The 113,800-nt window shown below is 59.1% G+C and carries 107 protein-coding genes and 1 pseudogene (2 of these 108 running past the window's edge); 40 read left to right on the plus strand and 68 right to left on the minus strand.

Translation table 11 applies throughout. From position 1 onward, the window contains the following. Nucleotides 1-853, minus strand: the 5' portion of a protein-coding gene (hflC, locus tag AC0Z8Z_RS16450; RefSeq protein ID WP_485619795.1) for a protease modulator HflC. 188 nt of this gene lie to the left of the window's left edge; 853 of the gene's 1,041 nt are visible here — the first part of the coding sequence; it begins with the start codon at nt 851-853; its stop codon lies off the left edge, out of view. 11 nt (nt 854-864) lie between these two features. Beyond that, nucleotides 865-2,832 (minus strand): protease modulator HflK, encoded by a 1,968-nt coding sequence (gene hflK, locus AC0Z8Z_RS16455; protein ID WP_485619796.1) that lies wholly within the window; start codon nt 2,830-2,832, stop codon nt 865-867. A gap of 419 nt (nt 2,833-3,251) precedes the next feature. On the opposite strand from hflK, the gene lpdA reads away from it, so the two are divergent. The 6 genes from lpdA to AC0Z8Z_RS16485 all read left to right on the plus strand — a co-directional run bounded on the left by lpdA (nt 3,252) and on the right by AC0Z8Z_RS16485 (nt 11,314). After that, complete coding sequence (lpdA, locus tag AC0Z8Z_RS16460; protein WP_485619797.1) at nt 3,252-4,652, plus strand: dihydrolipoyl dehydrogenase; 1,401 nt, start codon at nt 3,252-3,254, stop codon at nt 4,650-4,652. A gap of 193 nt (nt 4,653-4,845) precedes the next feature. Then, a complete protein-coding gene (locus AC0Z8Z_RS16465; protein ID WP_122534234.1) occupies nt 4,846-6,465 on the plus strand; it encodes a glucan biosynthesis protein D in 1,620 nt (539 codons plus the stop codon). Nucleotides 6,466-6,921: 456 nt separating this feature from the next. Then, on the plus strand, nt 6,922-8,226 hold the full coding sequence (locus tag AC0Z8Z_RS16470) for an O-antigen ligase family protein (protein ID WP_485619798.1): 1,305 nt from the start codon (nt 6,922-6,924) through the stop codon (nt 8,224-8,226). Between the two features lie 13 nt (nt 8,227-8,239). Then, the gene (locus AC0Z8Z_RS16475) at nt 8,240-9,523 is read left to right on the plus strand and encodes a hypothetical protein (RefSeq protein WP_485619799.1); all 1,284 of its coding nucleotides are present in this window, start codon (nt 8,240-8,242) and stop codon (nt 9,521-9,523) included. 218 nt (nt 9,524-9,741) lie between these two features. Beyond that, nucleotides 9,742-10,443, plus strand: coding sequence for a substrate-binding periplasmic protein (locus tag AC0Z8Z_RS16480; RefSeq protein WP_485619800.1), 702 nt, complete (start codon nt 9,742-9,744; stop codon nt 10,441-10,443). Between the two features lie 151 nt (nt 10,444-10,594). Beyond that, nucleotides 10,595-11,314 (plus strand): hypothetical protein, encoded by a 720-nt coding sequence (locus AC0Z8Z_RS16485; RefSeq protein ID WP_485619801.1) that lies wholly within the window; start codon nt 10,595-10,597, stop codon nt 11,312-11,314. A gap of 43 nt (nt 11,315-11,357) precedes the next feature. Here AC0Z8Z_RS16485 and AC0Z8Z_RS16490 read toward each other — a convergent pair whose 3' ends face one another. From AC0Z8Z_RS16490 to gcvA, 9 genes are all read right to left on the minus strand, one after another. Further along, complete coding sequence (locus tag AC0Z8Z_RS16490; RefSeq protein WP_485619802.1) at nt 11,358-13,160, minus strand: FAD/NAD(P)-binding protein; 1,803 nt, start codon at nt 13,158-13,160, stop codon at nt 11,358-11,360. Further along, a complete protein-coding gene (gene sbnB, locus AC0Z8Z_RS16495) occupies nt 13,151-14,158 on the minus strand; it encodes a 2,3-diaminopropionate biosynthesis protein SbnB (RefSeq protein ID WP_485619803.1) in 1,008 nt (335 codons plus the stop codon). Before sbnB ends, AC0Z8Z_RS16490 begins: the two co-directional genes overlap by 10 nt. Further along, nucleotides 14,151-15,170, minus strand: coding sequence for a 2,3-diaminopropionate biosynthesis protein SbnA (sbnA, locus tag AC0Z8Z_RS16500; RefSeq protein WP_485619804.1), 1,020 nt, complete (start codon nt 15,168-15,170; stop codon nt 14,151-14,153). The genes sbnB and sbnA overlap by 8 nt, the downstream gene beginning before the upstream one ends. Beyond that, on the minus strand, nt 15,167-16,525 hold the full coding sequence (locus AC0Z8Z_RS16505) for a SidA/IucD/PvdA family monooxygenase (RefSeq protein WP_485619805.1): 1,359 nt from the start codon (nt 16,523-16,525) through the stop codon (nt 15,167-15,169). Before AC0Z8Z_RS16505 ends, sbnA begins: the two co-directional genes overlap by 4 nt. A gap of 54 nt (nt 16,526-16,579) precedes the next feature. Further along, entirely contained in the window at nt 16,580-17,527 is a 948-nt protein-coding gene (locus AC0Z8Z_RS16510) for an ABC transporter substrate-binding protein (RefSeq protein WP_485619806.1), read from the minus strand. Further along, nucleotides 17,524-18,648, minus strand: a complete 1,125-nt coding sequence (locus AC0Z8Z_RS16515; protein WP_485619807.1) for an NAD(P)/FAD-dependent oxidoreductase — start codon at nt 18,646-18,648, stop codon at nt 17,524-17,526. Before AC0Z8Z_RS16515 ends, AC0Z8Z_RS16510 begins: the two co-directional genes overlap by 4 nt. A gap of 20 nt (nt 18,649-18,668) precedes the next feature. After that, nucleotides 18,669-20,177, minus strand: a complete 1,509-nt coding sequence (locus AC0Z8Z_RS16520) for a methionine--tRNA ligase (RefSeq protein WP_485619808.1) — start codon at nt 20,175-20,177, stop codon at nt 18,669-18,671. Further along, nucleotides 20,177-20,620 (minus strand): cupin domain-containing protein, encoded by a 444-nt coding sequence (locus AC0Z8Z_RS16525; RefSeq protein WP_485619809.1) that lies wholly within the window; start codon nt 20,618-20,620, stop codon nt 20,177-20,179. Before AC0Z8Z_RS16525 ends, AC0Z8Z_RS16520 begins: the two co-directional genes overlap by 1 nt. Before the next feature lie 406 nt (nt 20,621-21,026). Further along, complete coding sequence (gcvA, locus tag AC0Z8Z_RS16530) at nt 21,027-21,935, minus strand: transcriptional regulator GcvA (protein WP_122534246.1); 909 nt, start codon at nt 21,933-21,935, stop codon at nt 21,027-21,029. A gap of 156 nt (nt 21,936-22,091) precedes the next feature. On the opposite strand from gcvA, the gene AC0Z8Z_RS16535 reads away from it, so the two are divergent. Then, entirely contained in the window at nt 22,092-23,015 is a 924-nt protein-coding gene (locus AC0Z8Z_RS16535; RefSeq protein WP_485619810.1) for a DMT family transporter, read from the plus strand. A 178-nt stretch (nt 23,016-23,193) separates the two neighbouring features. After that, a complete protein-coding gene (locus AC0Z8Z_RS16540; RefSeq protein ID WP_485619811.1) occupies nt 23,194-24,126 on the plus strand; it encodes a LysR substrate-binding domain-containing protein in 933 nt (310 codons plus the stop codon). Between the two features lie 31 nt (nt 24,127-24,157). On the opposite strand, the gene AC0Z8Z_RS16545 is transcribed toward AC0Z8Z_RS16540, so the two are convergent. The 24 genes and pseudogenes from AC0Z8Z_RS16545 to rpmH all read right to left on the minus strand — a co-directional run bounded on the left by AC0Z8Z_RS16545 (nt 24,158) and on the right by rpmH (nt 46,224). After that, a complete protein-coding gene (locus tag AC0Z8Z_RS16545; protein WP_122534249.1) occupies nt 24,158-24,424 on the minus strand; it encodes a hypothetical protein in 267 nt (88 codons plus the stop codon). Between the two features lie 70 nt (nt 24,425-24,494). After that, nucleotides 24,495-25,004, minus strand: coding sequence for a methyl-accepting chemotaxis protein (locus AC0Z8Z_RS16550; protein ID WP_485619881.1), 510 nt, complete (start codon nt 25,002-25,004; stop codon nt 24,495-24,497). Between the two features lie 30 nt (nt 25,005-25,034). Continuing rightward, nucleotides 25,035-25,826 (minus strand): annotated as a pseudogene (locus AC0Z8Z_RS16555) (PAS domain-containing protein); the annotation flags it as partial. Between the two features lie 173 nt (nt 25,827-25,999). After that, nucleotides 26,000-27,835 carry a glutamine--fructose-6-phosphate transaminase (isomerizing) gene (gene glmS / locus AC0Z8Z_RS16560; protein ID WP_485619812.1) on the minus strand — a complete coding sequence of 612 codons (1,836 nt, stop codon included), beginning with the start codon at nt 27,833-27,835 and terminating at the stop codon, nt 26,000-26,002. Between the two features lie 9 nt (nt 27,836-27,844). After that, nucleotides 27,845-28,615 carry a DeoR/GlpR family DNA-binding transcription regulator gene (locus AC0Z8Z_RS16565; RefSeq protein WP_485619882.1) on the minus strand — a complete coding sequence of 257 codons (771 nt, stop codon included), beginning with the start codon at nt 28,613-28,615 and terminating at the stop codon, nt 27,845-27,847. A 176-nt stretch (nt 28,616-28,791) separates the two neighbouring features. After that, complete coding sequence (gene glmU / locus AC0Z8Z_RS16570; protein WP_485619813.1) at nt 28,792-30,159, minus strand: bifunctional UDP-N-acetylglucosamine diphosphorylase/glucosamine-1-phosphate N-acetyltransferase GlmU; 1,368 nt, start codon at nt 30,157-30,159, stop codon at nt 28,792-28,794. A gap of 120 nt (nt 30,160-30,279) precedes the next feature. Continuing rightward, on the minus strand, nt 30,280-30,705 hold the full coding sequence (locus tag AC0Z8Z_RS16575; RefSeq protein WP_037016911.1) for a F0F1 ATP synthase subunit epsilon: 426 nt from the start codon (nt 30,703-30,705) through the stop codon (nt 30,280-30,282). 44 nt (nt 30,706-30,749) lie between these two features. Then, nucleotides 30,750-32,126 carry a F0F1 ATP synthase subunit beta gene (gene atpD, locus AC0Z8Z_RS16580; protein ID WP_037016914.1) on the minus strand — a complete coding sequence of 459 codons (1,377 nt, stop codon included), beginning with the start codon at nt 32,124-32,126 and terminating at the stop codon, nt 30,750-30,752. A 28-nt stretch (nt 32,127-32,154) separates the two neighbouring features. Further along, entirely contained in the window at nt 32,155-33,015 is an 861-nt protein-coding gene (gene atpG, locus AC0Z8Z_RS16585; protein ID WP_037016916.1) for a F0F1 ATP synthase subunit gamma, read from the minus strand. 50 nt (nt 33,016-33,065) lie between these two features. Next, complete coding sequence (gene atpA / locus AC0Z8Z_RS16590) at nt 33,066-34,610, minus strand: F0F1 ATP synthase subunit alpha (RefSeq protein ID WP_065988057.1); 1,545 nt, start codon at nt 34,608-34,610, stop codon at nt 33,066-33,068. A 21-nt stretch (nt 34,611-34,631) separates the two neighbouring features. Then, a complete protein-coding gene (locus tag AC0Z8Z_RS16595; RefSeq protein ID WP_037016920.1) occupies nt 34,632-35,168 on the minus strand; it encodes a F0F1 ATP synthase subunit delta in 537 nt (178 codons plus the stop codon). 12 nt (nt 35,169-35,180) lie between these two features. Continuing rightward, a complete protein-coding gene (locus AC0Z8Z_RS16600; RefSeq protein ID WP_065988056.1) occupies nt 35,181-35,651 on the minus strand; it encodes a F0F1 ATP synthase subunit B in 471 nt (156 codons plus the stop codon). A gap of 57 nt (nt 35,652-35,708) precedes the next feature. Further along, the gene (gene atpE / locus AC0Z8Z_RS16605; RefSeq protein ID WP_002555987.1) at nt 35,709-35,966 is read right to left on the minus strand and encodes a F0F1 ATP synthase subunit C; all 258 of its coding nucleotides are present in this window, start codon (nt 35,964-35,966) and stop codon (nt 35,709-35,711) included. 137 nt (nt 35,967-36,103) lie between these two features. Next, the gene (gene atpB, locus AC0Z8Z_RS16610) at nt 36,104-36,973 is read right to left on the minus strand and encodes a F0F1 ATP synthase subunit A (RefSeq protein ID WP_485619814.1); all 870 of its coding nucleotides are present in this window, start codon (nt 36,971-36,973) and stop codon (nt 36,104-36,106) included. Between the two features lie 16 nt (nt 36,974-36,989). Further along, complete coding sequence (locus AC0Z8Z_RS16615) at nt 36,990-37,397, minus strand: F0F1 ATP synthase subunit I (protein WP_172610187.1); 408 nt, start codon at nt 37,395-37,397, stop codon at nt 36,990-36,992. Between the two features lie 146 nt (nt 37,398-37,543). Then, nucleotides 37,544-38,416 carry a ParB/RepB/Spo0J family partition protein gene (locus AC0Z8Z_RS16620; protein WP_122534258.1) on the minus strand — a complete coding sequence of 291 codons (873 nt, stop codon included), beginning with the start codon at nt 38,414-38,416 and terminating at the stop codon, nt 37,544-37,546. Nucleotides 38,417-38,425: 9 nt separating this feature from the next. Continuing rightward, entirely contained in the window at nt 38,426-39,220 is a 795-nt protein-coding gene (locus AC0Z8Z_RS16625; protein ID WP_122534259.1) for a ParA family protein, read from the minus strand. Nucleotides 39,221-39,238: 18 nt separating this feature from the next. Then, nucleotides 39,239-39,874, minus strand: coding sequence for a 16S rRNA (guanine(527)-N(7))-methyltransferase RsmG (rsmG, locus tag AC0Z8Z_RS16630; RefSeq protein WP_272629931.1), 636 nt, complete (start codon nt 39,872-39,874; stop codon nt 39,239-39,241). A gap of 5 nt (nt 39,875-39,879) precedes the next feature. Next, nucleotides 39,880-41,778 (minus strand): tRNA uridine-5-carboxymethylaminomethyl(34) synthesis enzyme MnmG, encoded by a 1,899-nt coding sequence (mnmG, locus tag AC0Z8Z_RS16635; protein ID WP_485619815.1) that lies wholly within the window; start codon nt 41,776-41,778, stop codon nt 39,880-39,882. A gap of 524 nt (nt 41,779-42,302) precedes the next feature. Next, nucleotides 42,303-43,673, minus strand: a complete 1,371-nt coding sequence (gene mnmE / locus AC0Z8Z_RS16640; RefSeq protein ID WP_485619816.1) for a tRNA uridine-5-carboxymethylaminomethyl(34) synthesis GTPase MnmE — start codon at nt 43,671-43,673, stop codon at nt 42,303-42,305. A gap of 78 nt (nt 43,674-43,751) precedes the next feature. Next, nucleotides 43,752-45,431 carry a membrane protein insertase YidC gene (gene yidC, locus AC0Z8Z_RS16645; protein WP_065988047.1) on the minus strand — a complete coding sequence of 560 codons (1,680 nt, stop codon included), beginning with the start codon at nt 45,429-45,431 and terminating at the stop codon, nt 43,752-43,754. Between the two features lie 2 nt (nt 45,432-45,433). Beyond that, complete coding sequence (gene yidD, locus AC0Z8Z_RS16650) at nt 45,434-45,679, minus strand: membrane protein insertion efficiency factor YidD (protein WP_074886126.1); 246 nt, start codon at nt 45,677-45,679, stop codon at nt 45,434-45,436. Further along, complete coding sequence (gene rnpA / locus AC0Z8Z_RS16655) at nt 45,672-46,073, minus strand: ribonuclease P protein component (protein ID WP_122534378.1); 402 nt, start codon at nt 46,071-46,073, stop codon at nt 45,672-45,674. Before rnpA ends, yidD begins: the two co-directional genes overlap by 8 nt. A gap of 16 nt (nt 46,074-46,089) precedes the next feature. Next, entirely contained in the window at nt 46,090-46,224 is a 135-nt protein-coding gene (rpmH, locus tag AC0Z8Z_RS16660; RefSeq protein WP_002551315.1) for a 50S ribosomal protein L34, read from the minus strand. A 584-nt stretch (nt 46,225-46,808) separates the two neighbouring features. Between rpmH and dnaA the strand changes: the two genes are divergently transcribed. The 4 genes from dnaA to gyrB are packed head-to-tail and all read left to right on the plus strand — an operon-like array spanning nt 46,809 to nt 53,022. Continuing rightward, nucleotides 46,809-48,344, plus strand: a complete 1,536-nt coding sequence (gene dnaA, locus AC0Z8Z_RS16665; protein WP_172610183.1) for a chromosomal replication initiator protein DnaA — start codon at nt 46,809-46,811, stop codon at nt 48,342-48,344. A 35-nt stretch (nt 48,345-48,379) separates the two neighbouring features. Then, the gene (gene dnaN, locus AC0Z8Z_RS16670) at nt 48,380-49,483 is read left to right on the plus strand and encodes a DNA polymerase III subunit beta (RefSeq protein ID WP_122534264.1); all 1,104 of its coding nucleotides are present in this window, start codon (nt 48,380-48,382) and stop codon (nt 49,481-49,483) included. A gap of 13 nt (nt 49,484-49,496) precedes the next feature. Continuing rightward, a complete protein-coding gene (gene recF / locus AC0Z8Z_RS16675) occupies nt 49,497-50,600 on the plus strand; it encodes a DNA replication/repair protein RecF (RefSeq protein WP_172610182.1) in 1,104 nt (367 codons plus the stop codon). Nucleotides 50,601-50,604: 4 nt separating this feature from the next. Further along, entirely contained in the window at nt 50,605-53,022 is a 2,418-nt protein-coding gene (gene gyrB, locus AC0Z8Z_RS16680) for a DNA topoisomerase (ATP-hydrolyzing) subunit B (protein WP_282365446.1), read from the plus strand. Nucleotides 53,023-53,087: 65 nt separating this feature from the next. On the opposite strand, the gene AC0Z8Z_RS16685 is transcribed toward gyrB, so the two are convergent. Further along, a complete protein-coding gene (locus AC0Z8Z_RS16685; RefSeq protein ID WP_485619817.1) occupies nt 53,088-54,236 on the minus strand; it encodes an acyltransferase family protein in 1,149 nt (382 codons plus the stop codon). 61 nt (nt 54,237-54,297) lie between these two features. Continuing rightward, complete coding sequence (locus tag AC0Z8Z_RS16690; RefSeq protein WP_485619818.1) at nt 54,298-55,440, minus strand: acyltransferase family protein; 1,143 nt, start codon at nt 55,438-55,440, stop codon at nt 54,298-54,300. 314 nt (nt 55,441-55,754) lie between these two features. On the opposite strand from AC0Z8Z_RS16690, the gene AC0Z8Z_RS16695 reads away from it, so the two are divergent. Further along, nucleotides 55,755-56,942, plus strand: a complete 1,188-nt coding sequence (locus AC0Z8Z_RS16695) for an MFS transporter (protein WP_485619819.1) — start codon at nt 55,755-55,757, stop codon at nt 56,940-56,942. Between the two features lie 183 nt (nt 56,943-57,125). On the opposite strand, the gene AC0Z8Z_RS16700 is transcribed toward AC0Z8Z_RS16695, so the two are convergent. Genes AC0Z8Z_RS16700 through glyQ form a run of 4 tightly spaced genes read right to left on the minus strand, consistent with a single transcriptional unit; the run spans nt 57,126 to nt 61,521 of the window. Beyond that, complete coding sequence (locus tag AC0Z8Z_RS16700; protein WP_485619820.1) at nt 57,126-57,896, minus strand: lysophospholipid acyltransferase family protein; 771 nt, start codon at nt 57,894-57,896, stop codon at nt 57,126-57,128. 57 nt (nt 57,897-57,953) lie between these two features. Further along, entirely contained in the window at nt 57,954-58,511 is a 558-nt protein-coding gene (gene gmhB / locus AC0Z8Z_RS16705; RefSeq protein WP_485619821.1) for a D-glycero-beta-D-manno-heptose 1,7-bisphosphate 7-phosphatase, read from the minus strand. Nucleotides 58,512-58,522: 11 nt separating this feature from the next. Then, nucleotides 58,523-60,577, minus strand: coding sequence for a glycine--tRNA ligase subunit beta (glyS, locus tag AC0Z8Z_RS16710; protein ID WP_485619822.1), 2,055 nt, complete (start codon nt 60,575-60,577; stop codon nt 58,523-58,525). Next, nucleotides 60,574-61,521 (minus strand): glycine--tRNA ligase subunit alpha, encoded by a 948-nt coding sequence (glyQ, locus tag AC0Z8Z_RS16715; RefSeq protein ID WP_065988033.1) that lies wholly within the window; start codon nt 61,519-61,521, stop codon nt 60,574-60,576. Before glyQ ends, glyS begins: the two co-directional genes overlap by 4 nt. A gap of 82 nt (nt 61,522-61,603) precedes the next feature. Here glyQ and AC0Z8Z_RS16720 point away from each other — a divergent pair, with 82 nt between their 5' ends. Continuing rightward, the gene (locus tag AC0Z8Z_RS16720; protein ID WP_485619823.1) at nt 61,604-62,176 is read left to right on the plus strand and encodes a DNA-3-methyladenine glycosylase I; all 573 of its coding nucleotides are present in this window, start codon (nt 61,604-61,606) and stop codon (nt 62,174-62,176) included. A 39-nt stretch (nt 62,177-62,215) separates the two neighbouring features. Beyond that, the gene (locus AC0Z8Z_RS16725) at nt 62,216-63,103 is read left to right on the plus strand and encodes a lysophospholipid acyltransferase (protein ID WP_122534273.1); all 888 of its coding nucleotides are present in this window, start codon (nt 62,216-62,218) and stop codon (nt 63,101-63,103) included. Nucleotides 63,104-63,261: 158 nt separating this feature from the next. Here the strand turns inward: AC0Z8Z_RS16725 and trkA are convergent, their stop codons facing one another. The 4 genes from trkA to def all read right to left on the minus strand — a co-directional run bounded on the left by trkA (nt 63,262) and on the right by def (nt 67,596). Further along, nucleotides 63,262-64,635 carry a Trk system potassium transporter TrkA gene (gene trkA, locus AC0Z8Z_RS16730; protein ID WP_122534274.1) on the minus strand — a complete coding sequence of 458 codons (1,374 nt, stop codon included), beginning with the start codon at nt 64,633-64,635 and terminating at the stop codon, nt 63,262-63,264. Between the two features lie 46 nt (nt 64,636-64,681). Continuing rightward, on the minus strand, nt 64,682-66,001 hold the full coding sequence (gene rsmB / locus AC0Z8Z_RS16735; protein WP_485619824.1) for a 16S rRNA (cytosine(967)-C(5))-methyltransferase RsmB: 1,320 nt from the start codon (nt 65,999-66,001) through the stop codon (nt 64,682-64,684). Then, nucleotides 65,998-66,957, minus strand: coding sequence for a methionyl-tRNA formyltransferase (gene fmt, locus AC0Z8Z_RS16740; protein ID WP_485619825.1), 960 nt, complete (start codon nt 66,955-66,957; stop codon nt 65,998-66,000). The genes rsmB and fmt overlap by 4 nt, the downstream gene beginning before the upstream one ends. A gap of 132 nt (nt 66,958-67,089) precedes the next feature. Next, nucleotides 67,090-67,596 carry a peptide deformylase gene (gene def, locus AC0Z8Z_RS16745; protein WP_485619826.1) on the minus strand — a complete coding sequence of 169 codons (507 nt, stop codon included), beginning with the start codon at nt 67,594-67,596 and terminating at the stop codon, nt 67,090-67,092. 141 nt (nt 67,597-67,737) lie between these two features. Between def and AC0Z8Z_RS16750 the strand changes: the two genes are divergently transcribed. The 3 genes from AC0Z8Z_RS16750 to tsaC all read left to right on the plus strand — a co-directional run bounded on the left by AC0Z8Z_RS16750 (nt 67,738) and on the right by tsaC (nt 70,597). Continuing rightward, nucleotides 67,738-68,763: a LysM peptidoglycan-binding domain-containing protein gene (locus AC0Z8Z_RS16750; protein WP_172610172.1), complete on the plus strand. Its 1,026-nt coding sequence runs from the start codon at nt 67,738-67,740 to the stop codon at nt 68,761-68,763. 124 nt (nt 68,764-68,887) lie between these two features. Next, nucleotides 68,888-70,000: a DNA-processing protein DprA gene (dprA, locus tag AC0Z8Z_RS16755; RefSeq protein WP_485619827.1), complete on the plus strand. Its 1,113-nt coding sequence runs from the start codon at nt 68,888-68,890 to the stop codon at nt 69,998-70,000. Between the two features lie 39 nt (nt 70,001-70,039). Next, nucleotides 70,040-70,597: an L-threonylcarbamoyladenylate synthase type 1 TsaC gene (tsaC, locus tag AC0Z8Z_RS16760; protein ID WP_485619828.1), complete on the plus strand. Its 558-nt coding sequence runs from the start codon at nt 70,040-70,042 to the stop codon at nt 70,595-70,597. A 28-nt stretch (nt 70,598-70,625) separates the two neighbouring features. Here the strand turns inward: tsaC and AC0Z8Z_RS16765 are convergent, their stop codons facing one another. Next, nucleotides 70,626-71,603, minus strand: a complete 978-nt coding sequence (locus tag AC0Z8Z_RS16765; RefSeq protein WP_485619829.1) for an NADPH:quinone reductase — start codon at nt 71,601-71,603, stop codon at nt 70,626-70,628. A gap of 226 nt (nt 71,604-71,829) precedes the next feature. Between AC0Z8Z_RS16765 and hemF the strand changes: the two genes are divergently transcribed. Together hemF and aroE are read left to right on the plus strand one after the other, a co-directional pair. Beyond that, nucleotides 71,830-72,750: an oxygen-dependent coproporphyrinogen oxidase gene (gene hemF, locus AC0Z8Z_RS16770; RefSeq protein WP_485619830.1), complete on the plus strand. Its 921-nt coding sequence runs from the start codon at nt 71,830-71,832 to the stop codon at nt 72,748-72,750. Next, nucleotides 72,750-73,580, plus strand: coding sequence for a shikimate dehydrogenase (aroE, locus tag AC0Z8Z_RS16775; RefSeq protein WP_485619831.1), 831 nt, complete (start codon nt 72,750-72,752; stop codon nt 73,578-73,580). The genes hemF and aroE overlap by 1 nt, the downstream gene beginning before the upstream one ends. Nucleotides 73,581-73,780: 200 nt before the next feature. Here aroE and choX read toward each other — a convergent pair whose 3' ends face one another. Further along, entirely contained in the window at nt 73,781-74,707 is a 927-nt protein-coding gene (gene choX, locus AC0Z8Z_RS16780) for a choline ABC transporter substrate-binding protein (RefSeq protein WP_485619832.1), read from the minus strand. 39 nt (nt 74,708-74,746) lie between these two features. Beyond that, on the minus strand, nt 74,747-76,252 hold the full coding sequence (gene betC, locus AC0Z8Z_RS16785; protein ID WP_485619833.1) for a choline-sulfatase: 1,506 nt from the start codon (nt 76,250-76,252) through the stop codon (nt 74,747-74,749). A 114-nt stretch (nt 76,253-76,366) separates the two neighbouring features. On the opposite strand from betC, the gene AC0Z8Z_RS16790 reads away from it, so the two are divergent. Beyond that, a complete protein-coding gene (locus AC0Z8Z_RS16790) occupies nt 76,367-77,317 on the plus strand; it encodes a choline sulfate utilization transcriptional regulator (protein WP_485619834.1) in 951 nt (316 codons plus the stop codon). 189 nt (nt 77,318-77,506) lie between these two features. Here AC0Z8Z_RS16790 and AC0Z8Z_RS16795 read toward each other — a convergent pair whose 3' ends face one another. From AC0Z8Z_RS16795 to trpB, 3 genes are all read right to left on the minus strand, one after another. Then, a complete protein-coding gene (locus AC0Z8Z_RS16795; RefSeq protein WP_485619835.1) occupies nt 77,507-78,016 on the minus strand; it encodes an anti-virulence regulator CigR family protein in 510 nt (169 codons plus the stop codon). Nucleotides 78,017-78,091: 75 nt separating this feature from the next. After that, nucleotides 78,092-78,952, minus strand: coding sequence for a tryptophan synthase subunit alpha (gene trpA, locus AC0Z8Z_RS16800; RefSeq protein WP_485619836.1), 861 nt, complete (start codon nt 78,950-78,952; stop codon nt 78,092-78,094). After that, nucleotides 78,952-80,178: a tryptophan synthase subunit beta gene (gene trpB, locus AC0Z8Z_RS16805; protein ID WP_172610161.1), complete on the minus strand. Its 1,227-nt coding sequence runs from the start codon at nt 80,176-80,178 to the stop codon at nt 78,952-78,954. The genes trpA and trpB overlap by 1 nt, the downstream gene beginning before the upstream one ends. A gap of 120 nt (nt 80,179-80,298) precedes the next feature. Here trpB and AC0Z8Z_RS16810 point away from each other — a divergent pair, with 120 nt between their 5' ends. Continuing rightward, nucleotides 80,299-81,198 carry a LysR family transcriptional regulator gene (locus AC0Z8Z_RS16810; RefSeq protein WP_485619837.1) on the plus strand — a complete coding sequence of 300 codons (900 nt, stop codon included), beginning with the start codon at nt 80,299-80,301 and terminating at the stop codon, nt 81,196-81,198. On the opposite strand, the gene AC0Z8Z_RS16815 is transcribed toward AC0Z8Z_RS16810, so the two are convergent. Further along, nucleotides 81,199-81,522 carry an ElaB/YgaM/YqjD family protein gene (locus tag AC0Z8Z_RS16815; protein ID WP_122534291.1) on the minus strand — a complete coding sequence of 108 codons (324 nt, stop codon included), beginning with the start codon at nt 81,520-81,522 and terminating at the stop codon, nt 81,199-81,201. It abuts the gene before it with no gap. A 182-nt stretch (nt 81,523-81,704) separates the two neighbouring features. Between AC0Z8Z_RS16815 and AC0Z8Z_RS16820 the strand changes: the two genes are divergently transcribed. Both AC0Z8Z_RS16820 and AC0Z8Z_RS16825 read left to right on the plus strand, forming a co-directional pair. After that, nucleotides 81,705-81,920: a dodecin gene (locus AC0Z8Z_RS16820; RefSeq protein ID WP_065987998.1), complete on the plus strand. Its 216-nt coding sequence runs from the start codon at nt 81,705-81,707 to the stop codon at nt 81,918-81,920. 161 nt (nt 81,921-82,081) lie between these two features. Beyond that, on the plus strand, nt 82,082-82,306 hold the full coding sequence (locus AC0Z8Z_RS16825; protein ID WP_122623653.1) for a DUF1161 domain-containing protein: 225 nt from the start codon (nt 82,082-82,084) through the stop codon (nt 82,304-82,306). 85 nt (nt 82,307-82,391) lie between these two features. On the opposite strand, the gene AC0Z8Z_RS16830 is transcribed toward AC0Z8Z_RS16825, so the two are convergent. Continuing rightward, nucleotides 82,392-83,393, minus strand: coding sequence for an LLM class flavin-dependent oxidoreductase (locus AC0Z8Z_RS16830; protein WP_122534293.1), 1,002 nt, complete (start codon nt 83,391-83,393; stop codon nt 82,392-82,394). A 283-nt stretch (nt 83,394-83,676) separates the two neighbouring features. Here AC0Z8Z_RS16830 and AC0Z8Z_RS16835 point away from each other — a divergent pair, with 283 nt between their 5' ends. Together AC0Z8Z_RS16835 and AC0Z8Z_RS16840 are read left to right on the plus strand one after the other, a co-directional pair. Next, on the plus strand, nt 83,677-84,108 hold the full coding sequence (locus AC0Z8Z_RS16835; RefSeq protein ID WP_037017022.1) for an OsmC family protein: 432 nt from the start codon (nt 83,677-83,679) through the stop codon (nt 84,106-84,108). A 131-nt stretch (nt 84,109-84,239) separates the two neighbouring features. Beyond that, complete coding sequence (locus AC0Z8Z_RS16840) at nt 84,240-84,473, plus strand: DUF1161 domain-containing protein (RefSeq protein ID WP_485619838.1); 234 nt, start codon at nt 84,240-84,242, stop codon at nt 84,471-84,473. 74 nt (nt 84,474-84,547) lie between these two features. On the opposite strand, the gene AC0Z8Z_RS16845 is transcribed toward AC0Z8Z_RS16840, so the two are convergent. Next, nucleotides 84,548-84,964, minus strand: coding sequence for a PA0061/PA0062 family lipoprotein (locus AC0Z8Z_RS16845; protein WP_172612998.1), 417 nt, complete (start codon nt 84,962-84,964; stop codon nt 84,548-84,550). Between the two features lie 108 nt (nt 84,965-85,072). Between AC0Z8Z_RS16845 and AC0Z8Z_RS16850 the strand changes: the two genes are divergently transcribed. Then, complete coding sequence (locus AC0Z8Z_RS16850; protein WP_485619839.1) at nt 85,073-86,140, plus strand: aminopeptidase; 1,068 nt, start codon at nt 85,073-85,075, stop codon at nt 86,138-86,140. 151 nt (nt 86,141-86,291) lie between these two features. Here AC0Z8Z_RS16850 and AC0Z8Z_RS16855 read toward each other — a convergent pair whose 3' ends face one another. Both AC0Z8Z_RS16855 and AC0Z8Z_RS16860 read right to left on the minus strand, forming a co-directional pair. Then, complete coding sequence (locus AC0Z8Z_RS16855) at nt 86,292-86,942, minus strand: HAD family hydrolase (RefSeq protein WP_485619840.1); 651 nt, start codon at nt 86,940-86,942, stop codon at nt 86,292-86,294. An 8-nt stretch (nt 86,943-86,950) separates the two neighbouring features. Next, nucleotides 86,951-87,499 carry a gamma carbonic anhydrase family protein gene (locus AC0Z8Z_RS16860; RefSeq protein WP_485619841.1) on the minus strand — a complete coding sequence of 183 codons (549 nt, stop codon included), beginning with the start codon at nt 87,497-87,499 and terminating at the stop codon, nt 86,951-86,953. A 90-nt stretch (nt 87,500-87,589) separates the two neighbouring features. Between AC0Z8Z_RS16860 and prlC the strand changes: the two genes are divergently transcribed. Continuing rightward, nucleotides 87,590-89,641: an oligopeptidase A gene (gene prlC / locus AC0Z8Z_RS16865; RefSeq protein WP_485619842.1), complete on the plus strand. Its 2,052-nt coding sequence runs from the start codon at nt 87,590-87,592 to the stop codon at nt 89,639-89,641. Continuing rightward, a complete protein-coding gene (locus AC0Z8Z_RS16870) occupies nt 89,638-89,925 on the plus strand; it encodes a YheV family putative zinc ribbon protein (protein ID WP_122534299.1) in 288 nt (95 codons plus the stop codon). Before prlC ends, AC0Z8Z_RS16870 begins: the two co-directional genes overlap by 4 nt. A 154-nt stretch (nt 89,926-90,079) precedes the next feature. Here the strand turns inward: AC0Z8Z_RS16870 and AC0Z8Z_RS16875 are convergent, their stop codons facing one another. After that, the gene (locus tag AC0Z8Z_RS16875; RefSeq protein WP_485619843.1) at nt 90,080-90,757 is read right to left on the minus strand and encodes a dual specificity protein phosphatase family protein; all 678 of its coding nucleotides are present in this window, start codon (nt 90,755-90,757) and stop codon (nt 90,080-90,082) included. 194 nt (nt 90,758-90,951) lie between these two features. Here AC0Z8Z_RS16875 and AC0Z8Z_RS16880 point away from each other — a divergent pair, with 194 nt between their 5' ends. From AC0Z8Z_RS16880 to AC0Z8Z_RS16890, 3 genes are all read left to right on the plus strand, one after another. After that, nucleotides 90,952-92,010, plus strand: a complete 1,059-nt coding sequence (locus AC0Z8Z_RS16880) for a PA0069 family radical SAM protein (RefSeq protein ID WP_485619844.1) — start codon at nt 90,952-90,954, stop codon at nt 92,008-92,010. Nucleotides 92,011-92,316: 306 nt separating this feature from the next. Next, a complete protein-coding gene (locus AC0Z8Z_RS16885) occupies nt 92,317-92,982 on the plus strand; it encodes a carbonic anhydrase (protein WP_420793012.1) in 666 nt (221 codons plus the stop codon). 130 nt (nt 92,983-93,112) lie between these two features. After that, nucleotides 93,113-94,642, plus strand: coding sequence for a SulP family inorganic anion transporter (locus AC0Z8Z_RS16890; RefSeq protein ID WP_272629895.1), 1,530 nt, complete (start codon nt 93,113-93,115; stop codon nt 94,640-94,642). A gap of 22 nt (nt 94,643-94,664) precedes the next feature. Here the strand turns inward: AC0Z8Z_RS16890 and AC0Z8Z_RS16895 are convergent, their stop codons facing one another. Further along, a complete protein-coding gene (locus tag AC0Z8Z_RS16895; protein WP_485619845.1) occupies nt 94,665-95,315 on the minus strand; it encodes a hypothetical protein in 651 nt (216 codons plus the stop codon). A gap of 151 nt (nt 95,316-95,466) precedes the next feature. Here AC0Z8Z_RS16895 and AC0Z8Z_RS16900 point away from each other — a divergent pair, with 151 nt between their 5' ends. Further along, nucleotides 95,467-96,099 (plus strand): SCO family protein, encoded by a 633-nt coding sequence (locus AC0Z8Z_RS16900; protein WP_485619846.1) that lies wholly within the window; start codon nt 95,467-95,469, stop codon nt 96,097-96,099. Nucleotides 96,100-96,145: 46 nt separating this feature from the next. Here AC0Z8Z_RS16900 and AC0Z8Z_RS16905 read toward each other — a convergent pair whose 3' ends face one another. From AC0Z8Z_RS16905 to AC0Z8Z_RS16915, 3 genes are all read right to left on the minus strand, one after another. After that, complete coding sequence (locus AC0Z8Z_RS16905) at nt 96,146-96,919, minus strand: MetQ/NlpA family ABC transporter substrate-binding protein (RefSeq protein WP_122623668.1); 774 nt, start codon at nt 96,917-96,919, stop codon at nt 96,146-96,148. A gap of 65 nt (nt 96,920-96,984) precedes the next feature. After that, on the minus strand, nt 96,985-97,659 hold the full coding sequence (locus tag AC0Z8Z_RS16910; protein ID WP_485619847.1) for a methionine ABC transporter permease: 675 nt from the start codon (nt 97,657-97,659) through the stop codon (nt 96,985-96,987). Continuing rightward, nucleotides 97,659-98,666: a methionine ABC transporter ATP-binding protein gene (locus tag AC0Z8Z_RS16915; protein WP_485619848.1), complete on the minus strand. Its 1,008-nt coding sequence runs from the start codon at nt 98,664-98,666 to the stop codon at nt 97,659-97,661. The genes AC0Z8Z_RS16910 and AC0Z8Z_RS16915 overlap by 1 nt, the downstream gene beginning before the upstream one ends. Nucleotides 98,667-99,048: 382 nt before the next feature. Between AC0Z8Z_RS16915 and katE the strand changes: the two genes are divergently transcribed. Then, nucleotides 99,049-101,208: a catalase HPII gene (katE, locus tag AC0Z8Z_RS16920; protein WP_485619849.1), complete on the plus strand. Its 2,160-nt coding sequence runs from the start codon at nt 99,049-99,051 to the stop codon at nt 101,206-101,208. A gap of 72 nt (nt 101,209-101,280) precedes the next feature. Here katE and AC0Z8Z_RS16925 read toward each other — a convergent pair whose 3' ends face one another. The 4 genes from AC0Z8Z_RS16925 to AC0Z8Z_RS16940 all read right to left on the minus strand — a co-directional run bounded on the left by AC0Z8Z_RS16925 (nt 101,281) and on the right by AC0Z8Z_RS16940 (nt 104,209). Further along, nucleotides 101,281-101,994 carry a PA5502 family lipoprotein gene (locus AC0Z8Z_RS16925; RefSeq protein WP_485619850.1) on the minus strand — a complete coding sequence of 238 codons (714 nt, stop codon included), beginning with the start codon at nt 101,992-101,994 and terminating at the stop codon, nt 101,281-101,283. Between the two features lie 157 nt (nt 101,995-102,151). Then, a complete protein-coding gene (gene znuB / locus AC0Z8Z_RS16930; protein ID WP_172610143.1) occupies nt 102,152-102,934 on the minus strand; it encodes a zinc ABC transporter permease subunit ZnuB in 783 nt (260 codons plus the stop codon). Continuing rightward, a complete protein-coding gene (gene znuC / locus AC0Z8Z_RS16935; RefSeq protein WP_192130556.1) occupies nt 102,927-103,727 on the minus strand; it encodes a zinc ABC transporter ATP-binding protein ZnuC in 801 nt (266 codons plus the stop codon). The genes znuB and znuC overlap by 8 nt, the downstream gene beginning before the upstream one ends. Then, complete coding sequence (locus tag AC0Z8Z_RS16940) at nt 103,727-104,209, minus strand: Fur family transcriptional regulator (RefSeq protein WP_485619851.1); 483 nt, start codon at nt 104,207-104,209, stop codon at nt 103,727-103,729. The genes znuC and AC0Z8Z_RS16940 overlap by 1 nt, the downstream gene beginning before the upstream one ends. Nucleotides 104,210-104,266: 57 nt before the next feature. Between AC0Z8Z_RS16940 and znuA the strand changes: the two genes are divergently transcribed. Continuing rightward, on the plus strand, nt 104,267-105,196 hold the full coding sequence (gene znuA / locus AC0Z8Z_RS16945) for a zinc ABC transporter substrate-binding protein ZnuA (RefSeq protein ID WP_485619852.1): 930 nt from the start codon (nt 104,267-104,269) through the stop codon (nt 105,194-105,196). 92 nt (nt 105,197-105,288) lie between these two features. On the opposite strand, the gene AC0Z8Z_RS16950 is transcribed toward znuA, so the two are convergent. Further along, complete coding sequence (locus tag AC0Z8Z_RS16950; RefSeq protein WP_485619853.1) at nt 105,289-106,239, minus strand: homoserine kinase; 951 nt, start codon at nt 106,237-106,239, stop codon at nt 105,289-105,291. Nucleotides 106,240-106,273: 34 nt separating this feature from the next. After that, nucleotides 106,274-106,564 carry a DUF2782 domain-containing protein gene (locus AC0Z8Z_RS16955; RefSeq protein ID WP_065987944.1) on the minus strand — a complete coding sequence of 97 codons (291 nt, stop codon included), beginning with the start codon at nt 106,562-106,564 and terminating at the stop codon, nt 106,274-106,276. Nucleotides 106,565-106,638: 74 nt separating this feature from the next. Here AC0Z8Z_RS16955 and polA point away from each other — a divergent pair, with 74 nt between their 5' ends. Continuing rightward, nucleotides 106,639-109,404: a DNA polymerase I gene (gene polA / locus AC0Z8Z_RS16960; protein WP_485619854.1), complete on the plus strand. Its 2,766-nt coding sequence runs from the start codon at nt 106,639-106,641 to the stop codon at nt 109,402-109,404. A 236-nt stretch (nt 109,405-109,640) separates the two neighbouring features. Here the strand turns inward: polA and yihA are convergent, their stop codons facing one another. Beyond that, on the minus strand, nt 109,641-110,276 hold the full coding sequence (gene yihA / locus AC0Z8Z_RS16965) for a ribosome biogenesis GTP-binding protein YihA/YsxC (RefSeq protein ID WP_065987940.1): 636 nt from the start codon (nt 110,274-110,276) through the stop codon (nt 109,641-109,643). 234 nt (nt 110,277-110,510) lie between these two features. On the opposite strand from yihA, the gene AC0Z8Z_RS16970 reads away from it, so the two are divergent. The 4 genes from AC0Z8Z_RS16970 to AC0Z8Z_RS16985 form a co-directional block, all read left to right on the plus strand. Then, entirely contained in the window at nt 110,511-111,128 is a 618-nt protein-coding gene (locus AC0Z8Z_RS16970; RefSeq protein WP_485619855.1) for a c-type cytochrome, read from the plus strand. A gap of 191 nt (nt 111,129-111,319) precedes the next feature. Further along, entirely contained in the window at nt 111,320-111,961 is a 642-nt protein-coding gene (locus AC0Z8Z_RS16975) for a thiol:disulfide interchange protein DsbA/DsbL (protein ID WP_108121293.1), read from the plus strand. A gap of 9 nt (nt 111,962-111,970) precedes the next feature. Continuing rightward, nucleotides 111,971-112,852 (plus strand): endonuclease/exonuclease/phosphatase family protein, encoded by an 882-nt coding sequence (locus tag AC0Z8Z_RS16980; RefSeq protein WP_485619856.1) that lies wholly within the window; start codon nt 111,971-111,973, stop codon nt 112,850-112,852. Continuing rightward, nucleotides 112,849-113,800, plus strand: the 5' portion of a protein-coding gene (locus AC0Z8Z_RS16985) for a GGDEF domain-containing protein (RefSeq protein ID WP_485619857.1). Its footprint extends 1,136 nt past the window's final position; the window shows 952 of its 2,088 coding nt (coding positions 1-952); it begins with the start codon at nt 112,849-112,851; its stop codon lies beyond the right edge, outside the window. The genes AC0Z8Z_RS16980 and AC0Z8Z_RS16985 overlap by 4 nt, the downstream gene beginning before the upstream one ends.

The following is a 113,800-nucleotide window of genomic DNA, read 5'->3' on the forward strand; positions in this document are numbered from 1 at the left end:
CTTCAACGCGGGATTGCGCCTCGATGTCGGCGGCTTTCACGGTGGCGTCGGCCTCGACAATCCGCGCATCGCGTTCGGCAGCGGAGCGGATCTGCGCCGCCTCGCGCTTGCCGATGGCGGTGCGCTCGGTGGCGATGGTTTCGCGCTCCGCGCGCATGCGGTCGACCGTCGCGTTGAGGGTCACCGAAGGCAGCGTCAGACGTTCGACCCCCACTTGCAGGACGCGAACGCCGTAGGTGGTCAGCAGTTGCTTGTCGATCTGCTGACGCAGCTGGTTTTCGAAATCGGCGATGCGCACCTGATTGGCGTCGGTGTTGATCAGGCTCGACAGATCGAAGCTCGCGGCGGTGGTCTCGAGTGCAGAGCCGACGAAGGTGCGGATCTGCCGCGCGGCTTCGTCCGGCTGGTTTTGCACGGCGCGCATGAAGCGCTTCACGTTGTCCGGATCGCCCTGCACCTGCCACGCCACGTACGCCTGAACGATGATGCGCAGGCCGTCACGGGTACCGACGTCCTGCAAACCGCTTGAGGTGGTGCGCAAACGCAGGTCAACGGGGATCGCTGCTTCGAATGGCGCCGGCCAGCGCCAGCTCAGGCCGGGATCCAGCAATACCCGGGCGGGATTGCCAAAGCGCGTGATGACCGTCGCCTCGCCGGAGCGCACCTGCACCAGACTCGCCGCCGCAACCGCAAAGGCAATCAGCACCGCCGCCAACGCAGCACGACGCCACGGAAACACGGTCGGGCCGGAGGCTTCGCCATGGTGATGACCATGATGGTGGCCGCCATGACCATGGCCTGCGTGGTCGTGACCGGAATGGTCGTGGTGATCGTGGGAATGAAACAGACTCAAGGGAAGACTCCTTATTCAGCCGAGGGCTGGTCAGCTGATTGAGTCGACGCTGCGGGGTCGACCGGGAGGGTAAAAGATCGTAAATCGATGGTCGGCGCGCTGGTGCCGCCAAGCCGATGATCCAGCACCAGCAACTTGGCGTGGGTCAGCCCCTGGGTCAGCTGACTGAAGTACTGCTCCAGCAGAAATGCCTGGCCCGCTTTGGCGTAGCCCTGCTGTTCGGCGCTGAACCGCAAATCCGCACCTTGCGCCGTTGCCATCACCTCCCGCGAACTCGCGGCCGCCTGGTCATGGGCCATGCTGGCGTGTAATTGCGCCACGTTGGCCTGATCAGCCGCCGCGCCGCGTTCTCGGGCAATCAACGCCTGAGCGCTGATCTGTGCGGCCTGGACCGCATGATAGGCGTTGGCCGCACCTGCTGGCGGATGAATCGACTCGACCACGGTGGCGAGAATCTCTACACCGCTGTCGAGTTTTTTCAGGTCGCGCTGTACGGCGTCGCCGATGTCGGCCGCCAGATCATTGCGCTGCTCGCCAAGTAACTCGTCGAGAGTGCGGGATGCAAAGTCGTGTACCAGCACGCGGCTGGCGGTGCTGCGAATCAGGCTGGGGATGTCGGCGCTGTTGTAAGTCGCGGCCAGCGCGGCCTCGTCCGTCAAACCGATGCGATACACAAAGCGCACGTCCATGTTGACGATCTGGAAGCTCTGCTTATCACCGGAACCGCTGGCGATCACTTGCGATTTGTCATTGATGTGCGTGGCGTCCCACAGCCGGTTGGCAATGGCAGGCGGCGGGCCTTCGGCAGGGTCAAGGGTCTGCTCGGCGCCCGCCCCCTCCGAGACGCTGGTCGCCAACTCGTGAATCACACCGTTTTCCACCGCCAGCACTGTTCCGAACGGCCAAGGCAAACCGGCATGCAGACCCGGCTCGAGGACTTCAACCGGTTTGCCAAACCGCTCGTAAATGCCACGGCCTTGCATGGGGATTTCGTGAACACCGCTCAGCAACCAGCCCAAACCCACGATGACCGCCATCACCGGCAGAAAGGCGCGGCGCATGTAGGTAAACGCCCAGATCTGCCGCAGGTCGATACCGAAGCGGTTGTGCAGTTCGTTTTGCAGCGCCAGCAGCGGACGCGGCGGCCAGCGCAACAGGCCGGCAACGAAGCTGCTGGCGATAAGGCGCGGTTCAAGGCGTTCGTTGCGCGGGCTAAAGACGGACAAGAAGGCACGGATGAGTAACTCGACGGCGACCAGCCCAGGCAACAGGCCGATCAACACCGCAAGCCGGGCGGGCCATACGCGATCAGCGGAAGAGAAAAACAGGCACAACGCGGTGACCAGTAGTGTCCCGATGGCGACCTTGGTGATCTGCGCCAGCTGCTCGGCTTCAGGCCAACTGGCGTCGGACTCATTGCTGAATTGCCGCTCCAGCACCAGCAGCGCAAACGCGATCAACAGGAGCAAACCGCCGACTACGTTACCGACGAGGCCGACATTGCTGCCTGCCAAGGCAAGGTTCCAGATCAGGCCAATGCTGACCAGCGACAGCAACGCCCAGCCTGCCAGCCAGAACACTGGCAATCCGACTTGGCCGACCATCGAAGTGCCAGCACCGCTGATACGTCCAAGCACGCGGTCGTACCAGCCCTGCTCATCGCCATTAAGCAGCGCTTCATCGTCAGAGGCAGCCGCAGAGGGCGGTGCCATGACGCCGGCGCGCCACTGGCTGACGACGTGGGCCGACTGCAACGCCCCGGCCAGTACGAGCAGGCTCGCGGCGCTGTTGGTCAGCACCGCCGTCCACAGCGAGTTGGGAGAAAAAAGGTCAACGAAAAGCGACACCACCAGGCCGATGATGCCCATTGCGCCTGTCAGATACGTCAGCCGTGAAAGACGTGTCGATTGAACAGCCGCCTGCTGAAACCTCGGTAGGCTCGCCGGTGCAACGCCCTCATCATCCAGATCAACCCGCATTGCAACTCCAAAGCCCGTATAACGCTGTAATCATTACCCTTCCGCCCACTCTCCGGCGTTGCAATTACGCGGCGCCAAGCCACGCTGACACAGGGCGTTACGATATAACAGAAGTCGTGAAATTTTCGTCTGATTATTCGTTTGCGCAGCGCTGGATGCGGGGTCAGACAGCCAGCAGACAGGTAAACGTCGCCTGCCGTCGTATCGGTTTGAATCCCTGGAAAGTCAGGAGTGCGCCTTCCCGGCTAAAGCCGGTCCTACGAGATGCGAGGGGAATAGCGATGGGTCCAATCACTTGACTTTGAAGTGCTCGGGAAGAAATATTACGACCATCATTTAAGCGACCTTGCTGACGAGCGACATTTGCCCAGACACGGCTACGCTTCCCTCCATTGTCGATTCCCTCAAGGAGTACGTTCATGAGTCATTACGACGTTGTCATCATTGGTGGCGGCCCCGGCGGCTACAACGCGGCGATCCATGCGGGCCAGAAAGGCCTGAAAGTGGCGTGCATCGAAGGCCGTGAAACATTGGGCGGTACGTGCCTGAACGTGGGCTGCATTCCTTCGAAATCGTTGCTCCACGCCTCCGAGCTGTATGAGGCGGCGACGGGCGAGGAATTCAAGAAGCTCGGCATCGAGGTCACGCCGACGCTGAACCTGACCCAGATGATGGCGCAAAAGGTCGAAAGCGTGACGGGCCTGACCAAGGGCATCGAGTTTCTGTTTCGCAAGTACAAAGCCGACTGGATCAAAGGCTGGGGCCGCCTCGCCGGGCCCGGCAAGGTCATCGTCACCGACGCTGCGGGTGCCGAAACCGAATTGACCGCCAAGGACATCATCATCGCCACCGGCTCCGAGCCGACGCCCCTGCCAGGCGTGACCATCGACAACAAACGCATTCTCGATTCCACCGGCGCGTTGTCGTTGAGCGAGGTGCCCAGGCATCTGGTGGTAATTGGCGCGGGGGTCATCGGTCTTGAGCTGGGCTCGGTCTGGCGCCGGTTGGGGGCGAAGGTGACGGTGATCGAATTTCTCGACCATGTCGCCCACGGCACGGACCTTGAGGCGGGCAAGACGCTGCATCGCTCGCTGTCGCGTCAGGGCATGGCATTCAAACTCGGCTCGAAGGTCACCTCTGCCGTCGCTGCGGAAACCGGCGTCACGCTGACCGTCGAACCCGCCGCCGGTGGCGAAGCCGAGCAGATCGAAGCGGACTACGTGCTGGTGTCCATCGGCCGTCGCCCGGTGACGAAAGGGCTGGGCCTGGAAACCGTCGGCCTGGAGGTGGACAAGCGCGGCGTTTTGCCCAACAAGGGGCATCGAACGGCGGTAGATGGCATCTGGGTCATTGGCGACGTGACGTCCGGCCCGATGCTCGCTCACAAGGCGGAGGATGAAGCCGGCGTGTGTGTCGAGCGAATCGTCGGCAAGAAGGGTGAGCTGAATTACAACCTGATCCCCAACGTCATCTACACCCAGCCCGAACTGGCCAGCGTCGGCAAGACGGAAGAGCAACTGAAGGAGGAAGGTCGCGCTTACAAGGTGGGCAAATTCCCGTTCAGTGCCAACAGCCGCGCCAAGGTCAATCACGAAACAGACGGCTTCGCGAAAGTGCTGGCGGACGAGCGAACCGATGAGATTCTCGGCGTACACCTCGTCGGCCCAAGCGTCAGCGAGATGATCGCGGAGTACTGCGTGGCGATGGAGTTCGCCGCCTCCGCCGAGGACATTGCCCTGACCTGCCACCCCCATCCGACACGGTCCGAGGCGCTGCGGCAGGCAGCGATGGCTGTCGGGGGGCATACTACCCAGGCTTGAAATGCGCGGCCAAATCGGCCGCGCGAGCAATACATTGAAGCGAAATCGGTTGTGCCCTGAAACGATTTTTTTCCCTTTGCGCGAACAAGATGCCGAGATTGTTATCTGTTTGTTGGTAATTTGCGTTCGGCAAGGATTGGGAAAGCGCACTTTTTTGTGCAGGAAGGCACAGCATCTTCAGAGGCTTCACCATATGAATCGCAGGAATCTCTTGAAAGCGTCCATGGCGCTGGCAGCCTACAGCGCGCTGCCCGCCTCAGGTCTTTATGCGGCACGCGCACTGGCTGCGGCGGCCGATGGCGACATCGAACACTTTGACTTCAAGACCTTGCAGGACAACGCCAAACAGATGGCCGGCAAGCCTTACGTCAGCACCAAACAGACACTGCCGCCTACCCTGGCGAACATGACGCCTCAGCAGTTCAACGCGATCAAGTACGACGCCGGCCATTCACTGTGGAATGACGTGAAAGGCCAACTGGACGTGCATTTCTTCCACGTCGGCGCGGGCTTCAAGACCCCGGTGCGCATGTACAGCGTCGACCCGGCAACCCAGCAGGCGCGTGAAGTGCATTTCCGCCCCGAGCTGTTCAACTACGAAGCCAGTCGCATCGACCAGAGTCAGCTCAAGGGCGACCTGGGCTTCGCCGGTTTCAAGCTGTTCAAGGCCCCCGAGATCGCGATCAACGACATCCTGTCGTTTCTGGGCGCCAGCTACTTCCGCGCCATCGACAGTAATAAGCAATACGGTCTTTCCGCCCGGGGTCTGGCGATCGACACCTACGCCCACAGCCCTGAAGAATTCCCTGACTTCACACAGTTCTGGTTCGAAAAGCCAACCAAAGACGCCACACGGTTTGTGGTCTACGCACTGCTGGACTCTCCCAGTGCAACGGGCGCGTACCGCTTCGACATCGACTGCCAGGCTGACCGCGTGGTGATGGACATCGACGCGCACATCAATGCGCGGGCTGACATCGAGCAGTTGGGCATTGCGACCATGACCAGCATGTTCAGCTGCGGCACGCACGAACGCCGCATGTGCGACACCCTTCACCCGGAAATCCACGACTCCGACCGGCTGGCCATGTGGCGCGGCAATGGCGAATGGATCTGCCGTCCGCTTAATAACCCGGCCAAGATCCAGTTCAACGCCTTTGCCGACAAAGACCCGAAGGGCTTTGGCCTGGTGCAGACCGACCACGATTTCAAGACCTATCAGGACACCGTGGACTGGTACCACCGCAGGCCAAGCCTGTGGGTCGAGCCGACGACGGCATGGGGCGAAGGCTCCATCGATCTGCTGGAACTGCCAACCACCGGCGAAACCCTGGATAACATCGTCGCGTTCTGGAACCCGAAAGTGCCGGTCAAGGCCGGCATGTCGATGAACTACGGCTACAAGCTCTACTGGAGCCCCCTGCCCCCGGTCAGCACGCCACTGGCTCAGGTGCACGCCACGCGCTCGGGCATGGGCGGTTTCATCGAAGGCTGGGCACCGGGCGAGCACTACCCGGACGTCTGGGCGCGCCGTTTCGCCGTGGACTTCAACGGTGGCGGGCTGGACCGGTTGCCGGAAGGTTCGGGCATCGAGCCAGTGGTCACCGTGTCACACGGCAAAGTCCAGGATTTCAATGTGCTGGTGCTCCCGGACATCAAGGGTTTCCGCGTGACGTTCGATTGGTACCCGACCAGCGATTCCGTGGAGCCGGTGGAAATGCGCATGTTCATCAAAACCGGTGATCGCACGCTGAGCGAGACCTGGCTGTACCAGTATTTTCCGCCCGCAGCGGACAAGCGTCGCTACACGTGAGCGTGATCGGCTAATGGCGTAGCGCGATTCAACCTTGGGAAATGGCGTATTCGCCGCTGAATACTCAGCGGTGGATACGCCGCACTTGTAACGAAAATGAGTCATAGAAACTCGTTAATCGACGACAATTTCCTCTCTTTTTAACAGCGCCAATTTTCTATCCCCTAATTAAATCAACAAGTTACAAGCTCCGATATTTAGCGCTGATTAAATACGTCCGAAAATTTGACTAATTGATTGACAGCCTTCCGATCTGCGGCTGATATACCCCTGTCGCGCCGCTCGCAAGGGAACCGAAACGCTCTTCATTTCTCCCGCTGCGACCACCCAAATCATCGCGATTGCACGCCGTCGATGGCTATACCCGCGCTGCCCGGGGAGTAGCCTTTCCCGCACGGCTTTTTGCTTCGCACGCTGACGCTTATCACACGTACAAATGCTCCCGAGGGGCTGCACATGATGTCGACTTCCCCCGTTTACGTTGAAAAACCTTCATTGCTTTCATTCAATAAATCCACGGCAATCGCGCTGGTTGCGATCAGCCTGATGCTGGTGGAGACCTTCAACGGAGCCCTGCGTTTCTATCTGGATCAGGCAGGGATTTCCGTATTGCTCTACGCACCGAAGATCGCGTGTCTGCTGTTCTTCGCACTTGAACTGCGCAGTTTCAAGGCCGGGCCGGGCGTCTGGCTGAGCCTGCTGGTGCTGTTGCTGTCGGCAGGATGGGCAGCGCTGAATGGCGCCCAGGCCGGGAATTTCGCATTCGCGTTATACGGGATCAGCCCGCTGCTTTTCGGGATCGCCTGCGGCGACCAGATCATTCGCCACAAGCGCCTGTTCATGTGGGCGATTGCCTTCTGCCTGCTGGCTTCGTTGGGCGGTATTGCCCTCGACCGGTATGTCAGTCTGCCGTGGAAGGGCTACAGCTACACCGTCGGCGGTACCGAGCTGAGCGCCAACACGGCATGGGCCTCCGAAGACATGGACCGCCCGGCGGGTTTTGCGCGGATTTCCAGCTCACTGGCCATCATCATCTCGGTTCTCAGCCTTTACCTGATGGCGACCCTGCGCTCGAAATTGCTGGGTTTGACGGTCTGCGTGATCGGCTTCGCCGGGGTGATATTGACCACAAGTAAAGCGCCAGCACTGGCGTTCATCGGCGGAACCGGTCTGCTGATGATGATGCGGTTTCGCTGGACGGCCCGGGCGACCATCCTTGTCGCCGTCGTACTCGGTATGTCGCTGCCCTTCGTGGCGATGATGACCGACTTCGATCCCAACAAGATCTCGGCCACCAGTTCGCTGGCGTCCATCTACGACCGACTCATCAACACCTGGCCTAACGTCATTCGGACGCTGATGGACGATGATCGAACGTTCACCGGTGTGGGCTTCGGCCTGGTTGGCAGCGCCGTAGCCGCCTTCCCGGTTCCCGGCGCTGACATCTTCATGGTGTCCGACAGCACCGTGGTTTACCTGTGGGCGACGTTTGGTCTGGCCGGGCTGTTTCTCTACGCCCTGCACATTCCGTTATTTTTCATCCTGGCCGACAGTGCCAGCCGCTACGGCCAGGCGTTGCTGGTGACAGGTTTTTGCATCTGCATTGTCAGCTGGACGACCGATACGCTGGAGGTGACCCTCGCCAACATGTTCCTGGGCATGGCCATCGGGCATGCGCTGGCCATGAAATCGCGGGGCAGGCTGCCGGCCCCAAAGCCCCATGAGGTACCCACATGGAACGGCCTGCCGGGTCTGAGTTGATCGAGGCAACCCTATGAGCATCCGCAGCATCGGCCTGGGCGCTCTGGCACTGATTGCGGCCCTGTTCGCCGCCAACGTCGCGCTGGCCGAGCCGTTTATCGTCGGCGTTGCCACCCATTCGATGAATAACACCGGGCAACCGCTGCGCAGCCTCCAGATGGCGAGCGAGGCGGGCGTCAAGTCGATACGCGATGACGCCTTTTGGTCTACGGCCGAACCGGTGCGGGGCCAGATGCAGATCATTGCGCCGTGGCGCGCATGGCTGAGCTCTGCCAAGGGACTGAATCTCACGCCGATGGTGATTCTGGGATACGGCAGCTCATATCAGGGCGGCGCAAAGCCGCGCAAGCCTGAGGTCAAGATCCCTTACCTGAACTACGTGGATTACCTCACTCGCCAGTTGGGCAATCCGGTCAAGTTTTATGAAGTCTGGAACGAGTGGGACCTGGACGGCCCGGCTGATGCGCGCCTGAGCAATGACTACGTCGCGCTGGTCCGTGACGCGGCACCCATCATCCGCAAAAACAATCCCCAGGCGCTCATACTCGCCGGCGCCGTAACGAACCTGGGTATCAAGAGTGGCTTCGTCGACCGCATCCTGGCCGCGGGGGTGATGAAGTACGCCGATGGCCTCTCGCTGCATCCCTATGTGCACTGCGAAGGCAGCTACCGCAACACGCCGGAAAGCTGGGTCGGCTGGATGCGGGATCTGGACCGTCGAATCACCGCTAAGGTCGGCAGGCCGGTCCCGCTGTATCTGACCGAGATGAGCTGGCCGAGCCACAATGGCAATTGCGGCGTCAGCCCCGAGCGCCAGTCTGCATACCTGGCCCGCGCTTACTTCCTCATCCGCACGCTGCCGAACGTCAAAGGCATGTGGTGGTATGACCTGATCAACGATGGCACCAACCGTGCCGAGCAAGAGCACAACTTCGGCCTGCTCGATATCAACCTCCGTGCGAAACCGGCTTATTCGGTGCTCAAGGCCATCGGCCCTTACCTGCCTGATTTCACCTACGAGTCGGCTAACAGCCTGCAGTCCGACGGCGTCTTCCAACTGGTATTCAGCAATGGCCGCGAGCGGATTCTGGTGGCCTGGGTCAGCGGTCGCGAGCACGAAGTCACCATCAGCGCTCCAGCCATGAAAAACAGACCGATGCGCATCCTCGATACGCAAACGCCAGACAAAGGCATGACCGACGCCCCGCAGCAGTGGGTGTGCGATGCCCAGCGCTGCTCCGCCCGGCTGACGCTGACGGAGTTTCCGAAAATCATTCGCCTAAGCCCTGACGTCTGATCCGCAACGCCTGACGACCGCACCTGTGCCAACCCGCCTGACCCTGTCAGCGCGGGTTTTTTATGTGCTGCAGCGACGAATAGTGGCAATACGACATTTACTGGACATGTCTTGCTGCTACCTTACGATCTGGGGCAGACACGCTGCCGGGGGAACGTATGGGGCTTCGAGGAAGATTCATCGTTGGTTGTGTGCTTGGGCTGCTCATGCTGCCAGCCGTGGCTGAACCGTATGTCGCGGGCGGAGCCCAGTGGAAGCCCTATGCCTACGAAGACACGGACGGTCGCCTGGCAGGGATCTCCATCGACATCGCGCGACGTGTAATGAAGCTGGCCAGCCTGGAGGTTACCTTCGTCACCTACCCGGTCAACCGCCTGCAGTCGATGCTGCGCAAGGGCGAGATTGATATCAACTACGCTGACTCGCTGATCTGGAACGGCCCTGAAGAGCAACGCCGATACGTGTTCTCCAAACCCTACTCCACGGTCAAAGAGCACCTGTACTTTCTGGCCGATCACCCTGCGCGCTGCCAGACCATCGCCCAACTTGAGCACCTCACGATCGGCATGGTTCGGGGCTACAACTACCGGGCCCTGGACCCGGCCATCGAGAAGCGCCGCCTGACCCGGCTGGAAACCTCCAAAGACGAGGCGCTGATCAAGCTGCTCCAGAGCAAGCGCGTCGACGCCATCGCCATGGTCGACGACATCTTTGATGAGCTGATTTCAAGCAATGATCTCGATCCCGGCCAGTTCGTCCAGGGCGCACGACTCAGCGAAGCGCCGCTGGTGTTCAAACTTCAGCCGCAATACGCCTCGTGGTTACCGCGGATCAACAGCGCGATCGACAGCTTGAACAAAACGGGTGAGCTGGAGCGCATTCGACGCAAGTACTTGCCGGGGATGCAGAGGGCGAAGTGAAAGCAGCCCGACCGATGAGCCAGCAATTTTGTAACCTTGGAACAGTAGGCAGCGCGCATCCCAGACCTGGAAAGTACAATGCCGACCTCAAAAAAAAACCCCACCGAGAGGTGGGGTTCTTGTTACTTCGTCTGTCCTCGGGGGGAGGTGCATGCACCCGCGTATCCCGTGGCTAGTAAAAAAACTATATGGACATAGGTTTATCAAGTCAATGCAAAAAACCTGCGCTGTCTCGACCGCCCTCTCATCGGCTCGGATGGCAACGTATCGAAGTGCGGCTGCGGCTGCCGGGTTCGGGGGTGAAGAGGCTTTGGCACTTTACGCTTGGAACGCTCGCGTATCGGGCGCACTGCTCACACCCCTGCATATATGTGAAGTCGTTGTTCGCAACGCCGTTGCTGACGCATTAGAACTAATTCACGGACCCTCCTGGCCATGGAGTTCTGGCTTCGAACGCAGCCTTCCTCGGTGCGCAGGCCCCGGCTACAACCCGCTAACAGACCTGCAGCGCCTTAAGTCGAAGCGCAGCACTGCAGGCCAGATTGTCGCCGAACTAAAATTCGTATTCTGGGAGAAAATGTTTACCAGCCGGCATGACGATCGAATCTGGAACTCGTGTCTTATCCAAGTCTTTCCCAACCTGGAGCCCGCCAATACGACCTCAGAAAACCGCAAGAAGATATTTGAAAACCTGAACAACGTGCGACTGCTCAGAAATCGCATTGCCCACCACGAACCTATTTTCAGTCGAGATCTCCAAGCCGACTTCTGCATCATCATCGGACTGGTAGAAGCTCGGTGCAGAGCATCCGCCTCGTGGATGCTGAAGCAGCAGCATGCTCTAGAGGTCATCGCCACCAAACCTTTCTAGGCGTCTCCTATGCGCGAATGCGGTAGAGCGCTGAAGATAGCCTCTAAACCGTCGATTTGACCTCAACATTCAACCCCAACATCTCACGAGCAATTCGGTCGGCATCGACGAAGGCACGGGAATAACTGCCCGAAGACGGGACATAGTGGTTGTAGTAGGTCGACCCTTCCACCAGTGGGCCGGTTATCCACAGGTTCGGTTGTGCTTTGCCTTCACTGTCTACAAGCACGCCCTCACCGTTCTTGGCCAGGCTGTGGATAATTCCGTTGCTCTTTAAAGAGCGAATGATCTTTGGCAGCGACGATATGTCACAGGCAGTGCTGACGTGAGCCTTAAAAATTCTATGTAAAGGCATCGCCAGATTGCCCGCGAGCACCACTCCGGGCCCCGCTCCATAGGCACTGTGGATAACTTGAGCATGGCGCACCCAATGGACAATTCCTGCGTCGGCCAAAGCCAGCAGCTCCTGGTGACGTTCCTTTTGCGGCCCGGCCACCATTCGATTGACGTGCGGCGCGTACTCTCCGAAAAAAACACGGCTTGAATCAGCTGTCAGCCCCCGGTTATCCACAACGCGGCGGAGCTGCTCGCGACAACTTCTCCACACTTCAACCGCGGCTTTGATCGGGCTTGCATCAAGTCCCAAAAGGCTCTGCCCGATGTCGCGCTCGATCAATGCACGCATGGCCTGGGCGTAGTCAGCAGATTCCATGATCGACATGCGAGGGTTATACACAGCCTCGTCCAGCGGCGGCGAGTTGAAACGTGCTGTCATTTCTGACGACATGGTTTCAAGCCGGCCTGAGTAATACGCGCGCGCAACGTCCGCTTTGATCCTCACTGGCGACTCACCTTCTTGAGCGGCGATCATCCCAAAGTATTCCGCGAGCATTTCAGCTTTGATCAACGGAAGGACCTGCTGCTCGAAATCCAGGCCGTCAGGGTTTTCCGTTCGCAGATCAGCGACCGCCGACAATGTAAAAATCAGCGCCGCATTCGAGGTCCGATGGGGCACGATGTCCGGCCGTGTGCGGTATGGCAGACCGCTGCGCGAGAACATGTAGATCCGCGGCTCTTGTCCACTGGGCTCGTAGAGCAAGCCTTCCGCCCGTTTGCTGAATTGGCCTCCGCGCCCGACCGTCAGATCGGCAACGACGTCCATGGCGGTCAAGCCTAGTCCTTCGATGCCAACCGCTTCTGTGGATAACTCAAAATGAGGCGAACTAGGGTGCTGGTCCGTTGCTAACGATCCGGGCAGCTCCCGACCCTTATCCCGCAACCGCTGCGCATGACCCACTGTGATTGCCAGCCAATCCACAGCACACTCCACCTCGGCTGTGGACAGTACAAATTGGCCCATATCGGTGTGCTCTATGTTATCCACAGCGTGAGGATGATGAATGACGCGCACGTGTGTGGGCAGACTGCGAATGACTTCCTCGTAAGTCCACGCCAAGTACTCTCCCAGCCAGCTGCGCGGCAGGAACTCATTGGGCTGCACGCTGCGTTCTGAAGATTTATGACGCAGGCACCACTCGTAAAAATTCGGTCCTTGTCGTCCCCTGTGACCATTGAGGGCGGCCGTGTCCGGAAACATCGAAATCTGCGAGGCGACGGTGTTGAGCATCAAGTATTCGGGCTGATCGACAGCGTGCAAACCTGGCCCCGGACGCTGAGGGTCAAATACATTGACCTCTATGCGCCGGGTAGTTCCAGCCGCCAGCGCACAGATACGCTCCAGCACCGTCAGCCCGCGTGAACCGCAGCCGACAATGCCGATTCTGATGGCGGGTTTATCCGACCCTGGGGATAACTTTTCGCCGGCCAGCACTGCACTCAGTTCCATCTCTGGGTTTCTCCGAAGAACGATTCGATGGCGACGCCTCGGGATTCTGCCAGCGCGGTGTCGACGATGAATTTGCTCAGGGCCAGGTCCAACACGCCAAGGCCGAACGGCGAGAAAATCGAGGGCTTTACGGGATCAAGCTCGACCTCACCACGAATAAGGCCGGCCAGCGTGCCGTTCATGAACGCGCGGCTGCCTGTCAATTGCTCTGCCAGATGCGGCGACGTGTTGGCCTTCATGCAGTGCTCGACGTCGTCGCAGAGGTTGTTCGCCTCCAGTAGCAACTGGGGCGCGATGTCCCGCAACGAAATGTTCAACACAACCTGCCCGGCGCGAAATTCCAAAGGCGGTTTGACGTAGGGCTCGCCGGCCGTGGTGGCGAAGATCACCAGATCGGCTGCCAACGCCTGTTCCAGCGAGCCAGTCCGGGCTGTGCATAAGTCGACATTTTCGATAAACCCTGTCAAAGCGTCTGCAGACGCCATGTCAAAGTCGTGCACAACGGCGTGGCAGATATCCCATCCTTCAACGCTGAGCATTCGCGCGATGGTGCGGGCAATTACCCCAGCCCCGATAAATCCTACGCATGCAGCCTTACGTGACTGACCGTTGAGCCAGTAAGCGCCCGACGCCGCCGAAGCAGCCGTTCGCACTGCGCTGATCTGCGCACCTTCAAGGCAGGCGAAGGGATAGCCAGTCTCGCGGTCGTTGAGGATCACCACGGCTGACGCCCTCGGCTTCTGCTGCGCGACGTTGCCGGGGAAGCTGGAGATCCACTTGATCCCGGCCACGGCATCCTCTCCCTCCAGCGCCGCCGGCAGCGCGATGATCCGGTTGGCAGGTTGTTGAGGGAAACGCAGGAAATAGCTGTCCGGGTTGAGCGTCTGGCCGTCATGGTGCTGCAGATACACCTGCTCAATGCGTCGCACCATGTCGTGGGCGTGGCTGTCGAGGATGTCTTTGATGACAGCGCCGGGGATCACGTGAAAATCAGACATTCAGCGCTTCTCCCTCGAACGTGTGGACGTACTGCTTCAGATACCGAGTGATCGGTTGCGAGCTGAGCGCAGTCAGCTCCGCACGTCCGAACTTCTGCCTCACCCACTCATCGTTGTAGATCGTCTCAAGGTAACGCTCGCCGGCGTCCGGGGAGATCGCCACGACAACGGCGTCTTTGGGAATCCCCAGCGAGGGCGCTGCCAACCCTGCCACCACGGTCCCGGTGGAGCCTCCCGCCAGCACGCCGTTCGACTTCGCCAGCCAGCGACACATGGCGACAGTGGCGCGCTCATCCACCACTTGCTGCTTGTGCAAGTGGTGGGCGCGGAATATCGGCGGCATCTGGCTGGAGCCAAGTCCAGGAATGAAGCGCGGACCGTGCGCCTGACCGAAAGTCACCGAACCCGCGCTGTCTACCGCGATGATCTTGGTGCGCGGCGAATGCTTGCGGAAATACTGCACGCAGCCCATCAAGGTGCCGGTGGTGCCAGCCCCGACGACCAGATAGTCCAGCGCCGGAAACGCGATATGAATCGACCGTGCCGTGGTGTGCTCATGGGTCTTGGCGTTGGCCGGGTTGCTGTACTGGTTGAGCCAGAGATGACGGGGATCACGGGCCACGGCATCGCGGATGTACCGAATGCGCGTGCCCAGATAACCGTCGTTGTCATCGCGCTCCGTGACGATGACGATCTGTGCGCCGAAGGCTTCCATCATCTTGATGTTGTGCAGGTTGGTGTTGGGGTCGACGACGCAGCAGAACGAGTAGCCCCGCTCGGCGCAGATCATTGCCAGCGCAACGCCGAGGTTGCCGGACGAGGACTCGATGAGAACAGTGTCCTTGTGGATAAGTCGGCGCTCGGCGTAGGAATCGATCAGGCCGATGGCCGTCTTCATCTTGATCGAGCCCGCGGGGTTGCAGGACTCAAGCTTCAGGTGCAGGTTTTCAAAACCCAGGCCTTTTACCCTGACGAAGTTCGAATCGCCGACGATGTGGGAAATGAAGTTCATGGCCGTGCCTCGATGCGTGCAGGCCGGGTGTAGCTCGGCATGGTCACCACCGGCGCGCGCTGCCGGGGCTGGGTCGCCAGCAACGCATCGGTCAGGTGCTGCGCACGGAGGGCGACCATGGAAAATGACTGAGCGTCGCTGATGCCGTGGGTCTTTTCCGACGTGCCGTTGGCCAAAATCTGCACGCCCTCGCTGTGCTGCAGGGCAACGCGGTAATGCCGGTCGACCGCAAGCGTGCCGTCCTCGTCGCGCACCAGCCAGGGTTGCAGCAGGGTCAGCAGCGGCGGCACTGCGAGCTGTTCGTAGCCGGTGCCCAGGACAATCCCGTCGACGTACAGCACGGTTTCAACGCCGGTATTGCTGTCACGCAGCACCACCGAATAGGCATCGCCCACCTTTTCTACCGACGTCACTTCGGACCATGCGTGCAGGTTCAGACGTCGGTGCCCCGTGACCTCGCCTTCGTACAGGAAGGAGTAAAGCGCCTGACTCTCGTCGACGTCGATGCCTGCGTAATTGGTCGACCGGATGTCTTCGAATACCCGATTGCGTCTGCCGGGCTCAAGGTCGTGGAAATAGTCGATGTGCTCCGGCAGGAACGCCATGTTGGGGAACTGTCCCAGCTGTCCCACCTTGAAACCCACACCGCGGTGCACCGAATGCACCTGCGTGGTGGGCGCGGCACCGAGCAAGTGCGTCACCGCTTCGCCCGCGCTCTGACCCGAGCCCAGTACCAGCCAGCGCTGGGCGATCGGACCGCCGCCGAGGTGGATGTTTTTCAGGTACTGGGACGTGTGGAAGACACGACCGCCGAGATGCGGGCTGAATGCGTTCGGTATCCGGGGCAGGCTGCCGTGGGAAAGCACCAGCCGCTTCGTGCGATAAGTGCCCTTGGCCGTTACGACATCCACGCCCTTCAGGATGCCCTTTTCCGCCACCGGTAATACATCGAGCACGCCTTCGTCGTAGGCAACGTAGTCCTGGAGTTGCGCAGCGACCCATGCGATGTAGTCGGACCATTCGACCCGGCTGGCCGGACGTCCGAGCAATCCGAATTTGTACAGCCGCCCCTTTTCCTTCAGGTACATGGCGAAGGAAAATCGACTGCGCGGATTGCGCGGCGTCACCAGGTCTCGAAACACATGGTGGTTGATGTCTGTACCGGCCAGCAGAAACGCGCCATGCCAGGTTGAATCACGCCCTTTTTCGAAGAACCGCACGCGCTGGAAAGGCTTTCTGCCGTTGTCTTCCGCGTCATCTTCCAGCGCACAAGCCAGTGCGATACCGGCCGGGCCGAAGCCGACCGAAATGACGTCCAGCGATTCACGCACACCTTCGGTTTCATACTGAGTCATGGTTATTCTTCCTGAAAGTTTCAAAAGACGTGGCAAGCGTTTGGGCAGGCCGCTTCAACACAGCAGACGTCGTTCATGGGCGTGCTCGTCGGTGTAAACCCACAGCGAAACCCGCGCGTGATTGTTCTCCCCGTCGCGGAAGCTGACAGGGCCGGCAGGGGTGGCAAAGTGATCAAAACGTAGCGCGTCCAGCAGTTCGCGCTGATCAGCGGCGGCTCGGTCCACCAAGGCAAATGCTGCAAGCGTCTCGACGGCGTAAACCGGCGCCTGTTCGGCGTAGACCTGTTGATAAGTCGCATCGAATGACTGCGCCTCAGCCAGATCTCCCGCGATGGGGAAGCTGATGACATACACCGTGCCGGTTTGCGCCATCCCTTCCACCAGCGCAGGAGATGCGGCGTCGTCGGTAAAGAGGATCGGCAATTCACAGCCAGCAGCGCGGTTATCCACAAGGAACTGGCGGCTGGCTCTCAAACGTCCGCAAAACACCAGAGCGTCGGCGTTATTCACATCGTCTACCAGCTCGACGGTGGATAACTGCCCGGCTGCATGCAGCTCCTGCATCTGCTGGCGCCCGTGCAGGCTCGGGTCAGTGAACAAAGCGAGCCGGCGCAGGCCTTCAGATTCGGCAAACTCGATCAACCGCGTGGCAAGGAGTCGGTCAGACGCACAAATGCGGAACGTGGTTTCTCCAGCGCAGGTCAAGGCTGCGCAGGTAGACGCGGGCAATATCAGCGGAATCCCCGCCTGTGCATAACTTTCCACTGCTGCGGCGGCGGAGTCCGAAGCGAAGTGACCAATCACAGCATCCACTTTCGCGTCGATGAAATGCCTCGCCGCCGCACGGCCGCCCGCTGCGCTCGCTCCGTCATCAAAGTAGAAATGGCGCGCGCGGCGCACGTGGGGAAACAGATGGCTGGACAGGTACACGCTGCGCAAGAAACCGCGCGCGTGCAGTGTGGTGCCGACGTCGAGTGCCGCGCAGATACCCAGGCGCATCATGACAAGGCGACCTCGGCAAACCGCGAAGGGCGGAACGCTTCCATGACCGATCTGTACGCCGCATCCATCGACACGCCGGACGTCAATCCGCCCAGCTCGAATGCCAGCAGCTCGGCAACATTGGGTGCCATTTTGAAGCCGATCCCGCAAAATCCGGTGGCTACAAAGACGTGGCTCTTGGCGCTGGAACGGCCGATCAGCGGGCGACCGTCTTCGGTGTACGCGTCCCAGCCGACCTGTGTGACCACCGGCAAACTGTGGTGCCGGTCGTAGCCGAGACGAGAGACGCGGTCCATGACGTCTTGCTCGTTATCCAGCGGCGCCATGTTCAGCTGATCCGCATGTTCTGCGCGCTGCCGTCGCTGGCCGCCCACTTGCACAAGATTGCGTCCCAGCGGCAGCAGGTAGGTATTCAGATGGTGAGCAACGATCGGCATGCTCGGAGCCTGGTCGCAGCCGAAACGCGTGAAGGGGATCGTCCGCGCGTGCACGGCGTTGCTCGGCCGGGGCAAAGGGCCGCTGGCGCCACAGGCATCGACCAACCACGTCGCTTCCAGACACAGCTTGCCGGCATGAACCTGAACATGGCCGTCCAGTTCGACGCAGCGATCCACGGCAAGGTGATCGAGGTACGTTGCTTTTTCACTAACGTAGCGGCACAGGTTCGAAACCGTGACACGGGCATCCACCGTGCCGCCATTGCGTTCGATAAGCAGGCATTCCCCGGCGCAGAATGGCGAGAAACGGCCGTTATCCAATGCATCGACGGAGGCGTGCAGTTCAATGCCCTCGCAGCCTTCGCTGTCCACCGCCTCCAGGTATTGCCCGCACACTTCGGCGCTGGCGATGTAAGCGACGCCACTGCGATTCAGTGCGCTTTCGTAGAAGGCGTGGACGATGCCTGGATTGCCGTAAAGTGATCCGCGCCGGGTCAACGGACGCAGCGCGGCGTCCAGCTCCAGACCGCGAACGATGCCGCCCGTGTCCCGCGTTGCGCCCTGGGCGCCAGCGATGCCTTTCTCCATCAGCGCCACATCGAGGCCGCTTTCAACCAGCGCCGCTGCGATCGAAGCGCCCATGATGCCGGCCCCGATCACGATCACATCAAATGAAGTTTTCATCGTCGTCGCGCGCCTCTCGGTCAGATTTCGTACTCGACCGCGCTGACATACACCAGCTGCTGCAGGACTTCTTTTTCAGTAAAGCGGCAATAGCGCAGGATCTGTTTCGCCAGATCCGGGAACACCGGCGCCCCGATGGCACCGATCAGCGCCATGTACGGCAGAATCCGCTTGCCGAGGGTCTGACGATCACGGGCGGCGTTGATGATGTCCGACAGCAGCACGGCGAGCCCCTTCATGCTGAAATGATCCACCGACGTGGCTTCGAACCAGCGCGCGACCAGAATCTTGAGGGCCGCAGCGTCTGCCGCACTGACTTTCAGGCTGTCGCCGTCCACCCGTTCGCGCTCAGCCTGGGTGGCCAGTTTGGCCAGGACCTCGTTGAAGGTGTGTTCACGCCAGGCGGAGAACTTCTCGACATCGAAGTCATCGGTGTCCTGCTCCGGCGCGATCAACGCCAGATAGAAGCGCGCGCTGTCAGTGCAGGCGTCGGCCACCAGGTCCCGCGCCCAGATCGCATAGTTGCGGCTGGTGGAAAGGTTCTTGCCGTTCAAGGTCAGAAACTGGTTGGTGTAGAAGGTCTGGCGCATGCGATAGCCGTGCATGGTCTGCAGCAGAGACGGGTAAACCATCATGTGGCTGAAGGCGCAGTCATAGCCCAGAAAGTGCACCAGCCGGCCTTTGCCGGAGCGGCAATATTCGTCGTACTCCCACGGCGCAAGCTTGTGTTCGTTGAGGTATTCGCGAAAGGCCGCCAAGTAACCGGACAGGCCCATGACCCAGGTGTGTATGCGCCGGCTGCCATCGGGCTTGAGATCCAGCCCGCCATCGTAAGGCCGGGTAATGCCCCAGTCCGCCGGACCGATTTCGAATTCCTCCTCCAGGAAACGGCGAATGAATGGCCGTAGCGGCGCATGTTCGAACGTGCTTTTGAGGTGGTTACGGAAATTCGACAGCGCCAGAAATTCACGCTCAATAGGACGCCAGATCATGGGCGTCGCACATAACTTGCAGCGGAAGTTATTCATCTTCGAGGCATTGGGCGTGTGCGCGCACTCTTCACACTGGCTGGCATCCGAGTCCGAGCCACAGTGGTCGCAGTTGCCCCGCCCAAAGGCTTCGTAGCCCCACTTATCACAGTCTTCGCAATACGGTTCCTGGCTGACTTTTTTGTAAATGGCCCCCGCCTTTACCGCGTGCTCGTACATCTCCTCGACGGCATTCTTGAAGTAGCTGTTGCCGTACGGGCGCATCCAGAAGTCGACTTCAATCCCCATCTTCTTCAGCGTGTCGTTGATCTTGTCGGTGTTCTCCAGCGCAAGTGCTTGAGGGGCCCGGTCCAGCTCGATTCCTCGCCGCAACATGTAGGACTGATAGTCATCGGAGTATGAGACGAGGGTGCAATCGTGACCGCGTTGACGTTGGGCGCGGGTGAAGATATCTGCCGCGAGAAACGGCCCCGCCATATGACCGATATGCAAATCACCATTTGGCGTGGGCGGCGTGATCGTCACGAGTAACTTGCCCATCACAACGCCCTCTGATCGGACACGTCATGAACCGTCGCCTTGTGCAGGGCGAACTCATTGGAGGCCAGTGCCTGCCGGGCATCTTCATCGAGAAAGCGGTTAGCGGAATCTCGGTCCCACCACACGACGTAGAAGTGGAAGTCTTCGTCAGTGTCGTTGAATACATAGTGATCGGTGTGTTTGGGAATGGCCGCGATGTCACCCATGGTGAATGGGTAGGTCTGATCTCCCACGATCAACTGAGCGGTACCCTTGATGCCGATAAAGAATTCCTGGTCTATCTGGGTGTGCGACAAGGATTTGGTGTGGGGTCGCACGACGCACCAGCCACCGCCGATGGGCGTCGGATAGCCGTTCCACGGCAGTAACCTTGCGCCATCCAGGTCATATTCATGAACCAGTTTGTCCCACGCCATAGGGCGAAAAATATCGAAATCAGTCATGAGGTTTTCCTTCAGCCAGAGCATCCTGCTCGCTGTTTTATCGGCGCCAGACTGAGCTGACGGGCGCGTGCCAGTTAAGGGATAAACTGAAGAAAAGTGCCCCAGTGGGCAAACTAGAAATCCGCAAGCAGCGGTTAAGTTTGACTTAACACGCGTTGGCTAAATTATTTGAATAATCAGTAAGTTGACTGGATTTATCAGCGCGGGTGTATCACCCGCGGACACTGAAGCAGGACTTAACTGCGTTGATAACTAACCAACGCTTTATGACACCGCAGAAATTGAGGGTGTACGCACTGCCCGCTTCCCGGCTAAAGCCAGTCCTACACATAATTACTGCAGGACCGGCTTTAGCCGGGAAAACGTCAGTGGCCTCAACGCAGAATCGAGGGTGGATGATCGCGAACTATCGCGTGGTGAATTCACGCTGACTGGCGACGGCCTGAGACACTAGCCAGTCGCGAAACTGTTTGCTGGATTTGGGAAGAATGGCCGTCTCGTCATAAACCAGGTAGTAGGCAATCGGCGTGTCGATCGTCGCGCGAAACGGTACGACCAATCGGCCGGACGCCAGCTCTTCCCGAATCAGCGAACGACGCACCAGCGCAATGCCCATTCCCGCCAGGGCAGCCTCGATGACCCCGTTGGAATCTACGAACACCGAACCTTTGTGAACAGCGGCCTCGCCATCTTCGATACCCACTGCACGGAGCCATAACGCCCAGTCTTCGCGGTGTTCGTCGTGCAGGAGGTTGTAGCTTTTCAGGTCAATGGGCGAGGACAGATACCGGGAATCCGGCAGCAGAGAGGGGCTGCAGACAGGCTGCAGTCGGTCGTTGATCAGCATCTCCACTTCCAGACCGGGGTAACGCCCCAGGCCGTGGCGCACGGCGAAGTCGACACCGTCGCCGAGCAAATCAACCAGCCGATTGGTGGTACTGATCAGCACCTCGATGCCGGGGCAGATGGCCTGAAAATCAGGCAGGCGTGGCAGCAGCCATTGCATCGCAAAGCCGCTGGTGCAGCTGACAGTGATTGTATTGGGGCCGTTGTCGCTCATCAGACGCTGGGTGGCGTCGGATATCTGCCCGAGCGCGGGACGAATGGCCCGCAGGTAGATCTTGCCCTCGGCCGTCAGCTCCAGGCGTTTGGTGTTGCGGATGAACAGCGTGACGCCAACGGCTTTTTCGAGCTTGGCGATCTGTTGGCTAATGGCCGCAGGGGTCACAAACAGCTCACCGGCCGCGCCTTTCATGCTGGCGTGGCGCCCCGTCGCTTCAAAACACAACAGCGCGTGCAGGGGCGGGAATTTCATGCCTGACCTCGGTTAAGAAAATCTAATGTGCTTAAGAAAAGCTCGCTTGAGCACCGCCCTAGACACTGCTCAAATCATCACACCCTGACTCGAGGAGCGTCAATCAACAACTTTTCGGTCAGCGGATCAGCGATACGGATCAAGAAAGGAAGCGCAATGAAAGTCTCCGACTACGTTCGACTCATTGTTCTGGCCGCCATCTGGGGAGCCAGTTTTCTGTTCATGCGCGTTGCTGCACCGGTATTGGGCGCATTGCCGACCGCTTTCTTTCGCGTGTTGCTCGGCGCCATTGGCTTAATGGTTATTCTGGCCATTTTAAGAACCCGGCATGAGTTCAACGGCAAGTTCAAATCCACCTTGATCCTTGGCATCATCAACTCCGGCATTCCGTTTTTGATGTACAGCATGGCGGCCCTGTTATTGCCCGCAGGTTATTCCGCCATCTTGAATGCGACCACTCCATTGATGGGCGTATTAATAGGTTCTGTGTTTTTCAGTGATTCACTGACGCCCAAGAAAGCCATAGGCGTATTTCTTGGTTTGCTGGGCATAACCTTACTCACCACCACAGGCCCGGTGACGTTCACCACATCGGTGGCCATGGGCGCACTCGCTTGCCTGGTGGCGACCAGTTGCTACGGCGCCGCAGGCTTCCTGACCCGTCAGTGGATCGGCGATCGGGGAGGACTGGATGCCAAGCTCGTGGCGTTCGGCAGCCAGATTGGCGCGACGCTGTTCCTGCTGCCCTTCTTCGCCGTCTCCGCGACCGTCAACCCGCCAGCCACCTGGGGCGACTCAACCGTATGGCTATCACTGGCAGCCGTTGGTTTCGTGTGCACGGCCTGCGCTTACATTCTGTACTTCCGCCTGATCGCCGACATCGGCCCGGTCCGTTCGCTGACCGTGACCTTCCTGATCCCGCCCTTCGGCGTCCTGTGGGGGGTGATGTTCCTGGGTGAAAAGTTCTCTGCCGGACACCTTTACGGCGGCGGCCTCATCTGCCTGGCTGTCTGGTTCGTGTTGAGCCAAAGCAAACCGAAGCCGGCACCTGTTCCTCAAGACCGCGCCGCCACAACCTGATAGCACCGTTATCTACACCTCATTTCGGCTCCGGGTAAACACCCGGCCGGGCCCGGCTGTGCCTGAAATATCCAGCGTCGGGTGATAAGAACGCTTTGGGGATTCATCCGATGGCAACTCCAAGACGCTTTTCCGTCACTTGGCTCACTGACAGCACACTCACGGCGAGGTATCCAGGATGAGCAGAGCGATCCCGTTGATAGCCCTCCGCACGTTCGTTGAGGTGTGCAAGGCCGGGAGCATGAAACGTGCAGCGGATCAGCTGTGTGTGTCGCCGGCCGCCATCAGTCAGCAGATCAAAGGGTTGGAGGACCAGATCGGCAGGCGCCTGTTCGAGCGAGACGTCAAGGGCATCCAGCTCACCCCATCCGGACGCAGCCTGTTCGACGAACTCGCCGGCACCTTTGACGTCATCGAAAAAGCCTGGTCGCGCGCCGCACTCAAGGCGCCACGTCAGACGCGCCTGGTGATCAGCACGACCTCTACGATTGCCAGCTCCTGGCTGATCCCGGCACTGAGCGGCTTCAAGGAGCGCTGCCCCAACGTCGAGATATCGATTCAGATCTGTAACGGTCTTTCGGAGCTCAAGCACGGCCATGTGGATATCTGCATACAGCGTGAGACGGCGGCCTGTTGCGACAACCACGCGACGCACCTGTGGTCGTCCTACCTGATCCCCGTGTGCAGCCCGCACCTGCTCAGCACCCAGCGCAATATCGAGAGCCCGCAGGATTGCCTGACTTTCCCGCTCCTGCAGGACACCGAGCGCAACTACTGGAAGGTCTGGATGAACGCGTTCGGCATGAGCAATCGCAAGATGATTCAGGGTTCCAGCTATGGCGACGAGTCCCTGTTGATAAGTGCGGCTTGTGCGGGTCAAGGGATCGCACTGGTCAACAGCGTCTTCGCTTCCGAGGCTCTGCAAAGCAAACGGCTGGTGCAAGTCACCAATGCCACGGCGGAGCTCAAGTTCGACTATTTCGTGTATTGCGCGAAAGAACGGCGGGAAGAATGGGCGATAGCGGAGTTCATGAAATGGGCCGTGCAGCAGGCGGGCAAGACCGCGAAGGGGCATGCGCGGGAGATTGAAAGCGCGGGCCAGGTGGCTTGATTCAGTTCGGACAAGCCTTTGAAAACATCTTTCAATTAATCATGGGACTCATGCCAATTGAGTCCCGCGATGGGAGGCCAGCTCCGGGATTGCCCATGCGCCGCTGGCTTCCACTGCGGAAGCACCGTGAACGTTCGTTCCGGACATCATAGAACAGCTGTGTCGCCTGTTCGCCAGTCACAGTCCCTTCTGTTCGTGCCTGCTCGATCCGGCTGAATAGCGCGTCACACTCATCTTCAAGCCTGGGCCGGTCGACCTTATGCAGATCGTTGATGGATTGCTTGAGAACATCGAGCATAAAGATCACCTGGATCGCGCTTTACCTTGGGGTCACTTAGAGGTGCAGACGTGAAGCATTGCAGCAACCATTACTGCCCGGCTTGACCCGAGAACTGCTCAACGGCAACCACAACACTGTTGGCACCTTGTTGAATATCCTTGATCACCTCGTCCGCCTCACTGGCCAAATCCAGCGCCGCGCCGGCCTGCTGCCTGCTTTTACCGATCATGGTCACGGCGCTGGACGCCAGAACCTGGTTGTTTTTCACGACCTCGAAGATTTCCGCCGTCGCTTTAGTGGTTCGAAGGGCCAGGTTTCTCACCTCGTCGGCGACTACGGCAAAACCCCGGCCCTGTTCCCCTGCACGTGCGGCTTCGATTGCTGCGTTCAAAGCCAACAGGTTTGTCTGGTCCGCGATGCTGCCGATGGTTTTGACAATAGTGCCGATTTCCTGGCTCTGGGCATCCAGTGCTTCAATGCCATGGGCAGCATCTTCCATCAACGCCGAAAGCGTATTGAGGGTCGTGACGGTGTTCTGAATGACTTCGCGGCCTTGCTGTGCGCTGGCATTGGTTCGAACCGACGTGCCGTGGGCCATGCCAGCTGCCTCGGATACAGCGCGCTCGCGGGTGACCTGGTCGGTAATAACGGTGGCTATTTTGGCGATCTTGTACAGCTTGCCATTGGCATCCACGATTGGATTGTAGGAAGCCTCCAGCCATACCTCGTTGCCATATTTATCCACCCGGCAAAACCTTCCCGCGACATAGGATGCCTGTCTAAGTGTCTGCCAGAACCGATCGTATTCTTCTGACTGAGCGTCGGATGGCGCGCAAAAGATTCGGTGGTGCTTGCCCAGGATTTGGGGAAGCGTATAGCCCATAGCGTCCAGAAAATTCTGATTGGCTGTCAGCACTAACCCATCCAGAGAAAACTCGATAACGGCCGTGGAGCGCATCAGAGCGCCCACCAGCGCTTCATTCTCTCTGGAGGCTTCGATGGTCCTCGTCAGCACGCTTGAATACAAAACGATTCGTTCGACTCGCCCGCTGTCACCTGCGAAGGGTATGACCATCGCCCGTAGCCAGACGTGTCGACCTTCACGGCTGCACAGGCGCAACGTGCCGCTGTAATGCTTGCCCTGGGCAACTGCATCAAGAGCCCGACGCTGATGTACATCACCGCTCAGTTCAGAAGGACTGAATTCACGCAGGGCACGACCGGACAATTCAGCCTGGGTGAAACCCAACTCTTTCTCAAACAGAGCATTCACCTCCAGGATGACGCCTCCCGCATCCAACGTGACGGATACGGTTTCGAGATCCAGCGTTGCCTTGACCTGCTCAAGAGCCCCCAGCCGTTTTTCCAATTGCTGGATTTTGTCTTTTAACCGGGTATTGAACATGGGGGCCGCTCGCATTGACTTGAGAAGCTATCGACGCGGCGAGGGAAACCTTGAGCAGCATGGCCAGCATACTGATGGCTGGTATAGATCAAGCATTCAATCCAGCGTGTAGGCCCTCCTCTGCCTACACATCAACAACCTTAGACTGCTCTGATACCCAAGAGCCGGCGCAGCACGCTGTGGATAACTTATTCCACCGTCACAGACTTCGCCAGATTGCGCGGCTGATCCACATCCGTACCCTTCAGCACTGCCACGTAGTACGAAAGCAGTTGCAGCGGAATGGTGTACAGAATCGGCGTCAGGGCGTCGAGGATGTGGGGCATGGAAACCACATGGGTGCCCTCCCCGTTGACCATGCCGGCCTGTTCGTCAGCGAAGACAATCAGCTCGCCGCCCCGTGCGCGCACTTCCTGCAAGTTGGATTTCAGCTTCTCCAGCAGCTCGTTGTTAGGTGCCACGGTGACAACAGGCATGTCACTGTCCACCAGTGCCAACGGGCCGTGTTTCAGTTCCCCGGCCGGATAGGCTTCGGCGTGAATGTAGGAGATCTCCTTGAGCTTCAACGCCCCTTCCATCGCCACCGGGAATTGCGCGCCACGACCCAGGAACAGGGTGTGATTCTTCTCGGCGAACAGTTCGGCAATTTTCTCCACGGTCGTGTCCATGGCCAGCGCTTCACCCAGGCGGGTCGGCAGGCGGCGCAACTCTTCAACCAGTTCTGCTTCCACGCCAGCGCCCAGCGTGCCCTTGACCTGCCCCAGTGACAGCGTCAGCAGCATCAGTGCGACCAGCTGCGTAGTGAACGCCTTGGTCGACGCGACGCCGATTTCCGGGCCGGCCTGCGTGAGCAGGGTCAGATCGGATTCACGCACCAGCGAACTGATGCCTACGTTGCAGATCGCCAGGCTGGCAAGGAAACCCAGTTCCTTGGCATTGCGCAGCGCGGCAAGGGTGTCAGCCGTCTCGCCGGACTGGGAGATAGAAACGAACAGCGTGTCCGGCTGGACCACGACTTTGCGGTAGCGGAATTCGCTGGCGACTTCGACCTGGCAGGGAATGCCGGCCAAGCCTTCGAGCCAGTACCGCGCGACCATGCCGGCGTGATAGCTGGTGCCGCAGGCGACGATCTGCACGTTGCGTACTTTGGCAAACAGCTCCGCCGCTTGCGGTCCGAATGCCTGCACCAAAACCTGCTGCTGACCGAGGCGCCCTTCCAGGGTGCGCTGCACGACTTTGGGCTGCTCGTGGATTTCCTTGAGCATGAAGTGGCGGTACTCACCTTTGTCCGCTGCTTCTGCACCCTCGTGGTACTGAACGATCTCACGATCGACTGGCAGGCCGGAGGCGTCCCAGATCTGCACGCTGTCGCGACGGATCTCAGCAATGTCGCCCTCTTCCAGGTACATGAAGCGGTCGGTGACCTGACGCAGCGCCAGTTGATCGGAGGCGAGGAAGTTTTCCCCAAGGCCCAGACCCACAACCAGCGGGCTGCCACTGCGGGCAGCAATCAGGCGATCCGGTTGATGTGCGCTGATGACCGCAAGGCCATACGCGCCGTGCAGTTCTTTGACCGTTGCCTTCAAAGCCGCAGCCAGATCGGGCGTGTCCTGCAGTTTATGGTGCAGCAGGTGGACGATGACTTCGGTGTCCGTGTCAGACGTGAACACGTAACCCAGACCCTTCAAGCGCTCGCGAAGCGGCTCATGGTTTTCGATGATGCCGTTGTGCACCACCGCCAGTTGCTCGTTGGAGAAGTGCGGGTGAGCGTTATGCTCCAACGGTGCACCGTGTGTGGCCCAACGAGTGTGAGCAATGCCGAGGCGGCCTGCGACCGGCTCACCGGCGAGTGCCCGCTCCAGTTCGTTGACCTTGCCAACCGTGCGGCGACGCTCGAGCACCCCGGCGTTGTTGAATAACGCTACGCCAGCGCTGTCGTAGCCCCGGTATTCCAGGCGCTTGAGGCCCTCCAGCAGGATCGCAGTAACATTCCGCTCAGCAACAGCGCCGACAATTCCACACATGGTCTTCTCCTAGGAAACAGCAGCGCAAATCAAGGTTACGCCGCGAGCCTGAATTTGTTCGCGTGCCTCTTGAGGCAGGCGGTCATCGGTAATGAGGGTATGGACACTGCTCCAAGGCAGCTCCAGATTGGGAATCTTGCGACCTACCTTGTCGGCCTCGACCATCACGATCACTTCCCGGGCGACTTCGGCCATCACCCGGCTGAGGCCAAGCAGTTCGTTGAATGTGGTTGTACCGCGGGTCAGATCAATGCCGTCGGCGCCGATGAACAGCTGATCGAAGTCGTAGGAACGCAGCACCTGCTCCGCCACCTGGCCCTGAAACGACTCTGAATGCGGGTCCCACGTCCCGCCGGTCATTAACAGGACCGGCTCGTGCTCCAGTTCACCCAGCGCGTTGGCAACGTGCAGGGAATTTGTCATCACCACAAGGCCCGGCTGCAAGCCCAGCTCCGGGATCATCGCAGCCGTTGTGCTGCCGCTGTCGATGATGATCCGTGCATGCTCGCGGATGCGGGCAACAGCAGCGCGGGCGATGGCCTGCTTGAATTTGGAAACGGGCTGGCCGGGCTCGCCAATCAATTCCTGGGGCATGGGGATGGCGCCGCCGTAACGACGAAGCAGCAGCCCATTGCTTTCAAGCGCAGCCAGATCCTTACGGACCGTCACCTCGGAAGTCTCAAAGCGCTTGGCCAACTCGTCCACGCTTACCTCGCCCTGCTCATTGAGCAAAGCAAGAATGTTGTGGCGGCGTTGAGGCGTATTACGTTTCGACATGATTGGCTTAAGTTTCGTTTCGAAAGTTAACGAACGCAATGAAAGCTCATCGAAAGATATACGTCAAGGGGGAAATGGGTGTCGGTGAGAAGGAATAGAGGATTTTTTCGAACAGTTGCCGCTCAGAGTCCGGCATCGGCTGCCTGTTTTGCAAACAGCCGATGTTCACTGTGGATAACTTAATCTTTCTTGATTTTCACCGGCCGCGTCCAGCCTTCGATGTTGCGTTGACGCGCTCGGGCGACCGCAAGCTGTTCGGCCGGTACATCCTGATTGATGGTAGAACCTGCGGCAGTGCTAGCGCCCGACGCGATATGCACAGGGGCAACCAGCGAGTTATTCGAGCCGATGAAGACGTCTTCGCCCATCACCGTCTTGTGCTTGTTGGCGCCATCGTAGTTACAGGTAATGGTGCCAGCGCCAATGTTGGTGCGCGCGCCGATGACCGCGTCACCCAGGTAGGTCAGATGGCCTGCCTTGGCGCCCTCGCCGAGATGAGCATTCTTCAGTTCAACGAAGTTACCCACATGAGCGCGAGCGTCGAGCACACTGCCCGGGCGCAGACGAGCGAAAGGCCCTGCATCCGCGCCTTCGCCCACAATTGCGCCTTCGAGGTGACTATTCGCCTTGATGACTGCGCCCTTGCGCAAGGTGCTGTCCTTGATCACGCAATTCGGCCCGATCAAGACGTCGTCTTCGATGACGACTCGCCCTTCAAGGATGACGTTGACGTCGATCATCACGTCGCGGCCAACAGTGACGTCACCACGAACGTCGAAGCGCGCCGGGTCGCGCAGCGTCACGCCCAATGCCATGAGTCGGCGGGCTTCGCGCTGCTGGTAATGACGCTCGAGTTCGGCAAGTTGTTTACGGTCATTGGCGCCCTGCACTTCCATGGCATCGTCGGGCTGTGCGGTGGCCACCACCAAGCCATCGTTTACAGCCATGGCAATCACGTCAGTGAGGTAATACTCACCCTGGGCGTTTTTATTGGAGAGACGACCCAGCCAGTCGGCGAGGCGCTTGCCCGGTACCGCGAGGATTCCGGTATTACCTTCCTTGATAGCCTTCTGCGCTTCGGTTGCATCCTTGTGCTCGACGATAGCGCTGACGCGATGCTGCGCGTCACGGACGATGCGGCCATAACCGGTCGGGTCTTCCAGCGTGACCGTCAGCAGACCCAACTGCTGATCATTTACCAGCGCAAGGAGGCGGTGCAGGGTCTCTACCTGTATGAGCGGGACGTCGCCATAAAGAATGAGCACCGTCTCAGCCGTCAGCGCGGGCAACGCTTGAGCGACGGCGTGGCCAGTGCCCAATTGTTTGTCTTGAAGCACGAAATTCAGATCATCGCCCGCCAGTTGCTCTCGGACCCGCTCTGCGCCATGGCCGATGACGACGTGAATGCCTTCGGGAGAAAGCTGGCGTGCGCTGTGGATAACATGGCCAAGCATCGAGTTACCGGCTACAGGATGCAACACCTTGGGCAGAGCGGAACGCATGCGAGTGCCCTGACCCGCAGCAAGAATGACGATATCGAGAGACATGAAAGGATTCCAGACGAGCAGCCACATTAGCCGGGCTGATGATTCAGGCGATAAAGCCGAAAAAAGAAAAAGGGTAGCCGAGGCTACCCTTTTACTCAATCGCGCAACGAGTCGCCGGGGTTAGCCGCCGAACTTCTTGCGAATTTGCTGAACGGTGCGCAGCTGAGCTGCGGCCTCCGCCAGACGTGCAGCAGCAGATCCGTAATCGAAATCTGCGCCTTTTTCATTCAGAGCACGCTCGGCAGCCTTGACGGCTTCCTGAGCTGAGGCTTCGTCCAGATCAGCAGCGCGTTGCACGGTATCGGCAAGCACTTTGACCATGTTCGGTTGAACCTCAAGGAAACCACCGGAGATGTAAAACACCTCGGCTTCGCCACCCTGCTTGATCAGGCGGATCGGACCTGGCTTCAGATCGGTGATCAACGGTGCGTGACCTGGAGCAATACCGATATCACCCAGGTTACCGTGTGCAATCACCATCTCGACCAGACCGGAGAAAATCTCTCCTTCCGCGCTGACGATATCGCAATGGACTGTCATAGCCATTTGCCTGCCTCAACCTGATTAGCGCCCGTCGCCGGGCGCCTGGATTACAGTTTCTTGGCTTTCTCGATCGCTTCTTCGATGCCGCCGACCATGTAGAACGCCTGTTCAGGCAAATGGTCGTAGTCACCGGCGAGGATGCCTTTGAAGCCAGCAATGGTGTCTTTCAGGGAAACGTATTTACCCGAGGCACCGGTGAAGACTTCAGCCACGAAGAACGGCTGCGACAGGAAGCGCTGAATCTTACGAGCGCGGGATACCAACTGCTTGTCGGTTTCCGACAGCTCGTCCATACCCAGGATCGCGATGATGTCTTTCAGCTCTTTGTAGCGCTGCAGAACATACTGAACGCCGCGAGCGGTGTCGTAATGGTCCTGACCAATAACGTTCGGGTCCAGCTGGCGCGAAGTCGAGTCCAGTGGATCGACTGCTGGGTAGATACCCAGGGAAGCGATGTCACGGGACAGAACGACGGTGGCGTCCAGGTGAGCAAACGTTGTGGCTGGCGATGGGTCGGTCAAGTCATCCGCCGGTACGTATACCGCCTGAATGGAAGTGATCGAGCCTTCCTTGGTCGAAGTGATGCGCTCTTGCAGTACGCCCATCTCTTCAGCCAGCGTCGGCTGGTAACCTACTGCGGAAGGCATACGGCCCAGCAGTGCGGATACTTCAGTACCGGCCAGTGTGTAACGGTAGATGTTGTCAACGAACAACAGAACGTCGTTACCTTCGTCACGGAACTTCTCAGCCATGGTCAGGCCAGTCAGGGCGACGCGCAGACGGTTACCCGGCGGCTCGTTCATCTGACCGTAGACCAGCGCTACTTTGTCCAGGACGTTGGAGTCCTTCATCTCGTGGTAGAAGTCGTTACCCTCACGGGTACGCTCGCCCACACCGGCGAACACGGAATAACCGCTGTGCTCGATGGCGATGTTACGGATCAGTTCCATCATGTTTACGGTCTTGCCGACACCGGCACCACCGAACAGACCAACTTTACCGCCCTTGGCAAACGGGCAAACCAGGTCGATGACCTTGATGCCGGTTTCCAGGAGGTCGTTGCCGCCAGCCTGATCAGCGAACGAAGGCGCAGGACGGTGAATGCCCCAGCGCTCTTCGGTTTCGATCGGGCCCGCTTCGTCGATCGGGTTGCCCAGTACGTCCATGATCCGGCCCAGTGTCGCTTTACCGACCGGTACGGAGATGGCTGCGCCGCTGTCGATTACGTCCAGACCGCGCTTCAAGCCTTCGGTGGAACCCATCGCAATGGTACGAACTACGCCGTCGCCCAGCTGCTGCTGAACTTCCAGAGTAGTTTCCGCGCCTTGTACTTTCAGCGCGTTGTAGATGCTCGGTACGCTGTCGCGTGGGAATTCCACGTCGATCACGGCGCCGATGATTTGAACGATACGTCCGCTACTCATTAGCTGGATCCTCTGAATATTTGAACCGTTAAACCGCGGCAGCGCCGCCGACGATTTCCGAGATCTCTTGGGTGATCGCTGCCTGACGCGCCTTGTTGTAGATCAGCTGCAAATCGCTGATCAGGTCACCGGCGTTGTCAGTGGCGTTCTTCATCGCGATCATCCGCGCAGCCTGTTCAGCCGCGTTGTTCTCGACCACCGCCTGATAGACCTGCGACTCCACGTAACGGACCATCAAGCCGTCCAGCAGCTCTTTGGCGTCGGGTTCGTACAGGTAATCCCAGTGGTGCTTGAGTTCTTGATCCTGGGTCGCGACCAACGGAATCAACTGCTCGACCGTTGGCTGCTGAGTCATGGTGTTGATGAACTTGTTGGACACCACGGACAGGCGATCAATACGGCCCTCCAGGTAGGCATCCAGCATCACCTTGACGCTGCCGATCAAATCGTTGATCGACGGCTCTTCGCCCAAGTGGCTGATCGCAGCGACGACGTTACCGCCGAAGTTGCGGAAAAACGCCGCACCTTTGCTGCCGACCACGCACAGATCGATCTCTACGCCGTTTTCACGGTTCTTCGCCATGTCCTTGACCAAAGCCTTGAACAGGTTGGTATTCAAGCCACCACACAGACCGCGGTCACTGCTCACCACGACATAACCAACGCGTTTTACTTCGCGTTCGATCATGAAGGGATGACGGTATTCCGGATTAGCGTTGGCGAGATGACCAATCACCTGGCGGATGCGCTCCGCGTAAGGACGGCTAGCAGCCATGCGCATTTGAGCCTTGCGCATTTTACTGACCGCCACTTTTTCCATGGCGCTGGTGATCTTTTGCGTGCTTTTGATGCTCGCAATCTTGCTGCGAATCTCTTTTGCGCCTGCCATGTAACACCTATCAGGTTAGCAAGCGGGAGCCTCGCGACTCCCGCTGCGGCTTACCAGGTTTGGGTGGCCTTGAACTTCTCGATGCCGGCTTTCAGGCCAGAATCGATTTCGTCATTGAAGTCACCCTTCACGTTGATCTTTGCCATCAAATCGGCGTGATCTCGGTTGAAGTAAGCAATCAGCGCTTGTTCAAAGCTGCCAACCTTGGCGATTTCGACGTCAGTCAGGAACCCACGCTCAGCGGCATACAGCGACAGCGACATGTCAGCGATCGACATTGGCGCATATTGCTTCTGCTTCATCAGCTCGGTAACGCGCTGACCATGCTCAAGTTGCTTACGGGTCGCTTCGTCCAGGTCAGAGGCGAACTGGGCAAATGCTGCCAGTTCACGGTACTGAGCCAGAGCGGTACGGATACCACCGGAAAGCTTCTTGATGATCTTGGTCTGAGCGGCACCACCTACACGGGATACCGAAACACCGGCGTTCACTGCCGGGCGGATGCCGGAGTTGAACATGGCCGATTCCAGGAAGATCTGACCGTCAGTGATGGAAATCACGTTGGTCGGAACGAACGCGGAAACGTCGCCAGCCTGAGTTTCGATGATCGGCAATGCGGTCAGGGAGCCGGTTTTGCCGGTCACTGCGCCATTGGTGAACTTCTCTACGTACTCTTCCGAAACGCGGGATGCACGCTCCAGCAGACGGGAGTGGAGATAGAACACGTCGCCTGGGTAAGCTTCACGTCCTGGTGGACGACGCAGCAGCAGGGAAATCTGGCGATACGCCACAGCCTGCTTGGACAGATCGTCATAAACGATCAGTGCGTCTTCACCGCGATCGCGGAAGTATTCGCCCATAGTGCAACCGGCATACGGAGCCAGGAATTGCAGCGCAGGGGATTCCGAAGCACTGGCCGCCACGATGATCGTGTTGGCCAGCGCGCCGTTTTCTTCCAGCTTGCGAACAACGTTGGCGATGGTCGATTGCTTCTGACCGATTGCAACGTAGACGCAGAAAATACCGCTGTTCTTTTGGTTAATGATCGCGTCGATCGCCAGAGCGGTTTTACCGATCTGACGGTCACCGATGATCAGCTCGCGCTGGCCACGGCCGACAGGGATCATCGCGTCGACAGCCTTGTAGCCAGTCTGTACAGGCTGGTCTACCGATTTACGCCAGATCACGCCTGGAGCAACCTTCTCGACCGCGTCGGTCTCGGTGTTGTTCAGCGGACCTTTGCCGTCGACAGGGTTACCCAGTGCGTCGACTACGCGACCCAGGAGTTCCTTACCAACCGGAACTTCGAGGATGCGGCCGGTGCACTTGGCACTCATGCCTTCAGCCAGAGAGGTGTAAGCGCCCAGTACGACAGCACCCACGGAGTCTTGCTCCAGGTTCAGTGCCATACCGTAAACGCCGCCCGGGAACTCGATCATTTCGCCGTACATAGCGTCGGCGAGACCGTGAATCCGCACGATACCGTCAGACACGCTGACGACTGTGCCTTCGTTTCGGGCTTGGGAGGCTACATCGAGGTTCTCGATGCGGCCCTTGATGATTTCACTTATTTCGGAAGGATTGAGTTGCTGCATTGCTCTGCTGCCCCTTCAAACTCAAGATTTCAATGCTTCGGCTAGTTGCGCGAGTTTGCCGCGAACTGAGCCATCGATAACCAGGTCGCCGGCGCGGATGATGACACCACCTATAAGGGCGGCATCCTCCGCAGCGTGCAGGCGCACTTCCCGGCCGAGCCGTGCACTGAGAACCTTGGCGAGTTTGTCTTGCTGTTCTTGGTTCAATGCAAAAGCACTGGTCACATCCACATCTACCGACTTTTCCTGCTCGGCCTTGTAAAGCTCGAACAGTTCGGAGATCTCCGGCAGAAGCTGGAGACGGTCGTTTTCAGCAACGACGTGAATGAAATTCTGTGCCTTGGCATCGAACTTGTCGCCGCACACTTCAATAAAAGTGGCGGCCTTGTCTGCGCTCGTCAGTCGCGGGGCCTTGAGCATGCGCTGCATTGTGTCGTCTTGCGACACTGCAGCAGCCAGGCCGAGCATGGCTGACCAATTGGCCAGTTGCTGGTGCGCCTGTGCATGCTCGAAGGCTGCCTTAGCGTAAGGTCGGGCCAACGTGGTCAGTTCTGCCATGATCGCCCTCGCTTAAATTTCAGCAGCCAGTTTGTTTACCAGCTCCGCGTGCGCGTTTTGATCGATTGTGGCACCCAGGATCTTCTCTGCGCCGTTGACTGCCAGGCTACCCAATTGGGCGCGCAGCGCGTCTTTGACGCCGTTCAGTTCCTGTTCGATCTCGGCCTGAGCCTGAGCCTTGATGCGGTCAGCTTCAACGCGAGCCTGTTCACGGGCTTCGTCGACAATCTGGGTACCGCGTTTCTTGGCTTGCTCAATGATCTCAGCTGCTTGAGCCTTAGCTTCGCGCAGTTGCTGACCCACTTTATCTTGGGCCAGCTCCAGGTCGCGAGCTGCTCGTGTAGCAGCGTCCAGTCCATCCGCAATCTTCTTCTGACGTTCGTGCAAAGCCGCGATGACCGGAGGCCACACGAACTTCATGCAGAACAGCACAAAAATGAAGAACGCAACGGACTGGCCAATCAGGGTTGCATTAATGTTCACGCCAACACCTCGCTCGTTCGTTGTCCATCACACCAATCAACTCGAAAATTCGAGTGATCAGCCAGCGAGTTGACCAACGAAGGGGTTGGCAAAAGTGAAGAACAGAGCGATACCAACACCGATCATGGTCACGGCGTCGAGCAGACCAGCCACGATGAACATTTTAACTTGCAGCATTGGAACCATTTCCGGTTGACGCGCAGCGCCTTCCAGGAACTTACCGCCCAGCAGGCCGAAACCGATTGCAGTACCCAGTGCGCCCAGGCCGATCAGCAGTGCAACAGCGATAGCAGTTAGACCAACTACAGTTTCCATCTTTCCTCCCGACTTTTACGTCGTATTGGTTAGGTTTTCTTAGATTAAAGCGGTAAAGCAAAATCGTTTCTTACATCAAGCCCTCGCGGGCACCCCCTCACCGAAGCAAGGGGATCATCAGACTCGCCAGGCGGGTCTCAATGGTTATCTTCGTGAGCCATCGACAGGTAGACGATGGTCAGCATCATGAAGATGAACGCTTGCAGGGTGATGATCAGGATGTGGAATACAGCCCACGCCCATTGCAGGACCACGCCCAGACCGCTGAGCCACAGCAGGCCGCTGCCAAACATGACCGCGATCAGAATGAACACCAGTTCACCCGCATACATGTTGCCGAACAGTCGCAGTGCCAGGGAGATGGGCTTGGCCACCAGAGTCACGAATTCAAGCAGGAAGTTCACCGGAATCAACAGCGCCTGAACGAGAATGTTCTTGCTGCCGAACGGGTGCAGGGTCAATTCGCCGATGAAGCCGCCGATACCCTTAATCTTGATGCTGTAGAAAATGATCAGCGCGAATACGGACAGTGCCATGCCCAGCGTCGCGTTCGGATCGGTGGTCGATACGGCGCGGAAAGGAATGTGGTGATCACCGGTGATCATGATCGCCAGCTGCGGGATCCAGTCGACAGGAATCAAGTCGACCGCGTTCATGAGGAACACCCAGGCGAAGATGGTCAATGCCAGAGGAGCGATCACGGCGCTACGGCCATGGAAGCTGTCCCGGACGCTGCCGTCGACGAACTCGACGAGCACTTCAACGAAGTTCTGCAGGGCGCCCGGCTGACCGGAAGTCGCCTTTTTTGCGGCCATGCGGAAGATGAGGACGAAAATCAGACCCAATGCGACCGACCAGCCGAGGGTGTCGACGTGGAAAGCCCAAAAGCCCATTTCTTTTGCTTCCGCTGCGGAATGCGCGAAGCCCCAACTGCCGTCTGGCAAATGACCGAAGGTCAAGTTCTGCAAGTGGTGCTGGATATAGCCCGAAGCTGTTTGCTCTGCCATGGTTGCCTCAAACGCCCTAAGGTCTCGAAAGTCTTGTTCTCAATAGCAGGGGCGCAAACCAACTGACCAGTTGGGTCAGTATGAAAACGCCAAAAACCGCCAGCGGAGCCAGCGGCTTTACTCCTGCAAACGTCAGTGCAAAGAGCACTGCCGTAAAAATCAACTTGCCTGCCTCGCCGGCGTAGAACGACCGAACGATGGCCTGCGCTGCCCTGGCCCCGGAGTACCGGAATGCCTTATGAGCAAAATACACATTCGGCAGCCAGGCTATCAGGCCACCGCAAAGTCCCGAATACCCGGCTACGACGCCGTGCCACTGCCAAAGCGCCAGCGCTGCCCCCAGGAGGACAATCAACTGAGCCAGCAAGATCGGGAAAACAGCCAGGCGATGGAACGGCAAGCGGTTTGGCGTGCGTGTCTCCATCACATGGGCTCCTCGTAAGCCGGCCGCCAAAATCAATAACTTGGCATAAATTGTGCCGACAAAATGCGCGCAGAGTATAGGGGCGGTTCAGCCCCTATTCAACTGCCAGGTAGTGATTTCCGACTACGCGCTACGCATGATTTGTTTCAGCGAATGTGAGCGAGCACACCCTGTAGCTCGTCCAACGAGTTATAACGAATAACCAACTGACCTTTGCCCTTCTGTCCATGCCGGATTTGTACCGCGGAGCCTAGCCGCTCGGCCAGGCGCTGCTCGAGACGTGTGATGTCAGGATCAGCCTTCACCGGTTCGGCAGCCTCCTGTTTGCCGCTCAGCCACTGGCGAACCAGTGCTTCAGTCTGGCGCACGGTCAGACCGCGTGCGACAACATGTCGCGCCCCTTCAACCTGCTGATCTTCAGGCAGCCCCAGTAGGGCCCGGGCATGGCCCATCTCCAGATCACCATGGGAGAGCATGGTCTTGATCACTTCCGGCAATGCGATCAGTCGCAGCAAATTGGCGACGCTGACTCGCGACTTGCCTACCGCTTCGGCCACTTGCTGCTGGGTCAGCTGAAATTCCTGCTGCAGACGCTGCAGGGCAATCGCTTCCTCGATCGGATTCAGGTCTTCGCGCTGGATGTTCTCAATCAGTGCCATCGCGATCGCCGCTTCATCCGGCACGTCACGCACCATGGCAGGGATCGTCTCAATCCCTGCCTGCTGGCTGGCGCGCCAGCGGCGCTCGCCCGCGATGATCTCAAAGCGGTTGTCGGCGATCGGGCGGACCACGATCGGCTGCATGACCCCTTGCGCCTTGATCGAGTTCGCCAGTTCTTCCAGCGCCTGGGGATCCATATCACGACGCGGCTGGTATTTGCCTCGCTGAATCAGGTCCAGTGGGATGTGTTGAAGCTCGCGCTCAGTCGCCTTCACCGCCTGTTCTTCCAGTGCGGTGACGGTGGGGCTGCTCAGCAGTGCGTCCAGCCCACGTCCGAGTCCACGTTTCTTGACGGCCATGGAATTTCCTTAAGTGGGCTGAGCCGCAGTGCGACTGCCGCGACGTTGGCGACGAACCATCTCGCCCGCAAGCGCCAGGTAAGCCAGCGCGCCGCGAGAAGTCTTGTCGTACGCCAACGCCGGCATGCCGAAGCTGGGCGCCTCGGCCAGACGAATGTTGCGCGGAATCACGGTGTCGTACAGCTGCTCGCCGAAATGCTCTTTGAGCTGCGCCGAAACATCGTTGATCAGGCTAAGCCTCGGGTCATACATGGTCCGCAGCAAACCTTCGATCTTAAGTTGGGGATTGAGCAATTCACCGATGCGCTTGATGTTATCCACAAGGTCACTCAGACCTTCGAGCGCAAAGTACTCGCACTGCATGGGGATAATCACGCCATCGGCCGCGACCAGCGCGTTGAGCGTCAACATCGAAAGCGATGGAGGGCAATCGATGAGGATGTAATCGTAATTTTCGCGGATGGGCGCCAGTGCTGCTCGCAGACGCGATTCCTTCATCTGCATTTCAAGCAGGACCACCTCGGCAGCCGTCAGATCACGGTTTGCCGGCAGCAGCTGATAGCCGCCGTGTTCGGAAAAGTGCATGGCCTGATTCAGGTCGCACTCGCCGATCAGCAAATCGTATACCGAGTGCTCAAGCGCATGCTTATCCACACCACTGCCCATGGTGGCATTGCCTTGCGGATCGAGATCGATCAACAGCACCCGACGCTTGGTAGCCACCAGCGAAGCCGCGAGGTTGATACAGGTTGTGGTTTTACCCACACCCCCTTTTTGGTTCGCTATCGCGAATACCTTAGCCATTCTTGCGTGTGTTCCCTGTCATGCCGTGCGGCGCAGTATCAGCAGATGCCGTTGACCTTGGCAACCGGGTACGGCCAAGGCTTGCGCGCTTTCCAGATAAAAATCTGCGGGCAATGCTACCAGTTCATCCACTGGATGCAGACCCTTCATTGCCAACCAGCGCGTTTCGCCGTCGCCCATGTGTCGAGTCCACTGGGTAAAGTCTTCCAGACTGCTGAAGGCGCGGGAAATGATGCCGTTGAACGGCAGCGCGGGCTGGAATGCTTCGGCACGGCTGTGGATAACTTCCAGATTGGCGAGTGCAAGCTCAAGTTTTACCTGGGTCAGAAACCGGGTCTTCTTGCCATTGCTGTCGAGCACCGTGACTTTCATGTCCGGAAACAGGATGGCCAATGGGATGCCAGGCATTCCGCCGCCGCTGCCGACATCCAGCTGACGCTCACCCTCGATGAAACGCACCACGCTCAAGCTGTCCAGCAGATGGCGAGACACCATCTCATCCGGATCACGAACAGCAGTCAGGTTGTAGGCCTTGTTCCACTTGATCAGCAAAGCCAGGTACGCCAGCAACTGGCTGTGTTGGCTCTCACTCAACTCAACGCCGAGCTGTCGAGCGCCAAGGGTCAGTTCTTCTGCATGCTGCGGGGTAACCATCGAACTCAAGCGCTTTGCTCCAACTGACGGCCCGCGCCGCGTTTTTTCAGATGAATCATCAACAGAGAAATCGCCGCTGGCGTGACGCCGGGAATCCGCGAGGCCTGACCAAGGGTTTCAGGACGAGTTATCCCCAGCTTGCTCTGGATTTCCTTGGACAGACCGGAAATTCCGGTGTAATCGATATCCACAGGGAGCCGTGTGTTTTCGCTGGCACGCAGACGAGCGATTTCATCCTGCTGACGGTCGATGTAGCCAGCGTATTTGGTCTTGATTTCGACCTGCTCGGCGACCTGTGGGTCAAGCGAGCCGTGGCCGGTCAGAGCAACCAGACTGGCGTAGTCCACTTCCGGACGGCTCAGCAGATTCAGCAGATTGTATTCGTGGTTCAACGGGGTGCCGAAGTGCGCCGAGACCGCATCGCCCTGCTCCGTACCCGGACGAATCCAGGTGGATTTCAGGCGCTGTTCTTCCAGCTCGATGCCTTCACGCTTGGCACAGAACGCCGCCCAGCGGGCATCGTCTACCAACCCGAGCGCCCGACCCTGTTCGGTCAAACGCAAGTCCGCGTTGTCTTCACGCAAAATCAAGCGGTACTCGGCACGCGAGGTGAACATCCGGTATGGCTCCTGAGTACCCAACGTAATGAGGTCATCCACCAGCACGCCGATGTAAGCCTCATCGCGACGCGGACACCAGCTGTCCTTACCTTGAGCCCGAAGCGCTGCGTTGGCGCCAGCGAGTAAACCTTGGGCACCGGCCTCTTCGTAACCGGTTGTGCCGTTGATCTGTCCTGCGAAAAACAACCCACCGATAACCTTGGTTTCGAGGCTGTACTTCAGGTCGCGCGGATCGAAGTAGTCGTACTCGATGGCATAGCCAGGCCTCACGATGTGGGCGTTTTCCATTCCGCGAATGGACCGCACGATCTGCAGCTGTACGTCGAACGGCAGCGAGGTCGATATGCCGTTGGGATAAAGCTCATGGGTCGTCAAACCTTCCGGCTCGATAAACACCTGATGGCTTTCCTTGTCGGCAAACCGATGGATCTTGTCTTCAATCGATGGGCAGTAGCGTGGACCTACCCCCTCGATCTCACCAGCAGCGGAATACATCGGCGAACGATCAAGATTGGCCGCGATGATTTCGTGGGTCTGGGCATTGGTGTGGGTAATCCAGCAACTGACCTGGCTCGGGTGTTGAGCCTTTGAACCCATGAACGACATCACCGGGATCGGCGTATCACCCGGTTGTTCGGTCATCACCGAGAAATCCACAGATCGGCCGTCAATGCGCGGAGGTGTACCCGTTTTCAGGCGGCCCACTCTCAACGGAAGCTCACGGAGCCTGCGTGCAAGCGCGATCGACGGCGGATCACCGGCGCGACCGCCCGAATAGTTCTGCAGACCGATGTGGATAAGTCCGCCCAGGAAGGTCCCGGTTGTCAGAACCACGGAATCAGCGAGAAAACGCAGTCCCATCTGGGTAACGACGCCGCGCACCTGATCCTGCTCGACGATCAGGTCGTCGCATGCCTGTTGGAATACCCAGAGGTTGGGCTGGTTTTCGATGATTTCTCTGACTGCGGCCTTGTACAGCACGCGATCCGCCTGGGCACGTGTCGCCCGGACAGCGGGGCCTTTGCGGCTGTTAAGCACGCGAAACTGGATGCCACTTTTGTCCGTGGCCGTTGCCATCGCACCGCCGAGTGCATCGATCTCTTTGACCAAATGACTTTTACCGATGCCACCAATGGCCGGGTTGCAACTCATCTGGCCGAGGGTTTCCACGTTATGCGTAAGCAGCAGGGTGGTAGCCCCCATACGTGCGGACGCCAGTGCTGCCTCGGTACCGGCATGACCGCCGCCGATGACGATCACTTGAAAACGGGAAGGGAAATCCACCACGCACCTCGTGCCTGTTGTTTGGGGGGAATAGGAATGGCGGCAAGTATAGGGACTTACCCCCCCTTAAGAAACCCGTTGCGCAAAATCTAACCAGCTGTGGATGAATGGCGGTTATAGAAATTAAAAAGAAAGAAATTTATAAGATCTTTGTTTTTATGTTTATTTCTACTGAGGCCCATCTCTGTGGATAGAATACGGAAAGCCTTTAAATACCTGATGTACAGAGAATCAAAAGCCTGTGTCCATGTGCCCAAGAGCTACTTGGATAACCTGTCTAAGCCTGTGGATGAAATGACCACTTGTCCACAGGTGGCATTATCCTCAGGTGAGGGGCCTGTTTATCTACCGAGCTTAGCCATGGTTATGCACAGGGCTTATTTGAGAATTCAGGTGCTAAACGGTCAAATTCGAGGCGCATCTATGCCCCCGGGCATTGACCGGAAGTCTGCAAAAGTCAGAAAACCTGAATCGAGATGGGGCAGATCCGGAGAGATTGACCTGCCAGGGGATGGATCGCGGTGTTATTTGCCGATGCAAAAGCTGGAGAAAATTCGTCCCAGCAAATCGTCCGAGCTGAATGCGCCCGTAATTTCGCCCAGGGACTGCTGTGCTTGGCGCAGGTCTTCGGCAAGCAGCTCGCCGGCGCCCGCCAGGGTCAGCTGCGAGCGTCCATGCTCGAGAGAAGCGCTTGCCTTGTGCAGCGCTTCAAGGTGTCGCCGTCGCGCACTGAAGCTTCCTTCAGCTGTTTGCTGATATCCCATGCACGCCTTCAGATGCTCTCTGAGAAGCTCCACGCCCTTACCCCCTGACTTGGCGCTCAGGCTGATGGTCACGTGGCCATCGATGCTGGTCACCAGCTCCACCGGTTCATTACTCAGGTCCACCTTGTTACGAATCAAGGTGACGTGGGCGGGGTCAGGTCTTTGATCCAGGAACTCGGGCCATAAAGCGAAAGGATCGCGCGCCTCCGGCGCTGTTGCATCCACCACCAGCAGAATTCGGTCCGCCTGACCTATGGCCTGAAGCGCGCGTTGCACACCTATTTTTTCCACATGATCGTCGGTGTCGCGCAGACCGGCAGTGTCCACGACGTGGAGAGGCATGCCATCAATGTGGATATGTTCGCGCAGGACATCACGGGTTGTGCCGGCAATCTCAGTCACAATTGCCGCCTCTTTGCCGGCCAGTGCATTCAGCAGACTGGATTTGCCGGCGTTGGGTCTGCCTGCAATAACCACGTTCATGCCATCCCTAAGCAGTGCGCCCTGGTTGGCTTCGTGGAGCACTGTGGATAACTGACTGCGAACGTCGTCCAGCATGGCAAGCACATGGCCGTCCGCGAGAAAGTCGATCTCTTCCTCCGGAAAATCGATCGCTGCTTCGACATAAATACGCAGGCTGATCAGTTTCTCCGTGAGCTCATGTACTCGCTGAGAAAATGCACCCTGCAGCGACCTCAACGCATTGCGTGCGGCCTGTGCAGAACTCGCTTCGATAAGGTCAGCGATGGCCTCGGCTTGGGCGAGGTCGAGCTTGTCGTTGAGAAATGCGCGTTCACTGAATTCCCCGGGCCGTGCCAGACGGCATCCCAACTGCACACAACGTTGCAGCAACATGTCCAGAACCACCGGCCCGCCATGCCCTTGAAGTTCGAGGACGTCTTCCCCGGTGAATGAGTGAGGGCCTGAAAAGTAGAGTCCGATGCCTTCGTCGATGATTGCGCCGCTTTCTCCCTTGAAGGCGCCGTAATGCGCGTACCGAGGTTGTGGCAGTTTGCCGAGAATCGCCTCTGCACACTTGCTGGCCTGGGGACCGGAAATACGGACGATGCCGACGCCTCCTCGTCCGGGAGCTGTTGCGATGGCCGCAATGGTTTCAAAAAGAACGTTCATGGGCCGACTCCTGGGCAACCAACGGATAGCAAAACGCCCCACGAGGGGGCGTTTTGAATGACTTGTTAACAGGGTAGATCAGGCTTCAGCTTTCTTGGCTTTCGCTTCGATGCTGCGAGTGATGTACCACTGCTGAGTGATGGACAAGGTGTTGTTCACAACCCAGTACAGCACCAGACCAGCCGGGAACCATAGGAAGAAGAACGTGAAGATGATTGGCATCAGCTTCATGACCTTGGCCTGCATCGGATCCGGCGGTGTCGGGTTCAAACGCTGCTGGATAAACATGGTAGCGCCCATGATGATCGGCAGGATAAAGAACGGGTCCTTGATCGACAGGTCGGTTATCCACAGCAGCCAAGGTGCCTGGCGCATTTCGACGCTTTCAAGCAGTACCCAGTACAGCGACAGGAACACCGGCATCTGCACCAGGATCGGCAAGCATCCACCCAACGGGTTGATCTTCTCTTTCTTGTACAGCTCCATCATCGACTGCGAAAGCTTCTGACGATCGTCGCCATGCTGCTCTTTCAACGCAGCCAAGCGAGGAGCAACTGCACGCATGCGTGCCATCGACTTGTAACTGGCCGCCGACAGAGGGAAGAAAAGCCCCTTGATTAGCATGGTCAGGAAGATGATCGACCAGCCCCAATTACCCACGATGCTGTGGATATGTTGCAGCAGCCAGAAAATAGGCTGGGCAATGAACCACAGAATCCCGTAATCCACTGTCAATTCCAGACCTGGGGACAACTCCTTCAGGACTGCCTGACTCTTCGGACCGGCGTAAAGCGTTGTAGTGGTCTCGGCTTTAGCGCCAGGTGCGACTGTCAATGCCGGGCCTGTGAAACCGATGATGTAATTGCCGGCACTGTCCTTACGGGTGGTGACGGTGTTGCTATCAGTTTTGTTCGGAATCCAGGCGGTCACGAAGTAATGCTGCAACCAGGCAACCCAACCACCCTGAACGGTGTCCTTCACCGAACCTTTGTCGATGTCCTTCATGGAAACCTTTTTGTAAGGTTCCGAAGGAGTCCACATCGCAGCACCCAGATAGGTGGCCGTGCCAGTGGCAGTCGTCGAGGATGGGTCAGCGCTCGAATCACGTTTCAGCTGTGCGAACAGGTTACCGTTCCAAGGCTGGGCGCTCTGGTTGTCAATCACGTAAGAAACGGTCAGGTCATACAGACCGCGTTTGAACGTAAAGCGCTTGATGTAGTTGACGCCGCCGTCGCTGAATTTCAGGTCGACGACCAAGTCGTTCTGACCATCAGTCAACTGGTAGCTTTTTTGCGTGGCCGAGTAGACCGGGCGACCAGTGGCTCGGGCATCAGGGCCGTTTGCGCCAGTCAGACCGCTCTGAGCGAGAAAGATCCGTTCGCCGCCGTTATCGAACAGCTGGAAAGGAATCTCAGGATGATCCTGACGGCGTGGATAAAGTGGCAAGCGGAGCTGCACCACATCGCCGCCAACCGGATCAATTTCCAGATTAAGGACGTCTGTCTTCACCTGGATCAGATCTTTGCTGGTAGCCACCGGCATTTCCGCAGGCGCAGCCACTTCGCCGGTAGCGCTAGGAACGTCTGCATTGGCAGTCGCTGAACCTTGCGGAGCATCAGGAATAGCGGATGTATTGGTGTTGGCAGCAACATTCTGAGTCGGCAAAGCAGCCTGACCGTAGTCCTGGTTCCATTTCAGAACACCGACATAGGTCACGATTGCCAGGGCGACGATCAGGATCGTGCGTTTAATATCCATGATTACTCGGCCATCGAAGAGGAACGGGAGGTGGGAGCAGGTGGAACCGGGTCATAACCACCGGGATTCCACGGATGACACCGACCTAAGCGACGTAAGGTCAGCCAGCCACCGCGCACCAGACCATAATTTTCAATGGCCTCGTACGCGTAGCAGGAGCAACTGGGGTAGAAACGACAGTGACTGGCCATCAGAGGACTGATGGCATAGCGGTAAAACTGGATCGGAACGAGCGCCAGTTTACGCATCAGGACTGTCTACCCCCGCAGTTTCGGTTTTAAGTTCGGGATCGGGCCGGCTGCGCGCCAGACGTTTCCAGAGCTTGCCGAAATGCTGAATCAATTCGGGGTTTTCAATGTCACCCAAGCCTTTGCGTGCGACGACGACGATATCCCATCCAACCAGGTTGTCCTGGTGAAGGCGAAACGACTCACGCATCAGGCGTTTCAAACGGTTGCGCTCGACGGAGAGCTTCACGCTCTTCTTGCCGATCACCAGCCCGAGACGGGGATGATCAAGGTCGTTGTTGCGCACAAGGAGCAGGAGATTTTTCCCCGGAACCTTGCCGGTAGGGGAGTCAAAGACTGCCTTGAAATGCCGGGGTGTCAGCAAACGCTTTTCCCGACTGAAGTCCTGACTCACCACCTGTGCCGATTAATCAAACTGCCAGACGCTTACGGCCTTTGGCGCGACGACGCGACAGAACTGCGCGACCGTTTTTGGTGGCCATACGAGCACGGAAACCGTGGGTGCGAGCGCGCTTGATAGTGCTGGGTTGGAAAGTACGTTTCATGGCGTGTTACCTGGTTCGTCCACAACGGGCCGGAATGGCCCCCGTTTTAAGAGACCGGGGATTCTAGAGAAAGCGGGCACGCAGGTCAATTTCCAACCAATGTTTCTTGCATTTACTTGCTGAGTGCATTCCATCGACAGCGAGAGATCGGGCGGTGCATTCTTGGCACGTAGATATAGAAATAAAGAAGGAAGGTATTTAAAGCTTCTTTGTAAAGCTTATAAAAGCTTAAGGCGGGGATTTCTGTGGATAAGGCTCTACAAGCCCTGCATCACGTGGTGTACAGAGCGAAGAAAGTCTGTCCACAAACGGTGCTGCGGTTGTGTGACAGCTGGCGACAAGCTGTGGATAGAACGAGAATTTATCCACAGTTGCTTTATCCACAGGTTTCAGACCGGGTTTATGCAACGAGCTGAGGCTAGGTTATCCACAGACCTTAACTATCCACCGCTGGTCGTTCTGTTTAGGACTTTCTGTTTGGTTTCATGAGTCGGCGCCCTACCTTCATGTGGATAAGTCCGCTACGGGTGGTTACAATGGCGGCTTGTTTTTGCCGCGCCGGCTTCGGAACCTAGGGGATATTTGTGTCAGTGGAACTTTGGCAGCAATGCGTTGAGCTCTTGCGCGATGAGCTGCCTGCCCAGCAATTCAACACCTGGATCCGTCCGTTACAGGTTGAAGCCGAAGGCGACGAATTGCGCGTGTATGCGCCCAACCGATTCGTGCTGGACTGGGTGAATGAGAAGTACCTGAGCCGACTGCTCGAGCTGCTGGGCGAGCACGGTCAGGGAGTCGCGCCCGCGCTTTCCTTATTAATAGGCAGCAAGCGTAGTTCAGCGCCACGTGCAGCCCCGAACGCACCGCTCGCTGCAGCTGCTGCAGCATCTCAGGCCGCTCAGAACGCGAGCAACAACGATGCCCCGGTGGCCTCACCGGCACCGCAGTCCGTCGCAACGCCTGCTCCGATGATTCAGACCTCCTTGAATGTCGAAGACGAACCTTCCCGGGCGAGCTTCGATCCGATGGCAGGCGCCAGTTCCCAGCAAGCTCCTGCTCGCGCCGAGCAGCGTAGTGTTCAAGTTGAGGGCGCGCTGAAGCACACCAGCTATCTGAACAGGACCTTTACGTTCGAAAATTTTGTCGAAGGTAAATCCAACCAGTTGGCTCGAGCGGCCGCCTGGCAGGTAGCGGACAATCCCAAACACGGTTACAACCCGCTCTTCCTGTATGGCGGCGTGGGTTTAGGTAAGACTCACTTGATGCATGCTGTGGGTAACCACTTGCTCAAGAAGAACCCGAATGCCAAGGTTGTGTATTTGCACTCCGAGCGTTTTGTGGCGGATATGGTCAAGGCGCTTCAGCTCAATGCAATCAATGAGTTCAAACGCTTCTATCGCTCAGTCGATGCACTGCTGATCGATGACATTCAATTTTTCGCCCGCAAAGAGCGTTCCCAGGAAGAGTTTTTCCACACCTTCAACGCGCTTCTGGAGGGGGGGCAGCAGGTTATTCTTACGAGTGACCGCTACCCTAAAGAGATCGAAGGCCTGGAAGAGCGCTTGAAGTCACGTTTCGGCTGGGGCCTGACAGTCGCGGTCGAGCCACCGGAGCTGGAAACGCGGGTAGCGATTTTGATGAAGAAGGCAGATCAGGCGAAAGTCGATCTCCCTCATGACGCCGCGTTCTTCATCGCTCAGCGCATCCGGTCTAACGTGCGTGAGCTTGAGGGTGCGCTGAAGCGTGTCATCGCTCACTCGCACTTCATGGGCCGAGACATCACCATTGAACTGATCCGTGAATCGTTGAAGGACTTGCTCGCATTGCAAGACAAGCTGGTGAGTGTGGATAACATTCAGCGGACCGTGGCCGAGTACTACAAGATCAAGATATCCGACTTGCTGTCGAAGCGCCGTTCGAGGTCTGTCGCAAGACCGCGGCAAGTAGCGATGGCATTGTCCAAGGAACTGACCAACCACAGTCTTCCGGAAATCGGCGATGTGTTTGGCGGCCGTGACCACACAACGGTGTTGCATGCGTGCCGGAAGATCAACGAATTGAAAGAATCCGATGCGGACATCCGCGAGGACTACAAGAACCTGCTGCGGACATTGACAACGTGACGCTGACGCAGCTTATCAAGGCAAGGGACTAGACCATGCATTTCACCATTCAACGCGAAGCCCTGTTGAAACCCCTGCAACTGGTCGCGGGCGTTGTCGAACGCCGTCAGACCTTGCCGGTTCTTTCGAACGTACTTTTGGTCGTTGAGGGCCAGCAGCTGTCTTTGACCGGTACGGACCTCGAAGTCGAGCTGGTCGGCCGCGTGCAGTTGGAAGAGCCTGCTGAGCCGGGCGAAATCACCGTCCCCGCGCGCAAGCTGATGGACATCTGCAAAAGCATTCCCAATGACGCACTGATTGACATCAAGCTCGACGAACAAAAGCTGATTGTCAAAGCGGGTCGCAGCCGCTTTACGCTTTCTACCCTGCCTGCCAATGACTTCCCCACTGTGGAAGAAGGTCCGGGTTCGCTTACGTTCAGCCTAATTCAAAGCAAGCTGCGCCGCTTGATCGAGCGCACCAGCTTTGCCATGGCCCAGCAGGACGTTCGCTACTACCTCAACGGCATGCTGCTTGAAGTTCAGTCGGGCATTCTCCGCGCGGTCGCAACTGATGGGCATCGTCTTGCGATGTGTTCCATGGCTGCAGAGATCGAGCAGGCTGACCGTCACCAGGTGATCGTGCCGCGTAAGGGCATCCTGGAACTGGCGCGACTGCTGACTGAGCAAGACGGGCTGGTCAGCATCGTGCTGGGTCAGCATCACATTCGCGCGACCACAGGTGAGTTCACGTTCACATCCAAGCTTGTCGACGGCAAATTCCCTGACTACGAGCGAGTGCTGCCCAAGGGCGGTGACAAGCTAGTCGTCGGTGATCGTCAGGCACTGCGCGAGGCGTTCAGCCGTACGGCGATTCTCTCCAACGAAAAATATCGAGGTATCCGCCTTCAGTTGGCCAACGGTCAGTTGAAGATTCAAGCGAACAACCCGGAGCAGGAAGAAGCCGAGGAAGAAATCAGCGTCGACTACAACGGCAGCTCTCTTGAGATCGGATTTAACGTGAGCTACCTGCTCGACGTACTGGGTGTCATGACCACGGAGCAAGTCCGTCTGATTCTTTCGGATTCGAACAGCAGCGCTTTGGTGCAGGAGTCAGGCAATGACGACTCGGCCTATGTCGTTATGCCGATGCGCCTGTAACAGCAGTTGATCGATGTCTCTTAGCCGCGTCTCGGTCACCGGAGTGCGCAATCTGCACCCGGTGACCTTCTCCCCATCACCCCGCATCAACATCCTCTACGGCGCCAACGGCAGCGGCAAAACCAGTGTGCTGGAAGCTATCCATCTCCTTGGCTTGGCGCGCTCTTTTCGTAGCGCGCGATTGCAGCCAGTTATTCAATACGAGCAACCTGCGTGCACGGTCTTCGGCCAGGTTGAACTTGCTGAAGGTGGTCATAGCAGCCTGGGTGTTTCCCGAGAGCGTCAGGGAGACTTCCAGATCCGTATTGATGGGCAGAACGCAAAGAGCGCCGCGCAACTCGCCGAAACGTTACCGCTCCAGCTAATTAACCCCGACAGTTTTCGACTCCTTGAGGGTGCGCCGAAGATCCGTCGTCAGTTTCTGGATTGGGGAGTGTTCCACGTGGAACCTCGTTTCATGTCGACCTGGCAGCGGCTTCAGAAGGCCCTCAGGCAGCGGAACTCGTGGCTTCGCCATGGTACACTTGACGCCGCTTCGCAGGCCGCATGGGACCGTGAACTGTGTCTTGCGAGCGATGAGATTGACGAGTTTCGGCGCGCTTATATCAAAGCGCTGAAGCCTGTGTTCGAGCAGACACTGAGTGAGCTTGTTCAGATCGATGGGCTGACGCTTAGTTACTATCGAGGATGGGACAAGGAAAAAAACCTGAGTGACGTTTTGGCATCGTCCCTCTACCGTGACCAGCAAATGGGTCACACGCAAGCAGGGCCGCAACGCGCGGACTTGCGCTTGCGACTTGGCGGGCACAACGCGGCGGATATTCTTTCTCGTGGGCAGCAGAAGCTTGTGGTCTGTGCCCTTCGTATTGCTCAAGGACATCTAGTCAGTGCGGCCCGTCGGGGCCAATGCATTTATCTCGTCGACGATCTTCCATCGGAACTCGATGAGAATCACCGCGGTGCGCTATGTCGCCTGCTGGAAGAATTACGCTGCCAGGTGTTTATCACCTGCGTAGATCATGAATTGTTGAGGGAAGGCTGGCTGATGGAAACGCCAGTTGCTTTGTTCCACGTGGAACACGGCAATATCACCCAGACCCACGACCACCGGGAGTGAAGGCATGAGCGAAAACCAAACGTACGACTCGACCAGCATCAAAGTGCTGAAAGGACTCGATGCCGTACGCAAGCGTCCTGGTATGTATATCGGCGACACAGACGATGGCAGCGGCCTCCACCATATGGTGTTTGAGGTTGTGGACAACTCGATCGACGAGGCGTTGGCTGGTCACTGTGACGACATCAGTATCATCATTCACCCGGACGAATCGATCACTGTTCGTGACAACGGTCGCGGCATTCCGGTTGACGTGCATAAAGAAGAAGGCGTTTCAGCGGCCGAAGTCATCATGACTGTATTGCACGCTGGCGGTAAGTTCGACGACAACTCCTACAAGGTGTCGGGCGGTCTGCACGGTGTGGGCGTTTCGGTCGTCAACGCACTTTCCGAGGTTTTAAACCTCACTGTTCGCCGCAGCGGTAAAGTTTGGGAACAGACGTACGTTCATGGTGTTCCACAAGAGCCAATGCAGATCGTTGGTGAAAGTGACACCACGGGTACAGAGATCCACTTCAAGCCCTCCTCCGAAACCTTCAAGAATATTCACTTCAGCTGGGACATCCTCGCCAAGCGCATTCGCGAGTTGTCGTTCCTCAACTCCGGTGTGGGTATCGTTCTTAAGGACGAGCGCAGCGGCAAGGAAGAGCTGTTCAAATATGAAGGCGGTCTGCGGGCATTCGTTGAATACCTGAACACCAATAAAACGCCTGTGAATCAGGTCTTCCACTTCAACATCCAGCGTGAAGATGGCATCGGCGTTGAGATTGCCCTGCAGTGGAATGACAGCTTCAACGAAAACCTTCTGTGCTTCACCAACAACATTCCGCAGCGCGACGGTGGTACCCACCTCGTGGGTTTCCGTTCTGCCCTGACGCGTAACCTGAACAACTACATCGAGCAGGAAGGTCTGGCGAAGAAGCACAAAGTCGCCACCACCGGCGACGACGCGCGTGAAGGCCTGACGGCGATCATCTCCGTCAAAGTCCCTGATCCAAAGTTCAGCTCGCAGACGAAAGACAAGCTGGTGTCTTCAGAAGTGAAGACCGCGGTTGAGCAGGAAATGGGCAAGTACTTCTCTGATTTCCTGCTCGAGAACCCGAACGAAGCGAAAGCCGTTGTCGGCAAGATGATCGACGCAGCACGTGCTCGTGAAGCCGCGCGTAAGGCGCGTGAGATGACTCGCCGCAAAGGTGCGCTGGATATCGCAGGCCTGCCCGGCAAGCTGGCTGACTGCCAGGAAAAGGACCCTGCCCTTTCCGAGCTGTATCTTGTGGAAGGTGACTCTGCTGGCGGTTCCGCCAAGCAGGGACGTAACCGTAAGACTCAGGCCATCCTGCCACTCAAGGGCAAGATCCTGAACGTGGAAAAGGCGCGCTTCGACAAGATGATCTCGTCCCAGGAAGTGGGCACGTTGATCACGGCACTGGGCTGCGGTATCGGCCGTGACGAATACAACATCGAAAAACTGCGCTACCACAACATCATCATCATGACCGATGCCGACGTCGACGGTTCGCACATCCGTACCCTGTTGCTGACCTTCTTCTTCCGTCAGCTGCCGGAACTGGTTGAGCGTGGCTACATCTACATTGCCCAGCCGCCGTTGTACAAGGTGAAGAAAGGCAAGCAAGAGCAGTACATCAAAGACGACGAGGCCATGGAGGAGTACATGACCCAGTCGGCCCTGGAAGATGCGAGCCTGCACCTGAACGAATCGGCGCCTGGCATTTCTGGTGCAGCGCTGGAGAAACTGGTTCACGACTTCCGCATGGTCATGAAGACCCTGAAGCGACTCTCCCGTCTGTACCCGCAAGAGCTGACCGAGCACTTCGTCTACCTGCCAGCTGTGCCAATGGAGCAGCTGTCTGATCATGCCGCCATGCAAGAGTGGCTGGCGAAGTTTGATGAACGCCTGCGCGTGGGTGAGAAATCCGGCTTGGTCTACAAGGCCAGCTTGCGTGAAGACCGCGAGCGTAACGTATGGCTGCCAGAGGTCGAACTGATCTCCCATGGGCTGTCCAACTACGTGACGTTCAACCGCGATTTCTTCGGCAGCAACGACTACAAGACAGTCACAGCGCTCGGTGCTCAGATCAGCACGCTGCTGGAAGAAGGCGCTTACGTCCAACGTGGCGAACGCAAGAAAGCGGTCACTGAGTTCAAGGAAGCGCTGGCCTGGCTAATGGCAGAAAGCACTAAGCGTCACACCATCCAGCGCTACAAAGGTCTCGGTGAGATGAACCCTGATCAGTTGTGGGAAACCACGATGGACCCAAGCGTGCGACGTATGCTCAAGGTGACGATCGAAGACGCCATCGGCGCTGATCAGATCTTCAACACCCTGATGGGTGATGCAGTAGAACCGCGCCGCGACTTCATCGAAGCTAACGCACTGGCGGTATCGAACCTGGATTTCTAAGGTTCACCCGCTATCAAAACAGCCCCAACGATGCGAATCGATTGGGGCTTTTTTTGTTTAAAGATTCAGCTCACGGTCTTCACTGGACTGATCGGCAGGGTAGTCCGCCCTCTCCTGCTCAAGCGTTTGCCCCATTCGATACCGCGCTGTTCAATGAGGCGGTAGCTGACCGCAGATATGCCCACGATGATGATTAACAGGCCAAGTAGCAGGAAGTTATCAGCCATTGCATTATTGAATGAAAGCATCGGGCCTGGCGCCGCAGCAGCGTAAGTGACAAAGGTGTAGCCGGTGACTTTCCCTAAAAAAAGCATGCCCAGGGTGAAGGCGAACAGAACCATCGCATGGGTCATGTAGATCGAGTAGGACAGCACGCCCAGCTTCTCGAACGGGCGAGTTTTCAGCAAGGTCGAGACCACCCCTCCCTCGAAGGAGAAAATCAACATGAGCGCGCAGAACACCAACATCAGAATGATCTGTTTTTGATCGACGTTACTCACCAGCACACTCACTGCGAGGCAAATCCCGACTACTTCCAGGGCAGTGTGCAGCCAGCGCGAAATGCTCTTGGTGTGAATAACCTGATAGAGGTGATAGGTCATCACCCCTGCAAAGAAACAGGACAGTCCCTGCAATGCGGGCTCCATCAGAGAGGCAAGTCCCAAGGACAAACACACCGTAGCCACCAACGAGATCATCAGAAACGTCAGCGTGGCAATGCGTGGGGTACACAAGAATATCCCCGCGAAGATAATGTAGACGTAGTACTCGACACTGATGCTCCACGCCGGAAAGTTGAACGACTGGGGATTGAATCCCGGCCACCAGGATTGCAACAGGAGCAGGTTGGGGATGATTTCCTGAGGCGCACGCTGTCCGGTGAAGCTGGGCTGATTGAACGCTATGCCGGCATGCTCCGCGCCCAGCTTCATCACCTCCAATGCGATGGCGAGCATGAGCACAACGACGTGCAGTGGGTACAGTCGGAAGGTGCGAGTGATAAAGAACTGCTTGAATTGGTCCGTCGTTGCAAGCCGCTGCCCGTAGGTGTGGACCATGACGAAGCCGCTCAGGACAAAGAAAAAGCTCACCAGGTAATGAGCATTCCTGAAGAACACCCATTCGCCGAAGCTCAGTGGAATGTGGATGTGATAGACCGCAACGCTTAAAGCGCAGATACCCCTGAAGCCGTCCAGCACCTGAAATCTCTTCATTGCCAACTCCCTGTTGAATCCATGCTGGACACGGCTAGCTGCTCAGTCGGTGCGCAGGTCATCATACGGCACCTTTCCTGACTCCGGGCCAGCGGCCTTTCAAGGTGTCCAGGTGACTGCCTAACATCGAAGAAAGCCCACGGCGCCAAGCCATAGCTGGCTTCTCGATGGAATGCCAGGAGAAGACGGCTGCCAGCAACGCAAGCGGGAACGCTAGCAGCATCATGCTGACAGGCCCAATGCCTTTAAACAGATGGGCGAGGATTTCCTGAATCGGGAAAGCGTAGATATAAACACCGTACGAGTAATCACCCAGCTGGTTGTAACGGTCGGTCACGGGGCGGGTGGCAAACCCGAGGTAGAAAATCAAATACGCCCAGGCCAGCACAAAGCACTCAAAGAAATACGGCGTGCGCCAAGTGCAGACGGCTAACGCGGCGAAGGGCAGGAAGCCAATAAATCGATGCGGAATATAGTCGCGATATCGGTAGAACGACATGCCCAGCACAAACGGCAAACTCCACGTGAAGAAGAACTCGGCACAGTGGAAATCTTCGAGCAGCGTGGTGTTCAGCATCAGGGCTTTGAAGGTGACGTACAGCGCAGCGTAAAACGTTAGAAAGCCCGCGAATTTGCATCCCTCACTGTAGAACGCGAATGCGCCAAGTCCGCCGACCAGTACGTAGAGCGTGACCTCGTAAAAGAGTGTCCACAGCGACCCGTTGATGCCGGGCCAAGGGTTGTTTTCGAACACGCCAGGCAGCTGGAATTTCATGCTGAAGAGCGTCAGGTTATGGATTAGATAACCGTATGTTTCACCTGAGCTGAAATATTCTGACGGACCCAGTGTCGTAAACAAGGCTCCGATCAGCAACACGCTGATCAGCAGCACAAGTGTTAGCCCAGGATAGATGCGCAGAAATCGAGCGATGAAAAAGTCCATCGTGCTGGCCGCGCGATCGCGACTCAGGGAGATAAAAAAGCCGGAGACGCAGAAGAATGTGATTACCGCCAGTTCACCCAGAGACAGACCAATCCACTTCGAGAGCGGCTCGATCGCTTCACGGCCGAGTGCAAGAGGGTAACTGTGGGAAATCAGTACCGCCGTAGCGGCCAGCATTCTGATCAGGTTGAAGTTGTTGTTTCTTCTGGACGCCAGGTCACCCAACGTATTCATACAGCCTCCGCGCGAGATCAGGGTCATGTCGGTTCGATCCATTCACCGCTGTGACGCTCACGCCGTCGGGGACGCGCGATATCGAGAGGGTTGGAAATGGTTTTGAGCCTGAACGATACACTGGGGATGATGCACGTCTAATTGGCATCTCTAATCGGGATGCGGATTACCTGCATGCCCTGTCAGCCAATAATTTGGCCCTGAAACTCGAACGATAGATTTTATTAGGCAGGTCAGTGTCGTTGCGCCTTGAGTGGTGAATGACAGCGGTAAAAACCTGGATTCCCTCCGATTAAAACGTTGCATCAGGACAGATGTACGACCAAGGAGACCTCAGTCTTATGTCGATTCGCAAATACCAGAAAGTGCTGGCTATCCCTCGAGTGCTGCCTGCCACGTTCTTTATGTTCGTTGCGGGGCTGCCGCTGACCATCATGGGGCTCACGTTGAGCCTGCATGTGCTCAATGAAATGGGCGGCAGCTATTTTGATGCGGGCGTAGTGGGGACCTCGACCGCCTTGGGTTTTGCCGTTGGCTCTCCCCTCCTCGGCCGGATGATTGACCGTCACGGCCTACGCCCGGTAGTGGCGGTATGCGGGACGCTGTCGACCCTCGCCTGGATCCTGCTGCCGATGGTGAGCTACTGGCTGTATGTCCTTCTGGCTTTTGTAGCCGGTCTATTTACGGTGCCGACGGGTTCGCTTGCCAGGCAGTTCGTTGCCAGTCTGGTACCGGAGGATCAGCGCCGGCCTGCCTACTCGCTCAACATGATGCTCATGGAGCTTTCCTTCGTCATCGGGCCCGCCACTGGCATCCTGTTGATCACTACCTATTCGGCGACTGCCACTCTGGCGGGCATTGGCCTCTGGCGCGCGCTCTCCTATGTCGTGCTCTATGTGTTGAACTGGCCGACGCGCAATGTGGATGAAGTCGCTGCAAATCCTGGTCGCGTACGTCCCAAACTCCGCACCTGGATGAGCGGCCGTTTGCTGGCGGTAATGTTCGTCAGTGCGGGTGCGTTGTTCGTGTTGTATGGCACCGAGCTGGCACTGATCGCCGTGCTGCGCGCCAGCGATCAACTTGCCTTTACCGGGTATGTCATCGCCGCCATGTCCATTGCCTCCATTGTCGGTGGGTACGTGCACGGGATTGTTCACAGGTCGTGGTCGCAGATGAAACTCGCCTTGGCAATGAGCCTGCTGCTGCTGCCCGTAGTGTTTTTTGATGACGTCTGGTGGTGGCTGATGCTCGCGCTGTTGCCCACCAATTTGCTGTGCACACCGACGCTGGCCGCAGGCTCGGAAGCCGTCGCCAAGCTGGCGCCTTCCAGCGTGAGAGGTGAAGTGATGGGGTTGCACGATTCGGCGTACCGAATAGGTCAGACATTGTCCGCGCCGATTGTGGGATTCGCGATCGACAGCGTTTCCCCCGCCATGGGATTTGTCGCAGCGGCGTGTGGGGGGATTGTGTTGGTGGGTGTGGGAGCGCTCTGCACTCTGCGAATTTCAGCGCCGGCTAGAACGGCTTGATTCACATAACGGTCTTGGGCTGCACAGGCTCAAGACCGGTCTTTTCAGGTCATCGGCAGACGATGAGAAAAAACTTATGCACGTTTTGGCGTTTTGAGCGCCTGAAGAAATAAGCATTTAAATTAACGAGTTAGCAGCGAATTCTTCAAATTCTGATTTATTCGTGCACAGGTTATCCACAATTCACGCCGGTGTTTTCTCGGGTGCAGGTGCGGGCATTGCGGGCGATCCCAAGTCGCGCTGGGTTTGTTCGTTCCACGTTGACACTCGATCGTTAAGCGCAGCAATTGCGCGAGGACCAGTCCCCTCTGCGTACATCGGTTCGCCAATCACAACTTCAATAGTGCCCTGCTTTTTGCCCCATCCCTCTTTCGGCCAATAGCGGCCGGCATTGTGGGAAATAGGCAGAACGGGCAAGTCAGCGTTTACGGCCAGTGCCGAACCACTGCGCGAGAACTTTCCGATCTGGCCGTAGGGTACGCGTGTGCCTTCAGGGAAGATCAGCACCCAGACCCGGTCTTTTAGCAACTCGTCGCCTTTCCTTGCCACGACTTTAAGCGCGGCTTTGGGATTGTTGCGATCGATGGCGATGGGACGCAGCATCGCCATGGCCCAGCCAAAGAATGGCACGTACAACAGCTCCCGCTTAAGCACTTGGCTCAAAGGCTGAAAGTGGGCCGAGAGAAAAAACGTTTCCCACGTGCTCTGGTGGTTGGAGACAATCACGCACGGTGTCTCGGGAATATTTTCCTGGCCGGTGACGTTGACTTTGATGTTGAGGAAAACGCGGGTCAGCCACAAGGCGCAGCGGCACCAGTACACATTGATGAAGCGATAACGAAGACGGAACGGCAGGAAAGGTGCAATAAAGAAACTCAGCGAACACCACAGCAGGGCGGTAGTGCCCAGCAGCAGGTAAAAGAAGAAAATCCTGATGGCCTGCACAATCGACATAGCTGCTTTTACCGTTACGGGGAAATTGCCCGAATTGAGCGAGCCGTTGAATAGCCGTTAGCCGTTCAACGGGGCGCTGTTGTGAATAAGTTCTGCGGCAACCGCCGCCAGATCGTCAAAAACCAACGTGCCTGCGGGTAATGCACCGCTTCGCGTCTTCTGACCTTTACCGGTCATGACCAGAACAGGTTGTGAGTCGACGGCCACCGCCGCCCCCAGGTCACCCTTGCTGTCGCCCACAAACCACACGCCGCGTAAATCGACGGCGTAATGGCGGGCAATGACCTTCAGCATTCCCGGTTTTGGCTTCCGGCAGTCGCAGTTGGCGTCCGGGCCGTGGGGGCAATAAACGACCAGTCCGACCTCGCCACCCTCCTCCGCCACGAGTTCACGCAGGCGTGCGTGCATGGCATCGAGCGTTGCGAGATCGTAGTAACCGCGAGCGATGCCGGACTGGTTGGTAGCCACTGCCACCGTCCAGCCGGCTTTGCTCAGTTGCGCAATGGCCTCGATTGAGCCAGGGATCGGAACCCATTCCTCCACCGACTTGATGTAGGCGTCGGAGTCCTGATTGATCACCCCGTCCCGATCGAGAATCAGCAACTTCATTGGCATCCGCTCCGCTGTCAGCCCAACAACGAGATGTCGGCAACGCCGAGGAACAGATTGCGCAGACGGGCAAGCAAGGCGTACCGGTTGGCTCGCACGCTGGCGTCTTCCGCATTGACCATCACGGCCTCGAAAAACGCATCCACAGGCTCGCGAAGTGCCGCAAGACGGGTCAGCGCTTCGTTGTACTGACGGCTCGCGGACATCGGCGCTACGGCCTGATCTGCTTGCTGAATCGCCGAGTACAGCGAGAACTCGTTGGCGTTATCGAAGTACTTCGGTTCGACGGTCTGGGCGATGTTCCCGTCCGCTTTGCTCAGCAGATTAGAAACGCGCTTGTTCACGGCGGCCAGTGCTGCCGCTTCAGGCAATTTGCGGAAGGCTTGAACAGCCTGAACACGTTGATCGAAGTCCAGCGCCGAAGCAGGCTGCAAGGCACGCACCGACAGGTAAACCGAAACGTCTACGCCTTCGTCTTCATAACGCGCGCGCAGACGGTCGAAGATGAACTCCAAAACCTGCTCCGGCAGACCGGCCGGTTTGATCTTCACACCGAACTGAGCGACGGCGAACTGCACGGTTTTGACCAAATCCAGATCCAGCTTCTTCTCGATCAGAATACGCAGGATCCCGAGCGCGGCCCGACGCAAGGCGTACGGGTCTTTGCTGCCGGTCGGCAGCATGCCGATGCCGAAGATGCCCACGAGTGTGTCGAGCTTGTCGGCGATGGCCACAGCGGCGCCGGTCAACGTGCCTGGCAATTCAGCGCCAGCGCCGCGCGGCATGTACTGTTCGTTCAACGCCAGTGCGACGTCTTCGGGTTCGCCGTCGGCCAAGGCGTAGTAGTAGCCTGCAACGCCCTGCATTTCGGGGAACTCGCCAACCATTTCGGTCGCCAGATCGCACTTGGACAGCAAGCCTGCACGTGCGGCGCGCTGGGCATCGCCGCCAATGCGTGGCGCGATGAACGCAGCGAGCTTGGAAACGCGCTCGGCCTTATCGAAGACCGTGCCCAGTTGCGCCTGGAACACCACGTTCTGCAGACGCTGGTTGAATGTTTCCAGCTTCTGCTTCTTGTCCTGCTTGAAGAAGAACTCGGCGTCGGTCAGACGCGGGCGAACTACTTTCTCGTTGCCGTGGACGATCTGTGAAGGGTCCTTGCTGTCGATGTTCGCCACAGTAATGAAACGCGGCAGCAGCTTGCCTTCGGCATCCAGCAGGCAGAAGTACTTCTGGTTGTCCTGCATCGTGGTGATGAGGGCTTCCTGCGGCACTTCAAGGAAACGCTCCTCGAACGAGCACACCAGCGGCACGGGCCACTCGACCAGCGCAGTCACTTCATCGAGCAATGCCGGCGGCACGATGGCGGTACCTTCGTGTTGCGTGGCGAGTTCTTCGACGCGCTTGCTGATCAACTGACGACGCTCGTTGAAATCCGCAAGCACGTAGGCCGCGCGCAAATCGCTGGCGTAGTTGGCCGGCGAGGTAATGCGCACGCTGTCCGGATGATGGAAGCGATGGCCACGGGATTCACGACCGGACGTCTGGGCGAGGATGGTGCAGTCGACGACTTGATCACCAAACAGCATGACCAGCCATTGGGTCGGACGTACGAATTCTTCCTTGCGCGCGCCCCAGCGCATGCGCTTCGGGATCGGCAGGTCGTTGAGGGAATCTTCGATGATGGTCGGCAGCAGACTCAACGTTGGCTTGCCAGGAATGCTCTGGCTGTAGCGCAGTTTCGGGCCGCTCTGGTCGATTTCGCTCAGGTCCACGCCGCACTTCTTGGCGAAGCCCAAGGCAGCCTGGGTCGGATTGCCATCGGCATCGAACGCGGCCTGGCGTGGCGGGCCGTCCAGATTGACGCTGCGATCCGGCTGCTCGGTGGCGAGTTGACTGATCACCACGGCCAGACGACGCGGCGCGGCATAGACCTGCTTGGCGCTGTAAGTCAGACCGGCAGCCTGCAGACCTTTTTCGATACCGGCCATGAACGCATCGGCCAGGGTATTCAATGCTTTGGGTGGCAGTTCTTCAGTGCCCAGTTCAACCAGAAAATCTTGAGCACTCATTGCGCAGCCTCCAGCTTGGCCAACACTTCATCGCGAATATCGGGCGCGGCCATCGGGAAGCCGAGCTTGGCCCGGGCCATCAGGTACGCCTGGGCCACGGAGCGAGCCAGGGTGCGGACGCGCAGAATGTACTGCTGACGCGCCGTCACGGAAATCGCGCGACGGGCATCCAGCAAGTTAAAGGTGTGAGAGGCCTTGAGGACCATTTCGTAGCTCGGCAGTGGCAGCTCGACCTCGATCAGGCGCACGGCTTCGCTTTCATAGAAATCGAACAGCTCGAACAGCTTGTCGACGTTGGCGTGCTCGAAGTTATAGGTCGATTGCTCCACTTCGTTCTGATGGAACACATCGCCGTAGGTGACTTTGCCGAACGGGCCGTCAGTCCAGACCAGGTCGTAGACCGACTCGACGCCTTGCAGGTACATCGCCAGACGTTCGAGGCCGTAGGTGATTTCGCCGGTGACCGGGTAGCACTCGATACCGCCGACCTGTTGGAAATAGGTGAATTGCGACACTTCCATGCCGTTCAGCCAGATCTCCCAACCCAGGCCCCAGGCGCCGAGGGTTGGGGATTCCCAGTTGTCTTCGACAAAGCGAACGTCGTGCACGAGTGGGTCAAGACCCACGTGCTTCAGCGAGCCAAGGTACAGCTCCTGGAAATTGTCCGGGTTGGGCTTAAGAACGACCTGGAATTGATAGTAGTGCTGCAGGCGATTCGGGTTCTCGCCATAACGGCCATCGGTAGGACGACGGCTCGGTTGTACGTAGGCGGCGTTCCAGGTTTCCGGGCCGATGGCGCGCAGAAACGTAGCGGTGTGGAAAGTGCCGGCGCCCACTTCCATATCGTAGGGCTGAAGTACCACACAACCTTGCTCAGCCCAGTATTGCTGGAGGGCGAGGATCAAGTCTTGGAAGGTACGCACGGCTGGCGTAGGCTGGCTCACGAAATTCACCTGTACTGGGGGGCTGCGATTTAAAGAGCGGGAGTATACCCGATTCGGCCGCGCCTCCACCCTTGGGAGCCCTATGCCACGCTGCTTTTGGTGCAACGAAGATCCGCTTTACATGGACTACCACGATCAAGAGTGGGGTGTGCCGTTGCGCGATGCGCAGATGCTGTTCGAGTTCCTGTTGCTCGAAGGGTTCCAGGCTGGACTGTCGTGGATCACCATCCTGAAAAAGCGTGAGCGCTACCGTGAAGTGATGTTCGGCTTCGACGTCCAGCGCGTCGCGGCGATGACCGATGCTGAAATCGAAGCGCTGATGCAGGAGCCCGGCATTGTGCGCAACCGCCTCAAACTCAACGCTGCGCGCAAGAATGCCCTGGCCTGGTTGCGGCTGGAGGATCCGGCCGCGTTTGTCTGGTCCTTCGTGGGCGGGGAGCCTAAGGTCAATCACTTCAAGGACCGCAGCGAAGTCCCGGCCATTACCCCCGAGGCCGAAGCGATGAGCAAAGCGCTGAAGAAAGCCGGCTTCACCTTCGTCGGCCCGACTATCTGTTACGCCTACATGCAGGCCACCGGTATGGTGATGGACCATACGGTTGATTGCGATCGATACGCCGAGCTGGCGGGTGATGTGGATAATCGGCTCCCATGAATGGTTACAATGGCCGCCTCATGTATTCGGGAGTGATCTGTGGATAAGTTCAAAGGCGCCTTGATGGTGGGGGCACTGCGCCTGTTTGCCCTGTTGCCGTGGCGCGCAGTGCAATGGGTCGGCACCTGCATTGGCTGGCTAATGTGGAAGTTGCCTAACCGGTCTCGCGACGTCGCGCGGATCAACCTGTCCAAGTGCTTCCCCGAACTGAGCCCTGAAGAACTCGAAGCGCTGGTCGGCCGCAGCCTGATGGACATCGGCAAGACCCTCACCGAAAGCGCCTGCGCGTGGATCTGGCCGGCGCAGAAGTCGATCAATCTGGTTCGCGAAGTCGAAGGGCTGCAGGTGTTGAAAGATGCCCTTGCGTCGGGCAAGGGCGTAGTCGGAATCACCAGCCATCTCGGCAACTGGGAAGTGCTCAACCACTTCTATTGCAGCCAGTGCAAACCGATCATTTTCTACCGGCCACCCAAGCTCAAGGCCGTAGACGACCTGCTGCGCAAGCAGCGCGTGCAGTTGGGCAACCGCGTCGCAGCGTCCACCAAGGAAGGCATTCTCAGCGTCATCAAGGAAGTGCGCAAAGGCGGCTCGGTCGGTATTCCGGCGGATCCGGAACCTGCCGAGTCAGCAGGTATATTTGTACCGTTCTGCGGGACAATGGCGCTGACCAGCAAGTTCGTGCCGAACATGCTGGCGGGCGGCAAAGCTGTTGGCGTATTTCTACACGCGATGCGTCTGGAGGATGGTTCTGGCTACAAGGTCGTACTTGAAGCGGCGCCGGACGACATGTACAGCACCGACACCGCGACGTCGGCAGCTGCCATGAGCAAGGTGGTTGAAAAATACGTGCGGGCCTATCCAAGCCAGTATATGTGGACCATGAAGCGCTTCAAGAAACGCCCCGAGGGTGAGAAGCGCTGGTATTAAGCTCAGGTACTCACTTCAAGACCTGATAGGAACTTGTGGGGGCGAACCTGTTCGCGAATGGCGTATTCAGTACGCCATATCCAGCGGCGGATCCGCCGGCCTATCAGTGAGCAAGCTCACTCCCACATTGTCCTGATCATCGACTCTGACTCAGGCTTTCAGAAAAAGCTCAGGCCCACCTGAAACAGTCGTTCCACGTCGCGAATGTACTTTTTATCCACAAGGAACATGACCACGTGATCGCCCGATTCGATCACGGTGCTGTCATGGGCGATGATTACCTGATCGGCGCGGGTGATGGCGCCGATGGTCGTGCCGGGCGGCAGGTTGATGTGCATGATGGCTTTGCCAATCACCTTGCTGGATTTGGCATCGCCATGGGCGACGATCTCGATGGCTTCTGCCGCGCCCCGACGCAACGAATGCACACTGACGATATCGCCGCGCCGCACGTGTGCCAGCAACGTGCCAATGGTGGCGAGCTGAGGGCTGACCGCGACATCAATCTCCCCACCTTGCACCAGATCGACATAGGCCGGGTTGTTGATGATCGTCATCACCTTCTTGGCACCGAGACGTTTGGCCAGCAACGACGACATGATGTTCGCCTCGTCGTCGTTGGTCAGCGCCAGAAACAGGTCGGCATTGTCGATGTTCTCTTCAACGAGCAGGTCACGATCGGAAGAGCTGCCTTGCAGGATCACCGTGTTGTTCAGCGTGTCTGACAGGTGACGGCATCGGGCCGGGTTCATCTCGATGATCTTGACCTGATAGCGGTTCTCGATAGCTTCCGCCAGCCGCTCGCCGATCTGGCCACCCCCGGCAATCACGATGCGCTTGTAGCTCTCATCCAGGCGACGCATCTCGCCCATGACGGCGCGAATATCCGGCTTGGCAGCGATGAAAAAGACCTCGTCGTCAGCCTCGATAACCGTATCGCCTTGGGGAATGATCGGACGGTCTCGACGAAAAATGGCCGCAACTCGCGTGTCGACATTCGGCATGTGCGTGCGCAGTTGACGCAGTTGCTGACCCACCAGAGGCCCGCCGTAGTACGCCTTGACCGCCACCATCTGCACTTTGCCGCCGGCGAAGTCGATGACTTGCAGCGCGCTGGGGTATTCGATGAGCCGCTTGATGTAATGGGTGACCACTTGCTCAGGGCTGATCAGCACGTCGACAGGAATGGCGCCGTTGGCGAACAGGCCTGAGCGGGTCAGGTAAGCCGACTCGCGAACGCGGGCAATCTTGGTCGGCGTCTGGAACAGCGTGTACGCGACCTGGCAGGCGACCATGTTGGTTTCGTCGCTGCTGGTCACGGCCACCAGCATGTCGGCGTCGTCGGCGCCGGCCTGACGCAACACGGTCGGAAACGAACCGCGGCCGTGAACGGTGCGGATATCAAGGCGATCACCCAATGCCCGCAGACGATCCTGATCGGTGTCCACAACAGTGATGTCATTGGCTTCGCTGGCCAGATGCTCGGCCAGCGTACCGCCGACCTGTCCTGCGCCGAGAATGATGATCTTCAATCAGTCTCTCCTTGAATGATGATGCCGTCACACCGGGTATTGGTTCTCACGCCGCTGCGATCTTGATCAGTTTGGCGTAGTAAAACCCGTCATGCCCGCCTTCCTGCGCCAGCAACTGACGGCCGTGGGGCTGCTTCAAGCCAGGAGGCGGATTGCCTTGCTGACCGGCAATGTCCAGCTCCCGAGCACCCGACGTACGCGCCAGGAATGCGTCAATGACTTCCGTGTTTTCAGCCGGCAGGGTCGAGCACGTGGCATACAGCAAAATCCCGCCCACCTGCAGCGTCGGCCACAGTGCGTCGAGCAATTCGCCCTGCAGCGCGGCGAGGGCGGGAATGTCATCCGCCTGACGGGTCAGCTTGATGTCGGGGTGGCGGCGGATCACGCCAGTCGCCGAGCAAGGCGCGTCGAGCAGGATTCGCTGGAACGGTTTGCCGTCCCACCACTGATCGGTGGCGCGGGCATCGGCGGCGATGAGCTCGGCACTCAGGCCCAGGCGATCGAGGTTCTCTTTGACCCGCACCATGCGCTTGGCTTCAAGATCCACTGCGACCACGCCCGCCAGGCCCGGTTGTACTTCCAGCAGATGGCAGGTTTTGCCACCCGGTGCGCAACAGGCGTCCAGCACACGTTGACCCGGCGCCAGCTCCAGCAAGTCGGCGGCCAGTTGCGCGGCCTCATCCTGAACGCTGATCCAGCCCTCAGCGAAACCCGGTAGCGAACGAACATCGCCCGGTTCGGTCAGCACAATTCCATCCTGGCTGAACGTGCAAGGCGTCGCGGCGATGCCTGCGTCCAGCAACAGCTGAAGGTACTGCTCGCGGGTTTTGTGCCGGCGGTTGACCCGCAAAATCATCGGCGGGTGGGCATTGTTTGCTGCACAAATCGCTTCCCAATGCTCGGGCCATGCAGCTTTCAGCGCTTTTTGCAGCCAGCGTGGATGAGCCGTGCGCACCACTGGATCGTGTTCCAGCTCCGTCAGCAATGCCTCGCCCTCCCGTTGGGCGCGACGCAGCACAGCATTGAGCAACGCTTTCGCCCACGGTTTTTTTAGCTTCTCGGCACAGCCTACGGTTTCGCTGATAGCAGCATGGGCGGGGATGCGCGAATAGAGCAGCTGATACAGACCCACCAGCAATAAAGCCTGCACGTCGTTATCAGCGGTTTTGAAGGGTTTCTGCAGCAGCTTGGCCGCAAGCGCAGACAGCCTCGGCTCCCAGCGCGCGGTGCCAAATGCCAGGTCCTGGGTCAGCCCGCGGTCGCGGTCTTCAACCTTGTCCAGTTGTGTAGGCAAAGAGCTGTTCAGCGATGCCTTGCCGCCCAACACGGCAGCCAGGGCCTTGGCGGCGGCCAGACGCGGGTTCATTGCGCATCCACCGCTTGACCGAGGACGGTGCCGACGGCGAACTTCTCGCGGCGGCTATTGAACAGGTCAGCGAAGCCCAGCGGTTTGCCGCCTGGTAGTTGCAGACGGGTCAGACGCAGTGCGCCACTCCCGCACGCGACCAGCAGGCCGTCTTTGCTCGCGTCGATGATGCTGCCGGGCGTGCCCTCCCCGTCGGCGACCTGCGCGGCCAGCACCTTCAGCGCTTCGCCGTTGAGCGTGGTGTGGCAAATCGGCCATGGGTTAAAGGCGCGTACCAGTCGCTCCAGCTCGACGGCGGGACGGGTCCAGTCGATGCGTGCTTCGTCTTTGTTCAGTTTGTGCGCATAGGTGGCGAGGCTGTCATCCTGCACTTCGCCAACCAGCGTGCCTTCCGCCAATCCGGCGATGGCTCGAATCACCGCGGGTGGACCGAGCTCGGCAAGACGGTCGTGCAGCGTGCCGCCGGTGTCGTCGGCCGTTATCGGCGTCGTCACCTTGAGCAACATCGGGCCGGTGTCCAGGCCCGCTTCCATACGCATGACCGTCACGCCGCTCTCGGCATCGCCGGCCTGCACCGCGCGCTGAATCGGCGCAGCACCGCGCCAGCGTGGCAGCAACGAGGCGTGACTGTTGATGCAGCCCAGACGCGGAATGTCCAGCACGGTCTGCGGCAGAATCAGGCCGTAAGCGACCACGACCAGCAGATCCGGCTGCAACGTGGCCAGCTCGGCCTGGGCTTCGGGTGCGCGCAAGGTAGGCGGCTGCATGACAGGAATGTTGTGCTGGAGGGCAAGCTGCTTGACCGGGCTCGGCATCAGCTTCTGACCACGACCGGCCGGGCGGTCTGGCTGGGTGTACACCGCAATGACGTCGTGGGGACTGTCGAGCAGGGCTTTCAAATGCTCGGCGGCGAATTCCGGGGTGCCGGCAAACACGATGCGCAGTGGCTCAGTCATGGGCTTCTCTTGAAGTAAGACTGTAGAAACGCGCTTGCCCGCGATCGCGTGGTGTCAGCCAAGATATGCGGCAGAGGACAGGTCGCTATCGCGGGCAATCGCGCTCCTACGGTAGAAAGGAGGATGGCGGGATCAGGCGTTTTGCTTGTGGAGTTTTTCCAGCTTCTTCTTGATCCGGTCGCGCTTGAGATTGGACAGGTAATCAACGAACAGCTTGCCGTTCAAGTGATCGCATTCGTGCTGGATGCACACCGCGAGCAGGCCCTCGGCGATGAATTCGTAAGGCTGACCGTCACGGTCCAGTGCCTTGATCTTGACCCGCTGCGGGCGATCCACGTTTTCGTAGAAACCTGGAACGGAAAGGCATCCCTCCTGGTACTGATCCATCTCGTCGGTGAGCGGCTCGATTTCCGGGTTGATGAACACCCGCGGCTCGCTGCGATCTTCGGAGAGGTCCATCACCACCACGCGCTTGTGTACGTTAACCTGCGTCGCGGCGAGACCGATGCCAGGCGCTTCGTACATGGTTTCAAACATGTCGTCGACCAACTGGCGAATGCCGTCGTCCACTTCAGCCACTGGCTTGGCGATGGTGCGCAGGCGCGAATCGGGAAATTCGAGGATGTTTAGAATGGCCATATACGTAAGGGATGCACTGTAGGGTAAAGTCAAAATCGGCTGCTAGGCTTGGGACGTCACAAGCTGCAGCCCTAGTAAAACCGGAAGTCTCGCAAGACTCAGCGTTCCACGCGAAGCCAACATGATAAAGGGATTCACCGCATGAGGAAATCACTACTCGCCCTGCTGCTGTTGGCCGCGACAGGCCTTGTCCAGGCGCAAGTACAGCTCAGGGATGGCCATCCGCAGAGTTACACCGTTGTCGCCGGTGACACACTTTGGGACATTTCCGGGAAATTTCTCAACCAGCCCTGGAAGTGGCCGGAGCTCTGGCGCGCCAATCCACAGGTTCACGACCCTGATCTGATCTACCCCGGCGATACGCTCAACCTGATTTACGTCGATGGTCAGCCACGCATCGTGGTCAATCGCGGCGCGTCCCGGGGCACTATCAAACTGTCCCCGCGTGTGCGCAGTACGCCGATTGCAGAGGCGATTCCCACGATACCGTTGGGCGCAATCAATGCGTTTCTGCTGAACAACCGAATCATTGATAACGCGAGCCAGTTTGAAGCCGCGCCTCATGTCGTGGCCGGCCCCGGCGAGCGGGTGCTCAGTGGCGCGGGTGATCGCATCTATGCGCGCGGGCAGTTCGAACCGAGCCATGTGTCCTACGGCATCTATCGCAAGGGCAAGACCTACGTCGACCCAGTGAGCGGCGTGGTGTTGGGTATCAATGCCGATGACATCGGCAGCGGCCAAATCATTGCCAGCGAAGGTGACGTGGCGACGCTGCAACTGCAGCGCTCGACGCAGGAAGTACGCCTCGGCGATCGTCTCTTCGTCAGCGAAGAACGCGGAATCAATTCCACCTTTGTCCCCAGTGAGCCCCAACAACCGATCAACGGCAACATCATCGACGTGCCGCGCGGCGTGACGCAGATCGGCGAGTTTGACGTGGTCACTATCGATCGCGGCCGGCTTGACGGCTTGGCCGAAGGCAACGTATTGGCGATCTACAAGACTGGCGAGACGGTCCGCGACCGGGTCAATGGCGATCAAGTCAAAATTCCAGACGAGCGCTCTGGGCTACTGATGGTCTTCCGCACCTACGAGCGATTGAGCTACGGCATGGTGCTGCACGCAACCCGATCTCTGGCAGTGCAGGACAAAGTCCGCAATCCGTAATGCTATGTATCAGCTGTAAATCACTTTTCTCCACCGGCATGCTTCACTTATCAAATTGTTGTTAACAGACTTATCCACAGCTTGGTCCACCGATTAAGGTGGGTCGCGGATCAAGGAAGATCACATGCCGTTGTTCGAAAAGGCCGGTCAGTCGCCGGCTGAGCTGGAAGCCCGTTTGCGTTTGCATCGGCTGCCGGAAGTCGGTCCAAAACGTTTCCACACCCTCATCGATGCATTTGGCAGCGCCTCTGCCGCATTGAGTGCACCGGCTTCAGCGTGGCGATCTCTACGGCTGCCGGCGGCCAGTGCCGAGGCCCGTCGCAGTGCCGAAGTGCGCGACGGAGCCAGTGCTGCACTGGCCTGGTTAGAGCGTCCGGGCCAGCATTTGCTGATGTGGGACGACCCTGACTATCCTGCGCTGTTGGCAGAAATCCCGGATCCACCGCCCCTGCTCTTTATCGCCGGAAACCGCGCTTTGCTTGATCGCCCGCAGCTCGGGATGGTGGGCAGTCGACGTGCTTCCAAGCCCGGGCTCGACACCGCTGCAGCGTTCGCGAGAAGCCTGGCCGGTGCTGGTTTTGTGATCACCAGCGGGTTGGCGCTGGGTATCGACGGCGCCGCGCATCAAGGTGCGCTGGATGTAAAAGGCGGGACAATCGGCGTGCTTGGCACAGGCATCGAAAAACTTTATCCACAGCGGCATCGCCAACTTGCAGCGCGCATGATTGCCGATGGCGGCGCGGTGATTTCCGAGCTGCCACTGGACGCAGGTCCCCACGCGAGCAACTTTCCCCGGCGCAATCGAATTATCAGCGGTTTATCCTTGGGCGTGCTGGTGGTCGAGGCGAGTGTCGCCAGCGGATCGCTGATCACGGCACGTCTTGCCGCCGAGCAGGGCCGTGAGGTCTACGCGATCCCCGGCTCGATCCATCATCCGGGGGCCAGGGGTTGTCACCAGTTGATCCGTGAAGGGGCGGTGCTAGTGGAAACCATCGACCACATTCTTGAAGCGCTGCAGGGTTGGAAAAACATTGCGCCGAGCCATGACGTCGTTGTTAAGCCGTCGACGCCGCTCCATCCGCTGCTCGCCCTCTTGCACGCAGCGCCGCAAACCGGCGAGGCGCTGGCCCACAACAGCGGTTGGCCTTTGCCAAAAGTCCTGGCAGCGCTGACCGAGCTGGAACTCGACAGCAGCGTGGCCTGTGAAGCCGGGCGATGGTTTGCCCGGGCACGCTGAGGTTAAACTGCCCGCCTGCGTAATTTGGGAGAACGGACGATGGTCAGCAGTTGGCGAGTGCAGCAAGCCGCACGAGAAATTCGGGCCGGGGCGGTGATTGCCTATCCAACCGAAGCAGTGTGGGGGTTGGGATGTGACCCTTGGGATGTGGAGGCGGTGTATCGCCTGCTGGCAATCAAGGCACGGCCTGTTGATAAGGGCTTGATCCTGATCGCAGACAACATCCGTCAGTTCGATTTCCTCTTCGAGGACTTCCCTGAGCTGTGGATTGATCGCATGGCCAGCACCTGGCCGGGACCGAATACCTGGCTGGTGCCCCATCAAGGCCTGTTGCCGGACTGGATCACCGGAAAGCATGACACCGTCGCCCTCCGGGTCAGCGATCACCCTATCGTTCGCGAGTTGTGCGCCCTGACAGGCCCCTTGGTGTCGACTTCCGCCAACCCGACCGGCCGCCCCGCTGCCCGCTCACGACTGCGCGTTGAGCAGTATTTTCACGAACAGCTGGACCTGGTCCTGGGTGGCACTCTTGGCGGGCGTCGCAACCCAAGTGTGATCCGGGATCTGGTCACCGCTGAGGTGGTAAGGGCGGGGTAATGCCCTTCCACCGTCTCGCAGGGTGAGATCAAGGCACCAGAATGATCGACCCAACCGTTCTGCGGCCGGACAGTTCGGTATGGGCTTTCGCGGCATCCTTGAGGGCAAACTTCTGGATGTCGTCGACTTTCACCTTGCCGCTGGCGACCATTTCAAATACTTCATCCGCCATCGCCTGCAAGGCTTCCGGCGTGTTCGCATAGGAGCCCAATGTCGGGCGGGTAACGTAGAGCGAGCCTTTCTGGGCGAGTACCCCCAGGTTCACCCCGGTCACCGCGCCGGATGCATTGCCGAAACTGACCAGCAGGCCTCGCAATTCCAGGCAATTAAGGGACGTTTCCCACGTGTCTTTGCCTACACCGTCGTAGACCACCGGCACCTTCTTGCCATCGGTCAATTCCAGTACACGCTGAACGACGTCCTCCTTGCTGTAATCGATCACTTCCCACGCGCCATGCGCTTTGGCGTGCGCAGCCTTTTCTGCCGAGCTGACCGTGCCGATGAGCTTGACGCCCAAGGCGTTGGCCCACTGGCAGGCGATGGAACCCACGCCGCCGGCAGCGGCATGGAACAAAATGGTTTCTTCAGGGCGGATCTCGTAGGTCTGGCGAAACAGGTACTGCACGGTCAGGCCCTTGAGCATAACGGCGGCGCCCTGCTCGAAGCTGATGCCGTCAGGCAGTTTGGCAATGTTCGCGGCCGGCGTCAGGTGAATGTCCCCGTATGCACCCAACGGGCCTGTGCCGTACACCACCCGGTCGCCGACTTTGACGTGGGTGACTTCGCTGCCGACCGCTTCAACCAGCCCCGCGCCTTCGTTGCCCAACCCCGACGGAAATGAAGGCGCCGGGTAAAGGCCGCTGCGAAAGTAGGTTTCGATGAAATTAACGCCAATCGCCTTGTTGCGCACGAGCACGTCTTTCGGACCCGGTGCCGGGGGTTCGAAGTCTACGTACTCGAGCACCTCGGGACCGCCATAAGCCTTGAACTGGATACGTTTTGCCATTTGCTTTCTCCGTCATGGGTCGGAACTGCAGGGGATGACTGTTGATGCGAAAGGGCTCTATCGGACTCCTTCGTCGGCGCTTCGTCAACTGCGGCATCCGCCAGGCCGGTGATATGCTACGGACCGAATTTCGCCGACGGGATTTGCGCAGCGAGGCGTGCTATCAACGCCAAGACTCGCTGAATCCCGCTCCCGACGCACGTTTCAGTTTATGCAGGTACTGCCCATGTCCTTTCGCACCGATGCCGTCAAAGCCTACTTGCTCGATCTTCAGGACCGCATTTGCGCCGCGCTGGAAACCGAAGATGGCAGCGCCCGTTTCGTCGAAGACGCCTGGGAACGGCCTGCAGGCGGTGGCGGACGAACCCGAGTGATCGAGAACGGCCACATCCTCGAAAAGGGCGGGGTCAATTTTTCCCACGTCTTCGGCGCTGGCCTTCCCCCCTCGGCCAGCGCCCATCGACCGGAGCTGGCAGGACGAGGTTTCGAAGCCCTCGGTGTGTCGCTCGTGATGCACCCGCATAACCCACACGTGCCGACTGCCCACGCCAATGTGCGGTTTTTCATCGCAGAGAAAGAGGGTGAAGAGCCGGTATGGTGGTTTGGCGGCGGCTTTGACCTGACCCCTTATTACGGCGTCGAGGAAGACTGCATTCATTGGCACCGCGTTGCCGAACAGGCCTGCGCGCCGTTCGGTGCCGACGTCTATCCCCGCTACAAGGCGTGGTGCGATCGCTACTTCCATATCAAGCACCGTAATGAGCCACGCGGCGTCGGCGGACTGTTTTTCGACGACCTCAACGAGTGGGATTTCGACACCAGCTTCGCGTTCATTCGCGCGATCGGCGATGCGTTCGTGGAGGCGTATCTGCCCATCGTTCAGCGCCGCAAAGACACCCCGTACACGCCGCAGCAGCGCGAATTTCAGGAATTTCGCCGTGGGCGTTACGTTGAATTCAATCTGGTGTACGACCGCGGCACCCTGTTCGGCCTGCAATCGGGTGGCCGCACTGAATCGATCCTCATGTCGCTGCCGCCGCAAGTGCGCTGGGGCTATGACTGGAAAGCCGAGCCAGGCAGTGAAGAAGCACGCCTCACCGATTATTTTCTGCAGGATCGCGACTGGCTGGCTGAGGCGACACAGTGATGACCGACCAGTATGTTGTCTTCGGCAACCCTATCGCCCACAGCAAATCGCCGCTGATCCATCGCCTGTTCGCCGAGCAGACCGGTCAGGCCCTCGACTATCAGACCTCGCTCGCGCCGCTGGACGGCTTCACCGCGTTTGCCAAAGCGTTTTTCGAAACCGGCCGTGGCGCCAACGTCACCGTGCCCTTCAAGGAAGAAGCGTACCGGATGGCCGATCAGCTGACCGAGCGCGGCCGTCGTGCCGGAGCGGTCAATACCTTGGCCCTTCAAGCGGACGGGAGCCTGCTGGGTGATAACACTGACGGAGCCGGTCTGGTTCGAGACCTGAAGGTGAATCATGGCATCACGCTCAAGGACAAACGCATCCTTGTGCTCGGAGCTGGTGGCGCAGTGCGTGGCGCGCTGGAACCCTTGCTGGCGGAAGATCCCTACGTGCTGGTGGTTGCCAATCGCACGGTAGAAAAGGCTGAACAGCTGGCCCAGGAGTTCGCCGACATCGGCCCGGTGCTGCCCGCAGGCTATGACTGGCTAGAAGAGCCGGTGGACATCATCATCAACGCCACGTCGGCGAGCCTGTCGGGCGAAGTCCCGCCCATTGCGCCCAGCCTGATTCAGCCTGGCGCGACCTTTTGCTACGACATGATGTACGCCAAAGAGCCGACTGCATTCTGCCGCTGGGCCACGGAGCACAGCGCCGGACAGGCAGTGGATGGTTTGGGGATGTTGGTCGAGCAGGCCGCCGAGGCGTTTTACCTGTGGCGCGGCGTGCGACCGGAGTCAGCGCCGGTGCTGGCGGAGCTGCGGCGGTTGATGGTGCAGAACGGATAACGCGTGGGCTCATCAAGGCTCACACACTGCAGTTCTGGCTGTTTACGCAAAAATTGTGGGAGCGAGCTTGCTCAGGAAGACGCCATCTCAGCCGCTGAAAATCTAGCGAACATGCAGACCTCTTCGCGAGCAAGCTCACTCCTACGGACTGATATTGGCCCTGTAGGAGTGAGCTTGCTCGCGATGCTTCTCGTCGGCGCTTACAACTTGGCCTTCACCGCCGGCAGCGCATCTTTGTCGTCAATGGTTTTCACGCCGCTCAGCCATTTATCCAGCACCGCCGGGTTGGCTTTCAGCCACGCTTTCACCGCCTCGGTATTGCTGACCTTTTTGTCCACAACGGTCTGCATGATCGAGTTTTCCATGTCCTGGGTGAATACCAGGTTGGAAAGCAGCTTGGCCACGTTCGGGCAGGCGTCGGCGTAACCTTTGCGGGTCACGGTGTAGACGCTGCCGGTATCACCGAAGTATTTCTCGCCGCCTTTCAGGTAGTGCATGCCTTTGATCTGCACGTTCATCGGGTGTGGCGTCCAGCCGAGGAACACCACGAATTCCTTCTTCTTCACGTTGCGCTGGACTTCGGCCAGCATCGCCTGCTCGCTGGACTCAACCAACTTCCAGTCACCCAGCTCGAACTCGTTCTTCTTGATGATTTCCTGAATCGACGCGTTGGCCGGAGCGCCCGAGCCGATGCCGTAGATCTTCTTGTGGAACTTGTCGGCAAATTTGTTCAGGTCGGCGAAGTCGTGAACGCCCGCGTCATAGACGTAATCGGGAACCGCGAGGGTGAACTCGGTGCCTTCCAGGTTCTTCGCGTATTGCGTCACGTCACCTGTGGCGATGAATTTGTCGTAGAAGCCCTGCTGCGCCGGCATCCAGTTGCCCAGAAAGACGTCGAGTTGCCCGTCCTTCAGGCCGCCATAGGCGATCGGCACCGCCAGGGTGTCGATCTTGGTTTTGTAGCCCATGCCGTCGAGCAAAAAGCCTGCAGTGGCGTTGGTCGCGGCGATATCGCTCCAGCCTGGATCGGCCATCCGCACGGTGCTGCAGCTGGCGTCGGCGGCATAGGCCACGACGCTGCTCAAGCTCAAGACCCCAACCGCCAGCGTGGTGAACAGCTTATTCATGGTGTGCCCCTTTTTTGGTTTTCTAGGTGTTGGCAGGGTTCAAGGTTGCGGATAACGGGCCTTGCGCTCCAGATCGTCCAGATCAATATGGTTGCGCATGTACTGCTGACTGGCGTCGACCAGCGGCTGGTGATCCCAACTCTTCAGCTTGCCGATGGCCAGCGACTCGGCGACGAAGCGCCGGCGACGCTGGCTGGCGAGCACCTGGTGGTGTATCGCCGGAATGTCCCACTTGGCCTTTGCTTCGGCCAGGAACGCAGCGAACAGGTCGCGATGAGCCTCGGATCGACTCAACTCTTCCTGCTCCTTCGGATCGTTGCGCACGTCATAGAGCAGACATGGGTCCCGTTCCGAATAAATGAATTTGTACGCGCCGCGACGAATCATCATCAGCGGACTGTTGGTGCCCTCGGCCATGTACTCGCCAAACACCTCGTCGTGACCGCCCTCACCCTGCAGATGCGGCAACAGTGAACGGCCATCCAGCGGCAAGCCGGCGTCCAGCTGACCATCAGCCAACGCAACAAACGTCGGCAACAGGTCGGCGGTGGACACTGCGGCCTGTACCCGGCCGGCCTTGAACTGCCCCGGAGCGTACACCAGCAGCGGCACCCTCGCCGACATCTCGAACCAGTGCATTTTGTACCAGAGCCCGCGCTCACCCAGCATGTCGCCATGGTCGCCGGAGAACACAATAATCGTGTCATCGGCCAGGCCGGTTTCCTCCAGGGTTTTCAGCAGTTTGCCGACGTTGTTATCAATGTAGCTGCACGCGCCGAAATAGGCGCGGCGCGCATCGCGAATCTTTTGCTCGGGCAGCGGCTTGTCCCACAGGTCGTAGACCTTCAGGAGGCGCTGGGAATGCGGATCCTGTTCGGACTGGGCCAACGGCGAGTGAGGCATCGGGATGTCGTCGTCGCTGTACAGATTCCAGTAGGACTTGGGAATGGTGTACGGATCGTGGGGATGGGTCATCGACACTGTCAGGCAAAACGGCTGATCGCCGTCTTCGCGGACGTGATCGAACAAATATTGTTGAGCCTTGAACACCACCTCTTCGTCGAAATCGAGCTGATTAGTGCGCACGCAAGGTCCGGCTTGCAGCACCGATGACATGTTGTGATACCACGTCGGGCGCACGTCCGGTTCGTCCCAGTTCACGGCCCAACCGTAGTCGGCCGGATAGATGTCGCTGGTCAGGCGCTCTTCGTAGCCGTGCAATTGATCGGGGCCACAAAAGTGCATCTTGCCGGCCAGCGCCGTGCGATAGCCAAGTCGACGCAGGTAGTGGGCGTAGGTCGGGACATCGGCGGGGAAGTCGGCGGCGTTGTCGTACGCGCCGATTTTGCTCGGCAATTGACCGCTCACCAAGGTAAAACGCGACGGTGCGCACAGCGGACTGTTGCAGTAGGCGGCGTCGAACACCACGCCTTCAGCAGCGAGGCGACTCAAGTGGGGCATCTTGATGGGGGAAGAAGCGTACATCGGCAACATGGGCGCGGCCATCTGATCGGCCATGATGAAAAGAATGTTTTTGCGCTTCATGTATTCGCGGCATCCCATAGTCATTATTTATGCGAAAGTGCTCCGACCGAGGATGGTGCCCATGCCGTCTGCGGTAAAGCCCATATGAGGCAATGCGTAGGATAAGTGCAGCTTATGTTTGGAGCCCTTGGTGCCATGTCACTGGATTTGCTTCGCGGTTTTGAAGCCGCCGCACGGCTGCGCAGTTTTACCGCTGCTGCCATCGAGCTCGGCACCACTCAGCCGGCCATCAGTCAACAAATCAAGCGACTGGAGGAGCAGTTGGCGACGCGGCTGTTTGATCGCATCTATCGCGGCATCGAACTGACGGACGCCGGGTTGATTCTCTTCAATCACGTACAAACCGGGCTTGAGTCGATGGACGCAGGCCTCAGCGCAATCACCGAGCAGCATCAGCATGAGGTGCTGCAAGTGGCGACCGACTTCGCCTTCGCCGCCTATTGGCTGATGCCGCGGCTGCATCGATTCCACAAGGACAACCCCGACATCGACGTCAGCCTGGTCACCAGCGAACGCAGTCACAACATGCTGCGCGCGGATATCGATGTGGCCGTGTTATTCGGTGACGGGCGATTCAAGCAGGGAGAAAGCCACTGGTTGTTCAGCGAGGAAGTGTTCCCGGTGTGCAGCCCGCAATTGCTGAAGGGGCGGGACCTACCCTTGCCCACCGAGGAGCTGAAAGATTTCGCCCTGCTGCACCTTCGCGGCGAAGGCGGCAACAACTGGTTCGACTGGAGTGGCGTGTTCCGCGCCCTGAATATCCCCCAGGCACCCGCCCCGGGTCAGCTGCGATTCGACAACTACACGCTGATGATTCAAGCGGCGATCGGCGGCCAGGGCGTGGCCATCGGCTGGCGCCATCTGGTGGACGATTTGCTGGAGCAGGGTTTGCTGTGCCGCCCGATCGAAGCCAGCGCCGTCTCCGGATACGGTTATTACATCGTCCTGCCGCAACGTAAACGGCGCGTACAGATCGTGCAGCGGTTCGTGGACTGGTTAAGAAGTGAGCAGGCGTTGAGCGGGGATTTGCTGAAGGGCAAGGCGCTGCCGTCGATAGCGGTTTAGGGTCCTTGTGACAAACATTGACGCTGATCTGGCGGCTTTTCGACGGTGCCGCAGATATAGCTGCCGGGACATAAATTGTGGGAGCGAGCTTGCTCGCGAATAAGCCAGTACAACCGCTAAGTTTCTAGCGGCTGGAAGGCCCCTTTCGCGAGCAAGCTCACTCCTACTGGTCGTGATACCGAAGCTGCATTAATTCAACACGCCATCCAGAATTTCATAAACAATCCCGCTGCCAATGGCAATCAACACAACGTCGGGGCCCAGGCGGCGCCATTCGTAGCCATCGTATTGAGGCAGGTATTGCAGCGAGCGTGGGTCCAGTCGACGGCCATAACCGCGTGGCAGCGGGTGGCCTTTGACGATGTGGACGCCAGGAGGCAGCGGCTGACCGCGACCAATGACTTCCCGGTGTTCGCTGATGGTCCGGCGCACATCGCCGAAGTCGGCAGGAGGACGGCCGCCCCGCTGGTTGTTGCCACGGTTGTCGGCACGCGGTTCGTTGCGATGATCGTTGCCGTTGTTATTCCCGTTGCCGTTGCCGCGATCGCCCTGCGGACCGCCTTGCTGGCCATGGTCCTGATGCTGGCCCGGGCCGTTGTCATCGCCGCCGCGTTGATCCGGTGGTGCAGCCTGAACCAGTGCGCTGGCGCTGAGCATCAACACGCCCAACCCGGCGATCAAACGATTCGAGACTTTCATGTGGCGCGCTCCTGAGCAAATTCGGGCAGCAAAAAGGGGTTCAGGACGCGGTCCTGAACCCCTTCGCTGTACGGCTTAGTGTGCGGCCAGAAGCTGAGATTCCTCTGTATCAGAAACTTTACCTTCGGCTACGCGGGCTTTACGCACGCCTTGCGACAACTGCGCGCACAGCCCCAACACGCCGCTCACCGCCTGTTCTGGCGACGGCGCGTTGGCGATCTGGTCAATCAGTGCCGAACCGACGACGACACCGTCGGCGACACGCGCAATAGCTGCCGCTTGTTCAGCTGTGCGAATCCCGAAGCCGACACTGATTGGCAGATCGGTATGGCGGCGCAGGCGTTGCACGGCGTCTTTCACGTGATCGATCGTCGCTGAACCCGCGCCTGTCACGCCCGCTACCGACACGTAGTAGACGAAGCCGGAGCTGCCGTTGAGCACCGTAGGCAAACGAACGTCGTCGGTGGTCGGCGTGGTCAGACGGATGAAGTCCAGGCCAGCATCCTGCGCGGGGTCGCACAACTCGGCGTTGTGCTCCGGCGGCAGGTCCACCACGATCAGCCCGTCGACACCCGACGAATGAGCTTCGGAAATGAAGCGCTCGATGCCGTAGTTGTGGATCGGGTTGTAGTAACCCATCAGCACCAGCGGCGTGACGCTGTCTTCTTCACGAAATTCGCGAACCATCTGCAGCGTCTTCGCCAGGTTTTGCTTGGCGTTAAGCGCGCGAATGTTCGCCAGCTGAATTGCCGGGCCGTCCGCCATCGGGTCAGTGAAGGGCATACCCAGTTCGATCACATCGGCACCTGCCTTCGGCAATCCCTTGAGGATCGCCAACGAGGTGTCGTAGCCCGGGTCGCCTGCCGTGATGAAAGTCACCAGGGCCGCGCGGTTTTGTTCTTTCAGTTCGGCAAAACGCGTTTGCAGGCGGCTCATCAGTGTTTCTCCTGCTGGGACAGATCCAGGTGGTGCATCACGGTTTGCATGTCCTTGTCGCCACGACCGGACAAATTGACCACCATCAGGTGATCCTTCGGCAGCGTTGGCGCGCGTTTGAAAACTTCAGCCAGGGCGTGTGCGGTTTCCAGTGCCGGGATGATGCCTTCGAGGCGGCAGCATTGGTGGAACGCAGCCAGTGCTTCATCGTCGGTGACCGAGGTGTATTCGACGCGACCGATGTCGTGCAACCAGGCATGTTCAGGACCGATGCCTGGATAGTCGAGACCGGCGGAAATCGAGTGGGCGTCGATGATCTGGCCGTCGTTATCCTGCAGCAGGAAGGTGCGGTTGCCGTGGAGTACGCCCGGAACGCCGCCGTTCAGGCTGGCGGCGTGCTTGCCGGTCTCGATGCCGTGACCGGCCGCTTCGACGCCGATGATGCGCACACTTGTGTCGTCGAGGAACGGATGAAACAGGCCCATGGCATTCGAGCCACCGCCGATGCACGCCACCAGACTGTCCGGAAGACGGCCTTCGTGCTCTTGCATCTGCACGCGGGTTTCCTTGCCTATAACAGACTGGAAGTCACGAACCATTGCAGGGTAAGGATGCGGCCCTGCAACGGTGCCGATCAGGTAGAACGTGCTGTCGACGTTGGTGACCCAGTCACGCAGCGCCTCGTTCATGGCGTCTTTCAGCGTGCCGGTGCCCGCGACCACCGGAATGATCGTGGCGCCCAGCAGTTTCATGCGGAACACGTTGGCTTGCTGACGCTCGATGTCAGTGGTGCCCATGTAGATGACGCATTCCAGGCCGAAGCGCGCAGCCACGGTAGCGGTGGCAACGCCGTGCATGCCAGCGCCGGTCTCGGCGATGATGCGCTTTTTACCCATGCGCCGCGCCAGCAGGATCTGGCCGATGCAGTTATTGATCTTGTGCGCGCCTGTATGGTTGAGCTCTTCGCGCTTCAGGTAAATCTTCGCGCCGCCACAGTGTTCGGTCAGACGCTCGGCGAAGTACAGCGGGTTTGGACGACCCACGTAATCGCGCTGGAAGTACTCCAGATCTTTCAGGAACGAAGGATCATTCTTCGCGATTTCGTACTCGCGGTTCAGATCAAGAATCAGCGGCATCAAGGTTTCAGCGACGTAACGACCGCCGAAAGCGCCGAACATGCCACGGTCGTCCGGGCCTTCGCGGTATGCAGTTTGAGTCTGGGTCATGTGGACCTCCGGGGATGCGAATAGGATGAGCCATCAGGCAGTGATTACACTCTAACCAGCGCCAGTGACGATGAAAACCGATAAGATCGGCGCAACCTGTCAGGAAAACTCACACATCCCATGAGCCGAGACCTTCCGCCCCTCAACGCACTGCGTGCCTTCGAAGCCACCGCCCGGCTAAACAGCGTCAGTCAGGCGGCCGAGCAATTGCACGTGACCCATGGTGCCGTGAGCCGTCAGCTGAAAGTGCTGGAAGAACACTTGGGCGTGAGCCTGTTCAGCAAGGATGGACGTGGCCTGAAACTCACAGATGCCGGAATTCGCCTGCGGGATGCGAGCGCCGAAGCGTTTGATCGTCTGCGCGGTGTCTGTGCCGAGCTTAGCCAGGGCAGCGCAGATGCGCCGTTCGTACTGGGTTGTTCCGGAAGCTTGCTGGCGCGCTGGTTCATCCCGCGGCTGGGGCGCTTGAACGCCGACCTCCCCGATCTGCGCCTGCACCTGTCGGCAGGAGAAGGTGACCTTGACCCGCGACGCCCCGGACTGGACGCGCTGCTGATATTTGCCGAGCCGCCATGGCCTGCGGACATGCAGGTCTTCGAGCTCGCCAGCGAGCGCATCGGGCCGGTGATGAGTCCACGATTCGCCCGGTTCGAGGAGCTGCGACACGCCCCGGTCCATGCGCTACTGGGTGAGCCCTTGCTGCAGACCACATCGCGGCTGCAAGCCTGGCCGACATGGGCGACGCAAAACGGCATTGAGCCCGACGCGCTGAGCTACGGACAGGATTTCGAGCATTTGTATTATTTACTGGAGGCGGCCGTTGCAGGCCTGGGAGTGGCGATCGCGCCGGAGCCATTAGTGGCTGACGACTTGAAGGCCGGACGCCTGGCTGCACCATGGGGTTTCAGTGAAACCCCGGCGCAGCTGGCGTTGTGGGTACCGAAGCGCGCCGCGGATGGGCGCGCTCAGCACCTCGCTCGGTGGCTCAAGCAGGAACTCGAGCGATCGGGGCGGGCTTGATCAGCCGCGCTTGCACAGCAGATAAGCGGCCAGCAGGCCGATTGCGCCAACAGCGACGCCTGCGGTGGTCCAAGGGTGCTCTTGGGCGTAATCACGGGTCGCAACGCTGGTTTCGCGGGTTTTGACCTTGACGTCTTCGTAGACATCGCTCAACAGGCTGCGCGAATGGCTCAGCGCGTTTTCAGCATTGGCTTTCAGGTTTTTCAGGGTCTTGCGCGACTCGTCGGAAGCATCGGACTTCAAGCCTTCCAGCGACTTGAGCAGACTCTCGATCTCGGCTTCCATGCTTTGCAACGACGCTTTACGGGATGACGTGAATGCCATGATTTAACTCTCCTGCTGTGATGAGTGGCGTGTGTTGATTCCGACTACAGGGTTTCGAGAAAGTGCAGTGCGTAATGCGAAGTACCGTTTCTTCTGAACTTTTAGACCGCATTTCGGCACAGAGATAGTGAACACAATCACTGCGGCGCTGCCACCGCGCAACATCCTTCAGGAGAACTGCCATGTCTGATCATCACACCTACAAAATGCTCGAGCTGGTCGGGTCATCGACCGTGAGCACCGACGACGCGATTCAAAACGCGATTGCCCAGGCTGCCAAGTCTGTAAAACTCATGGAATGGTTCGAAGTGCTGGAAACCCGTGGCCACATCGAAGACGGTAAAGTCGGCCACTTCCAGGTGACTATCAAGGTCGGTTTCCGCATCGACAACAGCTGAGCCGCTGAACTTTTACAGTGGCCGAGTGCCACAACCTTCGCTATACATACCGCGCAGTCGTGACTTTTACGAAAGTTCATGACGCAGGTTCATGTAGTCAGGCCGCCCGATCGGAGCGGCCTTGTTGATCCGAAAATTGCGCTTGACGAGGGGATGCACCGATGAAAAAAGTTCTGTTGGCCATAGGCTTGTTGAGCATTGCGGGCACTACCATGGCCGCCGGCAAGTCGTGTGATGACGTGAAAGCCGACATCGACGCGAAAATTAAAGCCAAAGGCGTTTCGTCCTACACGCTGGAAGCCGTTGAAAAAGGCAGCTCGGCGGACGGCAAAGTCGTCGGCACCTGCGAAGGCGGCAGCATGGAAATCGTTTACAAGCGCGGCTGATACTGGCCCGCTGGCACAAAAAAACCGACGCATTTGGCGTCGGATTTTTTGTTTATGACAGACAGCTCCAGCGCGTAATCCTGAATCAGCCCTTAGCTGCTTGCGCCAGTATCTCGTAAGAGCGCAGGCGATCGGCGTGTTCGTACATGTCGCAGGTGAAGATCAGCTCATCCGCGTCGGTCTGCTCAAGCAGCACGTCCAACTTGGCGCGAATTTTTTCCGGGCCACCGACGACCGCCAGTCCCAGGAAATCCATCACCGCGTCGCGCTCATGGGGCAGCCACAACCCATTCATGCTCTCGACCGGCGGCTTCTGCATCAGGCTCTGCCCACGCATCAGGCTCAGGATGCGTTGATACACCGACGTCACCAGATACTCGGCGCGCTCGTCGGTCTCTGCAGCGGCCAGTGGCACGCCGAGCATCACGTAAGGCTTGTCGAGGACCTCCGAAGGCTTGAAGTGGCTGCGATAGACGCGAATCGCTTCGTGCATGAAACGTGGCGCGAAGTGCGACGCGAAAGCGTACGGCAGCCCCCGCTCACCGGCCAGTTGAGCACTGAACAGGCTAGAGCCCAGCAACCAGATCGGCACGTTGGTGTTGGTGCCGGGCACAGCGATGACCCGTTGATGAGGCTGACGCGGCCCGAGGTAGTTGACCAGTTCAGTCACGTCATCCGGGAAATCATCGGCACTGCCGGAGCGCTCGCGACGGAGGGCGCGAGCGGTCATCTGGTCGGAACCCGGCGCGCGGCCGAGGCCAAGGTCGATACGCCCCGGGAACAGGCTTTCCAGCGTGCCGAACTGCTCGGCGATCACCAGCGGTGCGTGGTTGGGCAGCATAATCCCGCCCGACCCGACCCGGATGGTCGATGTGCCACCGGCCAGATAGGCCAGCAAAACAGAGGTGGCCGAACTGGCGATGCCGTCCATGTTGTGGTGCTCGGCCACCCAGAAACGGTTGTAGCCCCATTTCTCAACGTGTTGCGCCAGGTCCAGGGCATTGCGCAGCGATTCTGCCGGCCCTTTGTCTTCGCGGACGGGCACCAGATCGAGCGTCGAAATCTTCACATCAGCTAATCGTTTCATAGGCCGTTGTTGATCCTCTTGGGCTTGAAGCGGTGTATCCATCGGGGACATCACGCGAGCAAACCGGCATTAAGACTAAATATTTGCGTTAAGCCATAGAATAAGGGCGGATTTCAGAGTTGCAATGGGCAACGCGAAATTTCCTACTAATTTGGTCGGAATTAACATTGGATCGGTCCGCAAAAAAGCACGTGCGGCATACGCGTTGAACTAAGTCCCGCCTACACTCCTCAGAACTTTGGTCCGCGTGCGAGCGATATCGCACTTTTCATGAGGAGACACCATGAGCATCGTCAAGAAAGCATCCGCCCACTGGGAAGGTGACCTGAAGTCGGGTATCGGCAGCATCTCTACTGAAACCGGCGTCCTGCGCGAAGCGCCGTACGGCTTCAAGGCCCGTTTCGAAGGCGGCAAGGGCACCAACCCGGAAGAACTGATCGGCGCAGCCCACGCTGGCTGCTTCTCGATGGCACTGTCGATGATCCTCGGCAATGCGAATCTGAAAGCCGACAGCATCGACACAACCGCTGACGTCACTTTGGATCAAGTCGACGGCGGTTTCGCGATTACTGCAGTACACCTGACACTGAAAGCCAAAATCCCTGGCGCTACCCAGGAACAGTTCGAGAAGCTGACCAACGATGCGAAGGAAGGCTGCCCGGTTTCGAAAGTACTGAACGCCAAGATCACGCTCGATGCCACCCTCGTGAGCTGATTCGCGTTACTGTTGCATTCGGTGGCCCGCAATTGCGGGCCATCTTCGTTATGGACGCGCCAGAACCGGCGTGCGCCCCCACGGTCACATGCAAGGCCGATGCGTGTCGCACGGTGTCGAAGGAGTCGATCATGAAACGTATCGCCGCAATCCTGATTCTCGGTGCGCTGACCACCAGTGCCTTTGCCGCCCCCAAGCCCTGCGAAGAGCTCAAGGACGAAATCGAAGCCAAAATTCAGGCTCAGAACGTTAGCTCTTACACGCTGGAAGTCGTCACCAACGAGGAGGTCCATGATCAGAATATGGTCGTCGGCACCTGCGAAAACGGCACCAAAAAGATCATTTATCAGAACAACGATCGATAGTCCGGTGTAAGCGAAAGCTTTTCGTAAGCCTCAGATGAGCAAGTTCGTTTGCGCGCTGACCTCGCGATCACGCGTCAAGGGATGCAGAAAATCTCCCCCTCCTCCGCGAGCACATTGCGCTGCTCGTCCCGCAACTGCGCGTCGATGTCGTTGGTGATATTGCGCACGTCGAGGCGATAGCGGTGGCCGGCCTCGAAGCGGTCGTAGTTGATCGTCACGTAGCAGGTTCGCTCGTTGTAGATGTCCATCGATAAGCCCATCGCACCGGGCGCGTATTCGTAGTCGTAACGCACTTCCAGCTTGTGTTTGCCGGGCGTCACCTGAAAGAAGCGACCGTCGTAGGTGCGTACGCCGTCGAGCTTGTCGGCCATCAGGGTTTTGCCGGTGAAGGTATGCAGGTCAACCCACGCCTGCTGGGGATCAACCGCGGGCAGCGGCCCCGCGCATCCGGCCAGAAGACTCAGGGCAATGATGGACAGAGGCAAGCGCATGACGAACTCCGCAATGGGGCAAATGGCGATGATGGTTGCGTCAGAGGCGGGCTGTCCGGCATAACGCTGATGTGTAGGCATCATGAATATCGACGTTAAGGCAGCTGCATGATTCGATTGAAAAAGGCCTGGCTGCAACGTGGCTTGCCGATGCTGGCAACTTTACTCCTCGGCGGCTGTTCCAGTCTTTCCTATTACTCGCAACTGGCCAGCGGCCAGATGGCCCTGCTGCGAGCGCGCGAGCCGGTTGCCGACGTCATCGCGGATCCGAATCGCGATACCAAGTTGCGCGATCACCTCCTCAAGTCGCAGCAAGCCCGTGCGTTCGCGACCGAGCATCTGCACCTGCCGGATAACCGCAGCTACCGCCTTTACGCTGACATCCATCGCCCGTTTGTTGTCTGGAACGTGTTCGCGACGGGCGAATTTTCCCTGGATCCTGTCACCCATTGCTTCCCCATTGCCGGGTGCGTGGCCTATCGCGGCTATTACACTCAAGGCGCCGCGCGCGGGGATGCGGCTCTGCAGAAGCTTGAGGGAAAGGACGTGTATGTCAGCGGAGTGGAGGCGTATTCGACGCTTGGCTGGTTCGATGACCCGATCATGAGTTCGATGATGAACTGGGGCGATGAGCGACTGGCCACGCTGATCTTCCACGAGCTGGCGCACCAGCGGTTTTACGTGAAGGACGACAGCGAGTTCAACGAGTCCTACGCCAGTTTTGTGGAGCAGGAGGGCACCCGCCAGTGGCGCGCGGCGCGCGGTTTACCTGCCGAAGGAGGATCTTCGGAAGCCCGGCGACGTGATCAACTGACCGAACTGGCCCTCGTCACCCGCGACCGGCTGAAGGCGCTGTACGCCGAGCCGCTGAGTCCCCAGGTGATGCGCGAACGCAAGGCCGCTGAGTTCGAGCGTCTGCGCAGCGAGTATCGGCAGTTGCGCGACAGCCAATGGGGCGGCGACAAGCGTTTCGACGGCTGGGTGTATGCGCCGATGAACAACGCACGCCTGTTGCCCATCGGTTTGTACGATCAATGGGTGCCGGCGTTTGAAGCGTTGTTCAGGCAGGTGAGCGGTAATTGGCCTGCGTTCTATTCGGCGGTGGAAAGGCTGGGCGGATTGCCCAAGGATGAACGCAAGGCGGCGTTGGAGCGGCTGGCTAAAAAATCCAAGTAATGCCGGCACTGTTGTGATCGTTCTCACGCTCCGCGTGGGAATGCCGCCTTGGACGCTTTGCGTTCAGCCGTGAGGTAACGCGGAGCGTCCCGGGATTCATTACCACGCAGAGCGTGGGAACGATCAGCGCGCTCCTACAGATTGAGTGTTCTCAGCTTTTGAGAAACGCCCGATGCAGCGCGCTCACCGAATCAAAATGATACGTCGGCGCCTCGGCCTCCAGCTCCTCCCGACTGCCAAACCCATACCCCACCGCCGCCACGTCCAAGCCGTTGCGCTTGCCGCCAATCAAATCGTGTTTGCGGTCGCCGATCATCAGCGTCTGTTTCGGGTCGAGCTGCTCTTCATCCAGCAAGTGCCGGATCAGCTCGACCTTGTCAGTGCGGGTGCCGTCCAGCTCGCTGCCGTAGATCAGCTTGAAATGGCGCGCGAAGTCGAAATGCCGAGCGATTTCATGGGCGAACACCCAAGGTTTGGACGTCGCGATGAACAGCGTACGCCCCTGATCCGAGAGCCTGTCCAGCAGTTCGAAAATCCCGTCGAACACCAGATTCTCGTAAAGGCCCGTGACCTTGAAGCGCTCGCGGTAAAAGCCCACCGCTTCCCAGGCCTTCGCTTCGTCGAAGTCGTAGACGCGCATGAATTGCTGCAACAGCGGCGGCCCGATGAAGTGTTCGAGCCGGGTGATGTCGGGTTCGTCGATGCCCAGCTTGCTCAAGGCAAACTGGATGGACCGGGTGATGCCTTCGCGCGGATCGGTCAGGGTGCCGTCCAGGTCGAACAGAATATTCTGGTAATGCATGTGAGCTCTCAGCAGGGTTTGTCGAAGCCTTCGGCCAGGTGCTGGTCTTTCAACTTCACGTAATTGGTCGCGCTGTAGGGAAAGAAAGCGATCTCTTTTTCGGTCAGCGGGCGCACCTGCTTTACCGGACGTCCTACGTAGAGAAACCCGCTCTCGAGGCGTTTGCCGGGCGGCACCAGACTGCCCGCGCCGATGATCACCTCATCCTCCACCACCGCGCCGTCCATGATCGTGGTCCCCATGCCGATCAGAATGCGATTGCCGACGGTGCAGCCGTGCAGCATGACCTTGTGGCCGATGGTCACCTCATCGCCGATCAATAGCGGGAAACCGTCGGGGTTGAACGGGCCGGCGTGGGTGATGTGCAGCACACTGCCGTCCTGCACGCTGGTGCGCGCGCCGATGCGGATGCGGTGCATGTCGCCACGGATGACGGTCAGCGGCCAGACCGAACTGTCGGCGCCGATTTCGACGTCGCCGATCACAATCGCCGAATGATCGACAAACGCCCGCTGGCCAAGGGCCGGGGTGTGGTTCTGGAACGTGCGAATGGCCACGATAGGCTCCTTCTCTGGCGCCGATAGCTGCGGTCGGCGCCGATTGTAATTAAGATGCGTGGGTGTTTCTTTTAGCCAAGGTGCCAAACCGTGAGCGCGAACAACCCTCTGTTGCAATCCTACGACCTGCCACCTTTCTCGGCGATTCGCGCCGAGCATGTAAAACCTGCCATCGAACAGATTCTCGCCGACAACCGCGCCGCGATTGCCGACATCCTCGCCAAGCAAGGTTCGCAGCCTACATGGGCTGGCCTGGTGCTGGCGATGGACGAACTCAATGATCGCCTGGGCGCCGCCTGGAGCCCGGTCAGCCACTTGAACGCCGTGTGCAACAGCCCGGAACTGCGTGAGGCCTATGAGTCTTGCCTGCCGGCCCTGAGCGCCTATTCGACCGAAATGGGCCAGAACCGCGAACTGTTCCAGGCCTTCGAAGCCCTGGCCAACAGCCCGGAAGCGGCCAGTTTCGATGTCGCACAGAAGACCATTCTTGAACAATCGCTGCGCGACTTCCGCTTGTCGGGCATCGACCTGCCGCCAGAACAGCAAAAACGCTACGCCGAAGTGCAGAGCAAGCTGTCCGAACTGGGCAGCCAGTTCTCCAACCAGTTGCTCGACGCGACTCAAGCCTGGAGCAAGCACGTCACTGACGAAGCCGCCCTCGCCGGCCTGACTGATTCGGCCAAGGCGCAAATGGCCGCCGCGGCCCAGGCGAAAGACCTGGAAGGCTATCTGATCACGCTCGAGTTCCCGAGCTACTACGCTGTCATGACCTACGCCGAAGACCGCGCGCTGCGCGAGGAAGTTTACGCGGCGTATTGCACCCGCGCGTCAGACCAAGGCCCGAACGCAGGCAAAAACGACAACGGCCCGATCATGGAGCAGATTCTCGATCTGCGTCAGGAGCTGGCCAAACTGCTGGGTTTTGCCAGCTTCTCGGAGCTCAGCCTGGCGACCAAGATGGCCGAGTCCAGCGATCAGGTTCTCAGCTTCCTGCGTGATCTGGCCAAGCGCAGCAAGCCGTTTGCCGCTCAGGATCTGCAGCAGTTGAAAGCGTATGCCGCCGAACAAGGCTGCCCGGACCTGCAAAGCTGGGACAGCGGTTTCTATGGCGAGAAGCTGCGCGAACAGCGCTACAGCGTTTCCCAGGAAGCTCTGCGCGCCTACTTTCCGGTCGACAAAGTGCTCACCGGCCTGTTCGCGATCGTACAAAAACTGTACGGCATTGAAATCGCCGAGCAGAAGGGCTTCGATACCTGGCACCCGGACGTCCGCCTGTTCGAAATCAGGGAAAACGGCCTGCACGTCGGGCGCTTCTTCTTTGATCTCTACGCCCGCGCCAACAAGCGTGGCGGTGCGTGGATGGACGGCGCCCGCGATCGTCGTCGCACGGCTGAAGGCACGCTGCAAAGCCCGGTCGCCAACCTGGTCTGTAACTTCACTCCGGCGGTCAGCGGTAAGCCGGCGTTGCTCACCCACGATGAAGTCACCACTCTGTTCCACGAATTCGGACACGGTCTGCACCACCTGCTGACCCGCGTCGAACACGCGGGTGCGTCGGGGATCAATGGCGTTGCCTGGGATGCGGTCGAGCTGCCAAGCCAGTTCATGGAAAACTGGTGCTGGGAGCCGGAAGGTCTGGCGCTGATTTCCGGCCATTACGAAACCGGCGAGCCGCTGCCACAGGACCTGCTGGAGAAAATGCTGGCGGCTAAGAATTTCCAGTCCGGCCTGATGATGGTCCGCCAACTGGAGTTCTCGCTGTTCGACTTCGAGCTGCACGCCACCCATGGCGACGGCCGCACCACGCTGCAAGTGCTCGAAGGCGTGCGTGACGAGGTGTCGGTGATGCGTCCGCCTGCGTACAACCGCTTCCCGAATAGCTTCGCGCACATTTTTGCTGGCGGTTACGCGGCGGGCTATTACAGCTACAAGTGGGCCGAAGTGCTGTCTGCCGATGCATTCTCGAAGTTCGAGGAAGAAGGCGTGTTCAACGAGCAGACCGGCAGGGCGTTCCGTGAGGCCATTCTGGCGCGGGGCGGGTCCCAGGCGCCGATGGTGCTGTTCGTCGACTTCCGCGGACGCGAGCCGTCGATTGACGCACTCTTGCGCCATTCGGGCTTGAGTGAGGAAGCGGCAGCATGACCGAGACACCGCGGGTGATTACCAAGAAACGCTTTATCGCCGGGGCGGTCTGCCCGGCGTGCAGCGAGCCTGACAAGTTGATGATGTGGAACGAAGACGACGTGCCGCACCGCGAATGCGTGCACTGTGGTTATTCCGACACCCTCAATGCGCAGGGGCAATCGATCCCGACAGAACTTGGCACGCGGGTGAACAAGCCTGCGGTGAAGCCGGCCGATCCCAAGGTGCAGGGCGTGCAGTTTTTCCCGAATCCGAAGCTGAAGAAACCGGTTGATCCAAGCTGATATTGCTGCATTTCAGTGGGACCGGCTTTAGCCGGGAAGAGGCCGGTGCGAACACCCTCAATTTTGCGGCGTGGCGCGCGACGTCTTCCCGGCTAAAGCCGGTCCTACAAAATGCCTGCTAACGCCAGCCATACAATGTGCAAACTGTCCGGCTTCACAACCGCCACAGTATCGTCTGCACCCCCATCACATCGGTTTTCTCGAACCAGCCCTTGACCGAGCACCGGGCAAACACGCTAGTGCTGCATGCCCCCGCGTCCATTGCCGACTTCAGTGCCGCCACATCGACGTTGTTGATGTAGGCAATCCCGCGCTTGAGGCTGTCTTCGTCGCCATAACCGCCATGTTCCATCTCATCCAGCGCCGCTTGTTTGCTCCAGCCCTGGGCAACGATGCGGTACATCGCTGCCACCAAACCAGTGCGGTCCAGCCCGTGCTTGCAGTGAATCAGCACCGGCCCGTTTTGCTGCGCGGTCTGGATAGCCCGAAGGCTTTCGATCACGTCTGCGTCGTCGATGTGCACCACCTGCAGCGGAATCTGCACCTGCGCCACGGAGGCATCGGACAGCCATTTGCTGTCACTTTCCTTGAGGAAATTGATCACCGTGTGAACGCCAAGCCGCTGCAGAAGCGGCTGTGCTGCGGCGTCCGGCTGACGACTGCGGTAAAGCGTGGGCGTTATCTGGTAGAGGTTGTAGTGCGGGTCGAGGAGTTGCGCCCACTGCGCCGGGCGTGACGATTGCGCGGATGAAGCATCTTCAGCGTGAGCGAGAGACACAGAGGATATGGCCAACAGCAGGAGGAGTTGAGCAGCGAGCGGGCGAAGAAGCATGGAAGACGTACCGTGGAAACCAGCCGTTTATCGATGGGGCAAGTTTTCGCCGCGCAAGGTCAAGGCGCTGTGAGGGGCGTGTCAAAAGGTAGTGAAAGCCGTTGATCGGCGCCGGAGTGTTTTTCCGGGGCGGCGCGTGAACGGCAAGAGCGTTTCGCGATACTGTATGCATAACCAGTTATCAAGGAGCCGTCATGTCCATTCAGTTGCCCCCACGCGGGCGCGGCACTGCGACCAACCCCCACAACCGCTTCGCCCCCAACCGATCGGTGGCCGAAGACGACGGCTGGTATCAGGAAGTACCGCTGACCCAAGGCACCACCGTCACGCTGGAAACCGCCAAGAGCATCATCGCGCGTAACTCATCGCCCGACATTCCTTTCGACCGCTCGATCAATCCTTACCGGGGATGCGAGCACGGTTGTATTTATTGCTACGCGCGGCCGAGCCACGCGTATTGGGACATGTCGCCGGGGCTGGACTTCGAGACCAAATTGATCGCCAAAACCAATGCTGCCGCTCTGCTGGAGCAGCAGCTGTCCAAGCCTGGCTACACCGTTGCGCCGATCACCCTGGGCGCGAACACCGATCCGTATCAGCCCATCGAGCGCGAATACACATTGAGCCGGGCGACGCTGGAAGTGCTGCTGCGCTATCGCCATCCGGTGACGATCATCACCAAAGGTTCGCTGATTCTTCGGGATCTGGACCTGCTGGCCGAGCTGGCGAAGTTGCGGCTGGTGTCGGTGTTCATCAGCCTCACGACCCTGGACGACGAGCTCAAGCGCATCCTTGAGCCCCGGGCTGCCGCGCCCAAGGCCAGGCTGCGGGCGATCAAGGTTCTGCGTGATGCCGGTGTGCCGGTGGGCGTTTTGCTGGCGCCGATGATTCCAATGATCAATGACATGGAGCTGGAGAAGCTGATGGCCGAGGCCAAGGCCGCCGGCGCGTTGAGTGCGAGCTACGTGATGCTGCGCCTGCCGATGGAGGTTGCGCCGCTGTTCGAAGAGTGGCTCCAGGCGCATTATCCGCAGAGGGCCGAGCATGTAATGAGTCTGGTACGGCAGAGCCGCGGCGGGGAGGTGTACGACAGCCGCTTTGGCTCGCGAATGCGCGGTGAGGGGGTGTTCGCTGAACTGCTGGCCCAGCGTTACAGTCTCGCGATCAAGAAGCACGGCTTGAACCGGCGGGAAAGTTTTCAGCTGGACTGCACCGCGTTTTGCCCGCCTGGCGGTCAGATGTCGCTGTTGTGACTTGAGCGGCGTCTTAAGGGTGTTGCGCCACGACAGGCGCTTGCGCTTTAGATTTTCTAACGCAAGAGCCCCGATCTAGAGCCACGCATTCAGTTTCAATTAAGTTTGCGTCGTTAAGGTGAGTCGGAAGTGACCGATTGGTCTTGTAGGAAAATTAACGCAAGAAGACCAGAAAAAAGTGGGTCATCCACAGGATTCGCCGGAAAATCCACTTAAATCCGTCAGAGAGGATGAAACATGAGTGACCAGGATAAGCAGCCTCAGGCTGCGACGACAGGCGTAACGCCTCAGGTGGAAACCGCCGAAATGGCGTTGAAGCAGATCGTTGATGGCTTCAAGCATTTCCGTCATGACGTCTTCCCTCAGCAGGAAGAACTGTTCAAGAAACTCGCCACCGCCCAACATCCCCGGGCCATGTTCATCACCTGCGCCGACTCGCGCATCGTCCCGGAACTCATCACCCAAAGCTCCCCGGGCGACCTGTTCGTCACCCGTAACGTGGGCAACGTCGTCCCGCCGTACGGCCCCATGAATGGCGGCGTTTCTACCGCTATCGAATACGCCGTACTGGCTTTGGGCGTGCAGCACATCATTGTCTGCGGCCACTCCGATTGCGGGGCCATGCGCGCCGTTCTCAACCCCGACACGCTGGAAAAAATGCCGACGGTCAAAGCCTGGCTGCGCCATGCGGAGGTCGCCAAGACCGTTGTGCAGGACAACTGCAATTGCACTGGTGAGCATGAAACCATGCACGTGCTCACCGAAGAAAACGTCATCGCGCAGCTGCAACACTTGCGCACGCACCCCTCCGTGGCGTCCAAGCTGGCCAGCGGTCAGTTGTTCATCCATGGCTGGGTCTACGACATCGAAACCAGCGAAATCCGCGCTTACGATGCCGAGCAGGACTGCTTCCTGGCGCTGGATGGCGACCACCCGGTGCCCATGGCGTCGATCCCCCGCGGGCGATATTGATCGCCGGCTGACCCGCTGCGCCTGAGCGCAGCGGCGTTGGCCCTGACGGTTCCACCTCATACAAGCTCGTAGCGGCCGCACATAGCGCGTGCCGCCGGGCGTCGTCACGTCTGAATTCCGGAGAGTCGTCATGGCTACTACTGATCTGAAAGCGTTGTTACCACGGGAGCTGCTGGCTTCCGTGGTGGTTTTTCTGGTGGCCCTGCCTTTGTGCATGGGAATCGCCATCGCGTCCGGCATGCCGCCGTCAAAAGGTTTGATCACCGGCATCATTGGCGGCTTGGTAGTGGGGTGGCTGGCGGGTTCGCCACTGCAGGTCAGCGGCCCGGCGGCAGGTCTGGCGGTGCTGGTGTTCGAGTTGGTCCGAGAGCACGGCATGGCCATGCTCGGGCCGATTCTGCTGCTCGCCGGTGCGCTGCAATTGCTGGCTGGACGCCTGAAGCTCGGCTGCTGGTTCCGCGTCACCGCTCCGGCGGTGGTGTACGGCATGCTGGCGGGTATCGGCGTGCTGATTGTGCTTTCCCAGTTCCACGTCATGTTCGACAGCGGACCCAAGCCTTCCGGACTTGATAATCTCGTGGCGTTCCCGCAGACCGTAATGGGTGCGTTGGGGATGGGCAGCGCCATGCAGGCCGGTCTTCTCGGGCTGGGCACCATCGCGGTGATGTGGCTGTGGGAAAAGCGTCGGCCCCATGCACTGCGGTTCGTACCGGGCGCGTTGCTCGGCGTCGGCATCGCCACGGTGGTGAGTCTGGTAATGAGCTTGCAGGTCAAGCGTGTCGAGGTTCCGGCTAATCTTGCTGAAGCCATCGACTGGCTGCGCCCTGCGGACCTGTTGAACCTGGCCGACCCTGCCATCCTGATCGCGGCGATTGCCGTGGCCTTCATTGCCAGCGCTGAAACCCTGTTGTCGGCGGCGGCGGTGGATCGCATGCATGATGGTCAGCGATCGGACTTTGATAAAGAGCTCAGCGCCCAAGGCGTGGGCAACATGCTCTGCGGGCTGGTCGGCGCGCTGCCGATGACCGGCGTAATCGTGCGCAGTTCGGCGAACGTGCAGGCGGGTGCGAAGACCCGTCTGTCGGCAATGTTCCATGGTTTGTGGCTGCTGGCGTTCGTGCTGTTGCTGTCGAGCGTGTTGCAGAGCATTCCTGTGGCCAGCCTGGCCGGCGTGTTGGTCTACACCGGTGTGAAGCTGGTGAATGTTCAAGCGCTCAAAGGGTTGGGCCGCTACGGCCGCATGCCGATGTTCATCTATGGCGCGACCGCCAGTGCAATCGTACTGACCGACTTGTTGACGGGCGTGTTGGTCGGCTTTGGCCTGACCCTGGTGAAGCTGGCGCTGAATGCTTCGCGCTTGAAGATCAATCTTGTCGACCTGCCGGCCGAAGGCGAAATGGAGCTGCGCCTTAATGGCTCGGCCACGTTCCTCAAGGTGCCGGCGCTGACGCAAACGCTGGAAACCGTACCGCCGGGAACCACGCTGCATGTGCCATTGGGCAACCTGACGTACATCGACCACTCCTGCCTGGAGCTGCTGGAAGAATGGGGACGCGCCAACGCGGCGCAGGGCTCGCGTTTGCTGTTGGAGCAGCGGCTGCTCAAGCGTCGCGTGGAGGGAAGGATCCGTACGTCGATCGGAGGAGCAGCGTTGCACTGAGGCGGGTAAAGGGAGTGCGGGATCAGTCTTTCCCGCGCTCCAGTTCCAGCCCTACGCCCAACTGACGTGACAGGCTGGGCCAGCGTTTCCACGCCGCATCGGTGTCCGGGCTGGCAAGGCGCTCGCGGTAGGTTTCCACCGATTCCAGCGAGAAGCTGTCGTCATTCAACATCTCGTCGATGGCGTGATGCACCACTTCATCGAGCTGATTGGCGAAGGCCTCGCCGATCAGTTGGTGGGCAATGACGCTGGCCACCGTGGTGTTCATCGGGATCAGCGGCTGGCCGAAATGCTTGATGTACAGATCATTCACTTCTTCCACCAGACGGTGGGCCAGATACGCCTCATCCAGCAGCCCGTCCAGACCTTCGTGGCCCGCCATGATGGCGGGCGGCTCGGTGAAGAATTGCTCGGCGATTTTCAGGACCGGCTTGATCTGGCTTTCAATGCCCGCCTGCAAAGCGACGTCATGGGCGGCGTCCAGCAGGTCCGGCACCTGACCGATGTAAGCAATGACGAAACGCGTCAGCACGCCTCGCGCGTCTACGTCTGGCAAGTGAATGGACGGGTGAAGATGAGGAAGTTGCGACTCCAACTGGCGCGCTAGCTGACCGGATTGGTTTTCGTGTTCCTGAGCTCGGGTGATCTGCTCGCGCAATGCGGCGGTGTTCATGAATGCTCCATAGGCAGTGAAACCAGGCAGTCATTATAGGGAAGTCCATACCTTAGCCTGCCCACAAATGACGCTAAGACGTAATTGTCATAACAGCTTCATGGTTATGTGCATAATCGCGCGACCGTGGATCACTCATTGTGCTGAACTCATGACCCGAACCCAGAAAACCGTATTCATCCTTGTGGCTATTCTGGCGCTGGTGCTTGGCCTGACCGTCTACCGTACGCTGTCCGGAATTGACCAGGGCGACCAGACCGCGCTTGTCGATGCAGGGATCATCCTTCTCCCGCAGAGCCGCACTGTGGCGGATCTCTCGCTCACCGATCAGGACGGCCAGCCCGTTTCCTTGAACCAACTGAAGGGCAAATGGACGGTGCTGTTCTTCGGCTACACCTTCTGCCCGGACATCTGCCCGACCACTCTCGCCCAGCTGCGTCAGATCAAAAGCGAGCTGCCCGGTGAGGCCGTCGACAAACTGCGCATTGTGCTGGTCAGCGTCGATCCTGATCGCGACACCCCGCAACAGCTCAAACAGTACCTGGGTTATTTCGACAAGCAGTTCGTCGGCCTGAGGGCGCCGGTGGATACGCTGCAGAAGCTGGCGAATGCCGTGAGCATCCCCTACATCCCGGCTGATACCAGCAAGCCGGGCTACACGGTCGACCACAGCGGCAACCTCGCCCTCCTCGGCCCCGACGGTACCCAACGCGGCTTCATCCGCGCGCCGCTGAATAGCCAGAAGCTGGTGGCGCAGTTGCCGGGGCTGGTGGAGAGGAAGTGAGGAACGATGATCTCGGCGTTGCGCCGAGATCATTGGTGTGGGGGGATCAGAACGCCGGAACGACCGCGCCTTTGTACTTCTCGACGATGAACGCCTTGGTTTCCGGGCTGTGCAGTGCGGCGACCAGTTTCTGGATGGCCGGGGCATCCTTATTGTCTTCGCGGGTCACGAGGATGTTCGCGTAAGGCGACTCCGATCCTTCGATGATCAACGCATCCTTGGTCGGATCAAGCTTGGCGGTCAGGGCGTAATTGGTGTTGATCAGCGCCAGGTCCACCTGCGTCAGCACGCGTGGCAGAGTAGCGGCTTCCAGTTCGCGGAATTTCAGGTTCTTCGGGTTCTGCTGAACGTCGCCTGGCTTGGCGGTGATGCTGTTCGGATCCTTCAGGGTAATCAGGCCGGCCTTGACCAGCAGCAACAGAGCACGGCCCTCGTTGGTGGCGTCATTCGGGATCGCGACATTAGCGCCGTCCGGCAGCTCGGCGAGGCTCTTGAGCTTGTCCGAGTAAGCGCCAAAAGGTTCGATATGAACCTTGGCCACGCTCACCAGATGGGTGCCCTTGCCCTTGTTGAACTCATCCAGATACGGCTGATGCTGGAAGAAATTGGCGTCCATGCGCTTCTGATCGACCTGCACGTTCGGCTGAATGTAATCGTTGAACACCTTCACGTTCAGCGTCACACCTTCCTTTGCCAGCATCGGCTTCACGAACTCGAGAATCTCTGCGTGGGGCACGGCGGAGGCCGCCACGGTCAAGGTCTCGTCAGCATGGGCAGACAGCGCCGCCACAGCAGCGAATACAGCCAACAACTTCTTCATGTCTACTACTCCTGAAATGCACGCGCGGTGGCATGCATTGGCCGGTCAGTGACCGGCGAATTCGGTTAACGGTGTGAAAAGTGCGCGACCAGCCTGTCGCCGACGGTTTGCAGGATCTGCACCAGCACCAGCAGCAATACGACCGTCACAAACATCACATCGTTCTGGAAGCGTTGGTAACCGTAGCGAATCGCTAGGTCGCCCAGGCCACCGGCCCCGACCGCACCGGCCATGGCGGTGAACGACACCAGCGCAATCGCAGTCACGGTGATTGCGGCGAGAATGCCCGGGCGTGCTTCAGGCAACAGCGCCTTGATCACGATCTGCCGGGTCGTTGCGCCCATGGCCTGAGTGGCCTCGATGATGCCGCGGTCCACTTCCCGCAGCGCGGTTTCCACCAGGCGGGCGAAGAACGGGGTGGCGCCTGCGATCAATGGCGGCAGCGTGCCTAGAATGCCCAGCGAGGTGCCGGTGATGATTTCCGTCAGCGGCATCATCACGATCAGCAGGATGATGAACGGCAGCGCCCGCAGCATGTTCACGATGAGGCCAACGGTGGTGTAGACCGGCCTGTTCTCAAGCAACTGACGCGGCGAGGTCAGGAACATCAGCACGCCGAGCGGCAAGCCCAGCAGGACGGTGAACGCCAGCGAGACACCGAGCATGATCAGGGTGTCGCCGGTCGCCAGCCAGATTTCGTACCAGTCGACGTTGGAAAACAGGTTGAGAAAAGTGTCCATCAGCGCAGGACCTCCATGTGAACGTCGGCTGCGGTGAAGCGGGCAAACGCGGCGTCCATGTCACCACCGGTGATGGCCAGCGTCAGTTGCCCGTAAGGCGTGTCTTTGATGCGGTCGATACGGCCGGCCAGAATGCTGTAGTCCACGCCGGTTTCCCGCGCGACCGTTCCAAGCAATGGCGCGTAGGTCGCTTCACCCTGAAACGTCAGACGCACGATACGGCCCTGAACGTGGGCGAAATCGCTGTTCAGCTGGTTTTCGTCGACTTCTTCGTCTTCCTGCACAAAGCGCCGAGTGGTCGGGTGCTTGGGGTGCAGAAACACATCGGCCACAGCGCCCTGCTCGACGATGACGCCCGCGTCCATGACCGCCACCTGATCGCAGACACGACGGATCACGTCCATTTCGTGGGTGATCAAAACGATGGTCAGGTTCAGTTCGCGATTGATCTCGGCCAGCAGCTGCAACACCGATGCCGTGGTTTGCGGGTCGAGGGCGCTGGTGGCCTCGTCGCACAGCAGAATCTTCGGCTTGGTCGCCAGCGCGCGGGCGATGCCGACGCGTTGCTTCTGACCGCCTGACAATTGCGCCGGATATTTTCTGGCGTGATCGGACAGACCCACGCGAGCCAGCAATTCGGCCACGCGCTGATCGATCTGCGCGCGGGACATGTCCCCGGCCAGGGTCAGCGGCATGGCGACGTTGTCGGCCACGGTCTTGGACGAGAGCAGATTGAAGTGCTGGAAAATCATGCCGACCTGACGGCGGAAGCCGCGCAGACCGTCGGCGTCCAGCGCGGTGACATCGACGTTATCAACCAGGATCTTGCCGCCGCTGGGCGCTTCAAGGCGGTTGATAAGGCGCAGCATGGTGCTCTTGCCCGCGCCGGAGTGGCCGATCAGGCCAAACACCTGGCCATTTTCGATGCGCAGGCTGGTGGGGTGCAGCGCGGGAATTTCCCGATCGGCGACCCGATAGGTTTTGTGGACGTTCTGAAACTCGATCACGGAGCGAACCTTGTGGGGCGCGTTGAAAAATCAGCGTGGAGACTCATGCCTTTCATCACGCTGCTGAGCGATGCCATTTCGGCTTCGGCTGGGTAAACCGGGCGCGCATTTTAGCCTGTCGAATCCGGGTTGGGCCCAGCCTTCTTAGCATTTATTTCGCACCGAACCTGCTGAACGGTCATATGGATGGCCGACTGTCAGTCTGATGATGAAAATCGAAGAATCGGAAAAACAAACGGAACGGCTGTTTTCATCATCAGTCACTTACTTAGCGCCTGAATAATGCCTGACTTCGTGTCAGGCATTTCCGCTTACGAGCTCCTGCCGCCGCCACACCTTGGTGGGCTAAAAAGGAGCCGTCCGAACTGAGGAGTTTTGTCTGATGAGTACGAACACCAATCCACCTGTTAGCGCCAACGCCAACAGTGAACTGGCTGGCACTGACACGCTGGACCGTGGCAACACCAACGCCAAGGTCGAAAGTCTTGAAACGTTCCGCTCCGACGCTACCGGCGAGGCTTTGCGCACCAATCAGGGCGTAAAGATCTCCGACAACCAGAACACGCTGAAAGTTGGCTCGCGCGGCCCTTCGCTGCTCGAAGACTTCATCATGCGCGAGAAAATCACGCATTTTGACCATGAACGCATTCCGGAGCGCATCGTCCACGCGCGCGGCACGGCGGCGCACGGTTATTTCCAGAGCTACGAGAACCATTCCGCACTGTCGAAAGCCGAATTCCTGCGCGATCCGGGCAAGAAAACCCCGGTCTTCGTACGTTTTTCCACGGTTCAGGGCCCACGCGGCTCCGGCGATACCGTCCGTGACGTACGCGGTTTCGCAGTCAAGTTCTATACAGGCGAAGGCAACTACGACCTGGTCGGCAACAACATGCCGGTGTTCTTCATTCAGGACGCCATCAAGTTTCCCGATTTCGTACATGCCGTGAAGCCAGAACCTCATAACGAAATCCCTACCGGCGGCTCGGCTCACGACACGTTCTGGGACTTCGTTTCCCTGGTGCCGGAATCCGCGCACATGGTGCTGTGGACCATGTCCGACCGTGCGATCCCGAAAAGCCTGCGCTCCATGCAGGGCTTCGGCATTCACACCTTCCGCATGATCAACACCGAAGGTAAGTCCTCGTTCGTCAAATTCCACTGGAAGCCCAAGTACGGTACCTGCTCCCTGGTGTGGGACGAAGCACAGAAACTGGCGGGCAAGGACACTGACTTCCATCGCCGCGATCTGTGGGAATCCATCGAGATGGGTGACTATCCGGAATGGGAACTGGGCGTACAGATCGTCGCCGAGGAAGACGAGCACAAGTTCGACTTCGACCTCCTGGACCCGACCAAAATCATCCCGGAAGAGCTGGTGCCGGTAACGCCGCTGGGCAAGATGGTGCTCAACCGTAACCCGGACAACTACTTCGCCGAGACCGAGCAGGTTGCGTTCTGCCCTGGCCACATTGTGCCGGGTATCGACTTTTCCAACGATCCGCTGCTGCAAGGTCGGCTGTTTTCCTACACCGATACGCAGATCAGCCGACTGGGTGGGCCGAACTTCCACGAGATCCCGATCAACCGTCCGGTTTCGCCGAACCACAACAACCAGCGTGATGCGCAACACCGCACCACCATCGACAAGGGTCGTGCTTCGTACGAGCCGAATTCGATCGATGGCGGCTGGCCGAAAGAAACCCCTGCCGGTCCGCAGGATGGCGGCTTCGAGACGTATCACGAGCGCGTCTCGGCAGATAAGGTACGTGAGCGCAGCCCTTCCTTTGGCGATCACTTCTCCCAAGCCACGCTGTTCTTCAACAGCATGAGCGAGCACGAGAAAGAGCACATCATCGCGGCCTACAGCTTCGAGTTGGGCAAGGTGGAGCGTGAGCACATCCGCGCACGTCAGGTGAACGAGATTCTCGCGAATATCGACCTCACCCTGGCTAAACGTGTGGCTGAAAACCTTGGCTTGCCAGCGCCGACCGCTCCGACTGCCCAAGCGCAAAGCAACGGCAAGTTGACAGTCGATAAGTCGCCGCTGCTGAGCCAGGCAAACCTGCTGCCTGCCGACATTGCCTCGCGCAAAGTTGCCATCTTGGTCGCCAATGGCGTCGACGACAAAGCCGTAGCGGCGATGAAAGCGGCGCTGGAAGCCGAAGGCGCACACGCCAAGGTGCTGGGTCCTACCTCCGCACCGGTTAAAACCGCGAGCGGCGCTACGCTGGCCGTCGATGCTTCGATGGAAGGTTTGCCATCGGTTGCGTTCGACGCTGTGTTCATTCCGGGCGGCGACGCTTCGATCAAAGCGCTGAGCGGCGACGGCGTGGCACTGCACTACGTGCTTGAGGCCTACAAGCACCTCAAAGCCATTGCTTATGCAGGTGATGCACAGAAGCTGATCGATCTGCTTCGTCTGGAAGCAGATGCTGGCCTGTTGGCCGTTTCAGACAGCGCCTCGTTCAAGGCGTTCTTCGATGCGATTCAGCAGCACCGCGTTTGGGCTCGTGAGCCGAAAGCGAAGGCAATTCCTGCGTAATTTGCAGGAGTAGCGCGTAACAAAAAGGCGTTGCCCGCGAGGGCGACGCCTTTTCTTTTGATCAAAAATCGATCAGAGCTGAGCGGGTTTCAACACGATCTTCGCGGGTTCGGTGCGCTCGATTTCGCGCTGCATCTGCAACTCGAAATCCGGGTTGATCTTCGTAACGCGCTTGGTCAGCAAGGTCGCCAGCCAAGGGTAGTCGTCGGTGCGTGGCACTTGCACGATGACGTCGCAGTTGAAGGCTGTCACGTCTTCAGCGATGTCACTCAGCTGCCGGCGTAGCTGCTTCATGTCTCCAAGCTTCAGCTCGATGGTTGTGCTCTCGGCGCTCGGGTCGATCACCTTCGCCTTGCGCTTGGCTTCGGCAGCCCGCAGATCGGCTTCTGCCTTTTCCAGCTCGGCTTTACGGGCGTGGGCGATGGCGCCGTTTACGCCACTGGTCAGCGCCGGGGCTTTTGGCATCAGGGCACGAGCACGGCTGAGCGCGGTGGCGGCAGCGTTCATGTCACCCTTTTGCAGCACGATCTGGCTGCGACTCAAATAAGCCTCAGCCAACTGACGCTGGTATTGCTCGAGTCGAGGATCGTCCGGGGATTTGCCTTGCAGCGCGGCGAGTTGATCTTCCGCGGTGGCCAACTCGCTGCTGGCAATGTTCTGTTCCAGCTGCTGATAGGCATCGGGCGGCGCAACAGGCACCGGCTGCTCGACGGGCTTGCTCTGGCAAGCGCTCAACAGAACGGAAAATGCAGCAAGCAGCAGATAACGGGATGCGAACGGCTTCATTCCTGCGATTCTCTATTTGCGCAAAAAACGAGCAAGTCTACACACAAGTGGCTTGCCCCGAAAATAACTGATCACTATCGATAGGCGGGCAAAGAGTCATTGCACATTGCCGCCATTAGATTATTGCGGAGTATGACTCTACCCGCCACCCAAGGTTCTACCGCTTGGGCAAAAGGAAGCTGAGCAGAAACAGTGCCGCCGCCGAGACCACGATGGACGGGCCTGCCGGGGTGTCTTTGAACCAGGACAACGCCAGTCCCGCGCATACCGCGATGACGCCAATGATGCTCGCACCCAGGGCCATTTGCTCCGGCGAGCGTGCGTGACGTTGTGCCGCAGCGGCGGGAATGATCAGCAGCGAGGTGATCAGCAACACGCCGACGATCTTCATGGCCACCGCAATGACCACTGCGATCAGCAGCATCAACGTCATCCGCAATGTCGCCACCGGCAGCCCTTCGACCGTCGCCAGCTCTTCATGCACAGTGATCGCCAGCAGCGGCCGCCACAGCGCGCAGATCAACACCAGCACCAACGCGCTGCCTGCGAGGATCCACGCCAGATCGTTCGGGCTGATGGCCAGCAGGTCGCCGAACAGATAGCCCATCAAATCAATGCGCACGTCCCGCATGAAGCTCAGCACTACCAGCCCGAGTGACAAGGTGCTTGGCGCGAGAATACCCAGCAGTGTGTCGGACGCCAGCGGTTGACGTTGCTGCAGGGTTACCAGCAACACCGCCAGCAGCAGGCAGCCCACGGTCACGGCGATCGTCGGGCTGATGTCCAGCAGAAAGCCCAGCGCCACGCCGAGCAACGCGGCGTGGGACAGCGTGTCGCCAAAATAAGCCATGCGCCGCCAGACCACGAAAGACCCCAAAGGGCCTGCAACTACCGCTAACGCGAGGCCTGCGAGCAAGGCGTAAAGAAGAAAATCAGCCATGCTTGCAGCTGTCCCCGTGGTCGTGATTGTGGGTATGGACGTGATCGTGGACGGGCGCGGGTTGGCAGACTTCGCCATGCAGGTCGTGCGCATGATCGTGATGATGGTGGTAGATCGCCAGGCTCGGCGCGTTCAGGCCGAACAGCTCCACGAATGCAGGATCGTTGCTGACCTGCTCGGGATGACCGGAGCAGCACACGTGGCGATTGAGGCAGACCACCTGATCGGTGGTGCTCATGACCAGATGCAGGTCATGGGAAACCATCAGCACGCCGCATTGATGCCGGTTGCGCAGCTGAGTGATCAGCGCGTACAGCTCGGCCTGTCCGGCGACATCGACGCCCTGCACCGGCTCGTCGAGCACCAGCAGCTCCGGCTTGCGCAACAGCGCTCGCGCCAGCAACACGCGCTGCATCTCGCCACCGGAAATCCCTTGCAGCGGGCTGTCGATGACCTTTTCGGCGCCGACCTCGACCAGCGCCGCCCGCGCGGTATCGCGATCGACGCCGGGCACCAGACGCAGGAAACGCAGGACCGACAACGGCAGCGTGGCATCAATGTGCAGCTTCTGCGGCATATAACCAACGCGCAGTTTCGGCTTGCGCCAGATTTCGCCCGAATCAGCCTTCAGCAGCCCGAGCACGGCGCGCACCAGCGTGGTCTTGCCCGCCCCATTGGGGCCGATCAGGGTGACAATTTCACCTGAACTGACGCTCAGCTGGATGTTTTCCAGCACACTCTGGCCGGCGCGGGTCACGCTGACGTCCTTCAGGCGGATCAGTGCATCGCTCATCAGGCGGCCTTGCACCCGGCACACACGCCAACGACTTCGACGGTCTGGGCTTCAACGTCAAAGCCCACCTCGTTGGCAGCGTCGACGATGGCGGCGCTGATGTTGGCGTGCTGCAACTCGATCGCGGCGTGGCACTCGCGGCAGATCAGGAACTGGCCCTGATGCGCGTGGGTGGGGTGGTTGCAACCGGCGAAGGCGTTCAACGACGCGATGCGGTGCACCAGGCCGTTTTCCAGCAGAAAGTCCAGCGCGCGGTACACCGTGGGCGGCGCGGCGCGGCGGCCGTCTTCTTCGCTGAGCACGGCGAGGATGTCATAGGCGCCCAGCGGCTTGTGGCTCTGCCAGACCAGTTCCAGCACGCGACGACGCAGGGCGGTCAGCCGCAGGCCTTTGCCCGCGCACAGCGTGTCGGCTTCAGTGAGTGCACTGTGCACGCAGTGGGAGTGATCGTGGGGGCGACTGGCCAGGGGTGTTTTAGACATGAGCGGCGACGGCCTTTGAGAGAGACGTTATTATGTTACCCGTTCCTGCCCCCATGAGTGGTTATCGTGTCCCGACTTTTTTTACTTTTTGTCGTATTTATGACTGGTTTTTTAACCGCCACTGCCGCCGATGCCAGCGTGCGAGTACTGACCAGCATAAAGCCGCTGCAGCTGATCGCCGCGGCTGTGCAGGACGGAATCGCGGTGCCGGAAGTCCTGCTTCCGCCGGGCGCATCCCCTCATAACTACGCGCTACGGCCGTCCGACGTACGGCGCGCGCAGGAAGCCGATCTGCTCTACTGGATCGGCCCGGACATGGAGACATTCCTGCCCCGCGTGTTGTCCGGGCGCAGCAAAGCCTCGGTCCCGGTCGAGTCGTTGCCGGGCATGCACCTGCGTCATTTCACCGCCAGCGCCGAGCATCACGATGATGACGAAGACGAGCATGACCACGATCATCGCCCGGGCAGCGTCGATGCGCATTTGTGGCTGTCGTCAGTCAATGCGCGGGTAATTGCGGCGAAGATGGCCGCCGACTTGAGCCAGGCCGATCCGGCCAATGCGGCGCGTTACGAGAGCAACGTCAAAGCCTTCAGCGCACGCCTTGACGCGCTGGACGCCAAAATCAAACAGCGGGTCGCCGGTATTTCAGGCAAGCAGTATTTCGTGTTCCACGAGGCGTTTGATTATTTCGAAGAAGCGTATGGGTTGAAGCATGCGGGCGTCTTTGCCGTCAGCAGCGAGGTTCAGCCGGGTGCTCAGCACGTCGCTGCCATGCGCGCGCGGTTGACCGAATTCGGCAAGACGTGCGTGTTCAGCGAACCGCCCCTTCGCCCGCGTCTGGCCGACACGTTGAGTGCGGGTCTGCCGGTCAAACTGGCCGAGCTGGACGGATTGGGCGGCTATACACCCGCCACCGCCGAGGGTTATGAGCAATTGCTGAGCAAACTGGCGGATGATCTGGCGGGGTGTCTGGAAGGTTTGTAAGTGCTGGGCCGATGCCTTCGCGAGCAAGCTCACTCCTACAGTTGAACGCGGTCCCTGTGAGAGTGAGCTTGCTCACGAAGCTTTTATGAGGCCTACAACGCAAACGGCAACGGGATGTGGGTTTCTTGCCGCTGTTCCAGGCGTTTGCGGAATTCGTCCGGATCATGGATCAGCACGTCCTGGCCGGCGAAGGTTTCGGCGGCAATGAGGCGTGACAGCCAGAAGCGCACGCAACCCACACGTAGCATCGTCGACCACAGCTCGGCTTCGGCGGCTGTAAACGGCCTCAGCGCGGCATACGCACCCAGAAACGCCCGGGCGCGCGGCGCATCAATGGTGCCGTTCTCAAACGAGCACCAGTCATTCACCGCAATCGCCACGTCGTACAGCATCGGCCCTGAACAGGCGTTGTAGAAATCGATCACGCCCGTCAGATGGGTACCTTCGAACAGCGTGTTGTCGCGGAACAGGTCTGCGTGCAGATTGGCCCGCGGCAGCGCCATGATGGCCGCCTTGCGATGCTGAATTTCCTCAACAGCTTTGGTCAGCAGCGCGCCCTGCGCCTCGTCCAGGTGAGAAATGAAATTACCGCCCTCCTCCAGCATCCAGTCCAGACCACGGTCGGTTTTACGCTCGATAGTCGCGCTGCGTGTGGCCATGTGCATGAGCGCCATGAATTCGCCGATCTGCACGCAGTGCTGAGTATTGGGCTCAGCCGGGTGCCTGCCGGACAGGCGCGGTTGCAGCAGCGCCGGCTTGCCTTTCAGCTCGCGCAGGGCCTGGCCGTCGGTGGTGCGCAGTGCGTAGGGCACAGGCAGATTGGCGTCGTGGAGGACATCCAGCAATTCAATGAAAAACGGCATCTCCTGAACCGGGCCGCGCTCGACCAGAGTCAGCACGAACTCGCCTTGCTCAAGGCTGATGAAGAAATTGGTGTTTTCACTTCCAGCGGCGATGCCCTGAAAATCACGCAGGGCGCCAAGCCCGTACGGGGCGAGAAAAGCTTCCAGCTCGGGCCGAGCCAGGGGAGTAAAAACGGACATAGAGGACTGCCAGCAAGAGAGTGAATGTAGGGCGTTACCAGCTGAATAGTACCCATTGGGGTATCAGCATGTCCGGTTGATCCGAACGGATGAATTGACCACTTGTGCCATCGGCCCGCACCAGATAATACGGCTTGCCGTGTTTGGGCGTGATCTTCACGGCGTACACGAATCCGTTCGCACGATACTCCTTGATGAAGCCGTCGCTGTCCTGACGGATGGTCACATCAGGCTCTGCCGATGGCGCTTCGTCATCCGCCGCGACCGCCAGCCACGGACAGGCAATCAACCCGCCGAGCAGTAACAGGCGATTCAGCGCGCGCATGATAACCTTGTGCCTTTGTCGTCAACGGTCCGCGCATTCTAGCGCCGACCCCGCCGAAAAGGTTGATCTTACACATGAGTCTTGCGCCCCTCGTCCTGGTGGACGGTTCTTCTTATCTTTACCGCGCGTTCCATGCGCTGCCGCCGCTCATGACCTCCAAAGGCCTGCCCACCGGTGCGGTCAAGGGCGTGCTTAACATGCTCAAAAGCCTGCGCAGGCAATATCCCGAAAGCCCGTTTGCCGTGGTTTTCGATGCCAAGGGCGGAACGTTCCGCGACGCGCTGTACGGCGAGTACAAAGCCAACCGCCCCAGCATGCCGGACGACATGCGGGTGCAGATCGACTTCTTGCACAACTGCGTGCGAGGCCTCGGCTACCCACTGTTGTGCGTTGAAGGCGTAGAGGCCGATGACGTGATCGGCACATTGGCGCGCAGCAGCGCGGCCGCGGATCGTCCGGTGGTCATCTCCACCGGTGACAAAGACATGGCCCAGTTGGTCGACGGCCACATCACCCTGGTCAATACCATGACCGGCAGCGTGCTGGACGTCGCCGGTGTGAAAGAGAAGTTCGGCGTCCGCCCGGAACACATCATCGATTACCTGGCGCTGATGGGCGACAAAGTCGACAACATCCCCGGCGTACCCGGGGTTGGTGAGAAAACCGCAGCGGGCTTGCTGGTGGGCATCAACGGCGGCCTGAAAGAGCTTTACGCCAACCTCGACAAAGTGGCAGCGCTGCCGCTTCGAGGCGCAAAGTCCTTGCCGGCCAAGCTCGAAGAACACAAGGAAATGGCCTTCCTGTCCTACGAGCTGGCGACCATCAAGATCGACGTGCCGCTGGACATCGAGCTCGACGCTCTGCACTGCGGCGAGCCTGATCGTGAAGCGCTGATGGCGCTGTACACCGAGCTGGAATTCAAAAGCTGGATCACCGATCTGCAGCGTGATGCCCGGCAGGAAGGCGCTGAAGTCGTTCCCGCTGCCGAGCCGGCGCCGATCATCGAGGCCAAGTACGAGCTCATCCTTGAGCAGACCCAATTCGACGACTGGCTGCAAAAGCTTGAAGCCGCGCAACTGTTCGCCTTCGTGGTGCAGAGCAACGGCACCGACGCCCAGCGCGCGCAGATCGTCGGCCTGTCGTTTGCGATCAAGACCCACGAAGCCTGTTACATCCCGCTTACCCATTCCTATATGGGCGTGCAGCAGCAACTGGATCGCGACGCGGTGCTTAAAGCGGTCAAGCCGATGCTGGAGGACGCGAGCAAAATCAAGGTCGGGCAGCACGCCAAGTTTGCGATCAACCTGCTGGCCAACTGCGCCATTGACGGTGACCAGAACCATGGCATCAACGTGCAGGGCGTCAAGTTCGACACGATGCTCGAATCCTACGTGCTCGACTCCACCGCGACGCGCCACGACCGTGACAGCCTGGTCGCCAAGTATCTGGACCACACGCCGGTCAATTTCCAGGACATCGCTGGCAAGGGTGCGAAACAGCTGAGTTTCGACCAGATCGCGCTGGAGCAGGCTGGTACCTATGCAGCTGAAGAGGCCGACCTGACGCTGCGCCTGCACGAAGTGCTGCAAGACCGACTCGCCAAGACGCCGAGTCTGGCCCCGGTACTGAACGACATCGAAATGCCGCTCATGCCTGTACTGGCGCGCATCGAGCGTCAAGGCGCGCTGGTCGATGCCAACCTGCTCGGCAATCAGAGCGTCGAGCTGGGCAACAAGATGACCGAGCTTGAGCGCGAAGCGTTCGCCATTGCCGGTGAGGAGTTCAATCTCGGCTCGCCCAAGCAGCTTGGGGTGATTCTCTACGAAAAGCTCGGCATGCCGATCATCAGCAAGACCGCCACCGGCCAGCCGTCCACGGCTGAAGCGGTGCTCGCGGAACTGGCCGAGCAAGAATATCCGCTGCCGAAAGTGCTGATGCAGTACCGCTCGATGAGCAAGCTCAAGAGCACGTACACCGATCGCCTCCCGGAGCAGATAAATCCGCGCACCGGGCGAATTCACACCTCCTACCATCAGGCGGTGGCGGTGACCGGGCGTCTGTCCTCCAGCGACCCGAACCTGCAGAACATACCCATCCGCACCGCCGAGGGCCGTCGCATTCGTCAGGCGTTTGTCGCCCCTCAAGGCTACAAGCTGTTGGCGGCGGACTACTCGCAGATCGAGCTGCGGATCATGGCGCATCTGGCCAAGGACGAAGGCTTGCTGCACGCCTTCCGCAATGACCTGGACGTGCATCGTGCGACGGCAGGCGAGGTGTTTGGTGTCGAACTGCCGGACGTGACCAACGACATGCGCCGCAGCGCCAAGGCGATCAACTTCGGTCTGATTTACGGCATGAGCGCGTTCGGGCTGGCCAAGCAAATCGGTGTCGATCGCAAGCAGTCCCAGGCGTACGTGGATCGCTATTTCGCGCGCTATCCCGGCGTACTGAATTACATGGAGCGCACTCGCACTCAGGCGGCGGAACAAGGCTACGTAGAGACGATCTTCGGCCGTCGCCTTTACCTGCCGGACATCAACGCAAAGAATCAGGCGCTGCGCAAAGGTGCCGAACGCATGGCGATCAACGCGCCGATGCAAGGTACGGCGGCTGACATCATCAAGCGGGCGATGGTGGCGGTGAACGGCTGGCTGGATGCGTCAGGTCTGGATGCTCGCGTCATCCTGCAGGTTCACGATGAACTGGTGCTGGAGGTGCGTGAAGACCTGGTCGAGCAGATCAGCAAAGACATCCGCGTGCACATGAGCGCCGCGGCCGAGCTGGATGTTCCGCTGCTGGTCGAAGTGGGTGTCGGGAACAACTGGGACGAGGCGCATTAACAATTTTGTCGTTCCGGTTCTGCGCAGGATCGGAACCGCTATCTCATTAAATTTCCGCCGGTTTTGAACTTCGGCGGACAAAACCCGGTCTGAGTTTGCGAATGGCTGACGTAGCCATTCATGCTCCTATGTTGTGTTAAGTGTTGGCAGATATCCGGACCCCTCCCGAGAGGTCTGGACTTGTACCCCGAACTTCCCCTCCCCACATGAAGTCCGGGGTTTTTTTTGCCCGCGATTCAGGCCGCCGGTGCCTTGTCTTCCAGTTCCATCCAGTCGGCCAGCACGGTGTAAGCCTCTTCCAGGCCCATGCGCTTGGGTGCCGAGAACAGCTGGATGGTGATTGCGTCACCCCAACCGCGATGTATTTCCGACTGGACTTTGAGCAGCGTGTTTTTCGCCGCGCCAAAGGTCAGCTTGTCGGCTTTGGTCAGCAGAATATGCATCGGCATACCACTGGCGATCGCCCAGTCGAGCATCAGAAGGTCGAAGTCGGTCATCGGGTGGCGGATGTCCATCATCAGGATCAACCCCTTCAGACTTTCACGGCCGCCCAGGTAGGCTTCGAGGTGGCGCTGCCAGTGCAGCTTCAGCGGAATCGGCACCTTCGCGTAACCGTAGCCGGGCAAGTCGACCAGACGGCGGTCGTCGTCCAGGCTGAAAAAGTTCAGCAGCTGGGTACGGCCGGGGGTTTTCGACGTGCGCGCCAGGCTGGCGTGAGTCAGGGTGTTCAGCGCGCTGGATTTACCGGCGTTGGAGCGGCCGGCGAATGCGACTTCAAAGCCTTCGTCATCCGGGCATTGGTCGACTTTGGCAGCGCTGAGCATGAACTTGGCTTGTTGGCACAGGCCGAGAATAGGGTTCTTGAGTTGCATGGGATATCCGGTGAGGGCGTTGCGACGTGCGCGGCAACGGGGTGTCTTTTTCCGTTCAATGGGCGCGAGTATATAATGCCGCGGATTTTCATGTGTGCCTTGTCCTGCCCCCGCAAGGGTGTTGCCGACGCGAGAACCCGCCTGGCCTGTGCACTGAAACGTCCAAAAACAGGCCGCCTCCTCTCAAGACAGCCCATCATGAGGGCCGCACTTTCAGCCGCATCGGATCAACCCATGAACGCATTTCTGTCGAGCCTGCTGTTGACCCTGAGCCTGAATGGCGTCGTGCAGGCCGCTGACTCGCCAGCGGGCGATCCGGTCGCCGGCCAGACGAAAACAGCGGTCTGCGGCGCTTGCCATGGCCCTGACGGCAATAGCCTGGTCCCCATCTTCCCAAAGCTCGCCAGCCAGGGTGAGCGCTATCTGCTCAGCCAGCTGCATGACATCAAGGACGGCAAACGGGTTGTGCTGGAAATGACTGGCCAGCTTAATCCGCTCAGCGACCAGGACCTGGCAGACATCGCCGCTTACTACGCCGGTCAGAAAGGCAGCGTCGGCACTGCCGATCCCGATCTCGTCGCGCTTGGTGAAGCGCTGTTTCGCTTTGGCAAGCTCGATCAGGGCATGCCGGCCTGCACCGGCTGCCATTCTCCAGACGGTGCGGGGATTGCAACAGCAGGTTTTCCGCACCTGAGTGGGCAGCACGCCGACTACATCAAGAAACAGCTCACGGCGTTCCGCGAAGGTGATCGCAGCAACGACGGCGACACGCGGGTCATGCGCACCATTGCCGCGAAACTGAGCAACAAGGATATCGAAGCGCTCGCGGCTTACATTCAAGGCCTCCATTGAGCGCCGGGACCGCGATACTGACGGACACGGTTGGTAAAACAAATTGCCGACAGAGCTGCCCGGACGGGCCAAAAAGGGTAGCGAACGGCTGCCCTTTTTTACGGCCGCAGGCGTTACACTTGCGAACTCATATCACCTCGGCCGGTCGAACTGCGGCCACCGAAGTGACCTTCCATGCCCAGGAGTTAAGCATGCGTAATCTGATTCTCAGCGCCGCTCTGATTTTTACCAGCCTGTTCGGTCTGACCGCTCAAGCAGCAGAGCCCATCGAAGCCGGCAAGCAATACGTTGAGCTGAAAAGCGCTGTTCCTGTTTCCGAGCCGGGCAAGATCGAAGTCGTCGAAATGTTCTGGTATGGCTGCCCGCACTGCTACGCTTTCGAGCCGGTCATCAATCCATGGGTCGAAAAACTTCCCGCTGACGTCCACTTCATTCGCGTTCCCGCCATGTTCGGCGGCCCTTGGGACGCTCACGGCCAGCTATTCATTACCCTCGACACCATGGGCGTAGAGAAGAAGGTCCACACCGCCGTGTTCGACGCCATTCAAAAAGGCGGCAAGCGTCTGACTGACCCGAATGACATGGCCGAATTCGTCGCCACCCAGGGCGTCGACAAGACCAAGTTCCTTGAAACCTTCAATTCGTTCGCTGTGAAGGGCAAGATCGCTCAATACAAGGAACTGGCCAAGAAGTACGAGATTACTGGCGTCCCAACCATGATCGTCAACGGCAAATACCGCTTTGACCTCGGCACTGCTGGTGGTCCCGAGCAGGCGTTACAGGTGGCCGATCAGTTGATCGCCAAAGAACGCGCAACGCTGACCGCCAAGTAAGCGCTGACCATGGCGCGCTGGGGAACTACTGAACGGGTCGTTGCCCGGCACACGCCGAAGGTCAACGAGCATCATCTTCACGAGACAGGCCTGCCGGCCGACGGTCGGCTTCGCCTGCTCAGCTTCAATATCCAGGTCGGCAACAGCACCGAGCGCTACCGGCATTATCTGACCAGGGGTTGGCAGCATCTGCTGCCCCACAATGGCAGAGCCGGGAATCTTCAGAAGATCGGCGATCTGCTGCGCGACTATGATCTGGTCGCCTTGCAGGAAGCCGATGGCGGCAGTATGCGCTCGGGCTATATCAACCAGGTTGAACACCTTGCCCAGCTCGGTTCGTTTCCGTACTGGCATCAGCAACTCAATCGCAACCTCGGACGCCTCGCCCAGCACAGCAATGGCGTGCTCAGCCGCTTGCGCCCGTGGGACATCGAAGATCATCCGCTGCCAGGTCCGGCCGGGCGTGGCGCTATTCTCGTTCGCTTCGGCGAAGGTCCGGACGCGCTGGTGGTGGTCGTCATGCACCTGGCACTGGGCGCACGCACTCGCACGCGACAGCTTGCCTACATTCGCGAGCTGATTGGCGGCTATCGCCATCAGGTGCTGATGGGCGACATGAACACCCACGCCAATGACCTGCTGCAAACGTCCCCACTGCGAGATCTCGGCCTGCTTGCACCGCAGGTCGAGGCCACTTTCCCCAGCTGGCGTCCGCAGCGATGCCTGGACCACATCCTCCTGAGCCCGACCCTGACCCTTGAAAAAGTGCAGGTGCTCGCTCATCCCATTTCCGATCATCTGCCCGTCGCGGTGGAGATTCGCTTGCCGGCCTCATTAATCGGTGACTCGCTGCCGATAACAAGCTCATCTCCTCGCGGACCTGTGGAATGACCGACGAAGCGCAGCGCTGGAAAGAAAAGTACCTCAAGAGCATCGAGCAGCAAGACAAACTGGAGCGGCGCTGGAACGCGCGGCTCGACTTGCTGCGTCGAGGCCTTGTGCGCAGCAGCCTGGCGGCCGAAGGCGCCGACAAGGCGGTTGATGCGTGCATGAAGGAAATGCGCGAAATCGTTCGCAAGGACGACATGGACGCAGGCTTGGCCGCTTTGATCCCGCGCCTCGAAAAGGCGGTGTTGGACTCCGAGCAGCGTCGCGAACAGCGCGTCGAGCAAATGGGCACGGCGTTGACGTCGCTGGTCGCGCAGTTGCAGGCGTTGCCGCTGCCCAAAGATGTCAGCAAGCCGCTCAAGCGATTCGCCAAGAGTCTTGAAGATCGCATCACTCAAGCCCGTGAGCTGCCGCTGCTATTAAGTGAGTTGAGCGGACTCCAAGGGCAGGCGCTGTCGCAGATCGAACACCCGGATGAAGCGTCGCGCCCGGGTTTTCTCCAGCGATTGTTCGGCAGTCACCGTGAGGCTGACGGCGAGGGTGATGTGCCCCATTCAGTTAGCGAGCCGGGGGGGATTCAAGGTTCTGATGAAGCGCCTCAGCATTCAGCCGCCGTGCCCGAAGCTGTCCCGGAGAACACCGAGCTGGAGGCTGAACTTCGCAGCACCGTCCCGCCCGTTCCCCAGCCTGTCGCCGAAGAGCCCGAGCGCTCCATCCCGACGCCCCACTCCGACGTTGCAGTCCAGCCGGTAATGCCCGAGTCCAAGCCAGAGCCAGAGCCAGAGCCAGAGCCGGCCCAGCCAGACGAAGAACCCGAGGCGCCGCTCCACACCGGTCACGTGCCACAGGCCTCCGCCGGCGAGTCTTCTCACGACGAAGCATCCGAGCCTGCGGCTGAAGCGCCCGCTCCGGATCATCAAGAGACTGCTGAAGCAGTTGTTATTGCCGACG

The organism is Pseudomonas sp. 1L-C-7-B-C1, assembly GCF_057291635.1.

Coding starts and splice junctions, on each gene's coding strand:
- atpB (WP_485619814.1), bottom strand. CDS start 36,973: ATGGCAGAGCAAACAGCTTCGGGCTATATCCAGCACCACTTGCAGAAC.
- dnaN (WP_122534264.1), top strand. CDS start 48,380: ATGCATTTCACCATTCAACGCGAAGCCCTGTTGAAACCCCTGCAACTG.
- betC (WP_485619833.1), bottom strand. CDS start 76,252: ATGAAGCGCAAAAACATTCTTTTCATCATGGCCGATCAGATGGCCGCG.
- rpmH (WP_002551315.1), bottom strand. CDS start 46,224: ATGAAACGTACTTTCCAACCCAGCACTATCAAGCGCGCTCGCACCCAC.
- AC0Z8Z_RS16795 (WP_485619835.1), bottom strand. CDS start 78,016: ATGAAAGTCTCGAATCGTTTGATCGCCGGGTTGGGCGTGTTGATGCTC.
- AC0Z8Z_RS16980 (WP_485619856.1), top strand. CDS start 111,971: ATGGCGCGCTGGGGAACTACTGAACGGGTCGTTGCCCGGCACACGCCG.
- AC0Z8Z_RS16950 (WP_485619853.1), bottom strand. CDS start 106,239: ATGTCCGTTTTTACTCCCCTGGCTCGGCCCGAGCTGGAAGCTTTTCTC.
- glmS (WP_485619812.1), bottom strand. CDS start 27,835: ATGTGTGGAATTGTCGGCGCTGTTGCTGAGCGGAATGTTACTGCGATC.
- hflK (WP_485619796.1), bottom strand. CDS start 2,832: ATGCGGGTTGATCTGGATGATGAGGGCGTTGCACCGGCGAGCCTACCG.
- AC0Z8Z_RS16870 (WP_122534299.1), top strand. CDS start 89,638: ATGACCGAGACACCGCGGGTGATTACCAAGAAACGCTTTATCGCCGGG.
- lpdA (WP_485619797.1), top strand. CDS start 3,252: ATGAGTCATTACGACGTTGTCATCATTGGTGGCGGCCCCGGCGGCTAC.
- katE (WP_485619849.1), top strand. CDS start 99,049: ATGAGTACGAACACCAATCCACCTGTTAGCGCCAACGCCAACAGTGAA.
- atpD (WP_037016914.1), bottom strand. CDS start 32,126: ATGAGTAGCGGACGTATCGTTCAAATCATCGGCGCCGTGATCGACGTG.
- atpE (WP_002555987.1), bottom strand. CDS start 35,966: ATGGAAACTGTAGTTGGTCTAACTGCTATCGCTGTTGCACTGCTGATC.
- glyS (WP_485619822.1), bottom strand. CDS start 60,577: ATGAGTGCTCAAGATTTTCTGGTTGAACTGGGCACTGAAGAACTGCCA.
- def (WP_485619826.1), bottom strand. CDS start 67,596: ATGGCCATTCTAAACATCCTCGAATTTCCCGATTCGCGCCTGCGCACC.
- rsmG (WP_272629931.1), bottom strand. CDS start 39,874: ATGGTTACCCCGCAGCATGCAGAAGAACTGACCCTTGGCGCTCGACAG.
- AC0Z8Z_RS16615 (WP_172610187.1), bottom strand. CDS start 37,397: ATGGAGACACGCACGCCAAACCGCTTGCCGTTCCATCGCCTGGCTGTT.
- AC0Z8Z_RS16700 (WP_485619820.1), bottom strand. CDS start 57,896: ATGTCGATTGTGCAGGCCATCAGGATTTTCTTCTTTTACCTGCTGCTG.
- AC0Z8Z_RS16910 (WP_485619847.1), bottom strand. CDS start 97,659: ATGGACACTTTTCTCAACCTGTTTTCCAACGTCGACTGGTACGAAATC.
- gyrB (WP_282365446.1), top strand. CDS start 50,605: ATGAGCGAAAACCAAACGTACGACTCGACCAGCATCAAAGTGCTGAAA.
- sbnB (WP_485619803.1), bottom strand. CDS start 14,158: ATGTCTGATTTTCACGTGATCCCCGGCGCTGTCATCAAAGACATCCTC.
- AC0Z8Z_RS16850 (WP_485619839.1), top strand. CDS start 85,073: ATGATTCGATTGAAAAAGGCCTGGCTGCAACGTGGCTTGCCGATGCTG.
- aroE (WP_485619831.1), top strand. CDS start 72,750: ATGACCGACCAGTATGTTGTCTTCGGCAACCCTATCGCCCACAGCAAA.
- AC0Z8Z_RS16505 (WP_485619805.1), bottom strand. CDS start 16,525: ATGACTCAGTATGAAACCGAAGGTGTGCGTGAATCGCTGGACGTCATT.
- recF (WP_172610182.1), top strand. CDS start 49,497: ATGTCTCTTAGCCGCGTCTCGGTCACCGGAGTGCGCAATCTGCACCCG.
- AC0Z8Z_RS16765 (WP_485619829.1), bottom strand. CDS start 71,603: ATGGCAAAACGTATCCAGTTCAAGGCTTATGGCGGTCCCGAGGTGCTC.
- AC0Z8Z_RS16900 (WP_485619846.1), top strand. CDS start 95,467: ATGACCCGAACCCAGAAAACCGTATTCATCCTTGTGGCTATTCTGGCG.
- AC0Z8Z_RS16525 (WP_485619809.1), bottom strand. CDS start 20,620: ATGACTGATTTCGATATTTTTCGCCCTATGGCGTGGGACAAACTGGTT.
- AC0Z8Z_RS16855 (WP_485619840.1), bottom strand. CDS start 86,942: ATGCATTACCAGAATATTCTGTTCGACCTGGACGGCACCCTGACCGAT.
- fmt (WP_485619825.1), bottom strand. CDS start 66,957: ATGACTGAGCCACTGCGCATCGTGTTTGCCGGCACCCCGGAATTCGCC.
- AC0Z8Z_RS16510 (WP_485619806.1), bottom strand. CDS start 17,527: ATGATGCGCCTGGGTATCTGCGCGGCACTCGACGTCGGCACCACACTG.
- AC0Z8Z_RS16620 (WP_122534258.1), bottom strand. CDS start 38,416: ATGGCCGTCAAGAAACGTGGACTCGGACGTGGGCTGGACGCACTGCTG.
- AC0Z8Z_RS16475 (WP_485619799.1), top strand. CDS start 8,240: ATGAGCATCCGCAGCATCGGCCTGGGCGCTCTGGCACTGATTGCGGCC.
- AC0Z8Z_RS16695 (WP_485619819.1), top strand. CDS start 55,755: ATGTCGATTCGCAAATACCAGAAAGTGCTGGCTATCCCTCGAGTGCTG.
- AC0Z8Z_RS16880 (WP_485619844.1), top strand. CDS start 90,952: ATGTCCATTCAGTTGCCCCCACGCGGGCGCGGCACTGCGACCAACCCC.
- AC0Z8Z_RS16470 (WP_485619798.1), top strand. CDS start 6,922: ATGATGTCGACTTCCCCCGTTTACGTTGAAAAACCTTCATTGCTTTCA.
- AC0Z8Z_RS16845 (WP_172612998.1), bottom strand. CDS start 84,964: ATGCGCTTGCCTCTGTCCATCATTGCCCTGAGTCTTCTGGCCGGATGC.
- AC0Z8Z_RS16810 (WP_485619837.1), top strand. CDS start 80,299: ATGAGCCGAGACCTTCCGCCCCTCAACGCACTGCGTGCCTTCGAAGCC.
- choX (WP_485619832.1), bottom strand. CDS start 74,707: ATGAATAAGCTGTTCACCACGCTGGCGGTTGGGGTCTTGAGCTTGAGC.
- polA (WP_485619854.1), top strand. CDS start 106,639: ATGAGTCTTGCGCCCCTCGTCCTGGTGGACGGTTCTTCTTATCTTTAC.
- AC0Z8Z_RS16790 (WP_485619834.1), top strand. CDS start 76,367: ATGTTTGGAGCCCTTGGTGCCATGTCACTGGATTTGCTTCGCGGTTTT.
- yidD (WP_074886126.1), bottom strand. CDS start 45,679: ATGCGTAAACTGGCGCTCGTTCCGATCCAGTTTTACCGCTATGCCATC.
- glmU (WP_485619813.1), bottom strand. CDS start 30,159: ATGTCTCTCGATATCGTCATTCTTGCTGCGGGTCAGGGCACTCGCATG.
- yidC (WP_065988047.1), bottom strand. CDS start 45,431: ATGGATATTAAACGCACGATCCTGATCGTCGCCCTGGCAATCGTGACC.
- AC0Z8Z_RS16595 (WP_037016920.1), bottom strand. CDS start 35,168: ATGGCAGAACTGACCACGTTGGCCCGACCTTACGCTAAGGCAGCCTTC.
- AC0Z8Z_RS16875 (WP_485619843.1), bottom strand. CDS start 90,757: ATGCTTCTTCGCCCGCTCGCTGCTCAACTCCTCCTGCTGTTGGCCATA.
- AC0Z8Z_RS16490 (WP_485619802.1), bottom strand. CDS start 13,160: ATGGAACTGAGTGCAGTGCTGGCCGGCGAAAAGTTATCCCCAGGGTCG.
- hemF (WP_485619830.1), top strand. CDS start 71,830: ATGTCCTTTCGCACCGATGCCGTCAAAGCCTACTTGCTCGATCTTCAG.
- AC0Z8Z_RS16685 (WP_485619817.1), bottom strand. CDS start 54,236: ATGAAGAGATTTCAGGTGCTGGACGGCTTCAGGGGTATCTGCGCTTTA.
- AC0Z8Z_RS16750 (WP_172610172.1), top strand. CDS start 67,738: ATGAGGAAATCACTACTCGCCCTGCTGCTGTTGGCCGCGACAGGCCTT.
- trpA (WP_485619836.1), bottom strand. CDS start 78,952: ATGAGCCGCCTGCAAACGCGTTTTGCCGAACTGAAAGAACAAAACCGC.
- AC0Z8Z_RS16925 (WP_485619850.1), bottom strand. CDS start 101,994: ATGAAGCCGTTCGCATCCCGTTATCTGCTGCTTGCTGCATTTTCCGTT.
- AC0Z8Z_RS16540 (WP_485619811.1), top strand. CDS start 23,194: ATGAGCAGAGCGATCCCGTTGATAGCCCTCCGCACGTTCGTTGAGGTG.
- tsaC (WP_485619828.1), top strand. CDS start 70,040: ATGGTCAGCAGTTGGCGAGTGCAGCAAGCCGCACGAGAAATTCGGGCC.
- rsmB (WP_485619824.1), bottom strand. CDS start 66,001: ATGAACCCGCGTCTGGCCGCCGCCAAGGCCCTGGCTGCCGTGTTGGGC.
- AC0Z8Z_RS16575 (WP_037016911.1), bottom strand. CDS start 30,705: ATGGCTATGACAGTCCATTGCGATATCGTCAGCGCGGAAGGAGAGATT.
- AC0Z8Z_RS16885 (WP_420793012.1), top strand. CDS start 92,317: ATGGCGTTGAAGCAGATCGTTGATGGCTTCAAGCATTTCCGTCATGAC.
- AC0Z8Z_RS16975 (WP_108121293.1), top strand. CDS start 111,320: ATGCGTAATCTGATTCTCAGCGCCGCTCTGATTTTTACCAGCCTGTTC.
- AC0Z8Z_RS16690 (WP_485619818.1), bottom strand. CDS start 55,440: ATGACCCTGATCTCGCGCGGAGGCTGTATGAATACGTTGGGTGACCTG.
- AC0Z8Z_RS16485 (WP_485619801.1), top strand. CDS start 10,595: ATGCACCCGCGTATCCCGTGGCTAGTAAAAAAACTATATGGACATAGG.
- atpG (WP_037016916.1), bottom strand. CDS start 33,015: ATGGCAGGCGCAAAAGAGATTCGCAGCAAGATTGCGAGCATCAAAAGC.
- AC0Z8Z_RS16970 (WP_485619855.1), top strand. CDS start 110,511: ATGAACGCATTTCTGTCGAGCCTGCTGTTGACCCTGAGCCTGAATGGC.
- znuC (WP_192130556.1), bottom strand. CDS start 103,727: ATGAGCGATGCACTGATCCGCCTGAAGGACGTCAGCGTGACCCGCGCC.
- AC0Z8Z_RS16465 (WP_122534234.1), top strand. CDS start 4,846: ATGAATCGCAGGAATCTCTTGAAAGCGTCCATGGCGCTGGCAGCCTAC.
- mnmE (WP_485619816.1), bottom strand. CDS start 43,673: ATGAACGTTCTTTTTGAAACCATTGCGGCCATCGCAACAGCTCCCGGA.
- gcvA (WP_122534246.1), bottom strand. CDS start 21,935: ATGAAATTCCCGCCCCTGCACGCGCTGTTGTGTTTTGAAGCGACGGGG.
- AC0Z8Z_RS16890 (WP_272629895.1), top strand. CDS start 93,113: ATGGCTACTACTGATCTGAAAGCGTTGTTACCACGGGAGCTGCTGGCT.
- AC0Z8Z_RS16550 (WP_485619881.1), bottom strand. CDS start 25,004: ATGGCCCACGGCACGTCGGTTCGAACCAATGCCAGCGCACAGCAAGGC.
- dprA (WP_485619827.1), top strand. CDS start 68,888: ATGCCGTTGTTCGAAAAGGCCGGTCAGTCGCCGGCTGAGCTGGAAGCC.
- AC0Z8Z_RS16830 (WP_122534293.1), bottom strand. CDS start 83,393: ATGAAACGATTAGCTGATGTGAAGATTTCGACGCTCGATCTGGTGCCC.
- AC0Z8Z_RS16940 (WP_485619851.1), bottom strand. CDS start 104,209: ATGTCTAAAACACCCCTGGCCAGTCGCCCCCACGATCACTCCCACTGC.
- AC0Z8Z_RS16545 (WP_122534249.1), bottom strand. CDS start 24,424: ATGCTCGATGTTCTCAAGCAATCCATCAACGATCTGCATAAGGTCGAC.
- sbnA (WP_485619804.1), bottom strand. CDS start 15,170: ATGAACTTCATTTCCCACATCGTCGGCGATTCGAACTTCGTCAGGGTA.
- AC0Z8Z_RS16535 (WP_485619810.1), top strand. CDS start 22,092: ATGAAAGTCTCCGACTACGTTCGACTCATTGTTCTGGCCGCCATCTGG.
- gmhB (WP_485619821.1), bottom strand. CDS start 58,511: ATGCCAATGAAGTTGCTGATTCTCGATCGGGACGGGGTGATCAATCAG.
- AC0Z8Z_RS16825 (WP_122623653.1), top strand. CDS start 82,082: ATGAAAAAAGTTCTGTTGGCCATAGGCTTGTTGAGCATTGCGGGCACT.
- AC0Z8Z_RS16815 (WP_122534291.1), bottom strand. CDS start 81,522: ATGGCATTCACGTCATCCCGTAAAGCGTCGTTGCAAAGCATGGAAGCC.
- AC0Z8Z_RS16905 (WP_122623668.1), bottom strand. CDS start 96,919: ATGAAGAAGTTGTTGGCTGTATTCGCTGCTGTGGCGGCGCTGTCTGCC.
- AC0Z8Z_RS16835 (WP_037017022.1), top strand. CDS start 83,677: ATGAGCATCGTCAAGAAAGCATCCGCCCACTGGGAAGGTGACCTGAAG.
- AC0Z8Z_RS16840 (WP_485619838.1), top strand. CDS start 84,240: ATGAAACGTATCGCCGCAATCCTGATTCTCGGTGCGCTGACCACCAGT.
- AC0Z8Z_RS16520 (WP_485619808.1), bottom strand. CDS start 20,177: ATGGGCAAGTTACTCGTGACGATCACGCCGCCCACGCCAAATGGTGAT.
- atpA (WP_065988057.1), bottom strand. CDS start 34,610: ATGCAGCAACTCAATCCTTCCGAAATAAGTGAAATCATCAAGGGCCGC.
- AC0Z8Z_RS16955 (WP_065987944.1), bottom strand. CDS start 106,564: ATGCGCGCGCTGAATCGCCTGTTACTGCTCGGCGGGTTGATTGCCTGT.
- AC0Z8Z_RS16895 (WP_485619845.1), bottom strand. CDS start 95,315: ATGAACACCGCCGCATTGCGCGAGCAGATCACCCGAGCTCAGGAACAC.
- AC0Z8Z_RS16720 (WP_485619823.1), top strand. CDS start 61,604: ATGCCACGCTGCTTTTGGTGCAACGAAGATCCGCTTTACATGGACTAC.
- AC0Z8Z_RS16625 (WP_122534259.1), bottom strand. CDS start 39,220: ATGGCTAAGGTATTCGCGATAGCGAACCAAAAAGGGGGTGTGGGTAAA.
- znuB (WP_172610143.1), bottom strand. CDS start 102,934: ATGGCTGATTTTCTTCTTTACGCCTTGCTCGCAGGCCTCGCGTTAGCG.
- trpB (WP_172610161.1), bottom strand. CDS start 80,178: ATGACCCAGACTCAAACTGCATACCGCGAAGGCCCGGACGACCGTGGC.
- AC0Z8Z_RS16820 (WP_065987998.1), top strand. CDS start 81,705: ATGTCTGATCATCACACCTACAAAATGCTCGAGCTGGTCGGGTCATCG.
- AC0Z8Z_RS16515 (WP_485619807.1), bottom strand. CDS start 18,648: ATGAAAACTTCATTTGATGTGATCGTGATCGGGGCCGGCATCATGGGC.
- yihA (WP_065987940.1), bottom strand. CDS start 110,276: ATGCAACTCAAGAACCCTATTCTCGGCCTGTGCCAACAAGCCAAGTTC.